Origin of the sequence: Histidinibacterium lentulum, from assembly GCF_003789055.1 — a bacterium.
Classification (GTDB): Bacteria; Pseudomonadota; Alphaproteobacteria; order Rhodobacterales; family Rhodobacteraceae; genus Oceanicola; species Oceanicola lentulus.
In genome coordinates this window covers 219,025-326,842 of sequence record NZ_ML119084.1, presented here as the reverse complement: position 1 = coordinate 326,842, position 107,818 = coordinate 219,025, and the positions used below count along the sequence as shown (strand labels likewise).

The window sequence follows — 107,818 nt, the reverse complement described above, 5'->3', positions numbered from 1 at the left end:
ACGCGGGCAAGCTCGGCACCGAGATCACCGAGACCGAGCTCGTGGACAGCGGCCTCGTGCGGCGGCGCCTCGACGGCATCCGCCTTCTCGCCAAGGGCGAGCTGACCTCGAAGGTCTCCATCACCGTGACCGGCGCCTCTGCCGGGGCAGCGGAAGCGGTGGAGAAGGCCGGCGGCACGCTGACCGTGACGGCACGGGCTTCCGAGACCGAAGCCGCTTAACGGGTTGTGGGGGCGCGCGGCGCCCCTTACATCCTTGCCTGTCTTGATGCGCGCCGCCGACGACGCCCGCCGGCGCCTGCGCGCAGTCCTAGGAAAGAGCGTCCATGGCATCTGCAGCAGAGCAAATGGCGTCGAACATGAGCTGGGGGGCCTTCGGCAGGGCCACCGAGCTCAGGCAACGCATCCTCTTCACCATCGGTCTTCTGATCGTCTACCGGGTCGGCACCTACATTCCCGTCCCCGGCATCGACGGAGACGCGCTGCGATCCTTCATGGACGAGGCGGCTGCGGGCCTCGGCGGCGTGCTGTCGATGTTCACCGGCGGCGCCCTGGGCCGCATGGGCATCTTCGCCCTCGGCATCATGCCCTACATCTCCGCCTCGATCATCGTGCAGCTCATGGGCGCGATGTACGAGCCGTGGAAGCAGCTGAAGAAGGAAGGCGAGCAGGGGCGCAAGAAGCTCAACCAGTACACGCGCTACGGCACGGTGATCCTGGCGACATTCCAGGCCTACGGCCTTGCCGTCAGCCTCGAGGCGGGGGATCTGGCCTCCGATCCCGGGCTGTTCTTCCGCGCCGCGGTTGTGATCACCCTCGTGGGCGGCACGATGTTCCTGATGTGGCTGGGCGAACAGATCACCGCCCGCGGCGTCGGCAACGGCATCTCGTTGATCATCTTCGTCGGCATCATCGCCGAGATCCCCGCGGCGCTGGCGCAGTTCTTCGCGCAGGGCCGCTCGGGCGCGATCGGGCCCGCGGTGATCATCGGCGTGCTGGTGATGCTCGTGGTGGTGCTGACCTTCGTCGTGTTCATGGAACGCGCGCTGAGGAAGATCCATATCCAGTATCCCCGCCGCCAGGTGGGGATGAAGGTCTACGACGGCGGCAACAGTCACCTGCCGATCAAGGTGAACCCGGCGGGCGTCATCCCGGCGATCTTCGCCTCGGCGCTGCTCCTGCTGCCCACGACGATCTCCACCTTCTCGGGCGGCGAGAACGCAGGGCCCGTGATGTCCACGATCCTCGCCTATTTCGGCCCCGGCCAGCCCGCCTACCTGGTCTTCTTCGGCGCGATGATCATCTTCTTCACCTTCTTCTACACCAAGGAAGTCGCCTTCAAGGTCGACGACGTGGCCGAGAACCTGAAGAACCAGAACGGCTTCATCCCCGGCATCCGACCGGGGAAGCGGACGGCGGAATATCTCGACTACGTGGTGACGCGCATCCTCGTGGTCGGGTCGGGCTACCTCGCCCTCGTGGCGCTGCTGCCCGAGATCCTGCGGACCGAACTGGCCATTCCGTTCTATTTCGGCGGCACCTCGATCCTGATCATCGTGTCGGTGGGCATGGACACGATCCAGCAGGTGCAATCGCATCTCCTCGCGCACCAGTACGAGGGCCTGATCGAGAAGAGCCAGCTGCGCGGAAGACGCAGCGGCAAGGGACAGAAGACACGGAAAGGGCCCGCGCGGCGATGAACATCATTCTGCTGGGCCCGCCGGGGGCCGGAAAGGGCACGCAGGCGCGGCGCCTCGTCGACGAGCGCGCCATGGTGCAGCTCTCCACCGGGGACATGCTGCGCGAGGCTCGCACCAGCGGCACCGAGATGGGGCGCATCGTGGCGGAGGTGATGGACCGCGGCGACCTCGTCACCGACGAGATCGTGATCGGCCTGATCCGGGAGAAGCTGACGGACGGCGGGTCCGGTGGCGGCTACATCTTCGACGGCTTTCCCCGCACGCTGGCCCAGGCCGACGCGCTGTCGGCGCTCATGTCGGAGACCGGCGAGACCATCGACCACGTCATCGAGATGCAGATCCGCGACGAGGAACTGGTGGACCGGATCTCGGCGCGCTCCACCTGCGCCAACTGCGGCGAGGTCTACAACGACATCACGAAGCCGATCCCCTCGGACGGCAAGTGCACCGTCTGCGGCGGCACCGAGTTCAAGCGCCGCGCCGACGACACCGCCGAGGCGCTCACCACGCGCCTTTTCGCCTATTACAAGCAGACCTCTCCCCTCCTCGGCTACTACCACGTCAAGGGCCTTTTGCGGCCCGTCGATGGCATGGCGGAGATGGATGCCGTGGCGGCCCAGATCGCGGGCATCCTCGACGCCTGAACCGGCCGCTGCGGACCGTGACGAAAACCGGTTGACAGGGGGTTGACCCTTTGCCGGGGCGCCGATAGCTAGCCCCATCTCCTCCGCGAGAATCGAACGGGGTCCGTGCGGCCCGACCACCTCTGTTGCGCATGCCCGGGGTCTCCCCCGGCATCCGTTGTGAAAAAAGGGCCTGGCACTACGGGCTCGCGACGAAAGGAACACCGTCTTGGCACGAATCGCCGGCGTCAACATCCCCACTTCAAAGCGGGTGCCGATCGCCCTCACCTACATCACCGGAATCGGCCCGTCCTCGGCCCGCTCCATCTGCGAGGCGACAGGCATCGACCAGTCGCGCCGGATCAACGAACTCTCGGATTCCGAGGTTCTGGCGATCCGCGAGCATATCGACGCCAACTTCACCGTCGAAGGCGACCTGCGCCGTGAAGTGCAGATGAACATCAAGCGCCTGATGGACCTCGGCTGCTACCGCGGCCTGCGTCACCGCCGCAACCTCCCCGTCCGCGGTCAGCGGACCCACACCAACGCGCGGACCCGCAAGGGCCCCGCGAAGGCCATCGCCGGCAAGAAGAAATAAGGGGAGATAGGGAACATGGCTCGTCAACCCACGCGCGGCGACCGCCGCGGCGGCAAGAAGAAAGTCTCGAAGAACATCGCGGCGGGCGTGGCCCACGTGAACTCTTCGTTCAACAACACCAAGATCCTGATCTCCGACGTGCAGGGCAATGCGATCGCCTGGTCGTCCGCGGGGACCATGGGCTTCAAGGGCTCGCGCAAGTCGACGCCCTACGCCGCCCAGATGGCCGCCGAGGATGCCGGCCGCAAGGCTCAGGAACATGGCGTGAAGACCATCGAGGTCGAGGTGCAGGGCCCCGGTTCCGGCCGCGAGAGCGCGCTGCGCGCCCTGGCCGCCGTGGGCTTCAACATCACCTCGATCCGCGACGTCACGCCCATCGCGCACAACGGCTGCCGTCCGCCGAAGCGCCGCCGCGTCTGACCCGCGTCCGGAATACCGGGGAAACCGCCGATCGCGGCGCTTTCCCCCTTTGTCGTTTACGTAACCTCGGGATGTCCCACGCCGCCGATCATGGGTGAGGGACGGGAATGGAGGGCCGCATGATCCACAAGAACTGGGCCGAATTGATCAAGCCCATGCAACTGGACGTCAAGCCGGGCACGGATCCGATGCGCCGCGCCACGCTGGTCGCCGAACCGCTGGAGCGGGGCTTCGGCCTCACCCTGGGCAACGCGCTGCGCCGCGTGCTGCTCTCGTCGCTGCAGGGCGCCGCGATCACGGCGGTGCAGATCGACAACGTGCTGCACGAGTTCTCCTCGGTCGCCGGCGTCGCCGAAGATGTGACCGACATCGTCCTGAACCTCAAGGGCGTCTCGATCCGGATGGATGTCGAGGGGCCGAAGCGCCTGACGGTCCAGGCAAAGGGTCCGGGCGCGGTCACCGCCGGCGACATCTCGGAAAGCGCGGGCATCGAGATCCTGAACAAGGATCACCTGATCTGCCATCTCGACGAGGGCGCCGATCTCTACATGGAGCTGACCGTCAACCAGGGCAAAGGCTATGTCGCGGCCGACCGCAACAAGCCCGAGGATGCGCCCATCGGCATGATCGCCATCGACGCGATCTATTCGCCCGTCAAGAAGGTCAGCTACGAGGTCCAGCCCACCCGCGAGGGCCAGGTGCTCGACTACGACAAGCTGACCATGAAGGTGGAGACGGACGGCTCGGTCAGCCCCGAGGACGCCGTGGCCTATGCCGCGCGCATCCTGCAGGACCAGCTGCAGATCTTCGTCAACTTCGACGAACCCGAGAGCGCGTCGGCCCATGGCGATGACGACGGGCTGGAGTTCAACCCGCTCCTGCTGAAGAAGGTGGACGAGCTGGAGCTGTCGGTGCGCTCCGCCAACTGCCTGAAGAACGACAACATCGTCTATATCGGCGACCTGATCCAGAAGACCGAGGCCGAGATGCTCCGCACCCCGAACTTCGGCCGCAAGTCCCTGAACGAGATCAAGGAAGTGCTTTCGGGCATGGGCCTGCACCTCGGCATGGACGTGGAGGACTGGCCGCCGGACAATATCGAGGATCTGGCGAAGAAGTTCGAAGACCAGTTCTGAGGGGGAAGCCGGGCTGAAGCCCGGCCTACACCTTCGCACGAACCGTAGGCCGGGCTTCAGCCCGGCCCACGCAGAAAGACCCGGGCATCCCGCCCCAAGGGGAGCGGGGGACACGCATCCCCCGCCGGACAAAGCAAAATCGCCCGTAGAGGGCAAACCGGAGAAGTCACATGCGTCACGCCCGCGGATACCGCAAACTCAACCGCACCCATGAGCACCGCAAGGCGCTCTGGGCCAACATGGCCGGCTCGCTGATCGAGCACGAGCAGATCAAGACGACCCTGCCCAAGGCCAAGGAACTCAAGCGGATCACCGACAAGCTGATCACGCTCGCCAAGCGCGGCGACCTGCACGCCCGCCGCCAGGCCCGCGCCCAGCTCAAGCAGGACGCCCATGCCGCGAAGCTCTTCGACGTGCTCGGCCCCCGCTACGCCGAGCGTCAGGGCGGCTATACGCGCGTTCTGAAGGCCGGCTTCCGCTACGGCGACATGGCGCCCATGGCGATCATCGAGCTGGTGGACCGCGACGAGAGCGCCAAGGGCAAGGCCGACCGCGAGCGGCTCGAGGCCGAGGAGGCCGACGCCGAGGAGTGATCCCCGGCGCCGCCGCATGACACGAGGCCCCGCTCCGGCGGGGCCTTTTCGTTCCGGCGCCCGGAGGTATAGACCCGTCCCATGGCCGACCTTTTCGATCAGCACGGGGAAGACCGGTCGGGCACCGCGCCGCGCCCGCTCGCCGACCGCCTGAGGCCCACCCGGCTCGCCGAGGTGATCGGGCAGGCGCGCATCCTCGGCCCCGACGCGCCGCTCACGACCATGCTGGCCTCGGGCGCGCTGTCCTCTCTGATCCTCTGGGGGCCGCCCGGCGTGGGCAAGACCACCATCGCGCGGCTGCTGGCGGACGAGACCGACCTGCATTTCGTGCAGATCAGCGCCATCTTCACCGGCGTGCCGGACCTCAGGAAGGTCTTCGACGCCGCCAAGCTGCGCCGCCGGGCGGGGCAGGGGACGCTCCTCTTCGTCGACGAGATCCACCGCTTCAACAAGGCGCAGCAGGACGGGTTCCTGCCGCACATGGAGGACGGCACGATCCTCCTTGTCGGCGCGACCACGGAAAACCCGTCCTTCGAGCTGAACGCCGCCCTCCTGTCCCGCGCGCAGGTGCTGGTTCTCGACCGTCTGGCGGAAGAGGACCTCGACCGCCTCGCCGCCCGTGCCGAGCAGGAGCTGGGCCGCCCCCTGCCGCTCACCCCCGAGGCGCGCGCGGCGCTCCTCGGGATGGCCGACGGCGACGGCCGCGCGCTCCTGAACCTCGTGGAACAGATCGCGGGCTGGTCCCCTGCGGAGCCCCTGGACACCAGGGCCCTCTCCGCGCGCCTCACCCGCCGCGCCGCCCAATACGACAAGTCGGGCGAGGCCCATTACAACCTGATCTCCGCCCTGCACAAATCCGTCCGCGGCTCCGATCCCGACGCAAGCCTCTACTGGTTCGCCCGGATGCTCGAGGGCGGCGAGGACCCGCGCTACCTCGCCCGCCGCATCACCCGCATGGCCGTCGAGGACATCGGCCTCGCCGACCCCGAGGCGCAGACCCACTGCCTCGCCGCCTGGCAGACCTACGAGCGCCTCGGCTCGCCCGAGGGGGAACTCGCGCTGGCGCAGGCGGTCGTCTACCTCGCCCTCGCGCCGAAATCGAACGCGGCCTATGTCGCCTACAAGGCCGCCCGCGCCGCGGCGAAACAGACCGGGTCGGAGCCGCCGCCCCACCACATCCGCAACGCGCCCACGAAGATGATGAAGGAACTCGGCTACGGCGAAGGCTATGCCTACGACCACGACGCCGAGGACGCCTTCTCCGGCCAGCACTATTTCCCGGACGGCATGGAGCGGGCGCGCTACTACGACCCCCCCGACCGCGGATTCGAGCGCGAGTTGAACAAGCGCATCGCGTATTTCGACAAGCTCCGCGCCCGTCGGACCCCGTAAGCCCCGCACCGCTTGACTTCCCGCGCCACCGACCCGAGGACAGGGCCATGCTCGCCACCACCCTTCAGGTCGCCCTCGGCGGCGCGATCGGCGCCTCCGCCCGGTTCCTCGTCGGGGCGGGCATGGCGCGGGGCTTCGGCACGGGCGGCTTTCCGGTCGCGATCCTCGCGGTGAATGTCGCGGGCTCGTTTCTCATGGGAGTTCTCGTCGTGCTTCTCGGACGCATGGGCCTCGCCCATCTGACGCCCTTCGTCCTGACGGGCATCCTCGGCGGCTTCACCACCTTCTCGGCGTTCTCGCTCGAGGCGGTGACGCTCTGGGAGAACGGCCTCGCCGGGCAGGCGGCGCTCTATGTGGGCCTGTCGGTGATCCTGTCGATCCTCGCCCTCGGGGCGGGGCTGTGGCTGGCGCGGGGGATCGCATGAGCGGGGTGCAGACCCTGACCGTGGGCCCGGACGAGGGCGACCAGCGGCTTGACCGCTGGCTGAAACGGCATTTCCCGCAGGTGACCCAAGGCCGGATCGAGAAGGCCTGCCGCAAGGGCGAGATCCGCATCGACGGCGCGCGGGCCAAATCCTCCACCCGGGTGGCGCCGGGCCAGAAGATCCGAGTGCCGCCCCTGCCCGCCGAGGGCGACGTGCGCCCCGACCTGCGCGACACCCGCGTCAGCGACGAGGCGGCGGAGCGTATCCGCGCCGCCGTGCTCTATCGCGACGACCATATCCTTGCGCTGAACAAGCCCCCGGGGCTGGCGACGCAGGGGGGCACCGGCCAGGCGCTCCATGTGGATGCGCTGGCTCCCGCGCTGATGTTCGATGCCGAGGAGCCGCCGCGCCTCGTCCACCGGCTCGACAAGGATACGTCGGGCGTCCTTCTCATGGCGCGCGGCCGGACCATGGCCAAGGCGCTCACCGATGCCTTCCGCGCCCGGGACGCGCGCAAGATCTACTGGGCGATCTGCGCGGGCGTTCCGAACCCGTCCGGGGGCACGATCCGCTTCGGCCTCGTGAAATCGGGCCATGCGGGGCACGAGAAGATGCGCGCCATCCATCCCGGAGAGGTCGCCTCCACGCCCGACGCACGCCACGCCACCACCGATTACGCGGTGATCGAGCGTCTGGCCAGCCGCGCGGCCTGGGTCGCGCTGGTCCCCGTGACGGGCCGCACGCACCAGCTGCGCGCCCACATGGCCGAGATCGGCCATCCCATCGTCGGAGACGGCAAGTACGGCGGCTCCGGGCAGGAAAACCTCGGGTCCGGCTGGGGCGCGCAGCTGGGCGGCGACATCAGCCGCAAGCTGCATCTGCATGCCCGGAGCCTGTCGTTGCTCCATCCCGTGACCGGTAGGCGGCTGACCCTCGTGGCGCCGCTGCCCGACCACATGGCGCGAAGCTGGCAGACGCTGGGCTGGAACCCGGCGGACGCGCCCGCCGATCCGTTCGAGGACGACCCGCGATGAGCGAATGGAGGATGAAGCGGTTCTGGACCGAGGCCGCGCCCGTCGAGACCGCCTCGGGCTGGGGCATCGCGCTCGACGGCCGGCCCGTGCGCACGCCCGCCAAGGACCTGCTGGAACTGCCTTCGCGTGCGCTGGCAGAGGCCGCGGCCGACGAATGGAACGCGCAGGAGGAGGTCGTCGATCCCGGCGCGATGCCCGTGACCCGCGCGGGCAATTCCGCCATCGACAAGGTCCGGCCCCAGTTCGACGAGGTCGCCCGGCTGACCGCCGACTATGGCGGGACCGACCTTCTGTGCTACCGCGCCGAGCAGCCGGCCGAGCTGGTGCGCCGCCAGACAGCGGGCTGGGACCCGCTGCTGGACTGGGCGGCAGCCGACCTGGGCGCGCGGCTTCTGCCGGTCGCGGGGGTGATGTTCCAGCCGCAGGATGCGCGGGCGCTGGATCGGCTGCACCGCGAGGTGCGCGCACTCGATCCGTGGCGGCTGACCGCCTTTTCCGATCTCGTGGCGCTCTCGGGCTCGCTGGTGATCGGTTTCGCAGTGGCCCGCGAGGCGCTGGACCCGGACGAGGCATGGCGCCGCAGCCGGATCGACGAGACCTGGCAGGCCGAGCAATGGGGCGAGGACGAAGAGGCCGCCGAGGCCGCCGAGATCAAGCGCCTGGTGTTCCTCGACGCGGCACGTTTCCTGCGCCTCGCAGGGTCCTGATCCGCCTCGAACCCGCTCAATGTGTCCATAACTGCCGAAACGTCAGGCAGATGACGGTTGTGTGGGCGACGCGGGACTTGACCAATGCCGCTCCGGTGGCCACCATTTCCGCATGACGGGTGCTCAGGGAGAGTTCTGACCCGTTGTCCGCGGGGGGGTGTCCGATAGAAGAGCATGATCCCCGATCAACAGGCGCGCCAAGGGGGACTCCCGGGGGGCGACAGACAGGAGTGAGGTATAAATGAACAAGACCGTAATTTACGGTGCTTTGACGATTGCCGGCCTTGCGGCGGGCAGCGCGGCTGCAGCGACCCTTGACGACATCAAGGCGCGGGGCACACTCAACTGCGGCGTGAACACCGGCCTGACGGGCTTTGCCGCGGCGGATGCCAACGGCGTCTGGGACGGGTTCGATGTCGCCCTGTGCCGCGCCGTCGCAGCCGCGGTCCTGAACGACGCGACCGCCGTGGAGTTCATTCCGCTCACCAGCCAGACCCGCTTCACCGCGCTGGCTTCCGGCGAGATCGACATGCTCTCGCGGAACACCACCTGGACCTTCACCCGCGACGTGGACCTGGCGTTCGAGTTCACGGGGATCAACTACTACGACGGCCAGGGCTTCATCGTTCCGCGCGAGCTGGGCGTGGCCTCGGCGCTTGAACTCGACGGCGCGTCGGTCTGCATCGAGACCGGCACCACGACCGAGCTCAACCTCGCCGACTTCTTCCGCGTCAACAACATGAACTACGAGCCGGTCCCGATCGCGACCAACGGCGAGGCGCTGGAGCAGTACGGCGCGGGTGCCTGCGACGTCTACACGACCGACGCCTCCGCCCTCGCCGCCGCGCGGGCGACCTTCGAGGACCCGTCGGCCCATGTGATCCTGCCCGAGATCGTGTCGAAGGAACCGCTCGGCCCGGTGGTCCGCCATGGCGACAACCAGTGGGGCGACATCGTGCGCTGGACGCTGAACGCGCTCATCGCCGCCGAGGAACTCGGCATCACCTCCGCCAATGTCGCGCAGCTCGCGGCTGACGGCACGGACAACCCGGAGATCAACCGTCTCCTGGGCGTCGAGGGCGATTTCGGCGCGATGCTCGGCCTCGACAACGACTGGGCCGTGCGGGTGATCAGCACCGGCGGCAACTACGGTGAACTCTTCGAGCGTCACATCGGCGAGTCCACTCCCATCGGCCTCGCGCGCGGTCTGAACGCGCAGTGGACCGACGGCGGCCTGCTCTACGCGCCGCCCTTCCGCTGACCTTCCGGTCCGGGGCCCTGTCGCACGCGGCGACGGGGCCCCGGACCACCCGTTACAGCGCAAGCCAACACCAGAGCTTCCCACAACAGGCGGGACGCACCGGGACAACCCGGGCGGCACCCGTGTCAGGCAACGGAAGCCAGGGAGACCAGGATGACGACGACCACCGAACCGCGGAGCGGCGGTTTCCGCCTGTCGCAACTCCTCTACGACACGCGCTACCGCTCCATCACGATCCAGGTCGTCGCCCTCGGCCTTCTTGTGCTCGCGGTCTACTGGCTGCTGTCGAACACGGTCGAGAACCTCGAGGCACTGGGCAAGGATTTCAACTTCGGTTTTCTCGCGCAGCCCGCGAGCTATGACATCAACCAGCGCCTGATCGAATACGACAGCCGGTCGAGCCACGGCCGCGCCGCCATCGTGGGGATGCTGAACACCATCCTGATCGCCGTGCTCGGCTGCATCGCGGCCACGATCCTCGGCGTCATCGCGGGCGTGCTGCGCCTGTCGAAGAACTGGATCGTCTCGCGCCTGATGGGCGTCTACGTCGAGGGCTTCCGCAACATCCCGCTCCTGCTGTGGATCGTGCTGATCTTCGCCGTGGTCAGCGAGAGCCTGCCGCATCCCCGCGCCTACGGGTCGGGAGAGGTCGATCTCTGGCTCGGCTCCGTGGCGATGACCCGGCAGGGCACCTGGATCCCCGCGCCGGTCTGGGGCGCCGGCTCGACCGCGCTCCTCGCCGTCTTCGTCCTGTCCCTCGCCGCGATCTGGGGCTTCCGCCGCTTCGCCCGCAGACGTCAGGCCGCGACCGGCCAGATCCTCCCGGTGCTCTGGGTCTCTCTGGGCCTGCTCGTGCTGCCCACGCTCATCGCCTATTTCCTCCTCGGCCGGCCGCTGACGCTCGACTATCCCGAGCCGCGCGGCTTCAACTTCGACGGCGGCGTGCTGATCCGCAACTCGTTCATCGCGCTGTGGCTGGCGCTCTCGCTCTATACCGGCGCCTTCATCGCCGAGATCGTGCGCGGGGGCATCCTCGCGATCTCCAAGGGGCAGACCGAGGCGGCCTTCGCCCTCGGCCTCCGCCCCGGGCGGACGATGAACCTCGTGATCCTGCCCCAGGCCATGCGGGTGATCGTGCCGCCGCTGATCTCGCAATACCTGAACCTGACGAAGAACAGCTCCCTCGCCATCGCGGTGGGCTACATGGACGTGCGCGCCACGCTGGGCGGCATCACGATCAACCAGACCGGGCGGGAACTGGAGGGGATGCTGCTCCTCGGTCTCTTCTACCTGACGCTGAGCCTGATCATCGCGGGCTTCGGCAATCTCTACAACACCAGCGTCAAGCTGAAGGAGCGCTGAGATGGCCGGACCGCAGGAGCGCGAGAATGTCTGACACCCACGCCCAGACCGTGGCCTATGTCCGCGAGACCATGCTCCCGCAGCAGGAGCCGCCGATGACGCAATCCGGCGCGGTGCGCTGGATGCGCGAGAACCTGTTGTCCTCGCCGCTCAACATCCTGCTGACGGTGGCGTCGCTCTGGATCATCTACCTGTCCCTCGCGGCGCTCGTGCCCTGGATCCTGAACTCCGTCTGGGACGCCCGATCGCTGTCGGAATGCCGCCAGGTATTCCTCGTGACGGGCGCGCCCGGCGGCGGCGGCGCATGCTGGGCGGTGCTCCAGGAACGCGGCATCCAGCTGATCTACGGGTTCTATCCGGCCGATCTCTACTGGCGGCCCAACCTGACCTTCCTGCTGTTCTTCGTGGCCATCGCCCCGGTGCTCTATCCCGGCCTGCCGCGGCAGATGCTGTGGTTCACGGGCATCTACCCGTTCCTGATGCCCTGGCTCCTGTGGGGCGGGTCGTTCTGGGTGCCGCTTCTCGTGATCGCGGGCCTCGTCGTGGGCTATGCCGTCTGGCGCGTCCTCGGCGCGGTCAGCGGTCTCCTTGCCGCGCTGGCGGCGATTGTCGCCGCGCTCGTCTGGTGGCTGGCGGCGGTGCCCGCGCTCAACGACGGGATTCACCGGCTGTCGGCCGAAAGCCGGACCGCGACGATCACCGCCGAAGCGGAGGCCCGGATCGAGAGGCTGCGGCCCCGCCTTGCGGACCTGGAGGCCCAGCGCGAGTCCCTCCGCGCCGAGGTGAGCGCGCTCGAGGCCATCAAGGCCGAGGCCTATGCCCCGATCACCGAGGCGGTGGAGGCGGCCCGGGCCGCTGCCATCCTGGCCTATTTCGAGGAACGCGGGCTCGATCCCGAGAGCGAGGAGATCGGACCGACCCAGCGCGAGAACGCGCGCCACGAGGCGCGGGCCGCCGCCTCGGCGGCGGCCGAGGACCCCGCCCTCGCGGACGAGCGCGCGACGTTCCTCGCCGCCGTCGACGAGTTGACGACGCTGCGCAACGAGATCAACCGGCTGTCCTCGCAGATCACGCTGATGAGCGCGGACATCTCCAACGCGGACTCCCGGCTGACCAATCTCGCGGTGATGCCGGAGCGTCAGGCCCGCCTTACCGAACTGCGGGCGATGGAGGCCGAGCGCCTCGCCCTCGTGCCGCGCGCCCTGCGTGACCTGCGCCGGGTCGACGCGGCCCCGGCCGGAACGGATCCCGCCGATCTGGACGCGCTCCGCGCCCTGCTGGAGGTCCGCGGCGAAATGACGACGCTGACCAACGCGCTCAACGCGACCTACAAGGACGCCGGGCGCATCGGGCTCGAGCCGGTGCAGGACCGCGAGTTCGGCGGCTTCATGCTGGCGCTGATCATCGGACTGTCGGGCATCATCCTGTCGCTGCCCCTGGGCATCCTGCTGGCGCTGGGGCGGCAGTCGGACCTCTTCATCATCAAGGCGATCTGCGTCGGGTTCATCGAGGTGATCCGCGGCGTGCCGCTGATCGTCTGGCTCTTCACCGCGCAGCTCCTGCTCAACTACTTCCTGCCGCCGGGCACGAACTTCTCGCTGCTGCTCCGGGTCATCATCATGGTGACCTTCTTCGCCTCCGCCTATATCGCCGAAGTGGTGCGCGGCGGCCTCGCGGCGCTGCCGCGCGGGCAATACGAGGCGGCGGGAGCGCTCGGGCTCGACTATGCCAAGTCGATGCGGCTCATCGTGTTGCCGCAGGCGCTGAAGATCTCGATCCCCGGCATCGTCAACACCTTCATCGGCCTCTTCAAGGACACCACGCTGGTGGTCTTCATCGGGCTTCTCGATCCCATCGGGCTTTCGGAAACGATCCGCGCCAGTACCGACTGGCAGGGCATCTACTGGGAGCTCTTCGTCTTCGTCGGTCTCATGTTCTTCGCCTGCTGCTACGGCATGAGCCGCTATTCCCTTGCGCTCGAGCGAAAGCTCTCGCGCGAGCATCGCTGAGGAGAGTGCCATGACCGACACCGCCTTCGACACGGAGCGGCGCGAGATCGACCGCAGCCACATGCAGGTCTCCGACGAGGTCGCCATCGACATCCGCGGCATGAACAAGTGGTTCGGCGCGTTCCATGTGCTCCGCGACATCAACCTGACGGTCTACCGCGGCGAGCGCATCGTCATCTGCGGCCCCTCGGGGTCGGGCAAGTCGACGCTGATCCGCTGCATCAACCGGCTGGAGGAACACCAGCAGGGCACCATCGTGGTGGACGGCACCGAGCTGACCAGCGACCTCAAGAACATCGACCGGGTGCGGTCGGAGGTCGGGATGGTGTTCCAGCACTTCAACCTCTTTCCGCACCTGACCGTGCTCGACAACTGCACCCTGGCGCCGATCTGGGTGCGCAAGACGCCCAAGAAGGAGGCCGAGGAGACGGCCATGCGCTATCTCGAGCGGGTGAAGATCCCCGAGCAGGCGCTGAAATACCCCGGGCAGCTCTCGGGCGGGCAGCAGCAGCGCGTGGCCATCGCCCGGTCGCTCTGCATGAACCCGCGCATCATGCTGTTCGACGAGCCCACCTCCGCCCTCGATCCGGAGATGATCAAGGAGGTGCTCGACACCATGATCTCCCTCGCCGAGGAGGGGATGACGATGCTCTGCGTGACCCACGAGATGGGCTTTGCGCGGCAGGTGGCGAACCGCGTCATCTTCATGGACCAGGGCCAGATCGTCGAACAGAACGAGCCCGAGGAATTCTTCAACAATCCCCAGTCCGACCGGACCAAGCTGTTCCTGAGCCAGATCCTCGGTCACTGAGCGGTTTCGCCGCGCGTGCCGCGCGGCGATCCGCCGGGGAGGCTCTGCCTCCCCGGACCCCTCCGGGATATTCTCCGCCAGAAAAATGGGAAAGGGGAGGGACAGAGGGCCGGACGACAGAGTCCGGATCGGGACGACTTTTTCGGGATTTTAATTTGATGACAGGGACTTGAGGGCCCGTTTCATCGTGAACGCTCATCGGCCAGCTCGCGCGGGACCACGAAATCCACCACGCCGCCGGTCCCGAAGCCGACCTTCTCCCAGGACCGCGCGGGCAGGTCGATGACCGTGGTGGCCCCCGTCGGGTAGATCGCGAACTGCGGATGATCGGGCCGAACCGCCACGAGCCGCGCCGCGAACTCGCCGATCCCCGGATTGTGCCCCACCATCGCCACCGCATGGGCCCGGCCCCGGTCGCGCAGCACCTGCAGCATCCCCTCGGCCGAGGCGTGGTAGAGCGCGGGCAGGACCTCCGCCTCCGGCGCCCCCTCGAGGCGCGCCGCAATCAGCGCCCAGGTCTCGCGGGTGCGCGCCGCGTCCGAGACCAGCGCCTGCCCCGGGACCAGCGCCCGCCGCGCGAGCCAGTCGCCGAGCGCCGGCGCCGCGCGCCGCCCCCGCTCGTTCAGGACCCGCGCGTGATCCTCGGCCGCGGCGTCGTCCCAGGCCGATTTCGCATGGCGGATCAGGATGAGACGCGGCATGTCAGAGCCGCTTGCGGATCAGAGAGCCCGCCCCGTACTCGGTGAACAGCTCCAGCAGCGAGGCATTCGGCAGCCGCCCGTCGAGGATCACAACCGCCCGTACCCCCTCGTTCAGGGCGGCAAGCGCCGTCTCCGCCTTCGGGATCATCCCGCCCGCGATGGTGCCGTCCTCGATCATCGCGCGGATCCGGGCGGCGTCGAGTTCGGTGATGACGTCGCCCGCCGCGTCCTTGACCCCCGCCACATCGGTCAGCAGCAGCAGCCGGTCCGCCTTCAGCCCGCCCGCGATGGCGCCCGCCGCAGTGTCGCCGTTGACGTTGAAGGTCTCGTTCTTCTCCCGCCCCGTCGCCACCGGCGCCACGACCGGGATGATCCCCGCGCCGAAGAGATCGCGCAGCACCTGCACCCGGGTCGCGACCGGACGGCCCACATAGCCCAGTTCCGGATCGTCGGCCTCGGCGACCAGCAGGTCGTCGTCCTTGCCCGACAGGCCCACGGCGCGGCCGCCCTCGTCGTTGATCGCCTGCACGATCCGCTTGTTGACGAGGCCCGACAGGATCATCTCCACCACCTCGACCGTGGCCCGGTCGGTGACCCGCTTGCCGCGCACGAAGCGGCTTTCGATGCCGAGCTTGGCGAGCATCTCGTTGATCATCGGGCCGCCGCCGTGGACCACGACCGGGTTCACGCCCACCTGCCGCATCAGCACGATGTCGCGGGCGAAGCTGGCCATCGCCGCGTCGTCGCCCATGGCGTTGCCGCCGAACTTCACCACCACGACGGAGCCCGCGTAGCGTTGCAGATAGGGCAGCGCCTCGGACAGGGTGCGCGCCGTCGCGATCCAGTCGCGGTCCATGGTCTGGGTCCTCATTCCGGCTCCTCAGGCGATCCCGGCCACGATGGCGCGGAGCGTCGCGATCCCATCCCCCTTTTCGGCGGAGGTCAACACGATCTCGGGATAGGCCGCCGGGTGCTTTGCGAGGGCGGTGCGCACCTGGGACAGGACCTTGTCGCGGTCGGCGGCCTTGACCTTGTCAGCCTTGGTCATCACCGCCTGGAAGGTCACCGCCGCGCCGTCGAGGAGCGACAGGATCTCCTCGTCCACCGCCTTGATGCCGTGGCGGGTGTCGATCAGCACGAAGGCCCGGCGCAGCGTGGCGCGGCCCTGCAGGTACTGCTTCAGGAGCGCCTGCCATTTCTGCACGACGGCGACCGGCGCCTCGGCATAGCCGTAGCCGGGCAGGTCCACGAGATAGGCGGCCTCGCCGAGGGTGAAGTAGTTGACTTCCTGCGTGCGACCCGGCGTGTTCGAGGCCCGCGCCAGCGCCTTGCGGCCCGTCAGCGCGTTGATCAGCGTCGATTTCCCGACGTTGGACCGGCCGGCAAAGCAGACCTCCGGGCGGTCGGCGGGCGGCAGGCCGTCCATGGCCACCACGCCCTTGAGGAAATCGACCGGCCCGGCGAAGAGCTTGCGCCCGCGTTCCAGCGCGAGGGCGTCGGGCGCCTCCGCGAGCGGGAAGGGCAGGGCGCTCACTTCTTCGGGGGTCCGGACTTGTTGGCCGGCGTGGAGGAGCTGGTCCCGCGGATGTTGCCCAGAAGGTCGGGCGTGTAGCCCTGGGCGCGCATGATCAGGTACTGCTGGGTGAACGTGATGATGTTGTTCGCGATCCAGTAGATCAGCAGGCCGCTGGCGAACGAGCCCAGCATGAACATGAAGATCCACGGCATCCAGGCGAAGATCATCCGCTGGGTCGGGTCCGGCGGCGCCGGGTTCAGCTTCATCTGCAGCCACATGGAGATGCCGAGCAGGATCGGCAGGATGCCGAGGAAGATCAGCGCGAGGATCGAGCCCGGCTCGGGCGCGGCCCAGGGCAGCAGGCCGAAGAGATTGAAGAGAGAGGACGGGTCCGGCGCGGAGAGGTCGCGCAGCCACAGCACGAAGGGCGCGTGCCGCAGTTCCAGCGTGACGAAGATCACCTTGTAGAGCGAGAAGAAGATCGGGATCTGCAGGAGGATCGGCAGACAGCCGGAGGCGGGGTTCACCTTGTTCTTCTTGTAGAGCTCCATCATGCCCTGCTGGAGCTTCTGCTTGTCGTCGCCCGCGCGCTCCTTGAGCTTCTCCATCTCGGGCTGAAGCTCCTTCATCTTGGCCATGGAGGCGTAGGACTTGTAGGCGAGCGGGAACAGGACCGCCTTGATCACCAGCGTCAGCACGATGATCGCCCAGCCCATGTTGCCGATCATGGCGTTCAGCCAGTGCAGCATCGCGAAGATCGGCTTCGTCAGGAAGAAGAACCAGCCCCAGTCGATCGAGTCGATGAAGCGGTCGATCCCGGCTTCGTTCTGGTATTCGCGGATCGTCTCCCATTCCTTCGCGCCGGCGAAGAGCTGGCTCTCCGCGGAGAGGCTGCCGCCGGGGGCGATGGTGACGGGATTGTAGACGCTCTCGGTCAGGTAGATGCCGTTCACCTCGCGCGCCACGGACCGGAAATCGGAGCCGGGCGAGGGGATCAGCGTGGACATCCAGTACTTGTCGGTGAAGCCGACCCAGCCGTTCTCGGCCACCTCGATCTGGCTTTCCTCGGTGCTCAGCCCGGGCAGATCGTCGTAGTCGATCTCCTCGAGCTCGCCGTCCGACATCCGCACGACGCCTTCGTGCAGGATGAAGAAGTTGACCGTGTCGGGCTGGCCGTGGCGGCGAATCTGGCCGTAGGGGCGCAGCGTCACGGCGCCGTCGGTGGTGTTCTCCACCGACTGGGTGACCGAGAACATGAAATCCTCGTCCACCGCGATCGTCTTGCGGAACACCAGTCCCGCGCCGTTGTCCCAGACCAGCGTCACCGGTGTTTCGGGGGTGAGCGTCTCGCCCTCCTCGATCTGCCAGAGCGTGCTGTCGCCGGGCACCTGGTCGGCGGCGGCGCCCTCGAGCGCGATCCAGCCATGGAGCGCGTAATAGGGGTTCGCGGAGCCCGTGGGTTCGAACAGGCGGACCAGCGGGCTGTCGGGCTCCAGCGTCTCGCGGTAGTTGTCGAGCAGGAGGTCGTCGATCCGGCCCCCGACCGTGTTGATCGTGCCCGTGAGGCTCGGCGTCTCGATGGCGAGCCGCGCGGCCTCGGGAGTGGCCTCGCCGCTCGGCGCGCCGGTGCCGGCGGCGCCGCCCGCTGCGGGATCGACAGTGGTCTGTCCGGGGGGCGTCAGCGGCGCCCCGTCGTCCGAGATCTCGGCCACGGGCCGTCCGTCCGGTCCGGTCGCGCCCGGCGCCTGTTCCGGCGGCGGGAACAGCAGGAACCAGATCAGGATCACCGCAAAGCTGAGAGCCGTGGCCAGCAGCAGGTTTCGGTTCTGTTCGTCCATGTCCTGCGCCTTTGATCCTCAGAGCAGCATGTGGGGGAGGTGACCGCGGTTCAACAAGCCACGAGGTCAAAGGTCAAGGGGGCACCGGGTCACGAGGATGGCAGAAAAGGGTCGCCTGGGCCACCCGGGTCGGGAAAGGACCGGGACGACGGGGCGGGGGAGGGGGCCGGTCCCGTGCCGTGCCCAGGGCGTCGCGTCGGTGTCGGCCTAGGCCGCGGAGGCGCGGGCGCCTTCGGTCACCCGATGCGCAGGTGCTGCGCCATCGGGACGCCGGGGCTCTCTCCCCGCGGCGCCGCGAGCCAGGCGGCGAAATCCGCCGCCGCCATCGGCCGGGCCAGCACGAAGCCCTGCAGGTGGCCGCAGCCCATCTCGCGGATCGTTTCGAGTTCTCCCGGCGTCTCCACCCCTTCGGCGAGGGCCTCGAGCTCCAACCGGTCCGCCATGGTCAGGATCGCCCCCACGATGCGGCGCTGGGTCATGTCGCGGTCGATCCCGCGCACGAAGGACCGGTCGATCTTCAGCCGGTTGACGGGGAAGCGCCGGATCGAGGTGATCGAGGCGTGGCCCGTCCCGAAATCGTCGAGGTCGATGCGGCAGCCGAGCCGCGCCAGTCCGTGGAGATTGGCGGCCACCGTATCGTCGGGCCGTCCCGCGACGACGGTTTCGAGCACCTCCACCGAAAGCCGCCCCGGGTCGAGCCCGTACCGCCCGAGGGCAAAGCCCACCCGATCCACGAGGTCGGCCTGCCGCAGCTCCTCGGCGGAGAAGTTCACCCCGACGCGGTCGATGCCCAGGTCCCGCGCATCCCAGTCCGACAGGGCGGCGAGCGCGCCGTCGAGGATCTGCGCGCCGAGTTCGCGCATCCGTCCCGCACCCTCCAGCGCGGAGAGGAAATCCACCGGCGGGACCGTGACGCCATCCGGGCGATGCCATCGCGCCAGAGCCTCCGCCCCGGTCACACGGCCGATCGCGAGGCAGAGCTGCGGCTGGAAGAAGGGCCGGATCTCCCCGTTCTCGAGCGCGCGTCCGACATCGCGTCCATGGCGCTGGCGGGCGCGGTTGCGCGCCTGCATCGCGTGGTCATAGGCCCGGATCGTCCCCGGTCCCCGGCGCTGCCCCTCGATCAGCGCGAGGGTCGCGGCCTGAAGCAGGCCCTCCGGCGTCAGGGGCGAAACGCCCGCGGCCCGCGCGAAGCCGGCCGAGAGCGAGGGGCGCAGATCCTCCTCGCCGATCCGCAGGGGGAGGGACAGCAGATCCTGCAGCCGTTGCGCCAGCCGCTCCGCATCGGGCTGGCCGAGGCGCGGCATCACGCCGAGGGCCACGGCGAAGACCGGCCCGTCCAGACGCACGCAGGTGTCGCTGTCGCGCAGGGCGGCCACGAGCCGCCGCGCGGTCAGCCGCAACAGCGTGTCGAGCGCCTCCCTGTCGAGCCGTGCCTCGAACGATCTGAAATTGTCGATCTCGAACACGAGGCAGGCGGTCTCCTCCCGCCGCCGGGCGGCCTCCTCCGTGCCGGCCGCGAGCGCCGCGATCAGCGACGCCCGCCGGTCGAGACCGGTCAGCGGATCCCGATCCGCCCTCTGGCGATGCGGTCTGCGGTCGATGGTCACGGCCAGGATCGCGGGCAGCAGGAAGGCGGCGATCAGGAAGCCGGGCAGCTGCGTCGCAAGCCATGTTGCAAGGCAGAGCATCGTGCAAGGCGCGATCAGCCGTCCCTGCCGCCCGTCCGGTGCGACGCTTTCCCGATGGATGGTCATCCTGCCCCCGTCGTTGCGCCCCCGCCCGGGGGCTGCGGGCGCGACCATAGGCCCGGGCGCTGACCGTCCGGTTAACGCGTCCCGGTGACCTCAGCCCGCCGCATGAGCCCGGCGAAATCGAACAGCGCGGGGTCGAGCAGGTGCGAGGGCCGCGCCGTGGTCAGCGCGCGGAACATCACCTGCCGCCGTCCCGGCGAGCGGGCCTCCCAGCCGTCCAGCAATTCCTTGATCTGCTGACGCTGGAGCCCTTCCTGGCTGCCGCAGAGGTCGCAGGGGATGATCGGATAGTCCATCGCCTGCGAGAAGCGCCCGCAATCGGCCTCCGACACATGGGCCAGCGGCCGGAGCACGAAAAGGTCTCCCTCCTCGTTGAGCAGCCGTGGCGGCATCGTCGCCAGCCGCCCGCCGTGGAAGAGGTTGAGAAAGCATGTCTCGAGGATGTCGTCCCGGTGATGGCCGAGGACCACCGCCGAACACCCCTCCTCGCGCGCGATGCGGTAGAGATGCCCGCGCCTCAGCCGCGAGCAGAGCGCGCAGTAGGTCCGCCCCTGCGGCACCTTGTCCACCACGACGGAATAGGTGTCCTGGTACTCGATCCGGTGCGGCACGCCGCGGTCCTTCAGGAACTCCGGCAGCACCGTCGCGGGAAAGCCGGGCTGCCCCTGGTCGAGGTTGCAGGCCAGAAGCTCTACCGGCAGAAGCCCGCGCCACTTCAGTTCATGGAGCACGGCCAGGAGCGTGTAGCTGTCCTTGCCGCCCGAGAGGCAGACCAGCCATTTCTCGCCCGGTTTCCACTCCACCATGCCGTAACGCTCGATCGCCTCGCGCGTCTCGCGGACGAGGCGCTTGCGCAGTTTCCTGAATTCCGTGGTGGAGGGCGCGCCCCGGAACAGCGGATGGATCTCTTCGGCATCGTCGAGCATGGCCCGCCCATAGCGCAGCGCGTCCGCCCTGTCATCAGCGCTTGGCGCAGGAGAGGCGCGCTCTATCTCCCAGACAGGACGGGGAGGATGCGATGCGGACAGGTCTCGCGGTTATCGGGCTCGGGCTGCTGGCGGGCTGCGTGGCGACACCCTCCTTCGACGATCCGCAGCTCACCGGCAACGAGCTTGAGCTTCAGGAGTTCTTCGACGGCGATCTGCGCGCCTATGGGCAGTTCCAGGATGTTCTCGGGCAGGTCCGCAGGCAGTTCGTGGTCGAGATCGCGGGCGACTGGGACGGCGAGACCCTGACGCTGGTGGAGGATTTCACCTATGCCGACGGCGCCACCGAACGGCGCGTCTGGACCCTGCGTCAGACCGGACCCGAGACCTGGGAGGGCACGGCCCCCGGCGTCATCGGCACGGCGAAGGGCGAGGAGCGGGGCGACCGTTTCAACTGGCGCTACACGATCGACCTGCCGATCGTGCGCGCCGGAGAGCCCCCGACGACCCAGCGCGTGACCTTCGACGACTGGATGTGGCAGCTGACGGAGGACCGGCTCTTCAACCGCGCCTACATGTATCGTTCGGGGTTCTACATCGGCGAGGTCTCGATCATGTTCGAACGCCTGGACTGAGCCACGCGCGCCCCATTCGGATCCGAAGGCCCCCGCCCTAGGCCCAGCCTCCTGAAGGTCGTGTTGCAGGCGACGAGAGGTCGGTGGGCAACGACCGCCTTGAGCCCGAAACGCTCGAAGCCTCGGTGCGGAGGAGCGTCAGCACACCGCAGACCTGATCGAGACCGGGCCTCAGCCGCGGCGGCGCTTGATCATCGGGGCGAGGACGCCGGCGGCGCCGATCAGCATGATGCCGATGCCCGCAAGCTGAAAGATCCAGCCGAAATAGTGGTTGCCCGCAAGGATCGCCTGTCGCGGCGCCATGCGTGGCACGAGCACCTCCACCGGGTCGCCGACCCTGTGGTCTTGGTAGAATCCGGGCTGCACGGAGTGACGTTCCAGCAGGTAGGTCTCATCGCGATGGGTGAACTCGAAATCCAGCCGGTATGAATTCCCGGAACGGCTCTTGTCGACGATCTCGCCCGTCACGCTGTCGGATCGCGCGGCGATCTCCTCGTATTTCGACTTCTGCATGGCGTTGATCGCGAGAACCCCGATGCCGATGGCGATGATGACGATGAATGCGACCGGTCCGGCCTGCCGCTTCCTGCTTTTCGATTGCCACGCCATGGTCGCGCGCTTTCTCCGATTCAGGAAAAACGTGCCATGCACGGGCGTTTCGGACAAGTCTCGCCCGGAGCCGGCGGCCGTGACGGTGCGCCCGCAGCCTGGCCGGCCGGGTCGCCGTCAGCACATCCAGAAGCCTTCCTTCTTGAGAAGATTGCGCAGCTTCTTCTCCGAGCGCGGCAGGGGTTCGCCGTCGAGGCCGGACGGGTCCGGTCCGGGCCGACCGCCGCCGAAGGAATGGATCGTCACCGGGAGCGTCACCTGGTCGAGCCGGCGGTCGGTCGGCTGGAGCACGAGTTCCTCGGGCCGGTCGGCGCGGATCTTGCGCGCCCAGTCGCGGAAAAGGGTGCCGAAGGCCCGGGGCAGGCATCGAAGGACCGTCCCGCTTGGATCGGATCGACATGCCACGCCTGTCGCGGGATTTGATCGCTTCTGATCGTATTGCGTCGAATCCCGGGTTCTTCTGAGCGCATGTGATTGCCTGGCGGCGCGCCGCGTCGCTAGCCTGCTTGCCGGGAGGAACGATGATCAAACCGAAACGCCACCGGCGAATCCTGTCGATCCTGCGGGCCGAAGGCTCCGTCGATCTGTCGGAACTTGCGCGGATGCTGCCCGAGGTCAGCCGCGTGACGCTCCGCCGTGACATCGCCGAACTGGCCGAGGCGGGCGCGCTGAAGCGCACCCATGGCGGCGCGCTGCTGCCCGACGCCGACCTCCTGCGCGGCGACGGCCCGCGGCTCGTGACCTTCGAGGGAATCTCCTCGGAACTCGAGGATCTCGATGCCATCATCCTGCCCCCGGTCTCCGGCCGGGGAGCCGCCGCGCTGCGCCGCCAGATCGCACGGCGGGGCCTGCCGTTCCTCGCCGAATCGGCCGAGCAGGAGGGCGGCGTCTATCTCGGCCCGGACAACCGCGCCGCAGGTCGGGCGCTCGGGGCCGAGGCGGGACGCGAAGCCCGGGCCGCGGGCGAAACCGTGCTGATGATCTGCCATCCGGAACTTGCCAACACCCGCGACCGCGCCGAGGGTTTCTCCGGCGCCCTGCGCGACACCGCGCCCGGTCGCGTGGAGGTGATCCGCGTGAACGGGCAGGGCACCTATCGGCAGGCGCTGCGTGTGGCGCTCGATGCGTTCAAGTCCCATCCCGACATTTCCATCGTTTTCGGTGTCAACGACCATTCCGCCCTCGCCGGCATCGAGGCCGCCGAGCGCACGGGCACCCCCGTCCGCGTCTACGCGACCGGCGGCGAGAATCCTTCCTTCATCGGCCGTCTGGCCGAGGACGGGCCGCTGCGGGCGGTCGCCGCCTTCTTTCCCGATGTGGTGGGCGCTCTGGGCGTCGATCTGCTGGCGGGTGCGCTGTCCGGCGCGCCGTTGCCGGAGCGGGCGACCACGCCCCACGCGATCCTGACCCGTGAAACTCTGGCCGATCACTACCGCGAAACGGACGGTGTCTGGTCCCTGCTCGACACCCGACGCGTCGCCCTGATGGGGCCGCCCCCGCCGCCCCCCGGCCGGCGCGTGCGCGGCGCGCGCTTCGGGTTCATGCCGCACTTCCCCGCCCACGACTGGTACCGCACGATGATCCAGGCGATGACCGCGCGGGCCGAGCACTATGGGGCGTCTCTCAAGGTCTCGCCGCCGCACAAGGGCATCGCCGCGGAGATCTCGCGCCTGAGGGCGGAAATCGCCGCCGCCGCCGCCGGCCGCATCCGCCCCGGGCAGACCGTCATCCTGGGCGAGGGCGAGGCCACGGCCTGTCTCGCCGCGGAGTTGCGCCGCCGCGCCGCCGAGGCTCCGGACAGCCTGAAGGGCGTCACCGTCATCACCAACGCTCTCGACGTGCTTCACCGGCTGGAGACGGCGCAGCCGCTCAAGGTTATTCTCACCAGCGGCGAGTACCAGAAGGCCGACCGTTGCCTCGTCGGCCCGAGCCTCGGCGCACTCTTCGAGAGGATGCGCGCCGATATCGCCTTCCTGTCCGTGGCGGGGGTCTCGTCAGAGTTCGGCATCTCGTCGCTCGACGAGCGGCTGGCGCTGGCGGGCTCGCGCTTCATCGACGCGGCGCGGCGGACCGTGGCGCTCGCCGATCACACCGCGATCGGCGCGGATGCCAACCACCGGATCGCCCGGCCAAGCGACTTTCACGAGGTAATGACCGACGACGGCGCGCTGCCGGCCGACCGTCAGCGGCTGAGGGCTGCCGGCATCGACGTCACGATCGCGGGCGACGCGACGGACGAGGTGCCGCAGGAGACCGGGCGCGAGGAGCGCATGGCCCGGGACGCATGACCGCAGAACCGACCATTGGGAGGACGACATGAGACAGACCCTGTTCACCACAGTATCCGCCGGCGCCCTTGCGCTCGCGGGTGCGGCCTCCGCGCAGGAGGTCACGCTCCAGTTCTGGGACAACCAGCAGACCGAAAGCGGGCTCTCGCAATTCCAGCAGGAGGCGGTCGACCGCTTCACGGAGGAGAACCCCGACATCGCGGTCGAGGTGACCACCATCCCCTATCCCGAGTACCAGCAACGTCTCCTGACCGCAGTGCAGGGCGGCAACGCGCCCGACATCGCCACGCTCGACCAGATCTGGGTCGGGGCCTTTGCCGCCGCCGGGGCCGTGGCCGACCTCACGGCAATGGCCGAGGAGGCGGGCCTGACCCGTGACGGCTTCTTCGGCGGGGCCTGGGATTCGGCGGTCGTGGACGGCGCGCTTTACGGGATCCCCTTCAACGTCGATGTCTGGCAGTTCAGCTTCTACAACGCGGCGCTGCTCGAGGCGGCGGGCGTCGATCCCGAGAGTCTGACCACCTTCGAGGGGCTGCGCGCGGCGGCCGAGGCGATGACCGGCGACGGCCAGTTCGGCGTCGGCCTCTTCGGCCACAGGGGCGAGGACACCGTGGCCGTCGTGAACTCGTTCATCTTCTCGAACGGTGGCGCGGTGCTGGCCGAGGACGGCTCCTGCGCCCTGAACGAGGCGCCGGCGGTCGAGGCGCTGACCTACCTGCAGGACCTCGCGCAATTCGCGCCCGACGGCATCCTCAACGCATCCTCGGGGTCCATGCGGGAGCTGTTCCTCAACGGCTCTCTCGCGGTGGAATTCTGGCCCGCGCTGGAACAGCCGACGCTCCAGCAGAGCGAGATCGACTGGGGTTTCGTCAACGGCACGGCGCCCGAGGGCATGACCCCCGTGGGCACCTTCGGCGGCTGGAACCTCGCGGTCTTCGAAAGCTCGGAAAACAAGGAGGCGGCCTGGAAGTTCATCGAGTTCATGACCCGCGAGGACGTGAACGGCGATGTGGTCGACCTGATCCCGGCCAACGTGGCCGCGGCGGAGGATTTCCTCGCCGCGAACCGCGACGGGCCGGACCGGATCATGGAGCACCTCTCCAACGCCCAGGCACGGCCGCTCAGCCCGCGCTATCTCGAGGTGGCCGAGGCGCAGATGACGCTCTACCAGGACGTCTTTTCGGGCGCCGACGTGCAGGAGGCCGCCGACGAGGCCTGCGCGGCGATCGACGCTCTGAACTGAGGCCGGGGGCGGGCCGGGCTGAAGCCCGGCCTGCTCCGCCTCGTTCACGGTAGGCCGGGCCTCGGCCCGGCTTCTCCCTTACCCCGACCCCCAAGGCTCCGATGACCCGCAAGGACCGCTGGCTTCTCTGGATCTTTCTCGCGCCCTCCCTCGGGCTCATCGGCCTGTTTCTCTACTGGCCCATGGTCGGGACGGTGATCGAGAGCTTCTACGCCACCTCCTTCATCAGCCCGAACCCGGAATTCGTGGGGTTCGACGGTTACCGCGAGGTCTTCTCCGACCGCGATTTCGACGATGTCTTCTGGAACTCCATCGCCTGGACCCTCGGCGTCGTGGTCTTCCAGAACATGCTCGGCTTCCTTGCCGCCATGCTGCTGAATCAGGGCCTGCCGTTTCGGGGCGTCACCCGCGCACTGGTGCTGATGCCCTTCGTCCTGCCGGGTGTCGTCACGGCGATTCTCTGGCGATTCATGTACGATCCGCAGCTCGGCCTCGTGAACTCGCTGATGATCCGCACCGGCCTCGCGTCCGAGACCTCCGCCTGGCTCGCCAATCCCGATACGGCCATGGCGGCGGTGATCTTCGTCGCCGTATGGAAGGGCTTTCCCTTTTCCATGCTGATCTATCTCGCCGCGCTGCAGACCGTGGATCGCAGCCAGCTCGAGGCCGCCACTCTGGACGGCGCCGGTCCCCTGCGCCGGCTCTGGGACGTCACCCTTCCCGCGATCCGGCATGTGATCCTCGTCAACGTGGTCCTGACGCTGATCCTGACCTTCAACTATTTCGACATCGTCTGGGTCATGACCCGGGGCGGACCGCAACAGGCGACCCATATCTTCCCGACAAAGATCTACGAGACCGGCTTCGGCCAGTTCCGCTTCGGCGAGGCGGCCACCTATGGCGTGGTGTCGATCCTGGTGCTGGCCGTGCTCGTGGCGCTCTACGTCATCGTGCAGGCCGGCGCGAACCGAAGGGGCCGGCGCACATGAGGCAGACCGCCGCCACCCGCGCCACGCTGATCGCCTGCCAGCTGCTGCTCGCGGCCTTCGTGCTGCTGCCGTTCTTCTGGATGATCTCCGTTAGCCTGAAGCCGGCGACCGAACCCTTCGCCATCCCGGCGCGGCTCTGGCCCGAGGACCCGACGCTGGCCAATTACGTCACCGCCTTCCGGCCCGAGTTCCGGACCTACTTCCTCAATTCGGTCATCGTGTCGGGTGCCTCGGTGGCGATCACCGTCAGCCTCGGCCTCCTGGCCGCCTACAGCTTCACCCGGGGCCAGCTTCTGGCCGTCACCGCGCTGATGAGCGCGGTGGTGCTGGCGCAGATGTTTCCCCATTCCGCCATCATCATCCCGATCTACAGGATGATGCGCGCCGCGGACCTCTTGAACACCTACACCAGCCTCATCGCCGCCTACGTTTCCGTCACCCTTCCGGTGGCAATCTGGATGCTGCGCGGCTTCCTGATGAAGCTGCCCGTCTCGCTGGAGGAAGCCGCCGCCATCGACGGAGCCGGGCCCCTGCGCATCTTCTGGGACGTGGTCGTGCCCCTCGCCCGGCCCGGCGTGATCGCCACCGCCGTCTATGTGCTCATCGTCACCTGGCAGGAATTCCTCTTCGCCCTGTCCTTCACCTCGACGAGAGAGATGCGCACGCTGCCCGTGGGTCTCAACGACTTCATCGGCCAGTACGGCATCCGCTATGGCGAGCTCATGGCCTCCTCGGTCATGGTCTCGGTGCCCGTCATCGCGGTCTTCTTCGTTCTGCAACGCTACTTCGTCGCCGGTCTCACCGCCGGCGCGGTCAAGGGATAGACATGGCCCTCATAGAGACATCCGAGCTGCATCCCGGCGTCCGGCAGCTGACGTTCAACCGTCCCGACAAGCTCAACGCGCTCTCCACCCCCTTGATGGCGGAGTTCGACGCGGCCCTCGATGCCGCCGCCGATCCCGCGGTGCGCGTCCTCGTGCTGCGCGGCGCGGGCGGGCGAACCTTCGTCGCGGGGGCCGACATCGCCGAATACCGGGGCGACAGGCGCGCCGCCTTCATCGCCTACCAGCAGAACTCCCGCCGCGTTTTCGACAAACTGGAGCGCCTGCCGAAGCCGGTGATCTGCGCCATCGACGGCTTCGCGCTGGGCGGCGGGTTCGAGATCGCGCTCTGCTGCGACATCCTGCTCGTCACCGAGGCCGCGCAGCTCGGCCTGCCCGAGGGGCGGCTCGGCCTCTCTCCCGGCGGCGGCGGCACGCAGCGCCTCGTCCGCGCCGTGGGCAAGCACGCGGCCTCGGACCTCATGCTCGCCGGATGGCGGATGTCAGGCCGGCGCGCCTACGAGCTGGGCCTCGCCGCCGAGGTCACGCAGGATCTCGACGCCGCGATCCTGCAACGCGCCCGCGCCTGCCTGAAGATCGCACCCCTCGCGGCGGCGGAGATGAAGCGGCTGATGCGCGAGGGGGCCGACGCGCCGCTGGAGAGCGCCAAGAGTCACGAGCAGGAGGTGCTGTTCCGCCTCTATTCCACGGCGGACGGGCAGGAGGGCATAGACGCCTTCCTCGAAAAGCGCGACCCGGACTTCAGGGGGGAATGAGGATGGAATTCGCAGGCAAGATCGTCGTCGTCACCGGCGCCGCCATGGGAATCGGCCGCGCCTGCGCCGAGGCGTTCCACGCCGCCGGCGCCACGGTCGTTCTGGCCGATATCGACCGAGAGCAAGGCGAGGCCGCCGCTGCCGCTCTCGGAGACCGCGCGCATTTCATCGCCACCGACGTGCGCGACATGGCCCAGATGGAGGCGATGGGCGCGCTGGCGGCCTCGCTGGGCGGCACCGACATCCTCGTGAACAACGCCGCCCGCGCGCTGGGCGGCGTCGTCGACGAGATCGAGGAAGCCGACTGGCAGGAGGTCATCGACACCAACCTCACCAGCGTCTGGCGCGGGATGAAGGTCTGCGTCCCCCAGATGCGCGCCAAGCGCGGGGGCGTGGTGGTCAACATGTCCTCCGCCCAGGCCTTCGCCGGGTTCAAGGGCTGGCCCGCCTATGCCGCCGCGAAGGGCGCGATCAACGCGCTGACCCGGCAGGCCGCCGTGGATCTCGCCCCCGCGGGCATCCGGGTGAACGCCGTGGCCCCGGGCACGATCCTGACGCCGCTCAACGAACAGGTCTTCGCCCGCCAGCCCGACGGCGGCGCCGCGCTCAAGGAGACCTGGAACAGGGCCCATCCCATCGGCCGCTTTGGCTACCCCGGAGAGGTTGCCGACGCCGTGCTCTACCTCGCCTCGGACCGCGCTTCCTTTGTGACCGGGGAAATCCTGCGCGTGGACGGCGGCCTGACCATAAGGGGCGAATGATGGCCGCCGTCGAGCTTCGCGACCTGCACAAGACATTCGGCGCCTATACGGCCCTCGAACGTCTGAACCTCGAGATCGAGGACGGCGAATTCCTCGTGCTGCTCGGCCCCTCGGGCTGCGGCAAGTCCACCACCATGCGCCTCATCGCGGGGCTGGAGGAGCCCAGCTCCGGCGACATCCTGATCGGCGGGAAGCGCGTCAACGACACACCGCCGCGCGACCGGGACCTCGCCATGGTGTTCCAGAACTACGCGCTCTACCCCCACATGACCGTGGCGGAGAACATCGGCTATCCCCTGAAGGTCGCCCGAGTGCCCCGCACGGCCCGCGCGGACCGCGTGCGCGCCGCCGCCGCCAAGGTGGAGATGGCGCACCTCCTCGACCGCCGTCCCGGGGAGCTGTCCGGTGGCCAGAGGCAGCGCGTGGCCCTCGCCCGCGCCATCGTCCGAACGCCGCGCCTCTTCCTGATGGACGAACCCCTGTCGAACCTGGACGCCAAGCTGCGCACGGTCATGCGCGCCGAGTTGCGCCACCTGCAGAAGGAACTGGCCACCACCACGATCTACGTCACCCACGACCAGGTGGAGGCGATGACCCTCGCCGACCGCATCGTCATCCTGAACGACGCGCGGATCCAGCAGATCGGCACGCCAAAGGAAGTCTACGAACGCCCCGCCAACACCTTCGTCGCGGGCTTCATCGGCGGGCCGCCCATGACGCTGATCCCCGGGACGGTGACGGCCGACCGCTTCACCCACGAGACCGGCGCGCTCGACCTGCCCGGTCAGCCCGACGGCCCTGCCATCATCGGAGCCCGTCCCGAGGATATCCGCGTGACGGCCCCCGGCGCGGGGGACCTTGATGGGACGGTCTTCTCCTCCGAGCTTCTGGGCGATGCGACGCTGCTGACCGTCCGCGTCGGGCCCGCTCTCGTGGCGGTCAAGGTCGGCCCAGACGACGGCCGCGACATGGACGCGCCCGTGGGGCTCTCCCTCGATCGCGCCAAACTCCACGTCTTCGACGGACAAACCGGCCAGAGGAGAGACTGATGCGCTACAGCTTTGCGACCGCAGAGACGACGCTCCTGCCGCCCGACAGGGCCCGCGTCTTCTTCGACGGCATCTTCGCGGACCCGAAACTGAGCCATCCCGAGGGGGTCGCCATCGGCCCCGACGGCTGGATCTGGGCCGGCAACCAGGACGGCGACATCTGCCGGGTCTCCCCCGACGGCCGGAGCTACGAGCGCGTGGCCAGCACGGGCGGCTTCGCGCTCGGCCTCGCCTTCCACGGCGAGCGCGCGCTCTTCGTCTGCGACCTGCGCCACGCCGCCGTCTTCCGCCTCGACCTCGCCACGCGCGAGATGGCCCGCTTCACCGAGCCGGGCATCCGCATTCCGAACTATCCGCTGGTGGATGCGGCGCGGGGCCGCCTGCTCGTGTCCGACAGCCATGCGCCCGATGCGCCCGGCCCCGGCATCTGGTCCTTCGACCTCGACACGGGCAAGGGCGGGCTCTGGTATGCGCAGGACCTCCGCTTCGCCAACGGCATCGCCATGCGCCCCGGCGAGGACGCGGTCTATGTCTGCGAGACCTTCGCCCCCGCCGTTACCCGCATCCCGATCCTGCCCGACGGAAGCGCGGGAGAGGCCACGCCCTTCGCCACGGATCTTCCCGGCCTGCCCGACGGCATCGCCTTCGACCGGAAGGGCAATCTCGTCGCCGGCTGCTACGAGCCGTCGCGCCTCCTCAGGATCACCCCCGATGGCGCCCGCTGCGACGTGCTGATCGAGGAGCCTACCGCCCATGTCTTCTGCCATCCCACCAACGTGGCCTTCGCCGGGGATCGTCTCTACACTGCCAACCTTGGCCGCTGGCACCTGACCGAGGTGGCCATGGACATCGGCGCAGACCCCCTCTGGCGCGCCTCCGCATGACCTATCTCGGCCTCACCTGGGACCACCCCCGCGGCTATGACGCGCTGGCCGAGGCCGCGCGGCGCGAGCCGCTTGTCCATTGGGAGAGACAGCCGCTCGAAGGGTTCGAAAGCGCCCCGATCACGGAGCTTGCCGCCGCCTACGACCTGCTGGTCCTCGACCACCCCCATATCGGCGAGGCGGTGGCCGAAGACTGCCTCGTGCCCCTCGAGGACCTGTTCCCGCCCGAGCGGATCGCCCAATGGCAAGAGCAGACCGTCGGCCCCGCCTTCGTCTCCTACCGCTGGGACGGCCGCCACTGGGCGCTGCCCCTCGACGTGGCGACGCAAGTGATGGCCCGCAGGCCCGACCGCCTCGCCGCCCCGCCCGCCACATGGGAGGAGGTCGAGGAGATCGCCCGCCGGCTTCCCGTCGCCCTCTCTCTCGCCGGCCCCCACGCCCTGCTGACGCTTCTGTCCATGGCGGCGGGGCAGGGCGCGCCGGTCGGAGGCGACGCCATGCTCCCCGACGCCCCGGCGCTCGAGGCCCTGTCGCGCATGGCCCGTCTCGCCGCCCTCGCGCCCGAGGGCAGCGACAGGCTCAACCCCATCAGCCTTCTGGAGACGATGGCCCGGACAGAGGACATTGCCTTTGTCCCCCTCGTCTTCGGCTATGTCACCTATTCCGGCCCGATCGCCTTCTCCGACACGATCCGCAGCGCCACGGGCAGGGGCGGCACCCTCGGCGGCACCGGCATCGCGGTGACCCGCCGCACCCGGCCGGACGCCGCGCTCCTCGCCCATCTCGCCTGGCTGATGTCGACCGAAACCCAGTCCGGCCTGATCCCCGGCCACAACGGCCAGCCCTCCGCCCGCGCCGCCTGGGACAGCGAAGCGGTCAACGCCGCCGCCGCGAATTTCTACGCCGACACCCGCGCCACGGCGGAAAAGGCGCTCCTGCGCCCCCGCTTCGACGGGATGCCCGCCTTCACCAACGCCGCCTCCGCACGCCTCCGCACGGCCCTCACGACGGGCGAAGACATTGAAACCACCCTCGCCGCCCTCCGCAGGCTCTGGCGCGACGCCCGCGCCCGCGCCCGGGGCGATCTCGACGACAGGACGGACCCATGACCGACAAGGCACTCTCCCACATCACCATTCTCGACTTCTCGCACCTTCTGCAGGGGCCCTTCGCCACCCAGCTCCTCGCCGACATGGGCGCCAACGTCATCAAGATCGAACGCCCCGGAAAAGGCGACCTCTTCCGCTCGCTCACCTTCCGCGACACCTGGCTCGGTGGCGAAAGTCCCAATTTCCTCGCCTGGAACCGCAACAAGCGCAGCCTCGCGCTGAACCTGAAATCCCCCGAGGCCCGCGCCGCCATCATGAAGCTCGCGGAAACGGCCGACGTCGTGGTGCAGAACTTCCGCCCGGGCGTCATGGCCCGCCTTGGCTACGGCTACGAGGATTTCCGCGCCGTGAACCCCCGGATCGTCTACTGCTCGGGCTCCGGATACGGCGAGGACGGCCCCTACGAGAACCGGCCCGGACAGGACATGCTGGTGCAGGGTCTCACTGGCATCATGGCGGCCACCGGGCAGGCCGATCATCCCCCGACCCCCGTGGGCGCGGGCTTCTCCGATCAGGTCGGGGCGATGAACATGGTCTACGGCATCCTCTCGGCGCTGCTCTGGCGCGAACGATCGGGCAAAGGGCAGGAGGTGAAGGTCAACCTGCTCGCAGGCATGCTCGCCCACCAGAACCAGGAAATGGTCATGGCGATGAACACCGGCGCCGATTTCGAGCGTCCCAACTCGGGCATCGGCCATCCCGGCATGGACGCCCCCTTCGGCACCTATCCCACGACGGACAGCTGGGTCACCATCGCCATGAGCCCCTATGCCACCCTCGTGGGCGTGCTCGGCAACGACGACCTCCTGCGCTTCGACGATCCCGAAACCCTCTTCGACCAGCGCGACGCCGTCTGGCGCGCCGTCGCCGCCGAGACCGGCAAATGGAGCACCGACGCCCTGATCGAGGCGCTGCTCGCCGCCGACATCTGGTGCGGCGAGGTCAAAAGCCATCTCGGCGCCGCCGCCGATCCCCAGGTGGCCCATCTCGGCCTGGTCACCTCCTACGAGCATCCGCGCGCAGGCACGGTGAAGGTGATCGGCCCCGCCGTCGGCATGAGCGCGACACCTCCCGCCATCTCCCGTCCGGCGCCTCTGGTGGGCGAACATACCCGCGAGATCCTGGCCAGCGCAGGCTATACCGAAAGCGAGATCGACGACCTCCTCGCCGAGGGAGCTGCCGGCGTGCCCGGATGACAGCGCCTGCCGCTCGATGGGAGACATCCCGCTCCGGATTGCATCCGGCCGGAAAGGCGCGACCGTCTCCCGCAGGCCGGTCGCCTCGCATGGCCACTTGACGAGGGCAGGTGCCGCGGTCTCGACCACGCCCCGCAGGAGACGCCGACCCTCAGTCGGGCACGTTGTCGATGCCCGAGCCGCCCCAGGGATGGCAGCGTCCGATCCTGCGCAGGGTGAGCCAGCCGCCCTTGAGCGCGCCGTGCTTTTCCAGCGCCTCCATGGCGTAGGCCGAGCAGGTGGGCTGGTAGCGGCAGGAATGGCCGACCCAGGGGCTCAGCAGAAGGCGGTAGGCCCGGACCGGCAGCGACAGGACCCAGGCGCCGGGCGTCACCGGTGGACCTCCGCGAGCGCGGCGCGCAGATCGGCGCGCATGTGCTCGAAGGGACGGCGGGCCGTGGTCTCCCGGCGGCCGATCAGGACATAATCCCAGCCGGGGCGCCCGTGCCCGGGCAACTCAAGCCGGGCGATCTCGCGCAGGCGGCGTTTCGCCCGGTTCCGCGCCACCGCGTTGCCGACCTTCTTCGAGCAGGTGAACCCGGCGCGCATGGGCTCTTCGGGCGCCGAACGGTCCCGGGCCTGGAGGACGAAGCCACCCGCATGGACAACCCGGCCCCGCGCGGCGCGGAGGAAATCCGCCCTCTGGGTCAGGCGTTCGACGGGGCGGGCACGCAAAGAGACCGCGCGGAACTCCTCCCGGGCGGTCTCGGTCTCGCAGGCCGTCGGGGTGGCATCCACCCCGGCGCGGCTCAGGCGCAGAGCGACTTGCGGCCGCGGGCGCGGCGGGCGTTCAGCACCTTGCGGCCGCCCTTGGTCGCCATGCGCGCGCGAAAGCCGTGCCGGTTCTTGCGAACCCGGTTCGAAGGTTGAAACGTGCGCTTCATCGCGTCTCTCCATTCCTCTTGGGCACACCGGCGCCGGATCGCACCGCACATGCCGAAATCCCGAAGCCCGCCGGATAGACGCGGCAGGCTGCCCTGTCAACGTGTGAAGGACCGCCGGATGCTGCAACATTCCGGCGGCAAGGACCGTTCCGGTGTTACAGCTTCCGCGACGACACCCCGTTTTCCCCCGGTTTCGCCCCCGTTCCCATCAAGGCGGCGCGAGGGGGGTAGAGCCGGCGGAGCGACGGGTCCATGTCTGCCTCGACGATCCCGTTCAGCCTGAGCCGCCGAAAGCCATGACCGACATGCCCTCCTCCTCTTCCGCCTCGCCGCTCCTGAAGCGCCTGCCGCTTCTCGCAGTGCTCGCCGCCGCGATCCTCGGCGCGGTGTTCCTGCGCGACGTGATCAGCTTCGAGACCCTGGCGGAAAACCGGGAGCGGCTCATCGCCTTCCGCGATGCGCATTACCTGCCCACGGTGCTGGCCTTCATGGGAGCCTATGTGGCGATCGTGGCCTTCTCGCTGCCCGGTGCGACCGTGGCCACGCTCACGGGCGGCTTTCTCTTCGCCACCTTCCCGGGCGCGCTCATCAACGTGACCGCGGCGACCATCGGCGCCATGGGCATCTTCCTCGCCGCGCGCTGGGGGCTGGGCGAACGGCTCTCGGCCCGGATGGACGCCTCCGAAGGCATGGTCAAACGCATCAAGGCCGGCATCGACGAGAACCAGTGGTCGATGCTCTTTCTCATCCGCCTCGTGCCGGCCGTCCCCTTCTTCGTGGCGAATCTCGTGCCCGCCTTCATGGGTGTGCCGCTCTGGCGATTCGCGGTGACGACGTTCCTCGGGATCATCCCCGGCGCGGTGGTCTTCACCTCGGTCGGCGCCGGTCTCGGCGAGGTCTTCGCCCGGGGCGAGACGCCGGACCTCGGCATCCTCTTCGAGCCCCGGGTGATCTGGCCCATCGTCGGCCTCTGCGTGCTCGCCGCCCTCCCCATCCTGCTGAAGGCCGTCCGCGGCCGGAAAGGCATCTGAGCCATGTTCGACAAGACCGACCCCGCACCCGGCACCGACACGGCCGACATCCCCGTCACCCGGCGCATCGAGACAGACATCTGCATCGTCGGTGCGGGCTCGGGCGGGCTCTCGGTTGCCGCCGGAGCCGCGCAGATGGGCGCGCGCACGGTGCTGATCGAGAGCCACAAGATGGGCGGCGACTGCCTCAACTACGGCTGCGTGCCGTCGAAGGCCCTGATCGCCAGCGCGAAACAGGCCCATGCCATGGGCACGGGCCGCCCCTTTGGCGTGACCCCCGCCGAAGCCCGGGTGGACTACGCCGCCGCAAAGGACCATGTGGCAGAAGTGATCGCGGGCATCGCGCCCCATGACAGCCAGGAGCGGTTCGAGAGCCTCGGCGTCGAGGTGATCCGCGACTACGCCCGCTTCATCTCGCGGCAGGAGGTGCAGGCCGGGGGGACGGTGGTGCGCGCCCGGCGCTTCGTCATCGCCACCGGCTCGGGGCCGCTGGTGCCGCCGATCCCGGGCCTCGACGCGGTGCCCTACCTGACCAACGAGACGATCTTCGACCTGCGCGAGCGGCCCGGGCACCTCGTCGTCATCGGCGGCGGCAACATCGGCATCGAGATGGCCCAGGCCCATGCCCGCCTCGGCTCGAAGGTCACTGTGATCGAGGGCGCGAGGGCGCTGGGCAAGGACGATCCGGAGCTCGCCGCGCTCGTGCTGGACCGCCTCCGCGCCGAGGGGGTGGAGATCGTTGAGGGCGAGCAGGTCGAGCGTGTCACCGCCGAGGGCGGCGTCACCGTCCATACCGGCAACCGCAGCGTCACCGGCTCGCATCTCCTGGTGGCCGTGGGCCGCAAGGTGAAGGTCGACGGGCTCGGTCTCGACAAGGCCGGCGTGGCCCATGACCGGAAGGGCGTGAAGGTGGGCGCCGACCTGCGCTCGAAGACCAACCGCCGGGTCTATGCCGTGGGCGATGCCGCGGGCGGGCTCCAGTTCACCCACCTTGCGGGCTATCACGCGGGCATCGTGGTGCGGTCGGCCGTGCTGGGCCTGCCGGCGAAGGCGCGGACCGACCATATCCCCTGGGCCACCTACACGGACCCCGAACTGGCGCAGGTCGGCCTGACCGAGGCCGAGGCGCGGAAGAGGCACGGCGCGCGCCTGACCGTGGTGCGCGCCGCCTATGCCGAGAACGACCGCGCCCGCGCCGAGGGCCGCACCGATGGCCTTCTGAAGGTCATGGTCGTCCGCGGCCGGCCCGTGGGCGCTTCCATGGCCGGCCCGATGGCCGGCGAGCTCATCGGCACATGGGCCATGGCCATCGCCAACGGGATGAAGATGCAGGCCATTTCCGGCACCGTTTTGCCCTATCCGACGATGGGAGAGATTCACAAACGCGCCGCGGGTGCCTATTTTGGTCCGAAGCTCTTCGAGAGCGATCTCGTCAAGAGGGTTGTCCGGCTGGTCCAGCGCTGGCTGCCCTGACACCCGGGGAGGCCTGACCCTGTGAACTCGCTGAGCGGGCGGTTCCTGATCCTGACGGTGCTCTTCGTCATGCTGGCGGAGGTGCTGATCTTCGTTCCGTCGGTGGCGCGCTTCCGCGAGGATTACCTGCTCCAGCGGCTGGAGCGGGCGCAGCTCGCCTCCCTCGCACTCCTCGCCGACGACATGCTCTCGCCCGAACTCGAGAGAGAGCTTCTCGACAATGCCGACGTGCTCAACGTGGTGCTCCGGCGCGACGAGGTGCGCCAGCTGATCCTGTCCTCGCCGATCCCGGGCCACATCGACGCCACCTACGATCTGCGTGACGCGAGCGGCTGGGTCCTCATCCGCGACGCCATGATGCGCCTGCTGGATTCGCAGCAGCGCATCATCCGCGTGATCGGCGAGCCGGTGCGGGAAGGCGGCGAACTGATCGAGGTGACGCTCGATTCGGCCCCGCTGCGGACGGCCATGATCGACTACGGGCTGCGCATCCTCGCCCTCTCGGCGATCATTTCGTCGCTGACCGCCGCGCTGCTCTTCTTCGCGGTGCGGGCGATCCTCGTGAAACCGATCAAGACGGTGGTGGCCTCCATGCAGCGCTACGCCGAGGCGCCCGAGGACGCGCGCCGCATCATCACCCCGACCGCGGGCGTTCGCGAGCTGCGCGAGGCGGAGGACGCGCTCGCCTCCATGCAGACGGAGCTGACCGCGGCCCTGCGCCAGAAGGACCGGTTGGCGCAGCTCGGTGTCGCCGTCTCGAAGATCAGCCACGACCTGCGCAACATCCTCACCTCCGCGCAGCTCTTCACCGACAGGCTGGAGGATTCCGACGACCCGCTGGTCAAACGCATGGCCCCGAAGCTCGTCAATTCCATCACCCGTGCCGTGACCCTCTGCGAGACCACCCTGGCTTTCGGCCGGGTCGAGGAGCCGACACCGGCAATGAGTCGGGTGAACCTCGCCCAGTTCGTGTCCGACGTGATCGACAGCGAACGTCTCGCGGCGGGGGAGCACGACCTCAGCTTTTCCGAGGACATTCCCGCGACCTTTACGCTGCGCGCCGATCCCGAGCAGCTCTACCGCGTTCTGTCGAACCTCGTGCGGAACGCGCGGCAGGCCATCGTCGCCACGGGGGAGCCCGGCGAGATCTGCCTCTCCGCCGGAGAGGATGACGACGCCTGGTGGATCACCGTGACCGACACCGGCCCCGGCCTGCCGCCGCGCGCGCAGGAGCATCTCTTCAAGCCGTTCCAGGGCGGGGCGCGCAAGGGCGGCTCGGGCCTGGGCCTCGTGATCTCGCAGGAGCTGATCCGCGGCCACGGCGGGGTGCTCGACCTGCGCCACACCGGGCCGGGAGGGACCCAGTTCATGATCCGCCTTCCCAAGGATCACGCGAGCCTCGCCGCCTGACAGCCCCCTTGCATCCCCGATCCCCGGGCGATACATCCGCCTCACCCGCGCGCTGGTAGCTCAGTTGGATAGAGTACCTGACTACGAATCAGGGGGTCGGGGGTTCGAATCCTCCCCAGCGCGCCATACTCCCCCGTGATCCGCCTCGATGAGCCGACGCCGGTCCTTGCCGAGCGTCGTTGATCCTCGTCGCCGGATCCGGTGCGCGAGTGGCAAGGCAGGCCCGCGAGGAGGGACTGGCGCAAGCCGACGAGCCTTCCTCGATGCGAAGCAACGTGGCCGGCATCGCAGGTCCGGCAGGGTCTGCGGCGATCCTCCGGCCGCTGCCGTCGTTTGCCTGGAGCCGACCTGTCCTGTAGTCTCGCCCCCGATCCTCTGCTCCGGGAAGGACCCTTGCCGATGACCGCCATCCGCCGCCGCAGCCTGCTTCTCGGCCTCGCCGCCTCCGCCGCGGCGCTTCCGCTGGGCGCCGTCGCGGCGCCGGCGCTCCCGCCGATGCATGTGCTGAAGGACCCGAACTGCGGCTGCTGCGACGCCTGGGTGGCGATCCTGCGCGAGGACGGCTTCGCGATCACGATCGAAGAGGTGCCCCCCGCCGAGATGATGCGCCGCAAGCTCGAGGCGCGCATTCCCCGGGCGCTGGTCTCCTGTCATACCGGGCTGATCGACGGTTACGCCATCGAGGGCCACGTTCCGCCCGCGGACATCCGCCGCCTGCTGGCCGAGCGCCCCCAGGCCATCGGTCTCAGCGTTCCGGGGATGCCTTTCGGCTCTCCCGGCATGGGGCCCGAGGACCGGCGCGACGCCTATGAGGTCGTGCTGATCGGCCCTGGCGGCACGTCCTCGGTCTTCGCGAGTTACGCCGCCGCCTGACGCGCCCCTTGACCCGCCGCCGCCCTGCCGCTCCAAATCGGGGCCGAGGGAGGACGCCATGGAAGTACGTCTCGACGGCCGCGCGGTGGTGATCACCGGCGCGGCCAGCGGTATCGGCGCAGCGATCGCGGCAGAAGCGGCACGGGCCGGCGGACGCCTCTGCCTGACGGATATCGACGACGCCGGACTGTCCGGCGTGGCTGCAGAACTTTCCGCCCTCGGCGCGGAGATCGCGACCGTCGTTGCCGATCTGTCGGACGCCGCCGCCCCCGCCCGGGTCGCGGCCGATGCCCGCGCTCGCTTCGGCCGGATCGACGGGCTGGTGAACGCGGCGGGCCTGACCACCCGGGCCGGTCTGGCCGACGCCATGCCCGAGACCTGGGATCACCTCTTCGCGGTCAACGGTCGCGCGCCCTTCTTCCTGATGCAGGAGGCCGTGCGCGACATGCGCGCGCGCGGCGCGGCGGGCTCGATCGTCAACATCCTGTCGGTCAACGCCCATGTGGGGCTGCCCGATCTCGCGGTCTATTCGGGCAGCAAGGGCGCGCTCTCCACCCTGACGAAGAACGCCGCCAATGCGCACATGGCCGACCTGATCCGTGTGAACGGAATCAACCTCGGCTGGGTCGCCACCGAGGCCGAGCACCACATGCAGTCCGTCGTCCTGGGCAAGGGGCCGGACTGGCTGGCCGAAGCCGCCGCGACCCGGCCCGCGGGCCGCCTGGTGGAGGCCGGCGAGGCGGGGCGGCTGGCGGTCTGGCTTCTGTCCGACGCGTCGCGGCCGATGACGGGCATGGCGCTCGACCTGGAATACTGGGTGGCGGGCTCGCCGCCATGACAGCGCCGCCCGCCGACTACGAGGCCCTGCGCGCGGCGCTGAAGGCCCGGCAGGGCGGGCTCAGCCCGCGCCTCGCACAGGTCGCGCAATTCTGCCTCAACCATCCCGAGGAGGTCGCCGTCAGCGGCATCGCCGCGCTCGCCCGCGCCGCAGAGGTGCCGCCCGTCACCGTCACCCGCTTCGCCAAGGAGATGGGGTTTGCCGGATTTGCCGACCTCCAGGCCGTGTTCCGCGAGCGCCTGCTCGGCCCGCGTCCCGGCTTTGCCGAGCGGGTGGGCGCCCTGACGGACCGAGGTGCCGCGCCCCTCGCCGATTCGGATCTCGACAGTCCCGACCGGGTCTTCACGCGCTTCGTCGAGGCCGCGGTGACCTCCCTCGTCCGCATAGAGGAGACGCTCGACCGCGCCGCGCTCTCCGCCTGTGTCGCGACCCTGGCCGAGGCTCCCGCCGTCCATGTCGCCGCCGCGCGCGGGGCGTTCGGGATCGGCGCCTATGCGCTCTACGGTCTTGCCGGGGTGGGCAAACGCGCGCATCTCCTCGACAATCTCGGCGCCATGCGCGCCGAACAGGTCGCCGCCATGGGGCCGGGCGACGCGGCCCTCGTCCTGACCTTCGACGACTACACGCCCGAGACCGTGGAAACCGCCCGCCGCGCGGCGGAGGCCGGGCACCCCGTCATCGCCATCACCGACAACGAGCTCAGCCCCGTGGCGCCGCTCGCCACCCATGTCGTCTATGTGCCCGAGGCCCGTCTCGGGCATTTCCGCAGCCAGGTGCCTGCCCTCGTCGTCACGCAATCGCTGATCGTCAGCCTCGGCCGCAGGCTGGGAACGGATGCGATTAACCAAAAGTCCACCGACTGAAAATCCTGTTGCATCGGGGTCGGGTCCGGCTCAGGATCGGGCGCAGGAGGAGACATGACCGCAACCGCGCACTTCGATTTTTCGGGGTCCGAGGTGCTGGTGATCGGCGCAAGCCGGGCCGGCATCGGCGCCGCCATCGCCCGCGCCTTCCAGGACGCCGGCGCCTCCGTCACCATCACCGGCGCCGAGGACGCGCCCGCCGAGGCGGATCGCGACCGCTTTCCCTACCGCCGCCTCGACGTGCGCGACACGCCGGCGGTGGAGGCGCTGGCCGCCGGTTTCCCCGAACTCGACGTACTGGTGAACTGCGCCGCCATCACCCGGCGCGGCGAGGAGATGGCCCCGGACTTCTTCTCCACGGTGGTGGACATCAACCTCACCGGCAGCTTCCGCACCGCCGCCGCGCTCCGGCCCGCGCTGGCCGCGCGCCGCGGCCGCATCGTCAACCTCGCCTCGATGTACGCCCGTTTCGGCAGCCCGCAGAACCCGGCCTACGGCGCCTCCAAGGCCGCCGTCGAGCAGCTCACCAGGTCGCTCGCCATCGCCTGGGCGCCCGATGGCATCCGCGTGAACGCCATCGCCCCCGGCTTCATCGTGACAGAGCAATCCGCCCGGTCCCGCCAGTCGCCCGACCATGTGGCCAGCGTCACCGCCCGGACTCCCGCCGCCCGCTGGGGCGAGCCCGAGGACATCGTCGGGACCGCGCTTTTCCTCGCGTCAGACGCCTCCGCTTTCCTGACCGGGACCTGTATCGCCGTTGACGGGGGCTATTCGGTTGTCTGAGTGTGGTCGGCAGAAGATCCCGGGTACGGGGCAAGGGAGGTAACATGGCGCATGTGTCCGAACTCGGCGTCGCCGTCATCGGCACCGGTTTCATCGGCGGCGTGCACACTTGGGCGATCCGCCGCCTCGGCGCGCAGCTGCGCGGCGTGCTGGGCTCGAGCCCGGAGCGCGGGGCCGAAGGCGCCCGCGCCATGGGCGCGCCCAGGGCCTATGGCAGCCTCGAGGAGATCATCGCCGACCCTTCTGTCGATATCGTCCACGTCACCTCGCCAAACCACGCCCATTACGCGCAGGTGAAGGCGCTCCTCGAGGGCGGCAAGCACGTCGTCTGCGAAAAGCCCCTGTCGATGACCTCCGCCGAATCCGCCGAGATGGTGGAGATCGCCCGCAAGGCCGGCAAGGTCGCCGCCGTCTGCTACAACATCCGCTTCTATCCGCTGAACCAGCACGCGCACCGCATGGTGGCCGACGGCGGCATCGGCCGCACCCGCTTCGTCACCGGCCATTACCACCAGGACTGGCTGGCGAAGGAGACCGACTGGAACTGGCGCCTCCTGCCCGAGGCGGGCGGCGCCCTGCGCGCGGTGGGCGACATCGGCACCCATTGGGTGGACCTCACCAGCTTCATCCTTGGCGAGAAGCCCGCCGAGGTTCTGGCCGAACTCACAACCTTCCTGCCGGAGCGCCGGCGCCCCGCCGGTCCCGTCGCCACCTTCTCCGCCGCGGCGGGAGAGACGATCCCCACCCATATCGAAACGGACGACACCGCCCAGATCCTGCTGCGCTATCCCTCAGGCGCGCGCGGCACGGTAACGATCAGCCAGGTCAACATCGGCCGCAAGAACTCGCTCCTGTGGGACATCGCCGGGTCCGATACCTCCGCCTCGTGGTATTCGGAAACGCCCGACCACCTCTTCATCGGGCACCGCGACGCGCCGAACCAGATCCTGCAGCGCGACTTCGGCCTGATGAACGCCACGGGCACCGCCGCTGCGAGCCTGCCGCCGGGCCATGTGGAGGGCTTCGCCGACACGTTCTTCGCCCTCTTCCGGCAGGTCTACGGCGATGTTCTCGCGGGTGGACGGCAGGCCGGCTCCACCTGGGCCACCTTCGAGGACGGCCATTTCGAAATGCTCTTCTGCGAGGCCGTGCTGGAAAGCGCGAAGTCCTCGTCCTGGGTCAAGATCGGATAGGAGACGACATGAAACTGGGCCTTCTGACCGTTCCCTTCGAGGACTGGACGCTGGAACAGGTCGCCGACTGGACGGCGAGCGCCGACATGACCGCGCTCGAGGTCGCCTGCTGGCCGCGGTCGGGCGGCGAGAAGCGGCGCTATGCCGGCACCAGCCATATCGACGTCGAAAACCTCTCCGACGGAGAGGCCGGCGAGATCAGGGACATGCTCGGGGGGAAGGGGATCGAGATATCCGGCCTCGGCTATTACCCGAACCCGCTGCATCAGGACGAGGCGGTGCGCGAGGCGTCGCTGTCGCACCTCAAGCTGGTGATCGCAGCCGCGCCGAAGCTCGGCGTCTCGGTCGTCAACACCTTCATGGGCGGCCAGCGCGACCTCAATCTCGACGAGAACTGGGCGCGGGCGGAACGGATTTTCCCCGACATCGTGGCCCATGCCCGCGATCATGGCGTGACGCTCTGCTTCGAGAACTGCCCGATGATCTTCAGCCATGACGAATGGCCGGGCGGACACAACATCGCATACTCGCCCAGGACCTGGCGGCGCATCTTCGACAAATGGCCGGAGGGCGTGGGGATGAACTACGATCCCTCGCACCTCGTCTGGCAGATGATCGACCAGACCCGGTTCATCAAGGAATTCGGGTCCAGGATCGCCCATGCCCATGCCAAGGACCTCGAGATAGACCGGGACGGTCTCTACGAGAACGGCATCATGTCGGCCGGCATGGGCTGGCAGATTCCGCGTCTCTGCGGCCTCGGGGACGTCGACTGGTCGGAGGTCTTCGGCGGGCTCTACCGGATCGGCTACGACGGGCCGATGATCATCGAGCACGAGGACCGGATGTTCGAGGGATCGGACGAAAAGGTCATGCGGGGCTTCCTGCTCGCGCGGGATGTCCTCGCTCCATACGTCAAGTGAGGCGCTAGAGAAGACCAATCCATAGGGAGGATATCAATGAAGCGCATTCTGTATACGGCCGCCGCGATGGCGCTCGTCGCCGGGACGGCCCATGCCCAGGACTACACCATGGGCATCTCCAACACCGTCCAGGGCAACGGCTGGCGCGAGGAGATGATCTGCGCGATGAAGGCCCAGGCCGCCGACAGCGGCATGGTCGAGAGCCTGAACATCGCCCACCGCAACACCGATGCCGCGGGCCAGCTCGAGGATCTGCGCAACCTGATCGAGGCCGGGGTGGATGCCATCGTGCTGAACCCCGCCAGCCCCGACGCGCTGAACTCCGCCATCGAGGAAGCCGCCGAACGCGACATCGTCGTGGTTGCCGTCGACCAGGGCGTGGGGGCGGAGGCCGCCTATGTCGTCTCCAACAACCAGGAGGAATACGGCTACATCGGCGCCAAGTGGCTCTTCGAGGAACTCGGCGGATCGGGTGACGTGGTCTACATGCGCGGCGCCGCCGGTGCCGCCGCCGACGACGACCGCAACGCGGGCTTCCAGCGCGCGCTGGAGGAGCACCCCGACATCAACGTGGTGCACGAGGTCTTCACCGGCTGGCAGCAGGACCAGGGCAAGCAGCAGATCCTCGACTTCATCTCGACGGGCATTCCCTTCGACGGCGTCTGGACCTCCGGCATCGACAACGTGATCGTCGACGCCTTCCTCGAGTCTGGCACCCCGCTGGTGCCGATCGTGGGCGCCGACAACGCGGGCTTCGTCCAGCAGCTCGCCACGGTCGACGGCCTCGTCGGGGCCGCGGTGACCAACCCCGGCTCCATCGGCGGAGCGGGCGTGGCGGTGGCCCTCGACATCCTCGAGGGCAATCCGCCCGAGGATCGCATCGTGCTCGTCCAGCCCGAGATCTGGGCGAACAACACCGAGGAGGGCATGGCCAACATCGAGGCGGCGCAGAACCCGAACCTCGACCCCGAATGGCCGGTCTCGGTGACCATCCCCGGCTTCACCACCTACACGATGGAAGAGATCATCGCCTGCAACGGCCCCGGCGAAAGCTGAGGCAACGACGCCGCCCCGGACCCGGTCCGGGGCGGCACTCGCCCGTCGGGCGGTGCACGGGTTGTGCACGCGCTGTGCACGCCCTGCATCACGGAGGTTTCGAGCGGAATGACGCCCCAACCGGTCCTCGACGCTTCCGGCGTCGCGAAGCGTTTCGGCGCGGTCACCGCCCTGTCCGACGCCGCGCTGACGGTGCATGCAGGCGAGGTCGTGGCCCTGATGGGCGCCAACGGCGCGGGCAAGTCGACCTTCGTCAAGATCCTGACAGGTGCCCTGAAACGCGACGCGGGAACCGTCCGCATCGACGGGACCGACAGCACGATCTCCTCGCCCGCAGCCGCCCGCCGCGCGGGAATCGTGCCCGTTTATCAGGAGCCTGCGCTGATCCCGGACCTCACTGTCCGCGACAACCTGCGCCTCGGCGATACGCCGGTGGACCCGTTCCTGCACTGGACTCGCGAGCTTGGCATCGAGTCGCTGGACCTGTCCGAGACGGCCGGACGCCTGCCGCTCGCGACCCTGCGTATCCTCGATCTCGCCCGCGCCCTCGCCGCGGAACCGAAGGTGCTGATGCTCGATGAAATGACCGCCGCGCTGCCCACGAACCTCGTGGAGCGCGTCCTGAAAACCGTGCGATATCAGGCAGATAACGGAATAGCCGTCATCTACATCAGCCACCGCTTCACCGAGATCGCCCAGCTCTGCGACCGCGCCTCTGTCCTGCGCGACGGCCATACCGTGGGCGACGTGCCCATCGAGCCGGGCGTCGAGGACCGCATCGTGGAGATGATGCTGGGGACCGCGTTGACGTCGTCGGAACCCGCCCCGCGCGGGGCCGAAGCCCGGCCTGCGGGGAAGCCGCGGCTGAGGGCGAGGGGGCTGGCAGCGGGCACGGCCCTCGAGGACGTGAGCTTCGATCTGCACCCGGGCGAGGTTCTGGGCGTTGTCGCGCTGGAAGGGCAGGGGCAGGACGAACTCTTTGACATTCTTGCAGGTTTCCGCCCCGCCGACCGTGGGACGCTGGAGGTGGACGGCGCGCCGCGCCGCTTCCGCCACCCTGCCGACGCCATCGCCGCGGGCCTGACCTACGTCCCCGGCGACCGCGCCCATGCCCTGCTCGCGGGCCGGTCCGTGCGGGAGAACATCGCCCTGCCGCTGACCGCCCGCATGGGCCGCTGGGGGCCCATCGGGATGCGCGCCGAGGCCGAGAAGGTCGCCGCGGCCATCGAGCGGCTTCAGATCGACACCCGCGCCCAGGGCGAGGTGCAGAGGCTCTCCGGCGGCAACCAGCAGAAGGTCACCATCGGCCGATGGCTCGCGAAAGGTGTTGAAACCCTTCTGCTTTTCGATCCCACCCGCGGCATCGACGTCCGCACCAAGGGCCAGATCTACCCGCTCGTCCGCGAGCTGGCAGACCAGGGCGCCGCGGTCCTGTTCTACACCTCCGAACTCGAGGAGGTGCGCCGCGCCTGCGACCGCGCCGTCGTCATCTTCAAGGGCCGCGTGGTCGAGGTGATCGAGGCCGCGGAGGCCACCGACGAACGCCTGATGCGCGCCGCCTACGGACTGCAGACATCCGAGGGCGCCGCATGATCCGCGTCCTTCGCAACCAGGCCTGGGTCCTGGGCCTCGTCGGGCTCTTGTTCGCGCTCGCCCTTGTGACCAAGGCGATCCAGCCGACCTACAGCGCCTCCGGCTTCGAGAGCCTCGCCCGTGCGGCGCTGCCCTTCGCCTTCGCCACGGCGGGCATGGCGGTGGCGATCCTCGTGGGCGGCATCGACCTTTCAGTGGCCTCCATGATGGCCGTGGCCTCGGTCACCGCCGCCGTGCTGATGGAGGGCGCAGGGGTGGGCACTTCCATCGGGGTCGTCTTCCTGGTGCTGGGGATCGGCCTTGCCATGGGGGCGATCAACGGCGCGCTGATCGTGGTGACGAAGGTGCCCGACATCGTCGTGACGCTCGCCATGCTCTATGTCTGGGAGGGCGTTGCCCTGCTGATCCTGAACGCCCCGGGCGGGCAGGTGGCCCCCTGGCTGCAGCAACTGATCCGCGGATCGGTGCTTCCCTGGGTGCCCAATGCCCTGATCCTCGCCGTCGTGGGTGTCGCCATCGTCTGGGTTCCGATCCGCCGGTCGAAACTGGGCCTCGCGATCTATGCGGTGGGCTCTGACCCGCTCGCGGCCTACCGCTCGGGCGTGAACATCGCGGGCACCCGGATCGCGGCCTACGCGATCTGCGGGCTCTTCTCGGCAATGGGCGGGCTAACGCTGGCCATGTCCACCGGCATCGGAGAGCCGATCCCCGGACCCTACCTTCTGGCCGCCGTCGCGGCCGCGGTGCTGGGCGGCGTGGTACTGGGCGGCGGGATCGGGGGCCTCGTCGGCCCGCTGCTGGCGGTGCTGATCCTGCGGCTGGTCCGGCAGGACCTGACGCTGGCTTCGGTCGACCCGAACGTGACCACCATCGTCGAGGGCACGATCATGGTGGGCGTCGTCATGCTGGGCGGCATTCTCGCCCTGCGGAGCAGGCGGTCATGAGCGCGCTTGCCCGCATAGGCCGGTTCCTCGGGGACAACCCCGTGATCCCGCTCCTGATCCTGCTGGCGCTGCTCGTGGGCGTGCTGGAGTTCATGCGCCCCGGCATCCTCAACGAGCGCTGGATCGGCAACACGGTGAAGTTCGCGATCCCGCTGGCGATGCTCGCGGCCTGCCAGACCTTCACCATGTATACCGGCGGGATCGACCTTTCGGCGGGCGTGGTGGCCACTGTTTCGGCCTTCGTCATGGCTACGCTGGTGCCCGTCGTGGGGACCGGCCCCGCCATCCTGCTGGCGCTGATCCCCGCGCTTCTGATCGGGCTGGTAAACGGCATCGGCGTGGCCTTCGCCAACGTGCACCCGCTCATCATGTCGCTGGGCACGGGCCTGATCGGCACGGGATGCCTGCAGGTCTACCAGCGCTTCGTCATCGCCACGGGGTCCGAGGTGCCGCCCTTCCTGACTTGGCTCGGCACCGGCGTGACCTGGGGCTTTCCCAACTCGCTGCTGATCTTCGTGCCCTTCGCGGCGCTGCTGATCTACGCCCAGAGCCGCACCGGCTTTGGCCGCGCGCTCTATGCCATCGGCTCGAACAAGGAGGCGGCGCGGCTCTCGGGCGTCCGCGCCTGGCAGGTCTACCTGCTGCTCTACACGCTGTCGGGGCTGGTCGCGGGCATCGCGGGGCTGCTCTACGTCGGCCTCATCCGCGCGCCGTCGCTGAGCCTCGTGAACCCGCTCCTGTTGCCCTCGGTCGCTGCCGCGGTGATTGGCGGCACCTCCATCTTCGGCGGGCGCGGCAGCTATGCGGGCACCATCGTCGGCGCGCTGATCCTGCGGGTGCTCGACACGCTTCTGACGCTCATGCGGATGCCCGAGGGGATGCGCGTGCTGCTCTTCGGGCTGATCATCCTCGTCGTCACCGCCATCTACGTCCGCCTGACGGACCGCTAGCCAGGGAGGCCCCCATGCGCATCGCCGGAATATCCTTCGACCACATGCATATGGGCGATCTGCTGCGCTGCGTGCAGGATCACCCCGAGGCCGAAATCTGCGCGATCTGGGACCCTGACCGGACCAGGATGCAGGGCGCGGCGGAGACGTTCGGCATCCCCGAGGACCGCGTCTTCACCGATTTCGACGCGGCCATGGCCACCGCGCCTGACATGGCCATCCTCTGCGTGAACACCGCCGGTCATGCGGAGATGACGGAGCGGCTCGCACCCCATGGCTGCCATGTCTTCGTCGAGAAGCCCTTCGCCGCCTCGGCGGATGACGCGCGCCGGATGATCCGCGCGATGGAGGGCACCGGGCGGACACTGGCCATCAACTGGCCCCTGCGCTGGGTGGCGAGCCACGTCACCGCCAAGGGCCTCATTGAGGCGGGCGAGATCGGCGAACTGATCGAGGTGCATTTCTACGACGGCAATCGCGGCCCGCTCTACCACCTCGCCGACAAGGTGGAGGTCACCCCCGAGGAGGTGGAGCGCCAGAAGCCCGACGCCTGGTGGTACAAGAAGGAGGCAGGCGGCGGGTCGCTGCTCGACTACCTCGGATACGGCGCGACGCTCGGCACCTGGTACATGAATGGCGCGGCACCTCTGGAGGTGACCTGCGTCGTGGACGAGACGCCGGGGATCGAGGTCGACCAGCATTCCATTACCATCTGCCGCTACGAGAAGGGCCTGTCCAAGATGGAGACCCGCTGGGGCACCTTCACCGACCCATGGACCCACCAGCCGCAGCCGAAATGCGGCTTCGTCTTCGTGGGCACCGAAGGAACATTGTCCAGCTACGACTACGCCGATCACGTCACGCTCCAGACCCGCGCGCGGCCGGAGGCCCATGCGGTCACGGCGGAGCCGCTGAAAGCCGGCGAGACGAACGCCATCGAATACGTCCTCGGGCGGATCAAGGCGGGCTTGCCAATGGAAGGCCCGCTCGATCCCGCGCTCTGTCTGACGGCGCAAAGGATCGTGGACACGGCGATGCGCTCGAGCATCGAGAAACGCACTCTGGAGCTCTTGCCATGAGCGAGGTCGACACCGACACCTATGCCCTGAAGGCGGCGGAGCTGCCCGAGATCGATGCGCCTCCGATCGACTACCGTCCCCCGGCGCCAAAGAGCTACCGCCCGAGGATCGCGCTGATCGGCGCGGGCGGGATCTCCGCCTCCCATCTGGACGCCTATCGCACTGCGGGCTGGGACGTGGTGGCCATCGCCAACCGGACGCTCAGGAAGGCCGAGGACAAGGCCGCGAAATACTACCCGGAGGCGGTGACCACCGACGACTGGCGCGCGCTGCTGGCGGACCCCACGATCGACGTGGTGGACATCACGCCCTATCCGCAGGCCCGGCTCCCGATCATCGAGGCCGCGCTCGAGGCGGGCAAGCATGTCCTGAGCCAGAAGCCCTTCGTCACCCGGCTCGAGGACGGCGAAAGGCTGGTGAAGCTGGCCGACGAGAAGGGTGTCAAGCTCGCGATCAACCAGAACGGCCGCTGGTCGCCGCACATGGCGTGGATACGGCAGGCGGTGCGGGCCGGGCTGATCGGCGACCTGATCTCGGTCCACTGCAACATCGCCTGGAACCACGGCTGGATCGAGGGCACCGATTTCGAGAAGATCGACGACCTGATCCTTTACGATTTCGGCGTGCACTGGTTCGACTTCGTGACCTCGCTCGCGCCCGGCCGTGTGCAGTCGGTGGTCGCCTCCTCCACCCGCGCCATCGGCCAGACTGCACGCCCGCCCTTGCTGGCGCAGGCGCTGGTGCGGCTCGACGGCGCGCAGGCCAGCCTCGTCTTCGACGGCGCGGCCCCCCACGGGCCGCACGATCACACCTATGTCGTGGGCACGAAGGGCAGCCTTGTCAGCCTCGGCGCCGATCTCGGCACGCAATCGGTGACGCTGACCACCGCCGAGGGACGGGCGACGCCGGTTCTGGAAGGCACGTGGTTCAACGACGGCTTCCGCGGGGCGATGGGCGAACTCCTATGCGCAATCGAGGAGGACCGCGAGCCGGTGAACGGCGCGCGCGAGAACCTGCAAAGCCTCGCGCTGACCTTCGCCGCCATCGCCTCGGACAAGGGCGGGCGCGAGATGAAGCTAGGCGAGGTGCGCGAGATGCTTGGCGCCACACCGTGATCCGCACGCTGGTCATCGGCCTCGGCAACATGGGCCGCAGCCATGCGCTCGCCCATCACGCGCATCCCGGCAGCGAGATCGTGGGCCTCGTCAACCGATCGCCGCGCGCCGACCTGCCCGAGGCGCTGGAGGGCTATCCGCAATTCCGCACGGCGGAGGAGGGGCTGGCGCTGGACCCGGATCTCGTGGTGATCGCGACCTACTCCGACAGCCACGCGGGACTCGCCATCCGCGCGATGGAGCAGGGCGCCCATGTCTTCGTGGAGAAACCGCTGGCCACGACCGTGGCCGATGCGCGGGCGGTGGTGGAAAAGGCGCAGGAGACCGGGCGCAAGCTGGGCGTGGGCTACATCCTGCGGCACCATCCGTCATGGCAGCGCCTGATCGCCGAGGCCCGCGCGCTGGGCGGCCCCTACGTGTTCCGCATGAACCTCAACCAGCAGTCGAGAGGGCCGGAGTGGGAGACCCACAAGGCGCTCATGCAGACCACCTCGCCGCTCGTGGATTGCGGGGTCCATTACGTCGATGTCTGGTGCCAGATCACCGACGCCGCCCCTGTCCGCGTGCAGGGCATAGGACTGCGCCTCTCGGAGGAGATCGCGCCCGACATGTACAATTACGGCCAGTTGCAGGTGACCTTCGCGGACGGCTCCGTCGGCTGGTACGAGGCGGGCTGGGGGCCGATGATGTCGGAGACGGCGTTCTTCGTGAAGGACGTGATCTCCCCGGGCGGGTCGGTGTCGATCACCGACGCCGACAAGGGCGAGAGCGCCGATATCGACGGCCATACGAAGGTCGGCGGCCTGCTGGTCCATCGCCCCGAGGGCGACCGGCTGATCGCCCTCGAGAACGAACCCGGCCACCAGGCGCTCTGCGACGCGGAGCAGGCCTGGATGTTTGCCGCGATCACCGAGAACCGCGACCTCTCCCGCCACATGGAGGACGCGGTGCGGTCGCTTGCCATCTGCCTCGCGGCCGACGAGGCGATCCGCAGCGGCCGGCCCGTGACGCTCTGACCCCCATTCTCTTTGGGCTTCAAATATCCCGGGGAGCGCGAGGGGCTGGCCCCTCGCTCCTGCCCGCGTCGCCGGGCTCAGCCGGTCGAGAAAACGGCCCTCCGCGCGTCCCATGCGCCCTGCCGGCAAAAGACCGGGGGCGCGCCGTAGGGACAGAGCACGGTGACCGCAGCACCGCCGTCATGCAGGTCGCCCGACCAGACATGGACCCATGCCTCCCCGGCTGGGAGGCGCACCTGCCGGCTCTCCGCCCCTTCCTCCAGTACCGGCGCGACGAGCAGGTCTGGGCCGAGCATATAGGCCCCCTGCTGCGCCCGCGCCCCGGCATCGGACGGGAAGGCGAAGGGCAGGGGCCGCATGGGCGGGATGCCCTCTTCCGCGAAGGTCTCCATGCAGGCCTGCACGTAGGGCCGCAGCCTCTCGCGCAGGTGCAGCAGGCGGGTGAAGACCGCCAGCAGGTCCGCGCCGTAGGACCAGACCTCGTTGTCGCCGCCGGTGTCGGTGAAGACCTCGAACACGGGCCGGCCATAGTCGACCTCTCCGTCGGGCGCGGAGAAGGGCACGCCGTCGGGGATGCGCACGCCGTGCAGGCGGCAGATGGGGGAGAAGACGCCGAACTCGAACCAGCGCACCAGCAACTCTCGGAATGACGGGTCGTCGCGGTGGCCTTCGTAGAAGCCGCCGATATCGGTCGTCCACCAGCCCATGCCGGACATCGCCGCGTGCAGCCCCGCCGCGACCTGGGCGCGGTAATCCTGCCAGTTGGACCAGACGTCGCCCGACCACAGGATCACCGGATCGCGCTGCCCGCCTGCCCAGGTGGAGCGGCAGAGCAGGACGGACCCGGTCTTGCCCGCCGCGCGCAGGCCCTCGGCGTAGCGGCGCGCGTGGAGCACGGGATAGGCCGAGAGCATCTCCGCCCCGTTCCCGAGATACGTGCGGACGTTTTCGGGGTGAAGCGGGCGTAGCTCCGGCTCGCAGGCGTCGATCCAGAAATTCTCCAGCCCGCGGTCGAGGTAGCCCTCCTTGGCGCGCGCCCAGTGGAAGTCCCGCGCCTCGGGGTTGAAGGCGTCGTAATAGGTCATGAAGTGGACGCCGTAGGGGTCCTTGTCGGGAAACTGGATCAGCGCGGGCAGGCCCCTCTCGCTGCGCAACAGAAACCCCTTGTCGCGCATCTCGCCGTAGTGGCGGGAGTTGGCCGAGACCGTGGGCCAGATCGACACCATCGTGCGGATGCCCATGGCCTTGAGTTCCGCCACCAGCCCCTCGGGGTCCGGCCACTGGTCCGGGTCGAAGCGCCATTCGCCCTGCTTCGTCCAGTTGAAGAAGTCTATGACGATGCAGGAGAGCGGCAGCCCGCGCCGCCGGTACTCCCGCGCGACCTCGAGGACCTCCTCCTGCGTGCGGTAGCGCAGCTTGCACTGCCAGAAACCCGTGGCCCACTCGGGCAGGCGCGGCGGCATGCCCGTGGCCTGAAGGTAGCGGCGCAGGATCGCCTGCGGGCTGTCCCCGGCGCAGATCCAGTAGTCGAGGCCCGGCGTCGCCTCGGCCCGCCAGCGGGTGACGTTGTGGGCGAAATCGCAGCGGCCCACGGCGGGGTTGTTCCACAGGAACCCGTAGCCCCGCGAAGAGATCACGAAGGGCACGACCACATGGGTGTTCTGCTGCGCGAGCGTCGTTGAGACGCCCTTGAGATCCTCCTGCCCGTGTTGCGGCTGGCCGAGGCCCATCAGGTGCTCGTCCTCGTAGGCGCGGAAGGTCGCCTCGAGCTGGAACGAGCCCGAGGCCAGCGCCTTGAACGACCGCGGCGCGGGACCGGCGAAGTGGGAGCGGGTCTCCGACAGCAGTTCCTCGCCCGTCACGGTGTCGGTGAAGCGGATCACCGGCTCGCGCGTCACGTCCGCGCCCAGCCTGCGGGTCAGGCGCACGTCCGCCCGGATGCGGCCGTTGACGATGTGGCCCCGGTCCTCACCGGCATGGACCTCCGGCGCCGTGTCGGCCGGGTTGAGCAGGGCGGAGACATGGGGCTCCGCCACGGCGCCGCCGGGGCGGGCGCGGATGCGCAGGGCGTCGGGGCCGTGGGCCTCGATCCGCAGTGTCTCGCCCGCGCAACGCACCGTCAGGGCGCCGGCTTCGGCAGTGAACATCAGTCGTCCTTTCGATGAAACCGCAGGGTCAGCCGCGCGTAGCCGCGCCGGTGCACCACGCCCCCGATGTCGCGCATGTCGGGCGCTTCCTCCACGAGGTCGATCCGGCCCGCGCGGGCGGCGGTCTCGGTCAGCACGGCGCGGATCACGGCGCGGGCGTGGCTCGCGCCGAGGCAGGCGTGGTCCCCCGCGCCGTAGCCGACGTGGGGATTGGGGCTGCGGTCGAGGCGCAGGGTCTGCGCGTCCGCAAAGACTGCCGGGTCATGGTTCGCCGCGGCCCAGCAGAGGGCGATCCGCTCGCCCGGCGCGCGGGGATGGCCGCCCACCTCGTCGGCATGGGGGCAAATGCGGCCGATATGATCGAGCGGCGAGAGCCAGCGCACGATCTCCTCCGCCCCGGTCACGGCGAGGCGGTTGCTGTGGCGCAACGCCTTTAGGTCCTCGGGCCTCTGCGCCATGTGGCGCAGCGCGGTGGCGATGGAGGCGATGAGCGTGTCGCGGCCCCCGGCGAAGGTGACATGGGCATAACCGAGGATCTCGTCGCGGGTCAGTTTGCGGCCCCGGAACTCCGCACCCGCGAGAAAGGCAAAGAAATCGTCGCCTCCTTGCGCCATGGCGCGGTCGGTTTCGCGCTCCAGCACCTTCAGCAGCCGGTCGGCGCGGGCGGGGTCGTTGACGCCTGCGGTGCGAAAGGCGTGGAGGCCCCAGGCGATCCACTCCTCCCCCGCCGCGCGCGGCAGGCCCAGCAGCAGGGCAAGCGCACGGCTTTGCAGGGGCAGGGCGAATCCGCTGACCACCTCGACCTCGCCGGCCGCCAGCGCCTTCTCCACCGCCTCCGCCACCAGCACGGTGATCGCTTCGCGCAGGGCGGGATCGGTGGCGGGGCGGCGGAACCAGTCGCGCACCAGATCCTTCAGCTCGGTATGCAGCGGCGGGTCGGTCTCGATGGGCAGTTGGCGCAGGCTGCGCACGTCGTCCTCGGCGGGGATCGGCACCCGGCCCTGCGCGTCGTTGGAAAACCGCTGCCAGTCCTTCGCCGCGTCGCGCACGGCGTGGTAGCCGAGGATCACCGGGATGCGCTCTCCGCGAAAGTCGCCGAGATAGCCGCCCGCGTCGCGGTAGGGGGCGAAAGGGTCTTCGTTGGTCATCGTTTCCTCAGGAATCCGCCGTCCACGATCAGCTCCGTCCCGGTGACGAAGGAGGCCGCGTCGGACAGGAGAAACGCGATCGCCTCCGCCACCTCTTCGGGTCGCGCCATGCGGCCGAGGATATGGGCGGCACCCGCGCCCGCCCGCACCGCGTCGGGGTCGGGCAGGACGGCGAGGCCGCGGTCGGTGAAGGGCGTGTCGACCCAGCCGGGACTGACCGCGTTGACCCGGATGCCGCGGGGTGCGAACTCTCCGCTGGTGGCTCGCATGAGGCCCAGAACGGCGCCCTTGGAGGCGTGATAGCAGGTATAACCGTCCGTCCCGATATGGGCCGAGACCGAGGCCATCAGCACCACTGCGCCGCCCGGAGAGAGCTGCGCGTGCTTCATCGCCAGCATCGCGCCGCGCACGTTCACGGCCATGACCCGCCGCCAGTCCTGCCAGTCGAGGTCCTCCACCCGGCCGAAGGCGTTGGTTCCGGCGATGCAGACAAGGCCGGTCAGTGGCCCGGCCCGGCCAAGGGCCTCCGCTACCTGCGCCTCGTCCGAGACGTCCACGATGTGGCTCTCGGCGGCGTCCGGGTTCTCGGCCAGGTCGAGGGATACGGCCTCGAGTCCCGCCGCCTGCAGGAGGGTCACGGTCGCCGCCCCGATGCCGCCCGCGCCCCCGGTGATCGCGATCCGTCCCATCAGTGCTTCCGCATCAGCCCGCCATCGACGAAAAGCGTCTGGCCGGTCACGAAGGAGGCCCTGGGCGAGGCCAGCCAGAGGATCGCCGCCGCGACCTCCTCGGGCTCGGCCATGCGGCCCAGAAGATGCGCCTCCCGCGCGGCGGCATAGAGCGGCTCGGGGTCGTCCATCTGGTCGAGCGCCGCGCCAGTGAAGCCCGCGTCGACCCAGCCCGGCGCCACGGCGTTCACGCGGATGCCGCGGTCCCCGACCTCCTGTGCCAGCGCCCAGGTGAAGCTCTCGACCGCGGCTTTCGTGGTGACATAGGCAGGGTAATCGGGCGAGGCGACATGGCCGGAGATCGAGGCCATGGTGACGATGGCGGGCGTCTCGGCCCGGGCCTGCAGGGGCACGCCGAACTTCGCGGCGAGGAACATGCCGCCGAGGTTCACGTCCATCATCCGGTCCCAGTCCGCGACATGCATCTCGGCCACCGGGGAGCGGTGGTTGATGCCCGCCACGCAGATCAGCGCGTCGAGGGCCTCCCAGCGCGCGCCGATGCGGGCGAAGGCCGCCCCGATGCTCTCGGGGTCGGCCACGTCCACCGGCTCCGGCCCGTCGCGGTCCAGACCTGCCACCTCCCAGCCCGCCGCCTCGAAGGTCGCGACGGTCGCCCGGCCTATCCCGCCCGCGGCGCCGGTGACCACGGCGCGCGGCATCAGCGGACCCGTGCGCCGGAGAAGCGGTGCGCGATCATCGTCAGGATGATGACGAGGCCGAAGAGGAAATCGGTCCAGTAGCCGGCAAACCCCGCGCCGACCGCCCCCGACGGGATCAGCGTCACGGTCATCGCCCCGAAGAGCGCGCCCCAGATCGTGCCGACGCCGCCCCAGGTGGGGGTGCCGCCGACGAAAAGTGCGGCCAGCGCGATCAGCAGGTATGCCTTACCGGAGGTCGGGAACCAGACCATGTTCGCCATCTGCACGAGGATCGCCCCCGCGATGGCCGCGGCGATGCCCGAGAAGATGAAGACGCCCACGCGGATACGCTCCACGTTGATGCCCATCTGCCTGGCGCTGTCGGTGTTGTCCCCCACCAGCTGAACCCGGACCCCGAACTTGTGATATTTGAACAGGACAAAGCAGAAGAGGCACCAGAGCAGCGACCAGACGAAATGCATGGGCACCTGCAGCCCGGTGTTCAGCAGCTCGAACTTGCCGGTCAGGATGCGGTTGCCCAGCGTGCCCACGGCATCGGGCGCGCTGATCGTGCGGCCCTGGGCGAGGAGGTTCACGAGGCCAAGAATGAAGAAGTTGAGGCCCAGCGTCGCCACCAGAGACGAGATCTTTCCGTAGACCACGATGAGCCCGATGCCCGCCCCGAGCAGGGCGCCGAAGCCCAGCGTCAGGAAGAACGCTCCCATCACCGGGAACCCCGACATGACCATGTACATGAACACGCCGCCCGCCGCGCCGACCACGGACGGAAAGGCGAGGTCGAGCTCTCCGGACACGATCACGAAGACGAGGCTCGTCGTGAGGAAGATCGTCGCCGGGACCGAGAAGAGGAAGGCGTTGTAGAAGACGGGGTTCAGGAACAGCGGCGGGTTGTTCACCGCGAAGACGGCCCAGACGATGACCAGCGTCAGGAAGGCGTTCATCGCGCGGCCGTTGGTGCGGTAGTAGCGGAACCACCGGCTCTGTTCCTTGCGGGTGTCGACGGCGCTGGCATCGGCCTCGGGCGGGCGGGCGGCGGCGGGGGTCGCGTCGGACATCTCTCGCTCCTCAGGCCACGGATTTCAGGGTGGCGGTATCGGCGCGGCCGGTCTCGGCCAGCTGGTGCATCATGTGGATGAGGTGGTCGGCGCCGTCGAACTGGGCCTTGAGCCCCTCGAACGCCTCGCGCCCGCGGTCGATGACGAAGAACCGGTCGGCGATCTCCCAGACGTGATAGATGTTGTGCCCGATAAAGATCACGGTCCGACCGGAGGCCTTCACGGCCTCGACGAAGCGGAAGACCTTCTGCGTCTCGGTAAGGCTGAGGGCCGTGGTGGGCTCGTCCAGCACGATCACGTCGGCCTTGTTGTAAAGCGCGCGGGCGATGGCGACGCCCTGACGCTCGCCGCCCGACAGGTGGCCCACGGTGGACTCGGGATTGAACACCTTGGAGGTGAAGCCGATCTCGCGCATCAGCCGGTTTGCCTCGTCGATCTGGGTCTGCACCTTCGTCAGGCCGAAGGCGTTGGTGATCTCGCGGCCCATGAATATGTTTGTGACGATGGAATGCTGCGGCGCGAGCGCGCGGTCCTGGAAGACCGTCTCGATGCCGGCGTCGCGCGCGGCCAGCGGGGTCCAGGGCGTGCGGCGCTTGCCCTTGACGATGATCTCGCCCTCGTCGGGGTCGTGCACCCCGGCCAGCGTCTTGACCAGTGTCGACTTGCCAGCGCCGTTGTCGCCCAGAAGGCCCAGGACCTCGCCCTTGCGGACGGTCATGCTGACGCCGGACAGCGCTCGACATTGCCGAAGCGCTTCACGATGTTCTTCAGCTCGATGATCGGCTCCGCCTCGGCCATGGTACGCTCCATCCGGTTTGCGAAAGGAGAGGGGGCCCGGCGCCCGGCACGGGCCCCCTCGGGGAGGATCAGCGGATGCCGGCCTCGGCCAGCGGGGCCACGGCCCCGTAATTGTCGGCGGTGACGAAGCCCGCGCCGGTGTCCACGACCAGCGGCGAGAGCTGGTAGACGAGCTGCTGGCACAGCGACAGGACGGGCATGTAGCCCTGCAGGTAGGGCTGCTGGTCCGATGTCACGAGGACATGGCCCGCCTCGAAGGCGCGCATCACGCCCTGCCCGAGGTCGAAACCGACGCCGAGAACCTCGCCCGGCTCCTTGCCGACGGCATCCATGAAGATCGGCGCGGCCGAAAGCCACGGCCCGCCCGGATAGCCGACGAGCGTGGTGTCGGGGTTCGACAGCATGGTGGCGGTCAGGGCCGGAAGCTGCAGCATCTGGTCGGCGCTGGCACCCTCGGCTTCCTGCAGCTTGATCACGTTCATGCCGAACTCCTCGAGCACGGCGACGAGGCCGAGCTCGCGCTGGGCGCGGTTCTCGCTCTCCCAGCGGGACATGACGACGGCGGTCTGGCCGGGCTGGAGCCTGTCACCGGCGAGGCGCAGGGTCTCTTGGCCCAGCGACACGCCCTGGTCGTAGAGCGTGGCGCCGACGTAACCCGAGCCGAAGGCGGCCCGAACTTCGGGCACGTCCACGTTCATGTACATGATCGGGATGCCCGCATCGGCGGCCTGCTGCGCGAGCGGCATCAGTGCGTCGTCGCCGGGGTGGCCCATCATGGCGATGCCGTCGGGCTGCTGGCTGATCGCTTCGCGCAGCTGCTGGACCATCCGGTCGAAATCCCAATCGGAATAGATGATCTCGACGTTGGCGCCGGTGTCCTCGCCCGCCTGCAGGGCGCCGCGGTCGATGATCGAGTTGAACGCCCCGCCGGCCGGCCCGCCCGAGAACACCCGGATGGTCTGGCCCTCGCACCAGTTCGCGGTCTGCGCTGCGGCGGCACCCGCCATAAGCGCAAGCGCAGATGCGGCGCCCGCGAGCGCCCTTGCAATGGTCTTCATGGTTCTCCTCCCTCTCCCACCGCGCCTCCCGCGGGGCTGTGCCGTCTCGCCTCCGGCGTGAACCGAAAACGTTTCTGGAAAGCACTTTGACTATTCGGCGGGATTTGACATGCGTCAAGGGATATGTTCGCAAAAAGTCCCGTTCCTGCCCCAAAGGCTTGACGGATGATCAGAAACGTTTTTGATCGTGAGCAGCTTCGGAGGGGGACGACGGCGGTGAAGAGCGACGATGCAGGGGAGTGGTGGCGCGGCGCCAGTCTCTACGAGGTCTATATCCGCTCCTTCCAGGATTCGGACGGGGACGGCGAGGGCGACCTGCCGGGTCTGATCTCGCGCCTCGACTACCTGCGCGACCTCGGCGTCGACGCGATCTGGGTGACGCCCTTTTCCCCGTCGCCGATGAAGGACGGCGGCTATGATGTCGCCGATTACCGGGGCGTCGATCCCCGGTTCGGCCGCATCGAGGACGTGCGGAGGCTGACCGAGGAGGCCCATGCGAGGGGTCTCCGCGTGGTGATCGACCAGGTCTATTCCCACAGCTCCGACCGGCATCCGTGGTTCGCCGAGAGTGCCGGCGATCCCGACGGGCCGCGCGGCGACTGGTATGTCTGGGCCGATCCGAAACCGGACGGAAGCCCGCCCAACAACTGGCTTGCGCGGTTCGGCGGCATCGCCTGGGAATGGCATCCCGTGCGCAGGCAATACTACCTGCACAATTTCATCGTCGAACAGCCGGACCTGAACCTGCATAATCCGGAGGTGCAGGACGAGGTGCTCGACATCATGGACTTCTGGTTCGACCTCGGCATCGACGGTCTGCGGCTCGACGTGGCGAATTTCTACACCCACGACCCGGCGTTGCGAGACAACCCGCCCTCCGGGCTGACGCCGCGGCCGACCAACCCCTACTACCTGCAACAGCGCCTCCATGACCGCTCCCGGCCCGAGACGCTGCCGTTTCTGGAACGGATGCGTGCGCGGGCGGGCGACCGGATGCTGCTGGCAGAGATTTCCTGCGACTGGCAGGTGGCGCGGATGGCGGAATACACCGCGCCCGGCCGGCTGCACACCGCCTACAGCTTCGAGCTTCTGGGCCCGCGGCTCGATGGCGCACACATCGCGCGGACGGTGCTGGAGGCCGGCGCGGGTGGCGGCTGGCCGACCTGGGCCTTCTCGAACCACGACGTGGTGCGTGTGGCGAGCCGCTGGGGCGCGGAGGATGACGAGGCGCGGCAGAAGATGTTGCTGGCGCTGCTTATCTCTTTGCGCGGGTCGGTGATCCTCTACCAGGGCGAGGAACTGGGGCTGACCCACTCCGACGTGCCCCGCGACAGGCTTCAGGACCCCGAGGCGATCCGGTTCTGGCCGAACCACCGGGGCCGCGACGGGGCGCGCACACCGATGGCCTGGGACGACAGCGAGGCGCTCGGGTTCTCCGATGCCGACCCCTGGCTTCCGGCGGAACCCGCGCACCGGGACCGGTCCGTGTCGCGTCAGGCGGGACGGCCCGGATCGGTACTGGAGACCTGCCGCGCGCTTCTTGCCCTGCGCCGGGAAAGCCCCGCCCTGCGGCTGGGGGATTTCGAGGTGCTGGAGGCCGATGCCGACGGGCTGTCCTTTTTCCGCAGCCACGAGGACCAGACGCTTGTCTGTGCCTTCAACTTCACCGACTACGCCCGACCGGCCCCGCCCCACGGCACCGTTCTCGCCGGGGCGGCCGGTGCCGATGGCCTGCCGCCGCAGGGCTTTCTCATCGCGGTGGCCGAATGACGGAGGCCGTCCGCCGCCCCGGGATCCGCGATCTCGCCGCCCATGTCGGGCTCTCGGTCTCGACCGTCAGCCGCGCGCTGAACGGCTATGCGGACGTCAACGCCGACACCCGCCGGAAGGTGGAAGAGGCGGCGGAGCGCCTCGGCTACCGCGCCTCCTTCGCGGCGGCGACCCTGAGGTCCGCACAGACCCAGACGGTGACCTTCATGGTCTCGAAGCCATGGACGAAATTCGTGGACCCGTTCTACCTCGGCCTGCTCGACGGGGTGGAACTGGTGCTGCAGGCGCAAGGCTACGACCTGCAGGTCGTGATGGCGCGCGAATACGAGGCGGAGATCGACATCATCCGCCGCACGGTCGAACGGCACCGCTCCGACGCGCTGCTGTTTGGGCGGACCCGGCCCGAGGACGAGCGGATCGACTACCTTCAGGCGCGCGGCTTTCCCTTCGTCACCGTGGGCCAGACCCTGCGCAACGATCACGACTGGATCGACCGCGACGGCGTCGGCCTGGGCCGGCAGGCGACCGAGCGGCTGATCCGCTTCGGTCACACGCGCATCGCCTATCTGTCGCCGCCCCTGCGCTACACCTATTCCCACCACGCTCGGCAGGGCTACCGCGCGGCGCTGGCGGCCGCCGGGCTGTCCTTCGACCCGACGCTTGAGATCGAATGCTACCTCTCCCGCCGCACCGGGGGCGAGGCGCTGACCCATCTGATCACCTCCGGCGCGGAACCCACGGCGCTCTTTTGCGGCAACGACATGATCGCGCTTTCGGCGATGGAGGCGGCGCGGGCACTGGGGCTGAGGCCGGGCCACGACATCTCCGTCATCGGCTGCGACGACATGCCGATCGCGGCGCTGGGCGATCCGGCCCTGACCTCGTTCACCCAGGACCTCGACGCCGTGGGCATGCGCATGGCGCGGATGGTTCTGGCGAAACTGGGCGGGGCGACCGAACCGCTTCAGGACCTGGTGGAGGCGCGTCTGATCCCGCGCGAGAGCGACGGGCCGGCGCCCTGACCGCCTTCAGCGCAACTGGCGTTGCGGGGTGGCGCGCCACAGCACGACGGGCGCCTTTGGCGGATTCTCCAGCGCGGAGAGCAGCACCGAGGGTCTGAGGCCGGGCAGGGCGGCGAAGACGTCGAAGAGGCGGTCCGCCCCTTCGGCATCGACGGGGATCTCCACCCGCTCGCCGGTGTCGCAGGTCAGCACCCATTGCGCGGGCCCGCCGGCGATGGGTTCCAGCTCCAGCGTCAGGAGCGCGTCGAGATCGGCAACGCCGCCGGAATAGGGTCCGTAGTAGACCACGCGCCGTTCGTCGATGGTCACGACGCCCGCGCCCCCGCCGCCGCGCGCGAACCGCAGGCGCTGAAGCGCGGCATAGGCCAGCGCCGCCGCCAGAAGGACGAGAAGCCAGCCGATCCAGCGCAGAAGGCCGAATTCCGTCAGCGCCCACCAGAGGCCGAGCGCGGCAAGGGCCGCCGCAATCATCGGCTCCCGCCAGCGGCGCAGGAATGCCCGGGCCTCGGCGCGCAGGAAGTCAGCCACGGTGCAGATCCCGAGGGTCGGTCCGGGTCATGTCCAGTCCCCTGCGCCGGCCTGCCAGAGCGTGAGCGCGGCCACCGCGGCCGTCTCGGCGCGCAGGATGCGCGGACCGAGACGCAGCCGCGTGACCTCGTGCCGGGCGGCGAGTCGCCCCCGCTCGGCGTCCGAAAACCCGCCCTCTGGCCCGATCAGGAGCGCGGCGGGCGCAGAGGCCAGGTCCTGTTCAGATGCCGCGCCCGCCAGAGCTTCGTCCGCGACCATCAGCGCGCGCCCCTCGGGCCAGTCGGCCAGCAGCCGGTCGAGGCGCACCAGTTCGGCCACTTCGGGCACGAAGGTGCCGCCGCATTGTTCGGCGGCCTCGACGGCCGTCGCCTGCAGCCGATCCCGGCGGATGCGCTCGGCATTGGTGAACTCGGTCTGAACCGGGCAGATGCGCCGCGCGCCAAGCTCCGTGGCCTTCTCCACAACGAAATCCGTGCGCGCCTTCTTCAGGGGCGCGAAGAGCAGCCAGAGGTCCGGCGGGTCCCGTTGCGGAGCCGACCGCGCGCGACAGGCCAGAAGACCGCGCTTCTTGCCGGCCTCCGCCACCTCGGCGCGCCACGCCCCGTCGCGGCCGTTGAAGAGCTCGACCTCGGCGCCCGCGCCGAGCCGCATGACCCCGAAGAGATAATGCGCCTGGGCCGGATCGAGCGGCACGATTTGCCCCTCCCCCAGCGGATGCTCTACATGAAGGCGCACCAAGGACATGGGCAAGGGTTCCCGATGAACGACCAGACGACGAAGGGAGGCAGCGCCATCGCGGACGCGGTCTCCGGCAATTGGGTCGATACTAGGGCGCCCGCGAAGTGGAAACCCTACCTTCGTCTGAGCCGCCTCGACCGGCCCATCGGCACCTGGCTCCTGCTGCTGCCCTGCTGGTGGGGGCTGGCGCTGGCGATCCTCGCCAAGGGCGGGGCGGGGCTGATGGACGCCTGGATCGCCCTGGGCTGCGCCATCGGGGCGGTGCTGATGCGGGGCGCGGGCTGCACCTGGAACGACATCACGGACCGCGACATCGACGGGTCGGTGCGGCGGACGGCTCTCAGGCCGATTCCCTCTGGCGCGGTCAGCCCGCGGCAGGCCTTTGCCTGGCTCGTGGCGCAGTGCCTCTTGGCGCTGCTGATCCTGCTGACTTTCAACCACGCCGCGATCGCCCTGGGGTTCATCGCGCTGCTGCCCGTGGCGATCTACCCCTTCGCGAAGCGGTTCACCTGGTGGCCGCAGATCTTCCTCGGGCTCGCGTTCAACTGGGGCGCGCTTCTCGCCTATACCGCTTCGACGGGAGAACTGGGCGTCCCTGCGGTGGTGGCCTATCTCGCGGGGATCGCCTGGACGCTGTTCTATGACACCATCTATGCCCACCAGGACGCCGAGGACGATGCGCTGATCGGGGTCAAGTCCACCGCGCGGCTGTTCGGCAGCGAGAGCCCGCGCTGGCTGCGCCGGTTCCTGACTGCCGCAGTGTTCCTGCTGACGCTCGCGGTGTTCTATGCGACGGTGGACCGCAACGTGCTGGCGCTGGCCATCGCCGCCTGCGGCGCCTGGGCGATGGGCTGGCACCTGATGTGGCAGCTGACGCGATTCGACCCCGACGACACGGACCGTCTGTTGCGGCTGTTTCGCTCCAATCGGGATGCCGGGCTGATCCCCCTGCCGTTTTTCGCCGTCGCAGCGCTCGTCTGATTGCACCCTGTCGCCCTGGCGCTTAAGGAAGCGCGGTCCGAAACAATGCTGCCCGAGGTGCCATGCGGCTATCCGGTCTCCTTCTGACCTTCCTCGCTTTCGCCACGGCGGCAGGGGGTGCCTTCCTCGGTGCCCGGGCGGCGGTCGCAGTGGTGGAGGACCGGTCGGTCGTGGCCGTTCGCGATGCCCTGGCGGGCGAGGGGCTGCTGTTCGCCCGGGTGCTGGGCGACGGACTTCAGATCGTGCTCGAGGGCGAGGCGCCGAGCGAGGCGCAGCGGTTCAGGGCCATGAGCGTTGCGGGCGGTCAGGTCGATGCAAGCCGCGTGATCGACAACCTCTCGGTCGCGGAGCGCGAAGGCCTTGCGCCGCCCGCCTTCGCAGTGGAGATCCTGCGCAACGATGCAGGCGTGTCGCTCATCGGGCTGGTCCCCGCCGATACGGACCGCGAGCGCATGGCGGACCGGATCGCCGAGGCGGCTCCGGACAAGCCGGTCACCGACCTGATGGAGACGGCGGACCATCCGATCCCGCCCGGCTGGGCGCCCGCCATGATCTTCGCGCTGGAGGCGCTGGAGCGACTCCAGCGGGCCAAGATCTCGGTGAGCGCCGGCGAGGTCTCCGTGGTCGCCATGGCGGAAAGCGCGACGGATCAGCGCCGGATCGAGAACGAACTGGCAAGGCTGCGGCCCGCCGGGCTGAGCTTGTCGGTCGACATCACCGCGCCGCGCCCGGTCATCTCGCCCTTCATCGTGCGTTTCGTGTCGGATGCGGACGGCGCCCGTTTCGAGGCCTGCGCCGCGGGTTCCACGGAAGGCGAGGCGGTCATCACGGAAGCCGCGGTGGCTGCAGGCCTCGACGGCCGGGTCTCCTGCCGGATCGGCCTCGGGATGCCCTCCGAACACTGGAGCGAGGCCGTGGCGCTCTCCATCGGCGCCGTGGCGGAGCTGGGCGGCGGCACCGTGACGCTGACCGACGCCGATGTGAGCCTGGTGGCGCCGGCGGACACGCCGGAAGCCGTCTTCGAGCGGGTGGCGGGCGAACTCGAGAATGCGCTTCCTCCGCTCTTCGCTCTGGAGGCGGCGGTTGCCGTCGAGCCGGATGCCGAGGCCGTCGAGACCGTGCCCGAATTCACCGCGACGCGCAGCCCGGAGGGCCTCGTCCAGCTGCGCGGGCGCGTGGCCGACGCGCTCATGAACACGACCGCCGAGACCTATGCCCGGGCGCAGTTCGACGGGGCGGAGATTTCCATGGGGACCCGCGTGACCGAGGGTTTGCCGCCGGGCTGGTCGGTGCGGGTTCTGGCGGGAATCGCGGCGCTGGGCGAACTCGAAAGCGGATCGGTGATCGTGCGGCCCGACACGGTCCGGGTCAGCGGCCTTACCGGCAATCCCGACGCGCGTACCCAGATCGCGCAGCTTCTCGTGGAGAAGCTGGGGCAGGACGCGGACTTTTCGGTCGATGTCACCTACGAGGAGCGGCTGGACCCGATCGCGGCCCTGCCGACCCCGGAGGAATGCCTCCAACAGATCGGGATCGTGACCCGGAACCGGAAGATCACCTTCGATCCCGGGTCGGCCGATATCGCGGGACCGGCACAGGCGGTGATGGACGACATTGCGGAGATCCTGCGCCGTTGCCCCGATCTGCGGGTCGAGGTGGCCGGCTACACCGACAGCCAGGGCCGAGAGGAGATGAACCTGCGCCTGAGCCAGGACCGTGCCGATGCCGTCCTGCGCGGTCTTCGCGAGCGGCGGGTGCCGGTCGGCTCGTTCAGCGCAGTGGGCTATGGCGAAGAGGACCCGATTGCCGATAATGAGACGGAGGAAGGCCGCGAAGCCAACCGGCGCATCGAATTCCGGCTGGTCGGGAGCGAGGCGACGGACGCCTCCGCCGACGCGGACGGGGAAGCGGCAGCCGGGGGGGAAGACGGGAGCGATGAACAGGACTGAGTTCATAATCGCCACGGCGGCGGTTCTTTTCGTTGCCTTCTGTCTCGGCTGGTTCGCCTCCTGGCTGGTGAACCGCTTCACCCGGGTGACGAAGGCAGAGATCGGCGAGCTCGATCGGATGGCTCAGGCGCTGCACGAGGCCGAGGAGACGCGCGACCAGGCCATCATCTACCTGCAGCAGCGCGAGGCGGAGATGTCGAACCAGCTCCATCAGACCGAGGCGGAGCTGCGCGCGGCGATGGACGGCCTGCGCGAGGCCCGGCACGAGGCCGAGGAGCTGCGGACCTATATCGAGCGTCACAACGTCGGCGTCTGACGGCAGGACGACGCTCGCCGCAAGCGGCATCGCCCCGCCCGCCGTCCCGCGCGCGGAGGCGAGCTTGCTCTGGTCCATGGTCCGGCCGGGGAGGGGGCGCTGCCCCCGCCGGCCGGGGGGCGGCCCCCCGGGATATTTCAGGCCAGAAAAATAAGGGTCAGGCGGTCTTGCCGCGGCGACGGAGGCCGAAGGCAAGGGCGGCGCCTGCGTAGATCACGAGAAGCACGGCCGCCAGAAGGACGGTGAAGAGGCCGAGAAGGGCGGCGGTTCCCTCTGCGGGGACGGGGAGGATTGCGGCGAGGGGCGGCCAGGGACCGCCGACCGCCATCCCGTGCCCGAGCGTCGCGGCAAAGAGCAAGGCGGCGGCGACGGTACCGATGAGGGCAGGCAGGCGGAGCGCCGGCGCCCGGGTCCGGAGGGAGCGCCGTGCGGCGCGGGTTGTCTTCGACAGGTCCTCCTGCACGGCCATGAGCGCCGGCACGAGGATCAGGACCAGCACCATGCCGAAGCCGAGCCCGTAGGTCAGGGTGATCACTGTCGGTTTCAGGAATTCCGCCTGGCTCGAACCTTCGAAGAGCAGCGGTGCGAGACCGAGGACCGTGGTCAGGGTGGTCAGAAGCACCGGGCGCAGCCGGTCCGCCGCACCGTCGACGATGGCGGGCAGCATTCCGCGTTCCCCTGCGTAGTCGTCGATCGTCGTCACCAGGACGATCGAGTCGTTGATGATGATCCCGATCATCCCGATCAGGCCCACGACCGAGAAGAGCGACAGCGGCACGTCCCACTGCGCATGGCCCCAGATCGCCCCCACGAGGCCGAAGGGAATGATCGCCATGACCACGACGGGCCGCGTCCAGGAGGAGAAGATGAACGCGAGCGTCAGGAAGATGCCCACGAGGACCATGATCGTGCCGGTCCGCGCGTCCGACAGGAAGGCCCGCTCCTGTTCCGCCAGGCCCGACATGGTCCCGGCGACACCGTGATCGGCCTCGATCCGGGGCAGGATGTCGCCGGTGATCAGACGGTTCAGCTCCGCCGCGCGGTCGGCGTCGTCATCGGTGATGTCGCCGGTGACGGAGATCAGCAGGACGCCATTCTCGCGCCGGAGCGTGGAAAAGCCGGTCCTGCTCTCGACCGCGACGATGTCCGCCAGTGGCACGTAGGCGCCTTCGGGTGTGCGCATCTGCGTCCGGTCGAGGAAATCGGCGGTCAGCTCACCCGCCGGAAGCTCCACCCGGATCGCCGCGGAGCGGGCGCCCGACGGGAAGGTCGCGGCCTCGATCCCGCCCAGCCGGTCGCGCAGGTCGCGGCCGAGCGCGTCGATGGTGAAGCCGAGGGCCTGCCCGCGCGGCGTCAGCGTCAGCACGAGCTCCTCCTTGTCGTAGGAGAGCGAATCCTCCACGCCCGTGATATCGCCGAACCGGGCCAGCTCCTGCTTGAGGTCCTCCGCCGCGGCCTTGAGCGTGTCGGGATCGGCGCCGGCGAGCTGGATGTCGAGATCGTCTCCGCCGGGGCCCGAGCCCCAGGAGCGGAAGCTGACGGTCTCCGCCATGGGATGCTGAACCACCTCGTCCTGCAGCTCGGCCACGAAGGCGAAGCTGGAATAGGGGCGCAGGTCGGCGTCGATGAGCTCGATCGAGATCGCGCCGAGCTGATCGGGGTCCTTGGTGTCGGAGCCCGCGATGGCCCGGCCCGAGTTGCCGCCGATCTCGGCCAGGGCATAGGCGACCGGATTGATCCCGTACTCCTCCTCGTAGCGCGCGCCGAGCGCGTCCGTGGCGCGCTGCATCTCCTGCATCATCGCCAGGGTGTCCTCTCGCGTCGCGCCGGGAAGCATGGCGAAATTGCCCGTGACCGAGCCCTGTTCCGGCGCGTTGAAGAAGCGCCACTGGACCTGGCCCGTCACCACCAGCGCCGCCTGGAACGCGAGGAGCGCGATGGCGCCCGCGATCACGGGGTATCGGGCCCAGATCACTCCTTGCATCAGCGGGCGGAACAGGCGCTCCCGCACCCAGCGGAAACCGCGGTTCACGGTGCGCGAGGGCCAGTCGTACCACGCGCGGCCATGTGCCGAACCGACGGAACGGCTCATGTGGTGGGGCAGGATCAGGAAGCATTCCACGAGGCTCGCCAGCAGCACGGCGATGACGGTGAAGGGAATGTCGGCGATCAGGTCGCCGAAACGCCCGCCCACGGCGACGAGGCCGAAGAAGGCGATCACCGTGGTGATGGTCGCGGAGAAGACCGGCAGGAACATGCGTTGTGCCGCGTTCTCCGCCGCAACAGGGCCGCTTTCTCCGTAGACGCGGGCGCGGTGGTCGGCATGTTCGCCCACCACGATGGCGTCGTCGACCACGATGCCGAGGGTGATGATCAGCGCGAAAAGCGAGATCATGTTGATGGTCAGCCCCGCGGCATACATCACCGCCACCGCGGCGCACATGGCGACGGGGATTCCGGCGGCGACCCAGAAGGCGGTGCGGGCATTGAGGAACAGGAACAGCAGCAGCACGACAAGACCAAGGCCCATCAGCCCGTTACTGATCAGGATGTCGAGGCGGCCGGTGATGTAGTCGGCCCGGGTTCGGATCAGCTCGATCACCACGCCCTGGGGCAGGTCGGCCTGGAATTCCCGCGCCACCTCCTCGACCGATTGCTGGATGCGGATCGCGTCGCCCTGCCGGGACCGGTCCACGCGAACCGTCACCGCGCTGTCGCTGCCGACGAAATAGGCCCGCTCGCGGTCGACTCCCTCTTCGCGGACGGTGGCGACATCCCCGACCGTGAGCTCGCTGCGGTCGGGGTTCACGCGCAGCACGATGCCCGCGATTTCCTCGGCGCTTCGTTTTGCGCTGCCGGTGCGGACCCGGGCCTGGTCGCTGACGTCGCCCGCAGGGTCGGTATCGGCCTCTGCGGCGACGGCGTCGGCGATCTCGCGCAGGGTGATGTCGTGCTCGATCAGGGCGATGGAGGGGACCTCGATCACCGTCTCGGGCGCGGCCACGCCGCGGATGGTCGACTGGGTCACACCGGCTTCGAACAGGCGCAGGACAAATTCATCGGCAAAGCGGGCGAGCTGGTCCACGCCCACCGGTCCGCGGATCACCACATCTGTGACGCTGTCGGACCAGTTGCCCGACAGGATGCGGGGATCGTCGGCCGCCTCGGGCAGGGTGGTCACGCCGTCGAGCGCCGCCTGCACGTCTTCCTCCGCCCGGGTCATGTCCCAGCCAGGCTCGAACTCCAGGGTCAGCCGGGCCGAGCCCTCGGTGGCGCGAGCGGAGGTGTCGGTCACGCCCTCGACGCCCATGAGCACGGGGGACAGGACCTGCACGATGGCGCGGTCCACGTCTTCGGCCCCCGCGCCGTCCCAGCCGATCTGCACGTCGATATCGTCGACGACCACGTCCGGGAAGAACTGCGCGCGCATCTGCGGAGCGGCCCAGAGACCCGCGGCGACCATCAGCACCAGGAGGAGGTTCGCCGCCGTGCGGTGGCGGGTGAAATAGCTGAGGATGCCCTTGGCCTTGGGCGGATCGGAAGCGGCGGCCATCGTCAGCTGCCCATCCGGCTCTCGAGCCGGGCGACGATCTCGGCAGGCACGTCCTCGCCTTCGAGCTGCGACAGGATCCGGGTCTTGGCCTCGTCGGGCATGGGCGAGCCCTGCACGAAGGCGACGAGCCGCGCCCGCCGGTCGGGATCGAGCTGCACGGTCTCCGGCGCCTCGGGGGCGGCATCCGCGCCGCCCGGCAGGAGCGGTCGGACCTTGATGCCGAGGCCCAGCAGGGGCGAACGCTCGGCCACGACGAGGTCGCCTGCGAGCCCCTCGCCGCGCAGGATCACCTCGTCGCCCTGCCGGCGCAGGACCTCCACCGGGCGCAGGTCGAGGCGCTCCTCGGCGCCGACCACGAGAACCGTCCCGTCAGAGGCCACCGCCGTCGCCGGGAGCCGTGCCACGGCATCAAGCGGTGGCTCCTCCACCGCGACGGTCACGAAATCGCCGGGTCTGAAGCCGGGCGCCTCATCCAGCCGGGCGAAGATCAGGCGGCCGGTCTGGCCCTCGGGAACCGCTGCCGACACGCGCGACAGGCGGCCCGTCGCGGTCAGATCGACGCCCGAGACATCGAGCGTGGCAGTCACCGGAGCGGGGCGCAGATCCCCCTCCTCGTCGAGGAGCCGCGCATACTGGGCGGTGGAGACGCGGAACGATACCTCGAGCCGGTCGGGGTCGATGAGCCGCGCGAGAAGCTCGTTCGCGGCCACGCGCCCGCCCTCGACGACGGAGACCTCGGAGAGAACCCCGTCGAAGGCCGCCTCGATCTCGGTATCGGCGAGGGCGCGCTCTGCCTCTGCCATATCAATCTCGATACGGGCGAGGCGGGTGGCCGCCTGGTCGATCCGCGCCTCGGCGGTGGCGACGGCCTGGCGGCGGGACAGCACCGAGGCCCGGGCGCTGGACACCGCCAGCTCCGCCTCCTCGAGCGCCGCTGCCGTGGCAACGCCGCGGTCCGCGAGATCCTGCTGGCGCTCGAGCGCGCGCTCGCGCAGCGTGACCTGTTCCTCCGCCGCGCTCAACTCGTCCCGCGCAAGCACGATCGCCCGCTCCGCATCGCGCAGCTCGGCCTCGGCATCCTGGAGATCCGCGCGGCTGCGGGCGAGGGCCGATTCGGCGTCGGTCGGATCGATCCGCACCAGCACGTCTCCCGCCCTGACGCGGCCGCCGTCGACGAAGGTGTCGGCGACCTCCACGATCCGGCCGCCTACCGATGCCCGCATGTCCAGCGTCCGCTGGCTGCGCAGTTCTCCGAAGACCTGCAACACGGGCGTCACGGTGCCCGGCTCATACGGCACGACATTGACCGTCAGCACTCTCTCGCGCGACGGAAAGCTCTGCGGCTCGGCATTCAAGCGCTCCTCCACCGCGGCAACGATCGTCTGACCCGCCAGGGCCAACAGGGCGACGGTGACCGAAAGGAGGAACAAACCGACCAGGCTGCGGCGCAGAAATTTCATTCGTGATCCCTCGAAATCAGATCCGTACATAGCCCGGCGACGAGCCATGCCAAACCACCCGGTCTTCAACGGTCCGGGAGCGGGAGTCCGTCGTCACCCGTGTTCATTTCCTGCGCAGGTGCTCGTCGAGCCGCGGCAGGATCTCGACGAAGTTGCAGGGCTTGTGCCTGTAATCGAGCTGTGGCGCCAGGATCTCGTCCCAGGCGTCGCGGCAGGCCGAGGGCGAGCCGGGAAGCGCGAAGAGGTAGGTTCCGTTCGCCACGCCGCCGGTGGCGCGGCTCTGCACGGCGGACGTGCCGATCTTCTGCAGGCTGACCCAGGTGAAGACGGTGCCGAAGGCCTCGATTTCCTTCTCGTAGACGTCGCGGTGCGCCTCGACGGTCACGTCGCGACCCGTCAGGCCGGTGCCGCCGGTGCTGATGACCACGTCGATCTCGTCGCTCGCGCACCATTCGCGGAGCTTGCCCGCGATGGCCTGCCTGTCGTCCGGCAGGATCGCCCGGGCCGCAAGGACATGGCCCGCCGCCTCCAGCCGTTCGACCAGCGTGTCGCCGGACCGGTCGTCGTCGGCGGTGCGGGTGTCCGAGACCGTGAGCACCGCGATGCGGACCGGCAGGAAGTCGCGGCTGTCGTCGATGCGGCTCATGGGGCGGCCTCCAGTCGGAAACGGATCTGTTGCAGGTCGAGCCAGGCCTCGCGTTTCGCCTGCGGCGTGCGCAGCAGGTAGGCGGGGTGGAACGTGGGCAGGGCCGGCCTGCCCAGTACCTCGGCCCACTGGCCCCGGATTCGGGTGATCCCGGCGCGGCCCAGCAGCGTCTCGCAGGGCGTGTTGCCCATCAGGACCAGCACCTCGGGCGCTGCGAGGGCGATGTGCTTTTCGAGGAACGGCTTGAACATGGCCCGTTCCGCGGCCTCTGGCTTGCGATTCTCCGGAGGACGCCAAGGCAGGACGTTGCAGATGTAGACCGCTTTCGCAGGATCCTCCGACCGGCGGTCGAGGCCGATGGCCGCCAGCATCCGGTCGAGGAGCTGCCCCGCCCGCCCCACGAAGGGCCGACCCGCCCGGTCCTCCTCGCGGCCCGGGGCCTCTCCGACGATCATCAGGCGGGCCGCGGGGACCCCGTCGCAGAAGACGAAGGACCGCGCGCCGCGTTTCAACTCGCAGTGATCGAAGGCCTCCATCGCCGCGGACAGCGCACCGAGATCGCTCGCAGCCTCCGCAGCCGCGCGGGCCTCGGCCACCGGGTCGATCTCCGGGGCGCGCACAGGCGTTGGAAGCGCGCCCTTGGCAGGCACCGGGGCGGCGGCGGCCTGTGCGGCCTTCGCCTGCGCCGCCATGGCCGATGCCGAGAGCGCGTAGCGGTCCAAGGGTGCGTCGGCGATGGCCTCGTCGGCGCCGAGTTCGATCTGCCAGATCAGCGCGGCCAGCGCCGCCTCGTATGACTCGCGGGTCTCCACGTCCTTGTCCTAGCCCTCGCCGTCACCGAAGGGTAGGGCGGATCGCCACCCGTCCTTGCACCCGCGCGGCCCCGCTTTCTATAACCGCCGCAAAACAGGGGAGCCCGGATGACCTTTCGCCAGACCCATCTTCTGGGCATCGAGCCTCTGCACCCGGAGGAGATCAGCACGCTCCTCGATCTCGCTCAGGACTACGCCGAGGCCGCCCGCGCGGGCCGCAGGCACTGGGACGCGCTCGCCGATTTCACCCAGATCAACATGTTCTTCGAGGCTTCGACCCGCACTCAGGCCAGTTTCGAGCTGGCGGGCAAGAGGCTGGGCGCCGACGTGATGTCCATGGCCATGGGCGCCTCGTCTCTGAAGAAGGGCGAGACGCTGATCGACACCGCGCTGACGCTGAACGCGATGCGGCCCGACCTTCTGGTGGTGCGGCACCCCAATTCCGGCGCGGTCGACCTTCTGGCGCAGAAGGTGACCTGCGCCGTCCTCAACGCGGGGGACGGCCGGCACGAGCACCCGACCCAGGCGCTGCTCGACGCGCTGACGATCCGCCGCGCCAAGGGCCGGCTGCACCGGCTGACAGTGGCGATCTGCGGCGACATCGCCCATTCGCGGGTGGCCCGCTCGAACATCCTGCTGCTGGGCAAGATGGAGAACCGGGTGCGGCTCGTTGGACCGCCCACCTTGATGCCCGCCGGGGTGGCGGAGTTCGGGGTCGAGGTCTGCGAGGACATGGCCGAGGGCCTGCGCGATGCCGACGTGGTGATGATGCTGCGTCTCCAGAAGGAGCGGATGGACGGCGGCTTCATCCCGTCCGAGCGCGAGTATTTCCACCGCTACGGTCTCGATGCGGCGAAGCTGTCGCACGCGAAGGAGGACGCCATCGTGATGCATCCCGGCCCCATGAACCGCGGGGTGGAGATCGACGGCACGCTTGCCGACGACATCAACCGATCCGTGATCCAGGAACAGGTGGAGATGGGCGTCGCCGTGCGCATGGCGGCGATGGACCTTCTGGCCCGCAACCTGCGCCAGGTCCGCGGCCCGCGGGAGGTGATGGTGTGACCGACGTCATGTATGTCCCCGAGCACGAGCGCGGGCAGGTGCGGCTGTTCGCGGTCGATCTTCCGGCGGAGGAGGCCGATGGCTGGGGGACGGCGGAGAATGTGGCCGCGGCGCTGGGGGTGGAGAAGCTTGTCGAGGGACAGTGGGAGTATGTCGCGGTCTCCGGGCTCGAGGGGCTCGGCCTCGCCGGCTACATGGAGGAGGGGCTGGGCGTCGATCCGGCGCAGCTGAGGGACGACCTGCCGCGCCTTGCCGAGCTGACGGGGCATGTGCTGATCGTGCTGTCGGCGGCGGTGCGGGGGCGGACGCTGCGGCCGCGGGCGCCGCTGCGGTGGATCGGGACCTACGGCGAGCCGGTCAGCGTCGCGCCGATGGAGAAGCTGCGGTCGGCCTCGGCAGAGGGGTGGATCGACCAGCCGAGGAAGGGGCCGTCGGACGCGGCGATGTCGGGGCGGATCGCGACCATCGCGATTCTCGTGCTGCTGGCGCTGGTGGGCGTCATGGTGTGGGTGGGGGGATGAGCGACTACCAGCTGACGCCGACGACGGCGCTCGAGCCGGGGGAGAGCGTCCGGGAGAGCTTCCGGCCCGACCGGACCACCTACATCCGCGATCATGCCTGGCTCGCCGCGCTGGCGATGGGGGTGGGCATGGTGATCCTCTGGCTGATGGGGAACCCGTACGTCTGGACCGGCGCGGTGGGCGGGCTCGCGGCCATCGTCGTGCGGGGCTGGTACGTCGCCTCGGACGAGCTCGGCGCGCGGTGGGACCTGACGGAGCGACGCCTGTTGGGGCCGGGGACGCGGGTGGTGCCGCTCGGGCGGATCGACAAGGTGAGGACGATCGCGAGCGCGGTTCAGGTCGTCACCATCGAGGGCGAGAAGCACCTGATCCGCTACCAGGCCGACCCGGGCCGCACCCGCGCGGCGATCGAGGCGGCGCGGGGCTGAGGCGCCGGTCTGCCGGTGTTTCACGATGAAACGGGTCTCTATGTATATGATATTAAATACGTATGTGGCTTTATTGATGTTTTGGGGCCGGGTGCGGGCGCGGCATCTTCGGCTGGATTCCATGTCCGAAGGGGTGTCGGTCCGTGACCGCTTGACCCAGATCATGGCGCGCGGACGCGGCGCCGGGTCACCTGCGGGCGACATGCAGGATCAGGAAAGGGTCGCGTCATGGGATTTCTCTCGAGGCTGAGCCACAGCGGCGTGCTGCTGGACGGTATGGCCGGGCGGCTGGGCGTGGACCTGAACGCCGGGATGGAGCGCGCGCCCGACGCCGCGGCGGCCCGCTACCGCGCCATGGTGCTGGCCTGCGCAGGCTGCGCCGGGCACCGGGCCTGCGCCGGCCTTCAGGCGGCGCATGAGACGCTCGACGCCGCGCCTGACTATTGCCGCAACAAGGAACGCCTCGCGGCGCGGTAAGGCCCCGGGTGATGGCATTCCCTCCGCGCCCGAGGGACCGGGAGGGGCGGCGACGGGCAGGCCGGGCCTGAGCCCGGCCTGCGGAGGAGGCGGAGCGGGGTCCTACGCCCCTCAGCGGCCGCCGGTGATGTTCCGGTGGCGCTGCTGGTCGGCCTGCACGCCGTAGGGATAGACGTTGTGCTGCGGCGCGCTGGCGGCGGTGAGGAGGGCGAGGTCCTCGGCGGCAAGCGCCAGGTCGGCGGCCGCGAGGTTGTCGGCGAGCTGCACCTCGCTGCGGGCGCCGATCAGCACCGAAGTGACCGCGGGCTGCGCCGCGACCCAGGCGAGCGCCACCTGCGCCATTGTGGCGTCGTTCCGGTCCGCCACGTCGCGCACCGAGTCGAGGATGGCCCAGGTCCGCTCCTGCGCCGCGCGGGGGGCATAGGCTTCCATCCCGCGGTCGGGCTGCTCCCCGAGACGGCTGGCGCCGGTGGGAGCTTCGTCACGGCGGTACTTGCCGCTGAGCCAGCCGCCGCCGAGGGGCGACCAGGGCAGAAGGCCGATCCCTGCGTCGAGGGCGGCGGGCACGATCTCCCATTCGATGTCGCGCACGAGGAGGTTGTACTGCGGCTGGAGCGTGACCGGCGCGGCGAGGCCGGCGGCCCTAGCCACATGAACGGCCTTGGTCAGCTGCCAGCCGAGGAAGTTGGAAAAGCCGTAGTAGCCGATCTTTCCGGCGGAGATCGCGTCGTCGAGAAAGCGCAGCGTCTCCTCGAGCGGGGTCAGCGCGTCCCAGGCGTGCATCTGGTAGAGGTCGATATGGTCCACCCCGAGCCGGGCCAGCGAGGCATCGAGGGCGCGGCGCAGGTGGACGCGGGAGAGGCCGTGATCATTCGGGCCGTCGCCCATGGGAAAGCGCGCCTTGGTCGTGATCACGACCTTCTGCGCCTCGGCGGGATGGTCCTTGAGCCAGCGGCCCACGATCTCTTCGGAGATGCCGCGGCTGTAGACATCGGCCGTGTCGATGAAGTTCCCGCCGGCGGCGACATAGGCGCTCATCAGCCGGCGGGAGGTAGCCTCGTCCGCCTCGTCGCCGAAGGTCATGGCCCCGAGAGCGAGGGAGGAGACGACGGCGCCGCTGGCGCCGAGGGTTCTGTGGTCCATGGGTGTGAGCCTCTTGTCGTGAAAGCGGGATGTGTCCGGGGACGGGGGACCCGGGTTCGCCGGGAAGCTTACCGGGTCGAACTTCCGAAGCCCATGGCCGCGGCCCTTTCACGGAGGAACCTGCCCCTTGCATCCGTGGCGGCTTGACACCGGGGTGTCGGGGCCGGCCGCCGGGACCTCCGGTGGCCCCTGCGGGGGATGCGCAGGGTCCGGGGCGGGGGACCTCCGGGAGACCTTGACCGGACCGGTCCCGTCCTTTGGAGTTGCCCTGCGCGGAGAGAGAGGGGACCGATGACGCAGGGAGACTGGCCGCTCCTGCCGGGGGAGGCGCTTCTGTGGGAGGGGCGGCCCGCGCAGGGGCTCGCACTGCGCCCGGTGCGGCCGGTCACGACCCCGCTCATCCTGGTCTGGGGCATCATCGGTCTGGCCCTGCTGCTGCTCTGGGCCGGGCTGGGCCTGCCGGGGTCGGGGTGGATTGCGCTTGGCCTCGCCGGGTTTCTCGCGGCGCAGGTCTGGGCGGTGGCGGCATGGAACGCGGCGGGGCGGCGGCGCTGCCGCTATGCGGTCACCGACCGGAGGGTCCTGATCGACCGCGGCGGCGTCCGGCCGCTCGAGATCCTGCCGCTCGATCCCGGGGCGGTGCGGCTAGATCCCGGGCCGCCCGACTGCGTGATCCTGGGCCGGGGGCCGCTGTCCTTTGCCACCGGGCACGGCGGGCGCCAGACGACCTGGCAGGAGTATCGCCTCGACATGATCGGAGAGGGAGCCCGGGTCGCGGAACTGGTGCGCGCGGCGGCAAGGGCCAATGCGCCGCTCCGCCCCGACGGCTGGCGCTGGTCGGTGCTGCCCGGCCCCGTGTCCGCGACCGCGCCGCGCCCGGACCCGCCGTCGGTCGCGGGCGGCTGACATCCCCCCCACGAGGCGCTAGAGACCGCGTCGACACCCATCCGGACGGACCGATGCCCCCCATCCTTCTCGCCAATGCCCAGCTGATCGACCCCGAGGCCCCCGAGACGCGGATCGGCGGTCTCCGGATCGAGGGCAACCGGATCGCCGAGGTCTGGGAGGGGGCGGAAGTGCCAGGGGGCGCGCTCGACTGCCGGGGGCATTGCCTGGCACCGGGGATCGTCGATCTCGGGGTGAAGGTCTCCGAGCCCGGGGAACGGCACAAGGAGAGCTTTGCCTCGGCGGGCCGGGCGGCGGCGGCGGGGGGCGTAACGACCATGGTCACCCGGCCGGACACGGACCCCGCCATCGACACGCCCGAGACGCTGGAATTCGTGGCCCGCCGGGCGAGTGCCGACAGCATCGTGCGGGTGCTCCCCATGGCGGCGCTCACGAAGGGCCGCGAGGGCCGGGAGATGACCGAGATCGGGTTCCTGATGGACGCGGGCGCGGTGGCCTTCACCGATTGCGACCGGGTGGTGACCGACACGCGGATCTACGCGCGCGCGCTGACCTATGCCCGCTCGCTCGGCGCGCTTGTCGTGACCCATGTGCAGGAGCCCGGCCTGAGCGCGGGCGCCTGCGCCACATCGGGCAAGTTCGCCTCGCTGCGCGGGTTGCCGGCGGTGTCGCCCATGGCCGAGAGAATGGGTCTCGACCGGGATATCGCCCTGCTGGAGATGACGGGCGCGCGGCTGCATGTGGATCAGGTGACCACGGCCCGCGCCCTGCCGGCGCTGGAGCGGGCAAAGCGCAACGGCTTCGACATCACCGCGGGCGTGGGCATCCATCACCTGACGCTGAACGAGTTCGACGTCGCGGACTACCGGACCTTCTTCAAGCTCAAGCCCCCGCTGCGGTCCGAGGACGACCGGGTCGCGATGGTGGAGGCGGTGGCCTCGGGGCTGATCGACGTGATCTCGTCGATGCATACGCCGCAGGACGAGGAGAGCAAGCGCCTGCCCTTCGAGGAGGCGGCCTCGGGGGCTGTGGGGCTGGAGACGCTGCTGCCCGCCGCGCTGCGGCTGTTCCACGGGGGGAACCTGAGCCTGCCGCAGCTCTTTCGCGCGCTGTCGCTGGCGCCGTCGCGCAGGCTGGGGCTGGAGACGGGGCGGCTCGGGGCGGGGGCGCCGGCGGATCTCGTGCTTTTCGATCCCCATGCGCCCTTCGTGCTCGACCGCTTCACGATGCGGTCGAAGTCGAAGAACACGCCGTTCGACGGGGCAAGGTTGCAGGGGCGCGTGCGCGGCACCTGGGTCGCCGGGCAAAGGGTGTGGGAAGGGTGATGCCGGATCTGGTCTCCTCTGCCCCGGTGCTCCTGCTGTGGCTGGTGCTGGGCTATCTCGCCGGGTCGGTGCCCTTCGGGATCGTCTTCGCGCGGGTCTTCGGGCTCGGGGACCTGCGCAAGGTCGGGTCGGGCAACATCGGGGCGACGAACGTGCTGCGCACGGGGCACAAGCCCGCCGCCGCGCTGACGCTGGTGATGGACAGCGGCAAGGGGGCGTTCGTGACGCTGGCGGCGCTGGGCCTTGCGGGGGCGGACGCGGCGCAGGCGGCGGCGCTGGCCTCGTTCGTCGGGCATTGCTTTCCGGTCTGGCTGGGGTTCCGGGGCGGCAAGGGAGTCGCGACCTTCCTCGGCATCCTCCTCGCGCTCGCCTGGCCGGTGGGGCTGGCGGCCTGCGTCTCGTGGCTGGCGGCGGCGGGGATGAGCCGGATCTCCTCTGTCGGCGCGCTGGGCGCGGCGGCGCTGGCGCCGGTCTGGGCGCTGGTGCTGGGGCGGGGGGATCTGGTGCTTCTGGCGGTGGTGCTGGCGGCGCTGGTCTTCTGGCGGCACGGCGAGAACCTGATCCGCCTCAGGGCCGGAACCGAGCCCAGGATCGGGAGCCGCCGGTGATCCGGCTCCTTGCCGCAGCGGCGCTTCTGGCAATGCCGGCCATGGCGCGGGCCGATCGGGTGGCAGAGATCCTCGCCTCGGCGGAGGTGGAATGCGCCGGGATGGACGCGGGCGGGCTGAGCGTCGAGCCGGGCGCGGTCACGCCGGCCGATCTCGACGGCGACGGGCTCGAGGACGACGCGGTCGTCGATTTCGCCGCCGTCTTCTGCGACTACAACCTCTCGCACTGGCACGGCACGGGCGGCGCGCCGATCCATTTCGTGATCGACGGCGCGAGGTCGCGAAGCTGGTGGGCGCATCACTGGTCGCTGACGGAGTTCGACGGGATGCGGGTGATCCTGCTCTCCCGGCACGGCAGCTATTGCGACAGCTACGGCGCCGCGCCCTGCGTGCAGGCCCTCGTGGCGGGCGGGACGGAGTTCCTCACCCCGGTGGACGGACGGCCGGAGGAGGGCTGAGGCCCGGGTGCGGCGCGCCGCGTGCCCGGAGACTTCCGTGCCGCGCCCTGGCGTTCGGCGCCGGATACGGCCCGATGCAGGCGCGACGCGCTCCTGAGGGTCCGGCCCCCCCCCGTGCGTCACCTTGAACGGCCGTCGCCCTGCGGTGTAGCTCTTCTCCGGCCGGACATACTCCGGGCGATGATCCGGACGGAAGCTGGAGAGACCATGTCAGGCGACACTGTGCTGAACCCCGAATTCCTGGTTCGAACCGAAGCCGATCTCAGGGCGCGATTCCCGGCGACACACGACATCGCCATCAAGAAATGCCTCGATCACGTCGATGACCATGCGCGGGCCTTCATCGAAAGGTCCCCCTTCGTCTGCATCGGCACCCAGTCCGCGAACGGCGCGGCGGACGTAAGCCCGAGAGGCGATCCGCGCGGCTTCGTGAAAGTGCTGGATTCCCGTACCCTCCTGATCCCGGACAGGCCGGGGAACAACCGTCTCGACACATTGTCGAATATCCTGACGAACCCGAAGGTGGGCCTGCTCTTCCTCGTCCCCGGCTTCGACGACACCATGAGGGTCAACGGCAGGGCAGAGCTCACGCGGGACCCGGCGCTCCTGTCGTCGATGGCCGTCAATGAACGCATTCCGGGGATCGCCATCGCGGTGCATGTCGACGAGGTCTTCATCCATTGCGCGAAGGCGCTCCGGCGGTCGCGCCTCTGGGATGCCGGTCAGTTCCAGAACAGACGGGACGTTCCCTCGCTGATGAAGATCATCCTGGACCAGACGACCGGCGCCCCCTCCGACCCGGAAGAGCAGAAGCGCCTCGATGAAGGGCTCGAGGAAAAGTACCGGCAGTCGATGTACTGACGGGCATCCCGCGTCAGGGCGCAGGGCCTGCCCGCCCGGCGGAGGGCTCCCTGCAACGAACCGCAGCGGTCTCGAGACCCCAGCCGTGCGGGGGCGCCGCGCCCCCTCCTCATCTGGCCTCAAATACTCCCTTCGGGAGCAGCCTCTGCGCCGCGCGCGGCGGTCGGCCTACCGGACCTGCCGGACCATGGTCACCGCGCCGGAAAAGCCGAAGAGCCAGGGCAGGAGCCGCCCCGACTGCTGCGCCACGGGGACGAAGCCGCGGCGTTCGTAGAGCGCGCGGGCTCGGGGGTTCTCGTGTGTCACGTCGAGCCGCACGCGGTCGAGCCCGCGGGAGAGGGCCTCGCGGGCGAGAGCCTCGATCAGGGCGGAGCCCACGCCGCGGCCGCGGTGGCTGTCGGCGACGAAGATGCCGTCCACCAGCAGGTCGCCGCGCGCCTGGGGCCGTTCGAGCACCGTCAGGGCCGCGCCGCGCCAGAGCGCCCCGGCCCGGCCGTAGACGGCGGCGAGGTCGGACATGCCGCCGCCCACCAGCGCGAGACCGCCCGCATGGAACCCCGCGACCCCGACGAGGCGGCCGCCCTCGTGGACGCAGAGTGCGCGCTCGGGATTGGCCACGCGGGCGACGAAGGCGAGGGCGTGGCGCTCGGGGCCAAGGACACGGCCGAGCTTGCCGCCGAACGCCGCCCAGTAGAGCCGGGCGAGGCTGTCGCGGTCGCGGGGCTCGAACCCCTGGCGCACGATCATGGCGCAACCGCGCGGGACAGCGCCTCCTCGTGCCCGAGGCCGAAGATCCAGCCTTCCTCCGGGGCCTCCACGGCGAGCATGGCAGAGAGCGTGGCCGGAGAGAGGGCAGGGACCGCGGCGGCGAGGGCCGCCACCTGCGCGCGGTCGCGGATCGGTTCGTGAGGGTAGCGCGCGGCGATGGCGGAGGAGACGAGGGAGGGCCAGATCTCCACGAAGGCCACGGGCAGGTCCAGCGGGTCGAAGGGCCAGGCGGCGATGCGGCCCGGAAAGGCCGCGCGGAGGCGCCAGAGCACGGGCAGGCCCATCAGGGCCTGGCTGCCCACGGCGCCCGCGCCGGCAAGCTGCCAGACCTCGAAGGCGCCGGGGGCCCGGTCCTCGGCCGCTCGGCGGGGGCGGTGCCAGCGGAAGCTGCGGGCGTTGCCCCGGCGCGGCAGGTCCGGGATGTCGCGTTTCAGCGCGTTGCCCCAGAAGGGGCCAAGGCCGGGCAGCCTGCGGTTCATCATGGCGGCGACGTCGAACCGGTTGTTGGCCCCCGGGGCATCCTCGATCCGGTCCGCGAGCCAGGACCAGAGCGCGAGGGGATCGGGCCGTCCGGTGATGGCGGCGGCGAATCCCGAGGGGTAGCCGAAGGGGAAATCGAAGCCGATCAGGAGCCGTCTGCCGCGCGCGAGGGTCTCCTCGATGCGGGCGAGAAGCCAGGCCTCGGCCTGTCCGCGGTTGCGGCAGTAGAGAGGCGCCTCGCCTGGGCGGCTGGTGGCGATCCAGATGGCATCGGCTTTCGGCGCGGCGCCCCGGTCGTTGCCGCCGGACCAGTCGACCATGGCGACCTCGTCCCAGATCACGGGAAGGTCTCTGCCATGGCGAGGTCTTCGGGCGTGTTCACGTTGAAGAAGGCGGCGGGGTCGGGGAAGGGCACCGGGACCGCGCCGAGCCGGTCCATCGCCTCCCGCATCCTGCGGGTGCCGTCGTCGAGCTCCGCGCGCAAGGCGTCGCGCAGGGCGACGGGCCAGAGGGCGGCGGTGGGATGTGCGCCCTCCGCGGTGGCGGCGTAGGCGGGCAGGGTGCCGGCGGCGGCGAGGCGATGCAGGAGGTCGCAGGGCAGGAAGGGCGTGTCGGCGGCGGCGGTCAGGAGCCGCGTCGCGCCGAGCGAGGCGGCCCAGTCGAGTCCCGCGAGCACCCCGGCGAGGGGGCCGCCATCGGGCAGGGTGTCGGGGATCACCGGCAGGCCGAGCGCGGCGAAGCGCGCGGGATCGCCGTTGGCATTCAGGGCGAGCGCCGGAACCTGCGGCCGGAGCCGGTCGCGGACACGGGCGCCAAGCGTCCGGCCGCCGAGACGACACAGGGCCTTGTCCGCGCCGCCCATCCGGCGGCCCCGGCCGCCCGCGAGAATGATCCCGGCAGGCCCCGGGTCCGTGTCCTGCGCCTGAGCCATGGCGGGGTCCGCTTGCATCTGCCTCCGGGCGGGCCTAGGCCGCGCTGGCCGGAGTTTAGACGGACCCCATGATCGCCTCCACCGTGAAATCCGCCGCGCTCGCGGGCGCCCGCGACGGCCTGCCGTTCTGGGTGGTCGTAGGACCGCTCTCCGTGCTCTTCGGCGTGCTGGCGACCGAGGCCGGGCTGACGCTCACGCAGACGCTGGCGATGACGACGCTGGTGATCGCGGGAGCCTCGCAGTTCGCTGCCTTGCAGCTGATGCAGGACGGGGCGGGGTTCTGGCTGATCCTCGCCGGCGCGCTCGCCGTGAACCTCAGGATGATGATGTATTCCGCGGCGCTGATCCCGTGGCTCGGCCCCGCGCCGCTGTGGCAGAGGGCGGTGGCCTCCTTCGTGATGTTCGACCAGCCCTATGCGCTGGGCGTGCTGCGCTACGAGGCGCGCCCGGCCGAGCCGGTGGCGGCGAAGATCGCCTATTACCTCGGCGTGGGCCTGCCCATGGCGGTGATGTGGGTGGCGCTGTCCATGGTGGGCGCGCTCGTCGGCGCGCGCATCCCCGAGGGCTTCGCGCTCGATTTCGCGCTGCCGATCACCTTCATCGCGCTGGTGGCGCCGATGCTGAAGACGCTGGCCCATGTGGCCGCGGCGGCGACCTCGGTCGTGGTGGCGCTGGCGCTGCGGGGGATGCCGGCGGGCACGGGGCTGCTGATCGCGGCGGCGGCGGCGATGGCGGTGGGCGCGACCGTGGAGACGGTGCGGGGGCGGTGGGCATGAGCGACGCGCAGATCTGGGCGCTGATCGGCTGCATGGCCGTGGGGACCTTCCTGATCCGCTTCTCGTTCCTCGGGCTGGTGGGCGACCGTCCGCTGCCTGGCTGGCTGCTGCGGCTGCTGCGCTACACGCCCGTCGCGGTGATTCCGGCCATCGTGGCGCCGCTGGTGGCCTTTCCGGCGGCGACCGGCGGAGAGACCGACCCGGTGCGGCTCGCGGCGGCGGTCGCGGCGCTGGCGGTGGGGGCCTGGCGGCGGGACGTGATCCTCGCCGTGGGCGCCGGGGCGCTCATGCTCTATGGCGGGCTCTGGATCATGGGTTGAACGCCTCGACGGGCAGGTCCGCGCCGAAGGCCGCGGCGGCGAGCGACTTGTCGTCGCTGTCGTTCTCCCGGTATTCGCGCGTCGTCACGCCGGAGAAGCGCGCGATCTGCTCGGACAGGCGGTCGGGGAACCAGGTTTCGGAAATGCCCTCGAAGCCCGGAACCTGGCGCAGCACCCGGCTGGTGGCGATGGTGCAATGGGCCTTGGGCACGGCGCCGTAGGACATGGCGGCCCGGAGCGCGGCCTCCGCCTGCGCGGCGGAGACCGGCACGTCCTGGCGCAGGACGTAATAGGTCATGCGGGCGTGGTAGCGGGCGTAGAAATCGGCGATCTCGTCGGTGATGCCGAAGTGCACGTCGTTGTTCTCGGGCACGAGATAGCCCCAGGGCTGCGCCGCCACATCGCCGCCGAAGGTGCCCGCGGGATCGAAGATCACCCGCTGGCTGGCGTTGGTCATCAGGCCGGTATGCATCCCGCGGTCCGAGGACGTGCTCTTCATCGTGAAGAGCGTCAGCATCTTGGGGCCCGGATGAACGTAGGCGCGCGCCGAGAGGACCGACTGGGGCGTGGACACTGGCTCGGCCGCCCCGCAGGCGGTCAGCCCGAGGGCGGAGGCGCCGAGTAGGAAGGCCCTGCGGTTCATCGTGCCGGGTCGCTCAGCCGTTGATGAGGGCGAGCAGGACGAGGCCGACGACGATCACGACGGTCGCGCGGGTCACCATCTTGAGGAACCCGTCGAACGTGCGTTCCTGGGTCTCGATATTCATGGTGCCGTGCTTGTGCTCTGCCATGCGATCATCCTCCGCGTTCGGGCGAGATGGGCAATAGTCGATCCGGGCGGGACTGTCACGCTCACGAAGATGTCAGCCTGTCGCACCTTCGCGTCAGAGCGCCTCGAAGAGGTCGACGCCGTCCTCGCGCCAGCGCCGCGCGCGGCCGTGGTGCCAGAGGTGCAGGCAATGGGCGTAGGCCTCCACGAGGGCGAGCCCGTATTCGCCGCCGCGGATCTCGCGCCGGAAGAGCGGCAGGAAGCACTGGCCGGCGCTACGGGGCGTGGCGAGATGATCCGCGAGGCGGTCGAGGGCGGAGACATGGTTCTCGATGAGCTGGGTCAGCCGCAGGGGCAGGCCGCGGAACGGCAGCTTGTGTCCGGGCAGCACGAGCTGCGCCTCGGTCGCCAGATGCGAGAGCTTGCGGCAGGCTTCGAGCCAGTCGGCGACGGGATCGGCCCCGGGCTCCGTGGGATAGACTCCCAGATTGGGAGAGATGCCGGGCAGCAGCTGGTCGCCGCCGAGCACCAGGTCGCCCTCCGCGGACCAGAGCGTCACATGCTCGGGCGCGTGACCGCCGCCCATGGCCACATGCCAGCGCCGTCCTCCGGCGGTGACCCGCGCACCCTCGGTCAGTCGCCGGAAACCCAGCGGCAGGGGCGTGACGGTGTCGGCGAAGTTGAACGGTCGTTCGGCGCGGCGGGCGGCGAGGATCCCGGGCTCCATGCCCGCGGCTCGGTAGAAGGCGAGCGTTTCGGCGGGCCATGTCTCCTGCACGTCGAGCGTCAGCATCCGCGCCATCAGGTAGCTGGTGCGCGAGGTCAGGATGTCCGCGCCGCGACCGGCGAACCAGCCGGCGAGGCCGACGTGGTCGGGATGGTGGTGCGTGACGATGACGCGCCGCACCGGACGGCCGGCGAGCGGTCCCGCCAGCAGACGCTCCCAGATCGCGATGCAGCGTCGCGACGAGATGCCGGTATCCACGAGCGTCCAGCCGTCGCCGTCGTCGAGCGCGTAGACGTTGACGTGATCGAGCGCCATCGGCAGTGGGAGCCGCATCCACAGCAGGCCCTCGGCGATTTCCGTCGCCTCCCCTTCGGCGGGGGCGCTCTCCCATGGAAAGCTCAGTCCGTCGGTATGTCGCGTCAAGCGGCTGCGTCCTTGCCGGGGCTTGTGATCAGCAGATGCCCGGCGGCGGAGGCGGCGGCAAGCTGCGCGGCGTGCTCCGGCAGCAGCAGGCCGACATAGGCCTCGGCCAGGGCGCGGCGATCCGCGTCCCCGGCGCGGGCGGCGGCGAGGTGAGCATGGGCGCCCAGCACCCGCGCGAAGCCCCGCGCAAAGGGCACGGCGGCGGCGCGGCGGTACTCGGCCGGGGCCTCGAGAAGCCGGTCGGTTGCGTCGCGCAGGTTCTCTGCGGCCTCGTAGACGGGATCGGCCAGATCCGGCAGGCTCGCGCGGGCGGCCTCGGCGCCGTCGCAGATCTCCTCGATCAGGGCGAGGACGGCGGCGCCGCCGTCCTGCATCTTGCGGCCCACGAGGTCGAGCGCCTGGATGCCGGTCGTGCCCTCGTAGATCTCGGTCACGCGGATGTCCCGGAGGTACTGCTCCGCCCCGGTGTCCGAGACATAGCCCGCGCCGCCGTGGACCTGGATGCCAAGGTCCGCGACGCGTGAGCCGGTCTCGGTGCCGAAGATCTTGGCCAGCGGCGTCAGGACCCCGGCGCGGGCCGCATGGGCGGCCTCGCCGGTGGCGAGGGCCATGTCCGCCGAAACGGCGCACATCAGGCCGATCGCCCGCGCGGCGAGGACGTCGGCCTCCATCTCCGCGAGCATCCGCCGCACATCGGGATGGGCCTCGATCGGCGCGCCGCCCTGCACGCGCTCGCCCGCGAAGGCGCGGGCCCGGTCAAGGGCGGCGGAGGCCACGCCCACGCCCTGCATCGCCACACCTAGGCGGGCGTTGTTCATCATCGTGAACATCGCCGCCATCCCGCCGTGGGGCGCGCCGACGAGCCAGCCCTTCGCACCCTCGAAGGACATGACGCAGGTAGGGGCGCCGTGCTGGCCCATCTTGTGCTCGAGGGAGGTGGCGGCGACCGCGTTGCGGCTCCCGTCGGGCAGGATCTTGAGCACCAGGAAGAGCGAGAGGCCCCTCGTGCCCGCGGGCGCGTCCGGCAGGCGGGCGAGGACGAGGTGGCAGATGTTCGCGGTCATGTCGTGGTCGCCGTAGCTGATCCACTGCTTCTGGCCGGTCACCGCGTAGAGCCCGTCGCCGAGCGGCTCCGCCCGGGTGCGGACGGCGCCCACGTCGGAGCCGGCCTGGGGTTCGGTCAGGTTCATCGTGGCGGCCCAGTCGCCCGAGATCAACCGGGGCAGGACCTGCGCCTTGAGCGCGTCGTCGGCATGGGTCTCGAGCGCCTCGATCTGGCTCTGGCTCATCAGGGGGGCGATGGCGAAGGAGAGACAGGCGCCCGAGATCATCTCGGTGATCGCGGCGGCGAGGGTGCCGGGCAGGCCCTGCCCGCCGTGGGCCGGATCCGCGGCGAGGCCGATCCAGCCGCCCCCGGCGACCCGGGTCCAGGCCTCCGCGTAGCCCGGTGGCATGACCACGCCCGCCTCGTCGAGCCGGGGGGGCGTGCGGTCGCCGATGGTCTGGAGCGGGGCGAGGATGTCCTCCGACAGGCGGCCGGCCTCGGCGAGGGCGGCCTCGACCATGCCGAGATCCGCCGCGGCGAAGCGGCCGGTGGCGGCCACCGCGCCGTAATCCGCCACATGGCGCAGAAGGAACAGGGTGTCTTTGACAGGCGCGCGGTAGGACATGGCGTCTTCCTTGCGGTTGCGATGCGCGCCGCGGTCACTTGGCACGCCTGGGGCCGACCGCTAGACGGCGGGGCGACCCCTTCCTCCGAGGCTAGGGAGGGCGAGACCCAAAACAACCGAAACGCAGCGTCATGACCGAAAGGCTCACATCCGACCGAGAGGGCATCGCCCGCGCGGCTGGCCTGCTGGCCACGGGGCACTGCGTCGCCTTTCCGACGGAGACGGTTTACGGGCTGGGCGCCGATGCCACGTCGGACCGGGCGGTGGCGGCGATCTTCGCGGCCAAGGACCGGCCGCGGTTCAATCCGCTCATCGTGCATCTGCCCGATCCCGAGGCTGTTGCCGCACTGTGCCGGATGCCCGAGACGGCGGAGCGGCTGGCGGCGGCGTTCTGGCCCGGGGCGCTGACGCTGGTGCTGCCGCTGAGGGCCGGTGCCGGGGTCTCCCCGCTGGTGACGGCGGGGCTCGACACGCTGGCCGTCCGGGTGCCCGCCCATGGAGTCGCGCGGGACCTGCTGCGCGCGGCGGGGCGGCCGGTGGCGGCGCCCTCCGCCAATCCGTCCGGACGGCTGAGCCCGACCACGGCGGCGCATGTGCTGGCGGGTCTCGACGGACGGATCGCGGCGGTGCTGGACGGCGGTCCCTGCGGAGTGGGGGTCGAGTCGACGATCGTTGGGTTCGATCCCGAGCCGGTGCTGCTGCGTCCCGGCGGGCTCCCGCGGGAGGCGCTGGAGGCGTGCCTCGGCGCGCCGCTGTCCGAAGGCGCGCCGGGCGGGCCGGTCAGCGCGCCGGGCCAGCTCGCCTCGCATTACGCGCCGCGCGGGTCGCTGCGGATGGGGGCGACGGCGGCGCGGGAGGGCGAGGTGCTCGTGGGTTTCGCCGCGGTGGCGGGGGAGGTCAGCCTGTCGCCCGCGGGCGACCTCGTGGAGGCGGCGGCGGCGCTGTTCCCGGTGCTGCACAGGCTCGATGCGGCCGGGGTGGCGCGGATCGCGGTGGCGCCGATCCCGGAGACCGGCCTCGGTCTCGCGATCAACGACCGGCTGCGGCGGGCGGCGGCGCCGAGGAGCTAGGGACCCTCGCCCCGGGGCCTCGTCGCAGCCCGCAAGATCGGCGGGGCGGTCGATGCCGGGCACCGCGCAGGGCGATCGGTCGCGCGGCGCCCCGCCGCTGTCCCCGCTCCGCGCCGCGATCCGCGACCGTCTGCGACCGGCGGCGGCACGGGACCGGACCCCCGGGGGCTAGTCGCAGCCCAGCAGGTCGACGGCGCGGTCGGTGCCGAGCACGGTCATCCGCACCCGCGACCGGTCGAGGGCCACGCTGCCGCCGTCCATGTCGAAGAGGTCGGCGACGGCGAGGAGGCTGTTTCCGTCGCGGTGCATCACCGGCTCGCTGACCCAGACGGAGGGATCGCCCGCCTCGATCACCACCTCCTCGGCGCTGCCGGTCGGCGGCAGGGTCAGCGCGATCTCGAGCCTGAGACCGTCGCCGAGCGCGGTCACCCGGCAGGCGAGAGGACCCGCGCCGGCCTCTGCGGCGGTCGCCGGGCGGTCCACGAGCGCGGCCACGATCTCGGCGGAGCGGCTGCCCTCGGGGGGCAGTTCCGCCACGAGGGGCAGGCGGACCGGGATGCAGATGTCCGCGCAGACGCCGATCTCCACCTCGCCCGCGATCATCGCGCCGCGGCCGGCCTCGGGCGTTGTGAACTCGAGCGGGATCACGACATGGTCGCTGTAGCCGATGGAGCGCATGCCGTTGGTGTGGCTCACTTCGGGCACCGGCCAGTGCAGGCGCAGGCCGGAGACGTTCTGGCTGTGCTGCCAGAAGAAATCGGGCGGGATGCCGGTGTCGCCGGGCGCGCGCCAGTAGGTCTTCCAGCCCGGGGCGAGGGTGATCTCGAGCCCGGCCATGTGGGTTCCGGCCTCTGTCCGCCAGCCCGGCAGGATGCGGGCGGAGACGACGCCATCCGACAGGCCGGTCTGCGCGGGAGCGGGCAGCGGGGCGGTCAGGATGGTGAGGGCTAGCGCCGCGGCGGAGGCGAGTCTGGTGGTCATCGGCGCACCCTAGGCAGGGGCCGCTGAAAGAAAAAGTAACCTCTCCGGGAGCGTGGCGGGCGCCTGCCCTTGCCAGTGGCGGCCGTGCATCACATCCTGAGAGGGATGACGGAGATGGAACCCGAGAACCTCGTCGGTCGGCTGCTGGTGGCGATGCCCGGGATGGGCGATCCGCGCTTCGAGCAGGCGGTGATCTACATGTGCGCCCATTCGGCGGAGGGCGCGATGGGGCTGATCGTGAACAAGCCGACGCCGGAGGTGAGCTTCCGCGACCTGCTGAAGCAGCTGGAGATCGACCGGGCGCCGGACGCGCGGGATATTCGGGTGCACTACGGCGGGCCGGTGGAGGCGGCGCGGGGCTTCGTGCTGCATTCCTCGGACTATCGCTCGGAGGGGGCGACGCTGCCGGTGGACGGGGAGATCGGGCTGACGGCGACGCTCGACGTGCTGGAGGAACTGGCGCAGGGGCGGGGGCCGTCGTCCTCGCTCCTGGCGCTGGGGTATTCCGGCTGGGGGCCGGGGCAGCTCGAGGGGGAGATCGGGCAGAACGGCTGGCTGACCTGCGCCGCGCGGCCGGAGCTGGTCTTCGGTCGGGCCAACGAGCACAAGTGGTCGGGAGCGCTGAAGTCGCTGGGCATCGACCCGCTGCTGCTCTCGGGGGAGGCCGGGCGGGCCTGAGGCGAAGCGTCCACGCGTGGACGGTCGTCTATCCTTTTGAAATGGCTCAAGAATGCTGAAGTTGCAAGTTTCTCCGGACCGGAGTCCGGGAATGGCAGGGACGGCACATCAATCAAGGCGTTGTCTTGATCGTCGTCGGTGTCACGCCCCTGCGTGAGGGCGGTCGGTGGGCCGGGCTGATGCCCGGTCTGCGGGGAGGTCTGCGAGGCCTCCCGACGCGCGGGCCAGGCTGCAGCGGATTGGCGGGACGGGTGCTGCCGGGCCGGGACCCCGGTCCGCGATGCGAGGGCGGAGATGGACCAAGCCGGCGGCGGACACAGCGCGGATCGGCGCATGTCCGGAAATAACGGGATGACTCTCTCCCGAAGGTGAAACACAATTTCCAGAAACTCGCGATCTGAATGAGAATAGCCAGAACTATTCCGCGAGGGAACAGGTGGATTACGTTACGTAAGGGGTTGCTGGCAAGTTATAAGGAGATATTTGAATTCGTCTGCTGAAAGTGGAATTCTCAGAGCAGTAGAAATCGGATCTCTCTGATGAGACTGTGGTTCAGGAAACGGCCACAAGACCTGTCCGAGAAGCGGTCCTCTCCGGATCGGCGGATTCGTGCCGGGCAGAACGGTCGTCCCGGTCTCGCGATTGCCGCTGCGCTGCTGTGCGGGCCGATCGCCCTGATCTCGGTTCCGGCTTTCTGGTTGGCCGGAGTCACGGTTCTGCAGGCGCTGCTTCTGACTTTTCTGTTGCAGCTTGCGGTCTTTGTCGCCGTGGTGGGGATCGGGTGCTGGCGATCCTCCGGCCGTCACGCAGAAAGCCCCTGGGACCCGGACCGGGAGACCCGGGTCGCGCCGGATCTCGACATCTGGCATTCCTATTCCGCGCTCGAGAATCACGGACATTGCCAACGGGTCGCACTGATCGGACAGGCCTGTGTTCAGAACCGGCAAATTGCCACCGACCTGGCCCAGCTCGGATACGATATTCACCACACCACCGCCGTCGACGACATTTTCGAGATCATTCGGATGCACCCGACGGAATGGAATTTCCTGATCGTCGATCTCGACCTGTTCGATACGCTCGAGGGCGGCGTCGACGAATTGATGTCTTTCCGAAAGGAGTGTGCGGCGATCCCGGTGCTGCTGCTGTCGGGATCGGTCGGCAGGGACGAACTGTCGGATCATCGTCGCGCGATCGGCGATGTGACCCTGCGCAAGCCGGTCTTCCGCTGCCGGCTGCTGACCGGGATCGACGCCATGAGGTTGAACCGGGAGGGACAGAGGCCGGATTAGGGGCGAGCGGACCTCCGACGCCGCCGGTCGGAGGGCTCCTGGCCTGCCGGGTCAGCAGCCGTCGTTCCGGCTCTCCCCGTCCGGCATGGTCGTGCCGCAGAAGGTGGCGCCGGAGACGCCGGTCGCCCGGAGTGTCGCGCCGGTGAGGTCGGCTCCGGTCAGATCGGCGCCGTCGAGGGTCGCTCCGGTCAGATCCGCCTCGGTGAGCCGGGCGTCGAGAAGGATCGCTTCGCCCAGGTTCGCGCTCTCGAGATAGGCGCCCGACAGGTCCGCGCCGGTCAGGTCGGCCCCGCGCATGGTGGCCTGCGGCAGCCCGGCGCCCGCCAGCGAGGCATCTCGGAGCAGGGCGCCCGTCAGGACGGAATTGCGGATGTTGGCGCGGTCGAGGACGGTCCCGGTCATGTCGGCGCCCTCGAAGCTCGTGAAGGGCATGAAGGCGTCGGCGAGGGTCGCCCCGCGCAGATTGGCGCCGTCGAACACGGCATAGGTGAGATAGGCCTCGGCCAGATCGGCGTCCTGCAGGTCGGCGCCGGAGAGGTCGCAGTCGCGGCAGGCGTTCTCGCTCAGGAGGCGCGCGCGCGGATCGCCCTGCGCGGCCGCGGGAGTGACCCATGTCAGGAGCAGGGCAGGAACGAGGGAGGCGAGGCGCATGTCGGTCGGTCCGGCGTCGGGGCTTGGGTCTGAAACACGGCGGCGGCCGATGCGTTCCTGCCTGACCGAGTATCGGAAGGGAGAGACTGCATGACCGTGAGGATGCTTTGCCGGATCGCACCGGCGCTCTGCGCGCTGGCCCTGTCGCCGGCGCTGGCGCAGGATCAGGAGTCGGGGCGCGTGGGATCGGGCGCGCCGGAGGACTTCTTCATGGAGATCACCCGCGGCGAGGACGGCGCGCCCGTCATCGAGCCGGAGCAGTTCGACCTCGCGCTGGGCGGCTACTACCGGTTCAACGTCGTCTGCCCGGAGGAGCTGACGTCAGAGACGGGCTATCATTTCGAGGTGACGGAGCTGCTCGAGAATTCGCACATCCGCCTCCTGTCCATCGGCGAGACCGACGTGGAGTTCTACATGCAGGGGCTGACGTTCCGGGCCATCCAGTGCGACGAGTCGGGCACCGCGCGGTTCAGCTTTCACCCGATGAGACCGGGGGTCTACCCGATCTACGTCCGCGACCAGGGCGTGCCGCCCGAAGAGGTCTACGGCCGTGTCGTCGTGGAGTAAGGCAACCATGGCGCGCCTTCGGGCGCGCGCCGGGGGCGGGGACGGGCGGAGACGCGGCACCCTGTTCCCGGGATCGTGATGCGGCGGATTCCCGCGGATTTTCCGGGCAGATGGGAGAACGCCCCGGGGTGTTACGTTAGGTAAGAGCTTGATCGCCAGGGCGCGTGTATCAGCTATTGTAATACCTTGTATCGGGTTCCGGCATATGGCTTTTCGTTTCAGTCGCCGGCCGCGCGGCCCGGGCGCGAAGCCAGGGTCCGCGGAAGGGCGCAAGCGACGACAGGACGAGGGTGGCCCCGGCCTCGCGGTCGCGGCGGCACTTCTCTGCGGCCCGCTGGCGCTCGTTTCCGTTCCGGTTCTCTGGTGGTCCGGCACCTCGCTTGCGGGTGCGGTGGTGCTGACCGTGCTGCTGCAGCTCTCGGTCTTTCTGGCGGTGCTGGCGGTCGGTTGCTACCGATCGAAGCGGGCCGGCGCGGGGGGGCTGTCGGAAGGGCCGCAGCATGACCCCGTCGCGCCGGACCTGGCGATCTGGCAGTCCTATTCCCGCCTCGAAGGGGAGGGCGATCCGCCGCGGGTCGCGCTGGTCGCGCCGCCCTCCGTGCAGACTCGGCAGATCGCCACGGATCTCGCCGAGCAGGGCCATGACGTCCAGCACACCACGGATGCCGACGCCATGTTCGATTCCGTCCGGGCGCGTCCGGCGGACTGGCGTTTCATGATCGTCGACCTCGATCTGTTCGACGATCTGGCGGACGGCGTCGACGAGCTGATCTCCTTCCGGCAGGACTGCGCCGCGATCCCCGTCCTTCTGCTGTCGGGATCGGTCAGCCGGGACGAGCTGTCCGGTCATCGCCGGGCGATCGGGGACGCGACGCTGCAGAAGCCGGTGTTCCGTTGCCGGCTGCTGGTCGGCATCGACGCCATGTGGGAGAACCGGCTGGCGGACGACGGGCTGGCGGACGGGCCGAGGGCGCGGGCTCTTCGCCGGGGGTGAGGGACTGCCCGCCTTCGAGGAGAGCGCGATGGAGGAGGCCGGGGGCCGAGCCGGGGCCGGGGCGTCCACACGTGGACGCTGGGTTATCCTGTTGGAATTGTTTGGGAATGTGGAAAGTGGGGATTTTTCCGGACGGGAGTCCGGGAAATAGCGGCGAGCCGACAGCCTCGAGCGGATTTGACAAACTTTGCCAAGATGTGCCATCTTCCTGGCAAGGAGATTGCGACCATGGCCACGATGAATGTTTCCTTGCCCGACCCGATGAAGGCCTGGGTCGAGGACCAGACCCGGGACGGGCGCTACAGCAATGCGAGCGACTATGTCCGCGATCTGATCCGCCGCGATCAGGACCGGCAGCGGGCCATCGCCGAGCTGCAGCGTCTGGTCGACGAGGGGCTGGCAAGCGGTCCGGGCGCGGGGCTGGACGTGGAGGCCTTCCTTGCGCGCAAGCGGGACCGGGATGCCGGACCGGGTGGTCGCTGAGTACCGGCTGTCGCCGGCGGCGCTGACCGATCTGGACGGCATCTGGGACTATGCGGCGCGCACCTGGTCGGTCGGGCAGGCGGAGGCCTATGTCCGGGGGCTTGCGGCGGACCTAGACCTTCTGGTGCAGCACCCGCGCATGGCCCGGGAGCGGCGCGAGACCCGCCCGCCGGAATGTGGAAAGTGGAGATTTCGCAGACTGGAGACCTTAAATGTCGGTTGAGGAAGGAGAGCGGGGTTGGGCTAGGAACATGGAATCGGTTAAGAGCGGTTGCTCGGCCCTCGACGATCTCCCGCCGTGCGCGTGGGCGGCAACGGCGAACAACTAGGATTCATTTGGCCGGCAGAGACGTTGACTGGCAGGAATGCTTCAACCATTTCTGTAGTAAGCGATCCGGTGATCGCCGGAGGGAGTTTAGTGACCGAGACTGAAGTTATAGGTGCTTTCTCCGAGGAGGACGCCACTCGCCTGACTGGCGTGTCGATCTTCCAGCTACGTGACTGGGACCGGTCTGGTTTCTTGCGCCCAAGTTATGCCTCGGAAGATCGGCGACAGGCCTACAGCCGGGTCTACTCGTTCAGGGACATCGTCTCGCTTCGGGTACTGAACGCCCTGAGGAACGATGCCGGCATCCCGATGCAGCACCTCCGCAAGGTCGCAGCAGAGCTCGCGCACTTGGGTGAGAAGAAATGGACTGCGACGACGCTCTTCGTGCTTGGAAAACGTGTTGTCTTTGATGATCCGCGCGACAGCAAGCGCCGGGAGGTGGTTAGCGGGCAGCGCGTGCTCGATATCCCACTCCGGGTCGCGATCTCCGACACAAAACGGGCGATTGAAGAACTGAATCATAGGAGTCATGGCGAGTGCGGTCAGGTTCTGAGCGGTCGCTTTGTGCAGAACAATCAGCCGGTTTTTGAGGGCACGCGAATCCCTGTCGCTTCCGTGAAGCGGTATCTCGAACGTGGGTATGGTACCGACCAGATCCTTGAGGAGTTTCCGGATTTGACTGCTGAAGACGTGGATGCTGCTCGTACGTTCGACGGATCCCATGCCGCCTGATGCTCTCTGGGACAACGACCAGTTTTCTGACTGATCACAACGTTCCGGAGTCTGTCCCAAAACTGCTTATTGATCGCGGTCATGACGTTGTTCGCGTTCGCGAAATCATGCCGGTTGACGCTAAGGACCCTGTGGTGGCTGAGGCGGCCATGCGGGCGGGCCGCACCTTGGTCACATGGGACAAGGACTTCAACCACCAGCGGTTCATGAAACCACGTTTCAATGACCTTAGCCGAATAGGCTTTTCGTGTCCTGAACCAGAAGGTGCCTCGCGACTGCAAGAAGTGCTGGACCTCATCGAGTTCACGTTTGCACGGACCGCTGGCCGGCCGGTCAAAATCCTGGTCGCCAAGGACAAGATCCTCATCCGCTGCTAGTGTTCGCCACCTGACACAAGATTCCCAGCGCTGACATGGTGTGCCATATTCTGGCGCATGAGACGCTCCGATATCTGCCTTTACCTTGGCCCCGCCGACCGCGTTGAACTTGAAGCGCTGACCGCCAACCGCAACACGCCGCGCAAGCTCGTCTGGCGGGCCGAGATCGTCCTTGCCACCGCGGATGGTCACGGCACCTTCGAGATCATGCGGCGCGCACGCACGTCCAAGCCCACGGTCTGGCGGTGGCAGGCGCGGTATCTCGCTGAGGGCGTGGCCGGTCTCAAGCGCGACAAGACGCGGCCCTCGCGCGTGCCGCCATTGCCCATGGAAACAAGGCTGAAGGTCATCGCCAAGACGGTGCAGGAAACCCCGCCCAATGCCACGCACTGGACCCGTGCGCTGATGGCCGAAGCCATGGGTATCTCGCCGTCGAGCGTGGGCCGCATATGGGCGGAGGCCGGTCTCAAGCCGCATGTCATCAAGGGGTTCAAGGTCTCGAACGACCCGATGTTCGAGGAGAAGGTCACCGAGATCGTCGGGCTCTATCTCGATCCGCCAGATCGGGCCGTGGTGCTGTGCGTGGACGAGAAGTCGCAAATCCAGGCGCTCGACCGGACCCAGCCGGGGCTACCGCTCAAGAAGGGGCGCGCCGCCACGATGACCCACGACTACAAGCGCCACGGCACGACCACGCTGTTCGCGGCGCTCGATGTGAAGACAGGCGCGGTCATCGGCGACTGCATGCCGCGCCATCGTGCCAAGGAGTTCGTGAAGTTCCTGCGCAACATCGACAAGACAGTGCCGGCGGGGCGCGATGTCCATCTGGTGCTCGACAACTACGCCACCCACAAGACACCCGAGGTGCGGGCGTGGCTGGACAAGCACCCGCACTTCAGGCTGCACTTCACGCCCACCAGCGCGTCTTGGCTGAACCTGGTCGAACGCTTCTTCGCCGAACTCACGTCCCGGCGCATCCGACGCGGCAGCTATTCCAGCGTCGATGATCTGGAGGCCGCAATCTACGACTATCTGGCGCAGCACAACGAGACGCCGAAGCCCTTCAGATGGACCAAAACCGCCGAAGACATCCTCGCCCGCGAACGCCGCGCGCTGAACGCACTCGATGAAATCCGTGGAAACAGGTAGGAAGCGTCAGACTCGGAACACTAGCAGAGGTCGATGTAAAGGTCCTGCCTAACCCAATCGTCCCCCTACCCCTCCACCCCCATAGCCGCCCTGACAATCGCGCGGGCGCTGTCGGTGGCCCAGTCGGCGCCGCCCTGGAGGCGGGCGAGCTCGGTGCCGTCGCGGTCCAGCAGGATCGTCACGGGCAGGCCCAGAACACCCATCTCGCGGGCGAGGCTCTGCTGGGGGTCGCGGTGGAGGGGGAGGTTGTCGACGGCGATCTCGTCGAAGAAGCGGGCCATGGCGGCCGGCGCGTTGCGGCCGGCGGCGACGGTGACCACGGCGAAGTCCTCGCCGCCAAGCTCTGTCTGGAGCTGGGACAGGGCGGGCATCTCGTGGCGGCAGGGGGCGCACCAGGTGGCCCAGAAGTTCAGGAGCACGACCTGGCCCTCGTAGGCGGCCAGCGTCATCTCGCCGCCGTCGGCGCTTTCGAAGGCGGCGTCGGAGCCAGGCTGGGGCTCTGCGTGGACGGTGAGCTTGCGCATGTCGCCCTCGCGCAGGGGCTCCAGCCCGAGGGGATCGGCGGCGGCCGACAGGGTGAGGCCCGCGTTTGCAACGGCGGCGAGCGCGATATATGCGAGCCCTGCCCTCATCCGCGCGAGGGTCTCAAGCATCCGGGGGCCTGTCATGTCCAATTCCTCCAACGGGTCCAACGCCATGTGGGGCGGCCGGTTCTCCGAGGCGCCCGACGCGGTCATGGAGGCGATCAACGCCTCGATCTCCTTCGATCAGCGTCTGGCGGCCCAGGACATCGCCGGCAGCCGCGCCCATGCCGCGATGCTCGCGGCAGTGGGCATCCTGAGTGATAGGGATGCGGAGGCGATCCGGGAAGGGCTGCTCACGGTCTTGTCGGAGATTGAAACGGGGCAGGCGCGGTTCTCGGCGGCGCTGGAAGACATCCACATGAACGTGGAGGCGCGGCTGACGGAGCTGATCGGGGAGCCCGCGAAGCGGCTGCACACCGCAAGGTCGCGGAACGACCAGGTGGCGACGGATTTCCGGCTGTGGGTGCGCGAGCGCTGCGACGAGGCGGAGGGGCTGCTCGTCACGCTCTTGCGAGCGTGCCTCGCGCAGGCGGAGGCGGGGGCGGACTGGGTGATGCCGGGCTTCACGCACCTCCAGACCGCGCAGCCCGTGACCTGGGGCCATCACATGATGGCCTATGTGGAGATGTTCGCGCGGGATCTGTCGCGGCTGAGGGACGCGCGGGCACGGATGAACGAATGCCCGCTGGGGGCGGCGGCGCTGGCCGGGACGGGCTTTCCCGTCGACCGGGAGATGACGGCGCGGGAGCTGGGGTTCGACCGGCCCATGGCCAATTCGCTGGATGCGGTGTCGGACCGGGATTTCGCGCTGGAGTTTTTGTCGGTAGCGACGATTTCCGCGATGCACCTGAGCCGGCTGGCGGAGGAGCTGGTGATCTGGTCCTCGGCGCAGTTCCGGTTCGTGCGGCTGTCGGATCGCTGGTCCACGGGGTCGTCGATCATGCCGCAGAAAAGGAACCCGGATGCGGCGGAATTGCTGCGCGCGAAGATCGGGCGGATCCTGGGGGCGAACGTGGCGCTCTTGACGGTGATGAAGGGGCTGCCGCTGGCCTATTCGAAGGACATGCAGGAGGACAAGGAGCAGGTCTTCGACGCCTCGGACAGCTGGCTTCTGTCGCTGAGGGCCATGGCGGGGATGGTGGCGGACATGACGGCCGAGCGCGAGACGCTCAGGGCGGCGGCGGCGTCGGGGTTCTCCACGGCGACGGATCTGGCGGACTGGCTCGTGCGGGAGCTGGGGCTGCCGTTCCGGGAGGCGCATCATGTGACGGGGGCGCTTGTGGCCATGGCGGAGGCGAGGGGCTGCGAGCTGGCGGAGCTGTCGCTCGGGGAGATGCGGGGCGTGCATGGCGGGATCACCGAGGGCGTGTTCGGGGTGCTGACGGTGGAGGCCTCGGTGGCCTCGCGGCGGTCCTACGGCGGGACGGCGCCGGAGCGGGTCAGGGAGCAGGTGGCGCGGTGGCGGGAGGTTCTGGGATGAGGTGGCTGATGCTGTGTCTCGCGCTCGCGGCCTGCGGGGCGGATGGCGAGCCGGAGCGGCCCGGCGACGGGCCGGGGCCGCAGGTCGGCACGATCGGGGGGCTGTGAGGGATGTCGGGTCTGAGGATCGTCTATCTGGCGCTCGCGATCTGGGGCGCGGTGCATCCGATGTACTGGTTCGTGACCTTCTGGCAGACGGAAGGCTGGTCGCTGCGGCTGCTGATCGACTCCTGGTATGTCAACGCGGGGTCCACGGGGCTGGTGTGGGACCTGACCATCGCGGCGATCGCGCTGACGGTCTGGGTGATCGCGGAGGTCTGGGTGCGGCGGAACTGGCTGGGGCTGCTGGCGATCCCCGCGACCTTCTGTATCGGGTTGAGCTGCGGTCTGCCGCTCTATCTGTTCCTGCGGACGCGGGCCGTGTAGGGGGCGCTGCCCCCGTCCGGCTGCGCCGGACTCCCCCGGGAGTATTTCAGGCCAGAAAAGCGGGGGGCGGGGGCGCTGGCGAGGCAGGGCCGAGACGAGGGGCGCGGGATGGATCATTTTCTCTACCGGGACGGCCAGCTGATGGCCGAGGACGTGCCGCTGCGGGAGATCGCGGAGGCGGTGGGCACGCCGGCTTACGTCTATTCCACGGCGACGCTCCTGCGGCATTACCGGCTGTTCGACGAGGCGCTGGCCTGGGGGCCGCACCTGGTGTGCTTTGCCGTGAAATCGCTGTCGAACGTGGCGATCCTGACGCTGCTGGGCCGCGAGGGCGCGGGGATGGATGTGGTGTCGGCCGGGGAATACCTGCGCGCGAAGGCGGCGGGCGTGCCCGGCGAGCGGATCGTCTTTTCGGGCGTAGGCAAGACGCGGGAGGAGATGCGCATCGTTCTGGAGGGGGGCGTCCGGCAGGTGAACCTCGAGAGCGAGCCCGAGATGGCGGCGCTGTCGGAGGTGGCCGTGTCGATGGGCGTCGAGGTGCCCGTGACCGTGCGGGTCAACCCGGACGTGGACGCGAAGACCCATGCCAAGATCGCCACGGGCAAGTCGGAGAACAAGTTCGGCGTGCCCATTTCGCGGGCAGTCGAGGTCTATGCCGAGGCGGCCGCGCTGCCGGGGCTGCGCGTCGTGGGGATCGACGTGCATATCGGCAGCCAGCTGACCGACCTCGCCCCGTTCGAGGCGGTCTACGCCAAGGTGGCGGACCTGACGGGGGTCCTGCGGGCGGAGGGCCATGCCATCGAGCGGCTCGATCTGGGCGGGGGGCTGGGGATTCCCTACACCCGGTCGAACGAGGTACCGCCCTTGCCGCGCGACTACGGCGCGCTGATCGAGCGGACAGTTGGGCATCTGGGCTGCGAGGTGGAGATCGAGCCGGGACGGCTGATCTCGGGCAATGCGGGCGTGCTGCTGAGCCGGGTGATCTATGTGAAGACAGGGGAGGACAGGGATTTCCTGATCCTCGACGGGGCGATGAACGACCTGATCCGTCCCGCCATGTACGACGCCTGGCACGATATCGTGCCCGTGGCGGAGCCGGTGGCGGGCGCGCCCACGCGGGCCTTCGACATCGTGGGGCCGGTCTGCGAGACCGGCGACACCTTCGCGCGGGGCCGCGAGATGCCCGAGGTGGGCGAGGGCGATCTGGTGGCCTTCCGGTCCGCCGGGGCCTATGGCGCGGTGATGGCGAGCGAATACAATTCGCGCCCGCTTGTGCCGGAGGTGCTGGTGGACGGCGATCACTTTGCGGTCATCCGCCGGCGCCCGACGATTGACGAGATGATCGCACGCGATAGCCTTCCCCCATGGCTCTGAGCGCCCTACCTTCGGGGTGAGAGCCGCTGGGAGTGCCGTTCTGTCCTACGATGCCGAAGACCTGTCGCACCTGAACCGACCCATCGCGCTGACCCGAGCGGGCCTCGTGGCCGAACGGGTGACGCGGAGTTTCTGGCCCGTCTGGACGATCCTGTTCCTTGCGCTGGCCCCGCTCATGATGGGCTGGCACGACCTTCTGCCGCTGGAGGCCTTCTGGGCGCTGGCGGTGCTGGCCGTCGTGTCCCTGGGCGTGGCGCTGTGGCGCGGGTGGAGCGGCTTCCGCTGGCCGAGCGCGGAGGAGGCGCGGGCGCGCGTGGATGCGACGCTGCCGGGGCGGCCGCTGACGGCGCTGGCGGATGCGCAGGCCGTGGGGGCCGCGGATGCGGGCTCCGCCGGTGTGTGGCGCGTGCATCTCGAGCGGATGCGGGAGCGCAGCCGGGCGGCGCGGGCCGTGGAGCCCGACCTGCGGGTCTCGCGGCTCGACCGCTACGGGCTGCGCTACATGGCGCTGATCGCCTTCGTGGCGGCGCTGCTCTTCGGCTCCGTCTGGCGGGTGGGCAGTGTCGCCGACATGGCGCCGGGGGCGGGCGATCCGGTGCTGGCGACGGGTCCGGTCTGGGAGGGCTGGGCCGAGCCGCCGGGTTATACCGGCAAGCCCACGCTCTATCTCAACGACATTCCGGCGGGACCGCTGAGCCTTCCCGAGGGGTCGGAGATCACGCTGCGCCTTTACGGCGATGCCGGGGCGCTCCGGGTCACGCAGTCCGTGGCGCCGGTGTCTCCGGTCGCCGCGCCGGCGGATGCGGACGGGGGCGCGGAGGACGAGACCGCCGCGCTCGATCCCGGGGAGCGGCCCGAGCAGCGATTCGCCGTGGCGTCGAGCGGGCGGATCGCCGTGGAGGGCCCGGGCGGCCGCGCCTGGGAGGTCACGGTGATCCCCGATGCCGCGCCGGTCGTTGAGATCCTGGGCGAGGTCGAGGTCGAGGCGCTGGGCGAGATGAGCCAGCGGTTCCGGGCCGAGGACGACCATGGCGTGACCGGGGGGCGGGCGGTGGTGACGCTCGATCTCGGGGCCGTCGACCGGCGGTTCGGACTTGCCGCGGAGCCGCAGGAGCGGGAGCCGATCGTGGTCGATCTGCCGATGCCCTTCGCCGGGGACCGGGGGGCCTTCGAAGAGGCGATGATCGACGACTTCTCGCAGCATCCCTGGGCCAATCTGCCGGTGGTGCTGACGATGGAGGTCGAGGATGCGCCGGGCCAGACCGGCGTCTCGGAGCCGCGCGAGATGGTGCTGCCGGGACGGCGGTTCTTTCAGCCCGTCGCGAGGGCCGTGATCGAGGTGCGGCGGGACCTCTTGTGGTCGAAGGGCAATGCGCAGAGATCCGCGGACCTGCTGAAGGCCATCGCGCACCGGCCCGAGGACCGGCTGATCCGGTCCGAGACCTCCTATCTGCGGCTTCGGGTGATCACCCGGAGGCTCGACGCCATGGCGCGGTTCGGGATGGACGACGAGGGCCAGGAGGAGATCGCTTCGGCGCTGTGGGATCTGGCGATCCAGCTCGAGGACGGCACGCTGGCGGATGCGCGGGAGCGGCTGCGGCGGGCGCAGGAGCGGCTGTCGGAGGCCATGCGCAACGGCGCCAGCGACGAGGAGATCGCCGAGCTGATGCAGGAGCTGCGCGAGGCGGTGGACGACTATACCCGGATGCTGGCGCAGCAGTCGGACCCCTCGGGCGACGGCACCGACCAGCCGCAGACCGCGGAGGGCGAGAGCTTCGAGTTCAGCCAGGACGAGCTTCAGGCGCTGATGGACCGCATCCAGGAGCTGATGGAAGAGGGCCGCATGGCCGAGGCCCAGGAGCTGATGGAGCAGCTCAACCAGCTGATGGAGAACATGCAGGTCACGCAGGGCGAGGGCGGCCAGGGGCAGCAGTCGCCCGGCCAGCAGTCGATGCAGGACCTGAGCGAGACGCTGCGCGACCAGCAGGGGCTCAGCGACGAGGCGTTCCGCGACCTGCAGGAGCAGTTCGGTCAGGGCCAGCCACAGCAGGGGCAGCCCGGCCAGCAGGGGCAGGGGCAGCAGGGGCAGCAGAACGGACAGAACCAGCAGCCGGGTCAGGGCAGCCCCGGCGAGGGCCAGGAAGGCGGTCCGGGTGGCGAGCAGAGCCTTGCGGACCGGCAGCGCGCCCTGCGGCAGGAGCTGGAGCGCCAGCGCTCGGAGCTGCCGAACCTGGGTGGCGAGGCCGCGGACGGTGCGCGGGAGTCGCTCGACCGGGCCGATCGGGCCATGGACGGCGCCGAGGACGCCTTGCGCGAGGGCGACATGGCCGAGGCCATCGACCGGCAGTCCGAGGCGATGGACGCCCTGCGGGAGGGCATCCGGAGCCTGGGCCAGGCCCTGGCCGAGAACCAGCAGGATGGCCAGCCCGGGCAGGGTCAGGCCGATGGCAGCCAGACCGGCCGGGTCGAGCCGATGCGGCGCGACCCGCTCGGCCGCCAGCTTGGCGAAAGCGGGCAGTTCGGGACGGAAGAGAACATGCTCCAGGGCGAGGATGTCTATCGCCGGGCGGAGGAGCTTCTGGACGAGCTGCGGCGGAGATCCTCCGAGCAGGAGCGGCCCGAGGAGGAGCTCGACTACCTGCGGCGGCTGCTGAAGCGCTTCTAGGACATTGCCCGCGGGGCCGGCTGCCGGGCGTTGCGCCCGGGGCAGGCTGCGGGGGCAGGCGGATCACTTGCGACCGGAGCCGATCGGGCATGGACCGGGTCATCTGCCTGGCGGTCCGCGCGAAGGACCGTCTTCCCGCACGCGCGCGGCGGTTCGCGGCGGGTGCCGGTCGCCGGGCGCGAGGTCCGGGACATGGGATCGGGACGCGCGGGGATCAGCCGGGGTCGGGAGGCGAGAGGCGCGTGGTCAGGGACTGGACGGAGTTGTCGAGCGAGAGTCTCAGACCGTCCACGGTCTCGGTATAGGCGGCGAGAGGGGGCGAGAGGGACGGCACTGCCTCGGCGATGCGGGGCGCGTAGACATAGACCAGTGTCGCCGCCGCCGCGATCAGCATGACGATGCCGAACCCGTAGCGAAAGCCCTGCCGGTAGCGCAGGGCCGCCTGCTCCTCGGCGGTCCTGTCGGAGGCGCGGGGCGCGGGGTCCGCCCCGAGCCTGCGATTGATGTCGTCCACATCGGGGAGCCGTTCGCGCCGGGGTTGCGGCGCGGGCGCGGGCCGGCGCGCCGGGGAGGCCGGCTCGGCGAGCGGCAGGTCCTCCTGGCGTTCCATGGGTTCGGGCGCGGAAGCGCGGCGCAGGGCCTCGGAGGTGGCCCGCTCCTCGCGCAGCACGGAGGCCACGGCGGGGTCGAGCCTGCGTCGGGGCGCCGGCTGGCCCGGATCGGGATGGGGCGCCTCGGGATCGGGCGGCGGCCGGCCCGGACGCGGGGCGTCGGGATCGGGCTGGGCGCGGTCCCGGGCGGTCTCGGCGGGCGCGGCGGGACGCGGCGCGCGGGGCGGGCGCGGAGCGGGCGGCTCCGCAGGCTCCGCGGTCTCGGCCGCGGCGGCGCCCGCCTCGAACCAGGTGTGACCGCAATTGGAGCATTGCACGTCGCGCCCGCTGTCGGGGATCGCGTCGTCGGGGACCTCGTACTCCGCCCCGCAATTGGGGCAAGTCAGCCTCATGCCCGTAATCCTTGCTGCCCGTTCCCCGGTCGGCGCGCGTCCGGCGCCTTTGCGCGGGAGAATGCCCCAAAGCCATGGCGAATGCAAAGCCGGCGCGCGATTGCAAGCCCCGGTCCCTTGGGGCAGAACGACCGGCGACGGCAATGCGGGGTCCCCGGGGTGATCGAGCTCGATCGTGTGGCGTATTCCTACGGCGGGGGCGAGCTTTTCTCGGACCTCTCGCTCGCGCTCGGTCCGGGGACGTTCCATTTCCTGACCGGGCCATCGGGGGCGGGCAAGACCACGCTGCTGAAGCTCTGCTATGCCGAGTTGCGGCCCACGGCGGGGCAGGTGCGCCTCTTCGGGGAGGAGGTGCGGGCCATGGACCGCGACCGCGTGGCGCTGGCGCGGCGGCGCATCGGGGTGGTTCACCAGGATTGCCAGTTCCTCGACCATTTGCCGCTCAAGGAGAACGTGGCCCTGCCGCTGACGGTCTCGGGCCGGGGCGGAGCGGAGGACGAGGACCTCGCCGCGCTCCTGTCCTGGGTCGGGCTGAGCCGGCAGGCGGAGCAGCTTCCGCCGGAGCTTTCGGGCGGCGAGCGGCAGCGCGCGGCGCTCGCGCGGGCGATCATCCTGAGCCCCGACGTGATCCTGGCGGACGAGCCAACGGGCAACATCGACTGGGAGATGTCGCAGCGGCTGCTGGCGCTGCTCGTCGAGCTGAACCGGATGGGCAAGGCGGTCCTGGTGGCGACCCATGACCTGCAGCTGATCCGCGCGGCGAAGGCACAGGTGCAGGCCCGGGTGCTGCGGCTGAAGGACCGGCGGCTGGTGGCGGCGGGGGCGGACCTGTGAGCGTGGCGGGGCGGGTCGGCGACCTGGTGAAAGGCGATCCCCATGCCGACCGGGTGGTGCCGCCCACCGGTTTCACCGCGCGGCTGACGGTGTTCACTTCGGCGGCGATGGCCTTCCTTGCGGTCTTCGCGCTCGCGCTGTCGATGGCGACGGGGCGCCTTGCCGACCGCTGGGCGGAGGAGCTGGCGCGATCCTCGACGCTGCGGATCTCGGCGCCGGAGGGTCAGGTGGCGGCGCAGACCGCCGCTGCGCTGCGGGTGCTGGAGACGACGCCGGGCATCGCCTCGGCCCGCGCCCTGCCGGTGGAGGAGACGCGGGCGCTGCTCGAGCCCTGGTTCGGGCCGGACCTGCCGGTGGAGGCGCTGCCGATCCCGCAGCTGATCGAGGTGGTTGAGACCGGCGAGGGCTATGACGCCACCGGGCTGCGCGCCCGGCTGCAGGCGGAGGTTCCGGGCGCGGTGCTCGACGATCACACGCGCTGGCGCGATCCTCTGGTCGATGCGGCGTCGCGGCTGCGGACGCTGGGCCTGACCGCGCTCCTGCTCATTGCGGGGGCGACGGCGGCGATGATCACGCTGGCCGCCCAGGCGGCGCTGGCGGCGAACGACCAGGTGATCCGGGTGCTGCGCCTCGTGGGCGCCAAGGACAGCTATATCGCCCGGGCCTTCGTGCGGCGGTTCACCATGCGCGCGCTCGCGGGGGCTGCGGCGGGGACCGTTCTGGGCATGGCGGCGATCTGGCTCCTGCCCGATGCGGACCCGGCGGGGGGCTTTCTGACCGGGCTCGGGTTTCGCGGGGCGGGGTGGCTCTGGCCCCTGCTGATCCCGCTTCTGGCGGCGCTCGTGGCCTTCGCCGCGACGCGCTTCGCCGCGCTCAGGTCACTGGGGGAGCGGTCATGACGGTCGTGCAGACGCTGCGGGCGCTGGTCTTCATCGGGCAGATGTATCTGATGATGCTGCCCATCGCGCTGATCTACCTGCCCTGGGCCGTGGCCTCGCGCCGGGGGGCTGTGGCGGGCGCGCAGGCCTATTGCGCCTGGGTGCGCTGGACGGCCGCCTGGATGGTGGGCATCCGCACCGAGGTGCGCGGACAGCCGCCCGAGGGAGAGGTTCTGGTCGCGGCCAAGCACCAGAGTTTCCTCGACATCATCCTGATCTTCAGCGCCATGCCGCGGCCGAAGTTCATCATGAAGCGCGAACTGGTCTGGGCGCCGATCCTGGGGCAGTACGCGCTCAGGATGGGCTGCATTCCCGTCGATCGCGGCAAGCGCGGCGAGGCGATGCGCAAGATGGTGGCCGATGTGCGCGCGGGACGCGCCGATCCGGGGCAGCTCATCATCTATCCGCAGGGCACGCGGATCGCGCCGGGCGTGCGGGCGCCCTACAAGATGGGGACCGCGGCGCTTTACGAGGAACTGGGCCAGCCCTGCGTGCCGGTGGCCACCAACGTGGGCCTCTTCTGGCCGCGGAGGGGCATCCGGAGGACGCCGGGCCTTGCGGTCGTGGAGTTCCTGCCGCCGATCCCCGAGGGGTTGCCGCCGCGGGAGTTCATGGCGAAGCTGGAGGCGGTGATCGAGCCGCGGTCGAACATGCTGATGGCGGAGGCGGGCTTTGCCCCGATCAGGGAGGACGAGGATGGACTGGATCACTGACATCGAGGCTCTGGAGGCGCTCTACGATGTGCCGGTGCCGGCCTCGCTGGACAAGGTCGCGGACCGGCTGACCCCGGCCTACCGGCGCTGGATCGAGGCCTCGCGCTTCGTCATCCTGTCCACGGTCGGCCCCGAAGGCACGGATGCGAGTCCGAGGGGGGACGCGGGGCCGGTGGTGCGGGTCGCGGACGACCGGACGCTGCTGCTGCCGGACTGGCGCGGCAACAACCGGATGGATTCGCTGCGCAACATCGTGCGGGACGGGCGGGTCTCGCTGCTGTTCATGGTGCCCGGCGCGCAGAACGTGGTGCGGGTGAACGGGCGGGCGCGGGTGAGCGCCGACGCGGGACTGACGGGGCTTTTCGAGCAGGCCGGGCGGCATCCGCGCACGGTGGTCGAGATCGCCGTGGGGGAGGTCTATTTCCAGTGCGCCAAGGCGGTGATGCGGTCCGGCCTCTGGAGTTCCGGAGACGAGAGCGGGTCCGTGCCGACGGCCGGGGAGTTCCTGAAGGAACGCGCCGTGGTGGAGGACGCCGAAGGGTATGACGCCGGGTATCCGGAGTATGCGGCGCCGCGGATGTGGTGAGGGCCTGCGCCCCGCGCCGCGGCTCAGCCGATGGGGCAGTCCATCACGTCGAGGTCGATGGCGTACTTGATGCCGGGGCCGTAGGCGTGGCCGCTCATGTCGATGTAGAGCCGCGCGCGCTTGGTGAAGACGTCGGCGTCGGAGAAGTCGCCGGAGGAGACGCTCTTGTCGACGCGGGCGCCCGAGAAGAGCACGCAGTCGGTCAGGAAATCGAGGACGTAACCGTTGAACTCGAGCGCGGGGAAGGTGTCGCCGGGGATGTCTGGATAGGTGATCGTCACCCGGCTGTCGGAGATGTCGACGATGGCGGGGACGATGTCCCAGCCGTTCTGCGGGCCCTCGGGGCCGAGACCGTATTCCACGCCGGGGCCGACCACCGCGACGTGCCGGTCGCCGAGAAACGTAGGGTCGTCCTCGGTCTCCTCGTAGAGGAGCCCGCCGAAGGTCACGGTGCGGCCTTCGAGCCCGCCGGGGGCGGTCTGGGCGGCGGCGGCGGTGGCGAAGGCCGCGAGCGCGGCCGCGAGGGGGAACGCGCTGCGGCGGGGGCGGGTCACGCGGCGAGGCCCTTCGAGCCGATGGCCAGGTATTTCTTGCGCCGCGCGTCGCGGAGCGCGGTGCCGTCCTTGCCGTAGAGCTCCTTCAGCATGGCGGCGATGGCGTCG

General features: G+C 69.7%; 113 protein-coding genes, 1 tRNA gene and 1 pseudogene (2 of these 115 running past the window's edge). 77 read left to right on the top strand and 38 right to left on the bottom strand.

Annotated elements, in window-relative coordinates; genetic code table 11:
- From rplO to EAT49_RS09835, 15 genes and pseudogenes are all read left to right on the top strand, one after another.
- Window positions 1-221: the 3' portion of a 50S ribosomal protein L15 gene (gene rplO / locus EAT49_RS09905; RefSeq protein ID WP_123642154.1), read on the top strand. Its footprint begins 256 nt before the window's first position; 221 of the gene's 477 nt are visible here — the last part of the coding sequence; its start codon lies off the left edge, out of view; its stop codon occupies window positions 219-221.
- A 104-nt stretch (window positions 222-325) separates the two neighbouring features.
- Entirely contained in the window at window positions 326-1,699 is a 1,374-nt protein-coding gene (gene secY, locus EAT49_RS09900) for a preprotein translocase subunit SecY (RefSeq protein WP_246003814.1), read from the top strand.
- The gene (locus tag EAT49_RS09895) at window positions 1,696-2,343 is read left to right on the top strand and encodes an adenylate kinase (protein ID WP_123642153.1); all 648 of its coding nucleotides are present in this window, start codon (window positions 1,696-1,698) and stop codon (window positions 2,341-2,343) included. The genes secY and EAT49_RS09895 overlap by 4 nt, the downstream gene beginning before the upstream one ends.
- A gap of 208 nt (window positions 2,344-2,551) precedes the next feature.
- The gene (gene rpsM, locus EAT49_RS09890; RefSeq protein ID WP_123642152.1) at window positions 2,552-2,920 is read left to right on the top strand and encodes a 30S ribosomal protein S13; all 369 of its coding nucleotides are present in this window, start codon (window positions 2,552-2,554) and stop codon (window positions 2,918-2,920) included.
- Between the two features lie 15 nt (window positions 2,921-2,935).
- Window positions 2,936-3,340 carry a 30S ribosomal protein S11 gene (rpsK, locus tag EAT49_RS09885; protein ID WP_123642151.1) on the top strand — a complete coding sequence of 135 codons (405 nt, stop codon included), beginning with the start codon at window positions 2,936-2,938 and terminating at the stop codon, window positions 3,338-3,340.
- Between the two features lie 119 nt (window positions 3,341-3,459).
- Window positions 3,460-4,476: a DNA-directed RNA polymerase subunit alpha gene (locus EAT49_RS09880; protein WP_123642150.1), complete on the top strand. Its 1,017-nt coding sequence runs from the start codon at window positions 3,460-3,462 to the stop codon at window positions 4,474-4,476.
- A gap of 170 nt (window positions 4,477-4,646) precedes the next feature.
- The gene (gene rplQ / locus EAT49_RS09875) at window positions 4,647-5,069 is read left to right on the top strand and encodes a 50S ribosomal protein L17 (RefSeq protein WP_123642149.1); all 423 of its coding nucleotides are present in this window, start codon (window positions 4,647-4,649) and stop codon (window positions 5,067-5,069) included.
- An 81-nt stretch (window positions 5,070-5,150) separates the two neighbouring features.
- Window positions 5,151-6,461, top strand: coding sequence for a replication-associated recombination protein A (locus tag EAT49_RS09870; protein WP_123642148.1), 1,311 nt, complete (start codon window positions 5,151-5,153; stop codon window positions 6,459-6,461).
- A 47-nt stretch (window positions 6,462-6,508) separates the two neighbouring features.
- Window positions 6,509-6,886: a fluoride efflux transporter CrcB gene (crcB, locus tag EAT49_RS09865; protein ID WP_123642147.1), complete on the top strand. Its 378-nt coding sequence runs from the start codon at window positions 6,509-6,511 to the stop codon at window positions 6,884-6,886.
- Window positions 6,883-7,920, top strand: coding sequence for an RluA family pseudouridine synthase (locus tag EAT49_RS09860; RefSeq protein WP_123642146.1), 1,038 nt, complete (start codon window positions 6,883-6,885; stop codon window positions 7,918-7,920). The genes crcB and EAT49_RS09860 overlap by 4 nt, the downstream gene beginning before the upstream one ends.
- Window positions 7,917-8,627, top strand: a complete 711-nt coding sequence (locus tag EAT49_RS09855) for an ATP12 family chaperone protein (RefSeq protein ID WP_123642145.1) — start codon at window positions 7,917-7,919, stop codon at window positions 8,625-8,627. Before EAT49_RS09860 ends, EAT49_RS09855 begins: the two co-directional genes overlap by 4 nt.
- 241 nt (window positions 8,628-8,868) lie before the next feature.
- Window positions 8,869-9,888 (top strand): amino acid ABC transporter substrate-binding protein, encoded by a 1,020-nt coding sequence (locus EAT49_RS09850; RefSeq protein WP_123642144.1) that lies wholly within the window; start codon window positions 8,869-8,871, stop codon window positions 9,886-9,888.
- A gap of 153 nt (window positions 9,889-10,041) precedes the next feature.
- A complete protein-coding gene (locus EAT49_RS09845; RefSeq protein ID WP_123642143.1) occupies window positions 10,042-11,250 on the top strand; it encodes an amino acid ABC transporter permease in 1,209 nt (402 codons plus the stop codon).
- 1,370 nt (window positions 11,251-12,620) lie between these two features.
- Window positions 12,621-13,259: pseudogene (locus EAT49_RS09840) on the top strand (amino acid ABC transporter permease); the annotation flags it as partial.
- Between the two features lie 10 nt (window positions 13,260-13,269).
- Window positions 13,270-14,070: an amino acid ABC transporter ATP-binding protein gene (locus EAT49_RS09835; RefSeq protein ID WP_123642142.1), complete on the top strand. Its 801-nt coding sequence runs from the start codon at window positions 13,270-13,272 to the stop codon at window positions 14,068-14,070.
- Window positions 14,071-14,252: 182 nt separating this feature from the next.
- On the opposite strand, the gene EAT49_RS09830 is transcribed toward EAT49_RS09835, so the two are convergent.
- The 6 genes from EAT49_RS09830 to ttcA all read right to left on the bottom strand — a co-directional run bounded on the left by EAT49_RS09830 (window position 14,253) and on the right by ttcA (window position 20,805).
- Window positions 14,253-14,771 (bottom strand): SixA phosphatase family protein, encoded by a 519-nt coding sequence (locus EAT49_RS09830; protein ID WP_123642141.1) that lies wholly within the window; start codon window positions 14,769-14,771, stop codon window positions 14,253-14,255.
- Window position 14,772: 1 nt separating this feature from the next.
- Window positions 14,773-15,642 carry an acetylglutamate kinase gene (argB, locus tag EAT49_RS09825; protein ID WP_123642140.1) on the bottom strand — a complete coding sequence of 290 codons (870 nt, stop codon included), beginning with the start codon at window positions 15,640-15,642 and terminating at the stop codon, window positions 14,773-14,775.
- Window positions 15,643-15,651: 9 nt separating this feature from the next.
- Window positions 15,652-16,305 carry a ribosome biogenesis GTP-binding protein YihA/YsxC gene (gene yihA / locus EAT49_RS09820; RefSeq protein WP_123642139.1) on the bottom strand — a complete coding sequence of 218 codons (654 nt, stop codon included), beginning with the start codon at window positions 16,303-16,305 and terminating at the stop codon, window positions 15,652-15,654.
- Complete coding sequence (gene yidC, locus EAT49_RS09815; protein WP_123642138.1) at window positions 16,302-18,125, bottom strand: membrane protein insertase YidC; 1,824 nt, start codon at window positions 18,123-18,125, stop codon at window positions 16,302-16,304. The genes yihA and yidC overlap by 4 nt, the downstream gene beginning before the upstream one ends.
- Before the next feature lie 236 nt (window positions 18,126-18,361).
- Complete coding sequence (locus tag EAT49_RS09810) at window positions 18,362-19,882, bottom strand: putative bifunctional diguanylate cyclase/phosphodiesterase (protein WP_185020718.1); 1,521 nt, start codon at window positions 19,880-19,882, stop codon at window positions 18,362-18,364.
- A 71-nt stretch (window positions 19,883-19,953) separates the two neighbouring features.
- Window positions 19,954-20,805, bottom strand: a complete 852-nt coding sequence (ttcA, locus tag EAT49_RS09805) for a tRNA 2-thiocytidine(32) synthetase TtcA (RefSeq protein ID WP_123642136.1) — start codon at window positions 20,803-20,805, stop codon at window positions 19,954-19,956.
- A 92-nt stretch (window positions 20,806-20,897) separates the two neighbouring features.
- Here ttcA and EAT49_RS09800 point away from each other — a divergent pair, with 92 nt between their 5' ends.
- Entirely contained in the window at window positions 20,898-21,440 is a 543-nt protein-coding gene (locus tag EAT49_RS09800; RefSeq protein WP_123642135.1) for a DUF3833 domain-containing protein, read from the top strand.
- Between the two features lie 171 nt (window positions 21,441-21,611).
- Here the strand turns inward: EAT49_RS09800 and EAT49_RS09795 are convergent, their stop codons facing one another.
- Window positions 21,612-22,049 carry a DUF3592 domain-containing protein gene (locus EAT49_RS09795; RefSeq protein WP_123642134.1) on the bottom strand — a complete coding sequence of 146 codons (438 nt, stop codon included), beginning with the start codon at window positions 22,047-22,049 and terminating at the stop codon, window positions 21,612-21,614.
- Window positions 22,050-22,166: 117 nt separating this feature from the next.
- Entirely contained in the window at window positions 22,167-22,454 is a 288-nt protein-coding gene (locus EAT49_RS09790) for a hypothetical protein (RefSeq protein ID WP_185020717.1), read from the bottom strand.
- A 116-nt stretch (window positions 22,455-22,570) separates the two neighbouring features.
- Here EAT49_RS09790 and EAT49_RS09785 point away from each other — a divergent pair, with 116 nt between their 5' ends.
- The 10 genes from EAT49_RS09785 (at window position 22,571) to EAT49_RS09740 (ending at window position 33,165) form a co-directional block, all read left to right on the top strand.
- A complete protein-coding gene (locus EAT49_RS09785; protein WP_123642133.1) occupies window positions 22,571-24,337 on the top strand; it encodes a substrate-binding domain-containing protein in 1,767 nt (588 codons plus the stop codon).
- A 28-nt stretch (window positions 24,338-24,365) separates the two neighbouring features.
- A complete protein-coding gene (locus tag EAT49_RS09780) occupies window positions 24,366-25,580 on the top strand; it encodes an ABC transporter substrate-binding protein (RefSeq protein ID WP_123642132.1) in 1,215 nt (404 codons plus the stop codon).
- 101 nt (window positions 25,581-25,681) lie between these two features.
- The gene (locus EAT49_RS09775; RefSeq protein ID WP_123642131.1) at window positions 25,682-26,569 is read left to right on the top strand and encodes a carbohydrate ABC transporter permease; all 888 of its coding nucleotides are present in this window, start codon (window positions 25,682-25,684) and stop codon (window positions 26,567-26,569) included.
- Window positions 26,566-27,393 (top strand): carbohydrate ABC transporter permease, encoded by an 828-nt coding sequence (locus EAT49_RS09770; protein WP_123642130.1) that lies wholly within the window; start codon window positions 26,566-26,568, stop codon window positions 27,391-27,393. Before EAT49_RS09775 ends, EAT49_RS09770 begins: the two co-directional genes overlap by 4 nt.
- Window positions 27,394-27,395: 2 nt before the next feature.
- Window positions 27,396-28,166 carry an enoyl-CoA hydratase/isomerase family protein gene (locus tag EAT49_RS09765; protein WP_123642129.1) on the top strand — a complete coding sequence of 257 codons (771 nt, stop codon included), beginning with the start codon at window positions 27,396-27,398 and terminating at the stop codon, window positions 28,164-28,166.
- Between the two features lie 2 nt (window positions 28,167-28,168).
- A complete protein-coding gene (locus EAT49_RS09760) occupies window positions 28,169-28,927 on the top strand; it encodes an SDR family NAD(P)-dependent oxidoreductase (RefSeq protein WP_221181452.1) in 759 nt (252 codons plus the stop codon).
- Window positions 28,924-29,976 (top strand): ABC transporter ATP-binding protein, encoded by a 1,053-nt coding sequence (locus tag EAT49_RS09755; protein ID WP_281274726.1) that lies wholly within the window; start codon window positions 28,924-28,926, stop codon window positions 29,974-29,976. Before EAT49_RS09760 ends, EAT49_RS09755 begins: the two co-directional genes overlap by 4 nt.
- Window positions 29,976-30,860: an SMP-30/gluconolactonase/LRE family protein gene (locus EAT49_RS09750; RefSeq protein ID WP_123642127.1), complete on the top strand. Its 885-nt coding sequence runs from the start codon at window positions 29,976-29,978 to the stop codon at window positions 30,858-30,860. The genes EAT49_RS09755 and EAT49_RS09750 overlap by 1 nt, the downstream gene beginning before the upstream one ends.
- The gene (locus EAT49_RS09745) at window positions 30,857-31,969 is read left to right on the top strand and encodes an extracellular solute-binding protein (protein WP_123642126.1); all 1,113 of its coding nucleotides are present in this window, start codon (window positions 30,857-30,859) and stop codon (window positions 31,967-31,969) included. Before EAT49_RS09750 ends, EAT49_RS09745 begins: the two co-directional genes overlap by 4 nt.
- Window positions 31,966-33,165, top strand: a complete 1,200-nt coding sequence (locus EAT49_RS09740) for a CaiB/BaiF CoA transferase family protein (RefSeq protein ID WP_123642125.1) — start codon at window positions 31,966-31,968, stop codon at window positions 33,163-33,165. The genes EAT49_RS09745 and EAT49_RS09740 overlap by 4 nt, the downstream gene beginning before the upstream one ends.
- 151 nt (window positions 33,166-33,316) lie before the next feature.
- Here the strand turns inward: EAT49_RS09740 and yidD are convergent, their stop codons facing one another.
- Genes yidD through rpmH form a run of 3 tightly spaced genes read right to left on the bottom strand, consistent with a single transcriptional unit; the run spans window position 33,317 to window position 34,088 of the window.
- A complete protein-coding gene (gene yidD, locus EAT49_RS09735) occupies window positions 33,317-33,538 on the bottom strand; it encodes a membrane protein insertion efficiency factor YidD (protein WP_123642124.1) in 222 nt (73 codons plus the stop codon).
- On the bottom strand, window positions 33,535-33,942 hold the full coding sequence (gene rnpA, locus EAT49_RS09730; RefSeq protein ID WP_123642123.1) for a ribonuclease P protein component: 408 nt from the start codon (window positions 33,940-33,942) through the stop codon (window positions 33,535-33,537). Before rnpA ends, yidD begins: the two co-directional genes overlap by 4 nt.
- Window positions 33,943-33,953: 11 nt before the next feature.
- On the bottom strand, window positions 33,954-34,088 hold the full coding sequence (gene rpmH / locus EAT49_RS09725; RefSeq protein ID WP_123642122.1) for a 50S ribosomal protein L34: 135 nt from the start codon (window positions 34,086-34,088) through the stop codon (window positions 33,954-33,956).
- 296 nt (window positions 34,089-34,384) lie between these two features.
- Between rpmH and EAT49_RS09720 the strand changes: the two genes are divergently transcribed.
- The 17 genes from EAT49_RS09720 to EAT49_RS09640 all read left to right on the top strand — a co-directional run bounded on the left by EAT49_RS09720 (window position 34,385) and on the right by EAT49_RS09640 (window position 51,228).
- Window positions 34,385-35,119, top strand: coding sequence for a TVP38/TMEM64 family protein (locus EAT49_RS09720; RefSeq protein WP_123642121.1), 735 nt, complete (start codon window positions 34,385-34,387; stop codon window positions 35,117-35,119).
- Window positions 35,120-35,122: 3 nt separating this feature from the next.
- Window positions 35,123-36,592 (top strand): dihydrolipoyl dehydrogenase family protein, encoded by a 1,470-nt coding sequence (locus EAT49_RS09715; protein ID WP_123642120.1) that lies wholly within the window; start codon window positions 35,123-35,125, stop codon window positions 36,590-36,592.
- A 69-nt stretch (window positions 36,593-36,661) separates the two neighbouring features.
- Window positions 36,662-38,002: a sensor histidine kinase gene (locus tag EAT49_RS09710; RefSeq protein WP_123642324.1), complete on the top strand. Its 1,341-nt coding sequence runs from the start codon at window positions 36,662-36,664 to the stop codon at window positions 38,000-38,002.
- A 49-nt stretch (window positions 38,003-38,051) separates the two neighbouring features.
- Window positions 38,052-38,128 (top strand) — tRNA-Arg (locus EAT49_RS09705).
- Window positions 38,129-38,401: 273 nt separating this feature from the next.
- Window positions 38,402-38,875: a DUF411 domain-containing protein gene (locus EAT49_RS09700; protein WP_123642119.1), complete on the top strand. Its 474-nt coding sequence runs from the start codon at window positions 38,402-38,404 to the stop codon at window positions 38,873-38,875.
- A 58-nt stretch (window positions 38,876-38,933) separates the two neighbouring features.
- The gene (locus EAT49_RS09695) at window positions 38,934-39,713 is read left to right on the top strand and encodes an oxidoreductase (protein WP_123642118.1); all 780 of its coding nucleotides are present in this window, start codon (window positions 38,934-38,936) and stop codon (window positions 39,711-39,713) included.
- Window positions 39,710-40,576 (top strand): MurR/RpiR family transcriptional regulator, encoded by an 867-nt coding sequence (locus EAT49_RS09690; protein WP_123642117.1) that lies wholly within the window; start codon window positions 39,710-39,712, stop codon window positions 40,574-40,576. The genes EAT49_RS09695 and EAT49_RS09690 overlap by 4 nt, the downstream gene beginning before the upstream one ends.
- A 54-nt stretch (window positions 40,577-40,630) precedes the next feature.
- Window positions 40,631-41,359, top strand: a complete 729-nt coding sequence (locus EAT49_RS09685) for an SDR family NAD(P)-dependent oxidoreductase (RefSeq protein ID WP_123642116.1) — start codon at window positions 40,631-40,633, stop codon at window positions 41,357-41,359.
- 44 nt (window positions 41,360-41,403) lie between these two features.
- Window positions 41,404-42,552, top strand: a complete 1,149-nt coding sequence (locus EAT49_RS09680) for a Gfo/Idh/MocA family protein (RefSeq protein ID WP_123642115.1) — start codon at window positions 41,404-41,406, stop codon at window positions 42,550-42,552.
- Window positions 42,553-42,560: 8 nt separating this feature from the next.
- A complete protein-coding gene (locus tag EAT49_RS09675; protein WP_123642114.1) occupies window positions 42,561-43,475 on the top strand; it encodes a sugar phosphate isomerase/epimerase family protein in 915 nt (304 codons plus the stop codon).
- Between the two features lie 36 nt (window positions 43,476-43,511).
- Window positions 43,512-44,531: a substrate-binding domain-containing protein gene (locus EAT49_RS09670; RefSeq protein ID WP_123642113.1), complete on the top strand. Its 1,020-nt coding sequence runs from the start codon at window positions 43,512-43,514 to the stop codon at window positions 44,529-44,531.
- 108 nt (window positions 44,532-44,639) lie between these two features.
- Window positions 44,640-46,124, top strand: coding sequence for a sugar ABC transporter ATP-binding protein (locus tag EAT49_RS09665; RefSeq protein ID WP_123642112.1), 1,485 nt, complete (start codon window positions 44,640-44,642; stop codon window positions 46,122-46,124).
- Window positions 46,121-47,068 carry an ABC transporter permease gene (locus EAT49_RS09660; protein WP_123642111.1) on the top strand — a complete coding sequence of 316 codons (948 nt, stop codon included), beginning with the start codon at window positions 46,121-46,123 and terminating at the stop codon, window positions 47,066-47,068. Before EAT49_RS09665 ends, EAT49_RS09660 begins: the two co-directional genes overlap by 4 nt.
- The gene (locus EAT49_RS09655) at window positions 47,065-48,018 is read left to right on the top strand and encodes an ABC transporter permease (protein WP_123642110.1); all 954 of its coding nucleotides are present in this window, start codon (window positions 47,065-47,067) and stop codon (window positions 48,016-48,018) included. Before EAT49_RS09660 ends, EAT49_RS09655 begins: the two co-directional genes overlap by 4 nt.
- Before the next feature lie 14 nt (window positions 48,019-48,032).
- On the top strand, window positions 48,033-49,097 hold the full coding sequence (locus tag EAT49_RS09650; RefSeq protein ID WP_123642109.1) for a Gfo/Idh/MocA family protein: 1,065 nt from the start codon (window positions 48,033-48,035) through the stop codon (window positions 49,095-49,097).
- Complete coding sequence (locus EAT49_RS09645) at window positions 49,094-50,212, top strand: Gfo/Idh/MocA family protein (protein WP_123642108.1); 1,119 nt, start codon at window positions 49,094-49,096, stop codon at window positions 50,210-50,212. The genes EAT49_RS09650 and EAT49_RS09645 overlap by 4 nt, the downstream gene beginning before the upstream one ends.
- Complete coding sequence (locus EAT49_RS09640; RefSeq protein ID WP_123642323.1) at window positions 50,212-51,228, top strand: Gfo/Idh/MocA family protein; 1,017 nt, start codon at window positions 50,212-50,214, stop codon at window positions 51,226-51,228. Before EAT49_RS09645 ends, EAT49_RS09640 begins: the two co-directional genes overlap by 1 nt.
- 77 nt (window positions 51,229-51,305) lie before the next feature.
- Here the strand turns inward: EAT49_RS09640 and EAT49_RS09635 are convergent, their stop codons facing one another.
- The 7 genes from EAT49_RS09635 to EAT49_RS09605 form a co-directional block, all read right to left on the bottom strand.
- Window positions 51,306-53,375, bottom strand: a complete 2,070-nt coding sequence (locus EAT49_RS09635; protein ID WP_221181451.1) for a glycoside hydrolase family 31 protein — start codon at window positions 53,373-53,375, stop codon at window positions 51,306-51,308.
- Window positions 53,375-54,523: a cytochrome P450 gene (locus EAT49_RS09630; RefSeq protein ID WP_123642106.1), complete on the bottom strand. Its 1,149-nt coding sequence runs from the start codon at window positions 54,521-54,523 to the stop codon at window positions 53,375-53,377. The genes EAT49_RS09635 and EAT49_RS09630 overlap by 1 nt, the downstream gene beginning before the upstream one ends.
- A complete protein-coding gene (locus EAT49_RS09625) occupies window positions 54,520-55,212 on the bottom strand; it encodes an SDR family NAD(P)-dependent oxidoreductase (RefSeq protein ID WP_123642105.1) in 693 nt (230 codons plus the stop codon). The genes EAT49_RS09630 and EAT49_RS09625 overlap by 4 nt, the downstream gene beginning before the upstream one ends.
- Complete coding sequence (locus EAT49_RS09620; protein ID WP_123642104.1) at window positions 55,212-55,910, bottom strand: SDR family NAD(P)-dependent oxidoreductase; 699 nt, start codon at window positions 55,908-55,910, stop codon at window positions 55,212-55,214. The genes EAT49_RS09625 and EAT49_RS09620 overlap by 1 nt, the downstream gene beginning before the upstream one ends.
- A complete protein-coding gene (locus EAT49_RS09615; RefSeq protein ID WP_123642103.1) occupies window positions 55,910-56,965 on the bottom strand; it encodes an ABC transporter permease in 1,056 nt (351 codons plus the stop codon). Before EAT49_RS09615 ends, EAT49_RS09620 begins: the two co-directional genes overlap by 1 nt.
- Window positions 56,966-56,975: 10 nt before the next feature.
- Window positions 56,976-57,683 carry an ATP-binding cassette domain-containing protein gene (locus tag EAT49_RS09610; RefSeq protein WP_221181450.1) on the bottom strand — a complete coding sequence of 236 codons (708 nt, stop codon included), beginning with the start codon at window positions 57,681-57,683 and terminating at the stop codon, window positions 56,976-56,978.
- A 148-nt stretch (window positions 57,684-57,831) separates the two neighbouring features.
- Window positions 57,832-58,821: a substrate-binding domain-containing protein gene (locus EAT49_RS09605; RefSeq protein WP_123642102.1), complete on the bottom strand. Its 990-nt coding sequence runs from the start codon at window positions 58,819-58,821 to the stop codon at window positions 57,832-57,834.
- A gap of 216 nt (window positions 58,822-59,037) precedes the next feature.
- Between EAT49_RS09605 and EAT49_RS09600 the strand changes: the two genes are divergently transcribed.
- Both EAT49_RS09600 and EAT49_RS09595 read left to right on the top strand, forming a co-directional pair.
- The gene (locus tag EAT49_RS09600; protein WP_185020714.1) at window positions 59,038-60,591 is read left to right on the top strand and encodes an alpha-glucosidase; all 1,554 of its coding nucleotides are present in this window, start codon (window positions 59,038-59,040) and stop codon (window positions 60,589-60,591) included.
- Entirely contained in the window at window positions 60,588-61,613 is a 1,026-nt protein-coding gene (locus tag EAT49_RS09595) for a LacI family DNA-binding transcriptional regulator (RefSeq protein WP_123642100.1), read from the top strand. The genes EAT49_RS09600 and EAT49_RS09595 overlap by 4 nt, the downstream gene beginning before the upstream one ends.
- 6 nt (window positions 61,614-61,619) lie before the next feature.
- Here the strand turns inward: EAT49_RS09595 and EAT49_RS09590 are convergent, their stop codons facing one another.
- Window positions 61,620-62,141, bottom strand: a complete 522-nt coding sequence (locus tag EAT49_RS09590) for a hypothetical protein (RefSeq protein ID WP_123642099.1) — start codon at window positions 62,139-62,141, stop codon at window positions 61,620-61,622.
- A 27-nt stretch (window positions 62,142-62,168) separates the two neighbouring features.
- A complete protein-coding gene (locus tag EAT49_RS09585; protein WP_123642098.1) occupies window positions 62,169-62,885 on the bottom strand; it encodes a 16S rRNA (uracil(1498)-N(3))-methyltransferase in 717 nt (238 codons plus the stop codon).
- A 15-nt stretch (window positions 62,886-62,900) separates the two neighbouring features.
- Between EAT49_RS09585 and ubiA the strand changes: the two genes are divergently transcribed.
- From ubiA to EAT49_RS09570, 3 genes are all read left to right on the top strand, one after another.
- The gene (gene ubiA / locus EAT49_RS09580; protein WP_246003813.1) at window positions 62,901-63,860 is read left to right on the top strand and encodes a 4-hydroxybenzoate octaprenyltransferase; all 960 of its coding nucleotides are present in this window, start codon (window positions 62,901-62,903) and stop codon (window positions 63,858-63,860) included.
- Between the two features lie 62 nt (window positions 63,861-63,922).
- The gene (locus EAT49_RS09575; RefSeq protein ID WP_123642096.1) at window positions 63,923-65,809 is read left to right on the top strand and encodes an OmpA family protein; all 1,887 of its coding nucleotides are present in this window, start codon (window positions 63,923-63,925) and stop codon (window positions 65,807-65,809) included.
- A complete protein-coding gene (locus EAT49_RS09570) occupies window positions 65,796-66,125 on the top strand; it encodes a hypothetical protein (RefSeq protein ID WP_123642095.1) in 330 nt (109 codons plus the stop codon). The genes EAT49_RS09575 and EAT49_RS09570 overlap by 14 nt, the downstream gene beginning before the upstream one ends.
- A gap of 157 nt (window positions 66,126-66,282) precedes the next feature.
- On the opposite strand, the gene EAT49_RS09565 is transcribed toward EAT49_RS09570, so the two are convergent.
- From EAT49_RS09565 to EAT49_RS09550, 4 genes are all read right to left on the bottom strand, one after another.
- On the bottom strand, window positions 66,283-69,678 hold the full coding sequence (locus tag EAT49_RS09565; protein WP_123642094.1) for an efflux RND transporter permease subunit: 3,396 nt from the start codon (window positions 69,676-69,678) through the stop codon (window positions 66,283-66,285).
- Window positions 69,679-69,680: 2 nt separating this feature from the next.
- Entirely contained in the window at window positions 69,681-71,138 is a 1,458-nt protein-coding gene (locus EAT49_RS09560) for an efflux RND transporter periplasmic adaptor subunit (protein WP_123642093.1), read from the bottom strand.
- 103 nt (window positions 71,139-71,241) lie between these two features.
- Window positions 71,242-71,784, bottom strand: coding sequence for a molybdenum cofactor biosynthesis protein B (gene moaB / locus EAT49_RS09555; protein WP_123642092.1), 543 nt, complete (start codon window positions 71,782-71,784; stop codon window positions 71,242-71,244).
- Window positions 71,781-72,596, bottom strand: coding sequence for a uracil-DNA glycosylase (locus tag EAT49_RS09550; protein ID WP_123642091.1), 816 nt, complete (start codon window positions 72,594-72,596; stop codon window positions 71,781-71,783). The genes moaB and EAT49_RS09550 overlap by 4 nt, the downstream gene beginning before the upstream one ends.
- 108 nt (window positions 72,597-72,704) lie before the next feature.
- Here EAT49_RS09550 and EAT49_RS09545 point away from each other — a divergent pair, with 108 nt between their 5' ends.
- The 4 genes from EAT49_RS09545 (at window position 72,705) to EAT49_RS09530 (ending at window position 75,087) form a co-directional block, all read left to right on the top strand.
- Window positions 72,705-73,661, top strand: coding sequence for an aspartate carbamoyltransferase catalytic subunit (locus EAT49_RS09545; protein ID WP_123642090.1), 957 nt, complete (start codon window positions 72,705-72,707; stop codon window positions 73,659-73,661).
- A complete protein-coding gene (locus EAT49_RS09540; protein ID WP_123642089.1) occupies window positions 73,658-74,182 on the top strand; it encodes a hypothetical protein in 525 nt (174 codons plus the stop codon). Before EAT49_RS09545 ends, EAT49_RS09540 begins: the two co-directional genes overlap by 4 nt.
- Complete coding sequence (locus tag EAT49_RS09535; protein WP_123642088.1) at window positions 74,179-74,610, top strand: hypothetical protein; 432 nt, start codon at window positions 74,179-74,181, stop codon at window positions 74,608-74,610. The genes EAT49_RS09540 and EAT49_RS09535 overlap by 4 nt, the downstream gene beginning before the upstream one ends.
- 228 nt (window positions 74,611-74,838) lie before the next feature.
- Complete coding sequence (locus EAT49_RS09530) at window positions 74,839-75,087, top strand: DUF6455 family protein (RefSeq protein ID WP_123642087.1); 249 nt, start codon at window positions 74,839-74,841, stop codon at window positions 75,085-75,087.
- Window positions 75,088-75,198: 111 nt separating this feature from the next.
- Here EAT49_RS09530 and EAT49_RS09525 read toward each other — a convergent pair whose 3' ends face one another.
- Window positions 75,199-76,230, bottom strand: a complete 1,032-nt coding sequence (locus tag EAT49_RS09525) for an aldo/keto reductase (protein WP_123642086.1) — start codon at window positions 76,228-76,230, stop codon at window positions 75,199-75,201.
- A 291-nt stretch (window positions 76,231-76,521) separates the two neighbouring features.
- Here EAT49_RS09525 and EAT49_RS09520 point away from each other — a divergent pair, with 291 nt between their 5' ends.
- The 5 genes from EAT49_RS09520 (at window position 76,522) to EAT49_RS09500 (ending at window position 80,388) form a co-directional block, all read left to right on the top strand.
- Window positions 76,522-77,136 carry a hypothetical protein gene (locus EAT49_RS09520; protein ID WP_123642085.1) on the top strand — a complete coding sequence of 205 codons (615 nt, stop codon included), beginning with the start codon at window positions 76,522-76,524 and terminating at the stop codon, window positions 77,134-77,136.
- 53 nt (window positions 77,137-77,189) lie between these two features.
- Window positions 77,190-78,461 carry a dihydroorotase gene (gene pyrC / locus EAT49_RS09515; protein WP_123642084.1) on the top strand — a complete coding sequence of 424 codons (1,272 nt, stop codon included), beginning with the start codon at window positions 77,190-77,192 and terminating at the stop codon, window positions 78,459-78,461.
- Entirely contained in the window at window positions 78,461-79,069 is a 609-nt protein-coding gene (gene plsY, locus EAT49_RS09510; RefSeq protein WP_123642083.1) for a glycerol-3-phosphate 1-O-acyltransferase PlsY, read from the top strand. The genes pyrC and plsY overlap by 1 nt, the downstream gene beginning before the upstream one ends.
- Complete coding sequence (locus EAT49_RS09505) at window positions 79,066-79,527, top strand: hypothetical protein (RefSeq protein ID WP_123642082.1); 462 nt, start codon at window positions 79,066-79,068, stop codon at window positions 79,525-79,527. Before plsY ends, EAT49_RS09505 begins: the two co-directional genes overlap by 4 nt.
- Window positions 79,528-79,734: 207 nt before the next feature.
- A complete protein-coding gene (locus tag EAT49_RS09500) occupies window positions 79,735-80,388 on the top strand; it encodes a pyridoxamine 5'-phosphate oxidase family protein (protein ID WP_123642081.1) in 654 nt (217 codons plus the stop codon).
- A 168-nt stretch (window positions 80,389-80,556) separates the two neighbouring features.
- Here the strand turns inward: EAT49_RS09500 and EAT49_RS09495 are convergent, their stop codons facing one another.
- Genes EAT49_RS09495 through mobA form a run of 3 tightly spaced genes read right to left on the bottom strand, consistent with a single transcriptional unit; the run spans window position 80,557 to window position 82,585 of the window.
- Window positions 80,557-81,135, bottom strand: a complete 579-nt coding sequence (locus EAT49_RS09495) for a GNAT family N-acetyltransferase (protein ID WP_123642080.1) — start codon at window positions 81,133-81,135, stop codon at window positions 80,557-80,559.
- Entirely contained in the window at window positions 81,132-81,977 is an 846-nt protein-coding gene (locus EAT49_RS09490; RefSeq protein ID WP_246003812.1) for a molybdopterin guanine dinucleotide synthesis, read from the bottom strand. The genes EAT49_RS09495 and EAT49_RS09490 overlap by 4 nt, the downstream gene beginning before the upstream one ends.
- A complete protein-coding gene (gene mobA, locus EAT49_RS09485; protein ID WP_246003811.1) occupies window positions 81,974-82,585 on the bottom strand; it encodes a molybdenum cofactor guanylyltransferase MobA in 612 nt (203 codons plus the stop codon). The genes EAT49_RS09490 and mobA overlap by 4 nt, the downstream gene beginning before the upstream one ends.
- A 50-nt stretch (window positions 82,586-82,635) precedes the next feature.
- Here mobA and EAT49_RS09480 point away from each other — a divergent pair, with 50 nt between their 5' ends.
- Together EAT49_RS09480 and EAT49_RS09475 are read left to right on the top strand one after the other, a co-directional pair.
- Window positions 82,636-83,343: an AzlC family ABC transporter permease gene (locus EAT49_RS09480; protein ID WP_123642079.1), complete on the top strand. Its 708-nt coding sequence runs from the start codon at window positions 82,636-82,638 to the stop codon at window positions 83,341-83,343.
- A complete protein-coding gene (locus tag EAT49_RS09475) occupies window positions 83,340-83,663 on the top strand; it encodes an AzlD domain-containing protein (protein ID WP_123642078.1) in 324 nt (107 codons plus the stop codon). The genes EAT49_RS09480 and EAT49_RS09475 overlap by 4 nt, the downstream gene beginning before the upstream one ends.
- Here the strand turns inward: EAT49_RS09475 and EAT49_RS09470 are convergent.
- From EAT49_RS09470 to EAT49_RS09455, 4 genes are all read right to left on the bottom strand, one after another.
- Window positions 83,653-84,306, bottom strand: a complete 654-nt coding sequence (locus EAT49_RS09470; protein WP_123642077.1) for a hypothetical protein — start codon at window positions 84,304-84,306, stop codon at window positions 83,653-83,655. The two genes, EAT49_RS09475 and EAT49_RS09470, sit on opposite strands and share 11 nt — an antisense overlap.
- Window positions 84,307-84,319: 13 nt before the next feature.
- Window positions 84,320-84,454, bottom strand: coding sequence for an aa3-type cytochrome c oxidase subunit IV (locus EAT49_RS09465; protein ID WP_123642076.1), 135 nt, complete (start codon window positions 84,452-84,454; stop codon window positions 84,320-84,322).
- Window positions 84,455-84,547: 93 nt separating this feature from the next.
- A complete protein-coding gene (locus EAT49_RS09460) occupies window positions 84,548-85,582 on the bottom strand; it encodes an MBL fold metallo-hydrolase (RefSeq protein WP_246003810.1) in 1,035 nt (344 codons plus the stop codon).
- Entirely contained in the window at window positions 85,579-87,252 is a 1,674-nt protein-coding gene (locus tag EAT49_RS09455; RefSeq protein ID WP_123642075.1) for an acyl-CoA dehydrogenase family protein, read from the bottom strand. The genes EAT49_RS09460 and EAT49_RS09455 overlap by 4 nt, the downstream gene beginning before the upstream one ends.
- Window positions 87,253-87,383: 131 nt before the next feature.
- On the opposite strand from EAT49_RS09455, the gene EAT49_RS09450 reads away from it, so the two are divergent.
- Window positions 87,384-88,322 carry an L-threonylcarbamoyladenylate synthase gene (locus tag EAT49_RS09450; protein WP_123642074.1) on the top strand — a complete coding sequence of 313 codons (939 nt, stop codon included), beginning with the start codon at window positions 87,384-87,386 and terminating at the stop codon, window positions 88,320-88,322.
- Between the two features lie 168 nt (window positions 88,323-88,490).
- On the opposite strand, the gene EAT49_RS09445 is transcribed toward EAT49_RS09450, so the two are convergent.
- Entirely contained in the window at window positions 88,491-89,303 is an 813-nt protein-coding gene (locus tag EAT49_RS09445; protein ID WP_123642073.1) for a protein-disulfide reductase DsbD domain-containing protein, read from the bottom strand.
- 114 nt (window positions 89,304-89,417) lie between these two features.
- Here EAT49_RS09445 and EAT49_RS09440 point away from each other — a divergent pair, with 114 nt between their 5' ends.
- Both EAT49_RS09440 and EAT49_RS09435 read left to right on the top strand, forming a co-directional pair.
- A complete protein-coding gene (locus EAT49_RS09440) occupies window positions 89,418-89,981 on the top strand; it encodes a YqgE/AlgH family protein (RefSeq protein WP_123642072.1) in 564 nt (187 codons plus the stop codon).
- A gap of 539 nt (window positions 89,982-90,520) precedes the next feature.
- Window positions 90,521-91,273 (top strand): hypothetical protein, encoded by a 753-nt coding sequence (locus tag EAT49_RS09435; protein ID WP_123642071.1) that lies wholly within the window; start codon window positions 90,521-90,523, stop codon window positions 91,271-91,273.
- A 51-nt stretch (window positions 91,274-91,324) separates the two neighbouring features.
- On the opposite strand, the gene EAT49_RS09430 is transcribed toward EAT49_RS09435, so the two are convergent.
- Complete coding sequence (locus EAT49_RS09430) at window positions 91,325-91,924, bottom strand: pentapeptide repeat-containing protein (protein ID WP_123642070.1); 600 nt, start codon at window positions 91,922-91,924, stop codon at window positions 91,325-91,327.
- A 90-nt stretch (window positions 91,925-92,014) separates the two neighbouring features.
- Here EAT49_RS09430 and EAT49_RS09425 point away from each other — a divergent pair, with 90 nt between their 5' ends.
- The 7 genes from EAT49_RS09425 (at window position 92,015) to EAT49_RS09395 (ending at window position 96,554) form a co-directional block, all read left to right on the top strand.
- Entirely contained in the window at window positions 92,015-92,491 is a 477-nt protein-coding gene (locus EAT49_RS09425; RefSeq protein WP_123642069.1) for a hypothetical protein, read from the top strand.
- Between the two features lie 205 nt (window positions 92,492-92,696).
- Complete coding sequence (locus EAT49_RS09420) at window positions 92,697-93,485, top strand: hypothetical protein (RefSeq protein ID WP_123642068.1); 789 nt, start codon at window positions 92,697-92,699, stop codon at window positions 93,483-93,485.
- Window positions 93,486-93,713: 228 nt separating this feature from the next.
- A complete protein-coding gene (locus EAT49_RS09415; RefSeq protein WP_123642067.1) occupies window positions 93,714-93,968 on the top strand; it encodes a type II toxin-antitoxin system ParD family antitoxin in 255 nt (84 codons plus the stop codon).
- Complete coding sequence (locus EAT49_RS09410) at window positions 93,946-94,191, top strand: type II toxin-antitoxin system RelE/ParE family toxin (RefSeq protein WP_123642066.1); 246 nt, start codon at window positions 93,946-93,948, stop codon at window positions 94,189-94,191. Before EAT49_RS09415 ends, EAT49_RS09410 begins: the two co-directional genes overlap by 23 nt.
- Before the next feature lie 195 nt (window positions 94,192-94,386).
- On the top strand, window positions 94,387-95,028 hold the full coding sequence (locus EAT49_RS09405; protein WP_185020713.1) for a DUF433 domain-containing protein: 642 nt from the start codon (window positions 94,387-94,389) through the stop codon (window positions 95,026-95,028).
- Entirely contained in the window at window positions 95,028-95,405 is a 378-nt protein-coding gene (locus EAT49_RS21120; protein ID WP_185020712.1) for a DUF5615 family PIN-like protein, read from the top strand. Before EAT49_RS09405 ends, EAT49_RS21120 begins: the two co-directional genes overlap by 1 nt.
- A gap of 57 nt (window positions 95,406-95,462) precedes the next feature.
- The gene (locus EAT49_RS09395) at window positions 95,463-96,554 is read left to right on the top strand and encodes an IS630 family transposase (RefSeq protein WP_123642063.1); all 1,092 of its coding nucleotides are present in this window, start codon (window positions 95,463-95,465) and stop codon (window positions 96,552-96,554) included.
- Between the two features lie 65 nt (window positions 96,555-96,619).
- On the opposite strand, the gene EAT49_RS09390 is transcribed toward EAT49_RS09395, so the two are convergent.
- A complete protein-coding gene (locus tag EAT49_RS09390; protein WP_246003809.1) occupies window positions 96,620-97,207 on the bottom strand; it encodes a TlpA family protein disulfide reductase in 588 nt (195 codons plus the stop codon).
- 13 nt (window positions 97,208-97,220) lie between these two features.
- Between EAT49_RS09390 and argH the strand changes: the two genes are divergently transcribed.
- The 4 genes from argH to EAT49_RS09370 all read left to right on the top strand — a co-directional run bounded on the left by argH (window position 97,221) and on the right by EAT49_RS09370 (window position 103,082).
- Window positions 97,221-98,618, top strand: coding sequence for an argininosuccinate lyase (gene argH / locus EAT49_RS09385; RefSeq protein WP_246003808.1), 1,398 nt, complete (start codon window positions 97,221-97,223; stop codon window positions 98,616-98,618).
- A 110-nt stretch (window positions 98,619-98,728) separates the two neighbouring features.
- Window positions 98,729-99,043: a DUF2834 domain-containing protein gene (locus tag EAT49_RS09380; RefSeq protein ID WP_123642061.1), complete on the top strand. Its 315-nt coding sequence runs from the start codon at window positions 98,729-98,731 to the stop codon at window positions 99,041-99,043.
- Between the two features lie 108 nt (window positions 99,044-99,151).
- Window positions 99,152-100,417, top strand: coding sequence for a diaminopimelate decarboxylase (gene lysA / locus EAT49_RS09375; protein ID WP_123642060.1), 1,266 nt, complete (start codon window positions 99,152-99,154; stop codon window positions 100,415-100,417).
- Window positions 100,418-100,433: 16 nt separating this feature from the next.
- Entirely contained in the window at window positions 100,434-103,082 is a 2,649-nt protein-coding gene (locus EAT49_RS09370) for a TIGR02302 family protein (RefSeq protein WP_425459519.1), read from the top strand.
- 214 nt (window positions 103,083-103,296) lie between these two features.
- Here EAT49_RS09370 and EAT49_RS09365 read toward each other — a convergent pair whose 3' ends face one another.
- Window positions 103,297-104,085: a zinc-ribbon domain-containing protein gene (locus EAT49_RS09365; protein WP_123642059.1), complete on the bottom strand. Its 789-nt coding sequence runs from the start codon at window positions 104,083-104,085 to the stop codon at window positions 103,297-103,299.
- Window positions 104,086-104,244: 159 nt separating this feature from the next.
- Here EAT49_RS09365 and EAT49_RS09360 point away from each other — a divergent pair, with 159 nt between their 5' ends.
- From EAT49_RS09360 to EAT49_RS09345, 4 genes are read left to right on the top strand one after another with little or no spacing between them, the layout of a single operon-like run.
- Entirely contained in the window at window positions 104,245-104,919 is a 675-nt protein-coding gene (locus tag EAT49_RS09360; protein WP_123642058.1) for a cell division ATP-binding protein FtsE, read from the top strand.
- A gap of 2 nt (window positions 104,920-104,921) precedes the next feature.
- Window positions 104,922-105,818 (top strand): cell division protein FtsX, encoded by an 897-nt coding sequence (locus EAT49_RS09355; RefSeq protein WP_246003807.1) that lies wholly within the window; start codon window positions 104,922-104,924, stop codon window positions 105,816-105,818.
- Window positions 105,815-106,570, top strand: coding sequence for a lysophospholipid acyltransferase family protein (locus EAT49_RS09350; protein WP_123642056.1), 756 nt, complete (start codon window positions 105,815-105,817; stop codon window positions 106,568-106,570). Before EAT49_RS09355 ends, EAT49_RS09350 begins: the two co-directional genes overlap by 4 nt.
- Window positions 106,554-107,156 carry a pyridoxamine 5'-phosphate oxidase family protein gene (locus EAT49_RS09345; RefSeq protein ID WP_123642055.1) on the top strand — a complete coding sequence of 201 codons (603 nt, stop codon included), beginning with the start codon at window positions 106,554-106,556 and terminating at the stop codon, window positions 107,154-107,156. The genes EAT49_RS09350 and EAT49_RS09345 overlap by 17 nt, the downstream gene beginning before the upstream one ends.
- Before the next feature lie 23 nt (window positions 107,157-107,179).
- Here the strand turns inward: EAT49_RS09345 and EAT49_RS09340 are convergent, their stop codons facing one another.
- Together EAT49_RS09340 and EAT49_RS09335 are read right to left on the bottom strand one after the other, a co-directional pair.
- Window positions 107,180-107,710, bottom strand: a complete 531-nt coding sequence (locus EAT49_RS09340; protein WP_185020711.1) for a hypothetical protein — start codon at window positions 107,708-107,710, stop codon at window positions 107,180-107,182.
- Window positions 107,707-107,818, bottom strand: the 3' end of a protein-coding gene (locus EAT49_RS09335) for an acetyl-CoA carboxylase carboxyltransferase subunit alpha (RefSeq protein WP_123642054.1). The gene runs 851 nt beyond the window's last position; the window shows 112 of its 963 coding nt (coding positions 852-963); the start codon falls outside the window, past its right edge; the stop codon is at window positions 107,707-107,709. The genes EAT49_RS09340 and EAT49_RS09335 overlap by 4 nt, the downstream gene beginning before the upstream one ends.

Coding starts and splice junctions, on each gene's coding strand:
- secY (WP_246003814.1), top strand. CDS start 326: ATGGCATCTGCAGCAGAGCAAATGGCGTCGAACATGAGCTGGGGGGCC.
- EAT49_RS09895 (WP_123642153.1), top strand. CDS start 1,696: ATGAACATCATTCTGCTGGGCCCGCCGGGGGCCGGAAAGGGCACGCAG.
- rpsK (WP_123642151.1), top strand. CDS start 2,936: ATGGCTCGTCAACCCACGCGCGGCGACCGCCGCGGCGGCAAGAAGAAA.
- EAT49_RS09880 (WP_123642150.1), top strand. CDS start 3,460: ATGATCCACAAGAACTGGGCCGAATTGATCAAGCCCATGCAACTGGAC.
- rplQ (WP_123642149.1), top strand. CDS start 4,647: ATGCGTCACGCCCGCGGATACCGCAAACTCAACCGCACCCATGAGCAC.
- EAT49_RS09870 (WP_123642148.1), top strand. CDS start 5,151: ATGGCCGACCTTTTCGATCAGCACGGGGAAGACCGGTCGGGCACCGCG.
- crcB (WP_123642147.1), top strand. CDS start 6,509: ATGCTCGCCACCACCCTTCAGGTCGCCCTCGGCGGCGCGATCGGCGCC.
- EAT49_RS09860 (WP_123642146.1), top strand. CDS start 6,883: ATGAGCGGGGTGCAGACCCTGACCGTGGGCCCGGACGAGGGCGACCAG.
- EAT49_RS09855 (WP_123642145.1), top strand. CDS start 7,917: ATGAGCGAATGGAGGATGAAGCGGTTCTGGACCGAGGCCGCGCCCGTC.
- EAT49_RS09850 (WP_123642144.1), top strand. CDS start 8,869: ATGAACAAGACCGTAATTTACGGTGCTTTGACGATTGCCGGCCTTGCG.
- EAT49_RS09845 (WP_123642143.1), top strand. CDS start 10,042: ATGACGACGACCACCGAACCGCGGAGCGGCGGTTTCCGCCTGTCGCAA.
- EAT49_RS09835 (WP_123642142.1), top strand. CDS start 13,270: ATGACCGACACCGCCTTCGACACGGAGCGGCGCGAGATCGACCGCAGC.
- EAT49_RS09830 (WP_123642141.1), bottom strand. CDS start 14,771: ATGCCGCGTCTCATCCTGATCCGCCATGCGAAATCGGCCTGGGACGAC.
- argB (WP_123642140.1), bottom strand. CDS start 15,642: ATGAGGACCCAGACCATGGACCGCGACTGGATCGCGACGGCGCGCACC.
- yidC (WP_123642138.1), bottom strand. CDS start 18,125: ATGGACGAACAGAACCGAAACCTGCTGCTGGCCACGGCTCTCAGCTTT.
- EAT49_RS09810 (WP_185020718.1), bottom strand. CDS start 19,882: ATGACCATCCATCGGGAAAGCGTCGCACCGGACGGGCGGCAGGGACGG.
- ttcA (WP_123642136.1), bottom strand. CDS start 20,805: ATGCTCGACGATGCCGAAGAGATCCATCCGCTGTTCCGGGGCGCGCCC.
- EAT49_RS09800 (WP_123642135.1), top strand. CDS start 20,898: ATGCGGACAGGTCTCGCGGTTATCGGGCTCGGGCTGCTGGCGGGCTGC.
- EAT49_RS09795 (WP_123642134.1), bottom strand. CDS start 22,049: ATGGCGTGGCAATCGAAAAGCAGGAAGCGGCAGGCCGGACCGGTCGCA.
- EAT49_RS09785 (WP_123642133.1), top strand. CDS start 22,571: ATGATCAAACCGAAACGCCACCGGCGAATCCTGTCGATCCTGCGGGCC.
- EAT49_RS09780 (WP_123642132.1), top strand. CDS start 24,366: ATGAGACAGACCCTGTTCACCACAGTATCCGCCGGCGCCCTTGCGCTC.
- EAT49_RS09775 (WP_123642131.1), top strand. CDS start 25,682: ATGACCCGCAAGGACCGCTGGCTTCTCTGGATCTTTCTCGCGCCCTCC.
- EAT49_RS09770 (WP_123642130.1), top strand. CDS start 26,566: ATGAGGCAGACCGCCGCCACCCGCGCCACGCTGATCGCCTGCCAGCTG.
- EAT49_RS09765 (WP_123642129.1), top strand. CDS start 27,396: ATGGCCCTCATAGAGACATCCGAGCTGCATCCCGGCGTCCGGCAGCTG.
- EAT49_RS09760 (WP_221181452.1), top strand. CDS start 28,169: ATGGAATTCGCAGGCAAGATCGTCGTCGTCACCGGCGCCGCCATGGGA.
- EAT49_RS09755 (WP_281274726.1), top strand. CDS start 28,924: ATGATGGCCGCCGTCGAGCTTCGCGACCTGCACAAGACATTCGGCGCC.
- EAT49_RS09750 (WP_123642127.1), top strand. CDS start 29,976: ATGCGCTACAGCTTTGCGACCGCAGAGACGACGCTCCTGCCGCCCGAC.
- EAT49_RS09745 (WP_123642126.1), top strand. CDS start 30,857: ATGACCTATCTCGGCCTCACCTGGGACCACCCCCGCGGCTATGACGCG.
- EAT49_RS09740 (WP_123642125.1), top strand. CDS start 31,966: ATGACCGACAAGGCACTCTCCCACATCACCATTCTCGACTTCTCGCAC.
- rpmH (WP_123642122.1), bottom strand. CDS start 34,088: ATGAAGCGCACGTTTCAACCTTCGAACCGGGTTCGCAAGAACCGGCAC.
- EAT49_RS09720 (WP_123642121.1), top strand. CDS start 34,385: ATGACCGACATGCCCTCCTCCTCTTCCGCCTCGCCGCTCCTGAAGCGC.
- EAT49_RS09715 (WP_123642120.1), top strand. CDS start 35,123: ATGTTCGACAAGACCGACCCCGCACCCGGCACCGACACGGCCGACATC.
- EAT49_RS09710 (WP_123642324.1), top strand. CDS start 36,662: ATGCTGGCGGAGGTGCTGATCTTCGTTCCGTCGGTGGCGCGCTTCCGC.
- EAT49_RS09700 (WP_123642119.1), top strand. CDS start 38,402: ATGACCGCCATCCGCCGCCGCAGCCTGCTTCTCGGCCTCGCCGCCTCC.
- EAT49_RS09695 (WP_123642118.1), top strand. CDS start 38,934: ATGGAAGTACGTCTCGACGGCCGCGCGGTGGTGATCACCGGCGCGGCC.
- EAT49_RS09690 (WP_123642117.1), top strand. CDS start 39,710: ATGACAGCGCCGCCCGCCGACTACGAGGCCCTGCGCGCGGCGCTGAAG.
- EAT49_RS09685 (WP_123642116.1), top strand. CDS start 40,631: ATGACCGCAACCGCGCACTTCGATTTTTCGGGGTCCGAGGTGCTGGTG.
- EAT49_RS09680 (WP_123642115.1), top strand. CDS start 41,404: ATGGCGCATGTGTCCGAACTCGGCGTCGCCGTCATCGGCACCGGTTTC.
- EAT49_RS09675 (WP_123642114.1), top strand. CDS start 42,561: ATGAAACTGGGCCTTCTGACCGTTCCCTTCGAGGACTGGACGCTGGAA.
- EAT49_RS09670 (WP_123642113.1), top strand. CDS start 43,512: ATGAAGCGCATTCTGTATACGGCCGCCGCGATGGCGCTCGTCGCCGGG.
- EAT49_RS09665 (WP_123642112.1), top strand. CDS start 44,640: ATGACGCCCCAACCGGTCCTCGACGCTTCCGGCGTCGCGAAGCGTTTC.
- EAT49_RS09660 (WP_123642111.1), top strand. CDS start 46,121: ATGATCCGCGTCCTTCGCAACCAGGCCTGGGTCCTGGGCCTCGTCGGG.
- EAT49_RS09655 (WP_123642110.1), top strand. CDS start 47,065: ATGAGCGCGCTTGCCCGCATAGGCCGGTTCCTCGGGGACAACCCCGTG.
- EAT49_RS09650 (WP_123642109.1), top strand. CDS start 48,033: ATGCGCATCGCCGGAATATCCTTCGACCACATGCATATGGGCGATCTG.
- EAT49_RS09645 (WP_123642108.1), top strand. CDS start 49,094: ATGAGCGAGGTCGACACCGACACCTATGCCCTGAAGGCGGCGGAGCTG.
- EAT49_RS09635 (WP_221181451.1), bottom strand. CDS start 53,375: ATGTTCACTGCCGAAGCCGGCGCCCTGACGGTGCGTTGCGCGGGCGAG.
- EAT49_RS09630 (WP_123642106.1), bottom strand. CDS start 54,523: ATGACCAACGAAGACCCTTTCGCCCCCTACCGCGACGCGGGCGGCTAT.
- EAT49_RS09625 (WP_123642105.1), bottom strand. CDS start 55,212: ATGGGACGGATCGCGATCACCGGGGGCGCGGGCGGCATCGGGGCGGCG.
- EAT49_RS09620 (WP_123642104.1), bottom strand. CDS start 55,910: ATGCCGCGCGCCGTGGTCACCGGCGCCGCGGGCGGGATAGGCCGGGCG.
- EAT49_RS09615 (WP_123642103.1), bottom strand. CDS start 56,965: ATGTCCGACGCGACCCCCGCCGCCGCCCGCCCGCCCGAGGCCGATGCC.
- EAT49_RS09610 (WP_221181450.1), bottom strand. CDS start 57,683: ATGACCGTCCGCAAGGGCGAGGTCCTGGGCCTTCTGGGCGACAACGGC.
- EAT49_RS09605 (WP_123642102.1), bottom strand. CDS start 58,821: ATGAAGACCATTGCAAGGGCGCTCGCGGGCGCCGCATCTGCGCTTGCG.
- EAT49_RS09595 (WP_123642100.1), top strand. CDS start 60,588: ATGACGGAGGCCGTCCGCCGCCCCGGGATCCGCGATCTCGCCGCCCAT.
- EAT49_RS09585 (WP_123642098.1), bottom strand. CDS start 62,885: ATGTCCTTGGTGCGCCTTCATGTAGAGCATCCGCTGGGGGAGGGGCAA.
- ubiA (WP_246003813.1), top strand. CDS start 62,901: ATGAACGACCAGACGACGAAGGGAGGCAGCGCCATCGCGGACGCGGTC.
- EAT49_RS09575 (WP_123642096.1), top strand. CDS start 63,923: ATGCGGCTATCCGGTCTCCTTCTGACCTTCCTCGCTTTCGCCACGGCG.
- EAT49_RS09570 (WP_123642095.1), top strand. CDS start 65,796: ATGAACAGGACTGAGTTCATAATCGCCACGGCGGCGGTTCTTTTCGTT.
- EAT49_RS09565 (WP_123642094.1), bottom strand. CDS start 69,678: ATGGCCGCCGCTTCCGATCCGCCCAAGGCCAAGGGCATCCTCAGCTAT.
- EAT49_RS09560 (WP_123642093.1), bottom strand. CDS start 71,138: ATGAAATTTCTGCGCCGCAGCCTGGTCGGTTTGTTCCTCCTTTCGGTC.
- moaB (WP_123642092.1), bottom strand. CDS start 71,784: ATGAGCCGCATCGACGACAGCCGCGACTTCCTGCCGGTCCGCATCGCG.
- EAT49_RS09545 (WP_123642090.1), top strand. CDS start 72,705: ATGACCTTTCGCCAGACCCATCTTCTGGGCATCGAGCCTCTGCACCCG.
- EAT49_RS09535 (WP_123642088.1), top strand. CDS start 74,179: ATGAGCGACTACCAGCTGACGCCGACGACGGCGCTCGAGCCGGGGGAG.
- EAT49_RS09530 (WP_123642087.1), top strand. CDS start 74,839: ATGGGATTTCTCTCGAGGCTGAGCCACAGCGGCGTGCTGCTGGACGGT.
- EAT49_RS09525 (WP_123642086.1), bottom strand. CDS start 76,230: ATGGACCACAGAACCCTCGGCGCCAGCGGCGCCGTCGTCTCCTCCCTC.
- EAT49_RS09520 (WP_123642085.1), top strand. CDS start 76,522: ATGACGCAGGGAGACTGGCCGCTCCTGCCGGGGGAGGCGCTTCTGTGG.
- pyrC (WP_123642084.1), top strand. CDS start 77,190: ATGCCCCCCATCCTTCTCGCCAATGCCCAGCTGATCGACCCCGAGGCC.
- plsY (WP_123642083.1), top strand. CDS start 78,461: ATGCCGGATCTGGTCTCCTCTGCCCCGGTGCTCCTGCTGTGGCTGGTG.
- EAT49_RS09500 (WP_123642081.1), top strand. CDS start 79,735: ATGTCAGGCGACACTGTGCTGAACCCCGAATTCCTGGTTCGAACCGAA.
- EAT49_RS09495 (WP_123642080.1), bottom strand. CDS start 81,135: ATGATCGTGCGCCAGGGGTTCGAGCCCCGCGACCGCGACAGCCTCGCC.
- mobA (WP_246003811.1), bottom strand. CDS start 82,585: ATGCAAGCGGACCCCGCCATGGCTCAGGCGCAGGACACGGACCCGGGG.
- EAT49_RS09480 (WP_123642079.1), top strand. CDS start 82,636: ATGATCGCCTCCACCGTGAAATCCGCCGCGCTCGCGGGCGCCCGCGAC.
- EAT49_RS09475 (WP_123642078.1), top strand. CDS start 83,340: ATGAGCGACGCGCAGATCTGGGCGCTGATCGGCTGCATGGCCGTGGGG.
- EAT49_RS09470 (WP_123642077.1), bottom strand. CDS start 84,306: ATGAACCGCAGGGCCTTCCTACTCGGCGCCTCCGCCCTCGGGCTGACC.
- EAT49_RS09465 (WP_123642076.1), bottom strand. CDS start 84,454: ATGGCAGAGCACAAGCACGGCACCATGAATATCGAGACCCAGGAACGC.
- EAT49_RS09455 (WP_123642075.1), bottom strand. CDS start 87,252: ATGTCCTACCGCGCGCCTGTCAAAGACACCCTGTTCCTTCTGCGCCAT.
- EAT49_RS09450 (WP_123642074.1), top strand. CDS start 87,384: ATGACCGAAAGGCTCACATCCGACCGAGAGGGCATCGCCCGCGCGGCT.
- EAT49_RS09445 (WP_123642073.1), bottom strand. CDS start 89,303: ATGACCACCAGACTCGCCTCCGCCGCGGCGCTAGCCCTCACCATCCTG.
- EAT49_RS09440 (WP_123642072.1), top strand. CDS start 89,418: ATGGAACCCGAGAACCTCGTCGGTCGGCTGCTGGTGGCGATGCCCGGG.
- EAT49_RS09435 (WP_123642071.1), top strand. CDS start 90,521: ATGAGACTGTGGTTCAGGAAACGGCCACAAGACCTGTCCGAGAAGCGG.
- EAT49_RS09430 (WP_123642070.1), bottom strand. CDS start 91,924: ATGCGCCTCGCCTCCCTCGTTCCTGCCCTGCTCCTGACATGGGTCACT.
- EAT49_RS09425 (WP_123642069.1), top strand. CDS start 92,015: ATGACCGTGAGGATGCTTTGCCGGATCGCACCGGCGCTCTGCGCGCTG.
- EAT49_RS09420 (WP_123642068.1), top strand. CDS start 92,697: ATGGCTTTTCGTTTCAGTCGCCGGCCGCGCGGCCCGGGCGCGAAGCCA.
- EAT49_RS09415 (WP_123642067.1), top strand. CDS start 93,714: ATGGCCACGATGAATGTTTCCTTGCCCGACCCGATGAAGGCCTGGGTC.
- EAT49_RS09410 (WP_123642066.1), top strand. CDS start 93,946: ATGCCGGACCGGGTGGTCGCTGAGTACCGGCTGTCGCCGGCGGCGCTG.
- EAT49_RS21120 (WP_185020712.1), top strand. CDS start 95,028: ATGCTCTCTGGGACAACGACCAGTTTTCTGACTGATCACAACGTTCCG.
- EAT49_RS09395 (WP_123642063.1), top strand. CDS start 95,463: ATGAGACGCTCCGATATCTGCCTTTACCTTGGCCCCGCCGACCGCGTT.
- EAT49_RS09390 (WP_246003809.1), bottom strand. CDS start 97,207: ATGCTTGAGACCCTCGCGCGGATGAGGGCAGGGCTCGCATATATCGCG.
- argH (WP_246003808.1), top strand. CDS start 97,221: ATGTCCAATTCCTCCAACGGGTCCAACGCCATGTGGGGCGGCCGGTTC.
- EAT49_RS09380 (WP_123642061.1), top strand. CDS start 98,729: ATGTCGGGTCTGAGGATCGTCTATCTGGCGCTCGCGATCTGGGGCGCG.
- lysA (WP_123642060.1), top strand. CDS start 99,152: ATGGATCATTTTCTCTACCGGGACGGCCAGCTGATGGCCGAGGACGTG.
- EAT49_RS09365 (WP_123642059.1), bottom strand. CDS start 104,085: ATGAGGCTGACTTGCCCCAATTGCGGGGCGGAGTACGAGGTCCCCGAC.
- EAT49_RS09350 (WP_123642056.1), top strand. CDS start 105,815: ATGACGGTCGTGCAGACGCTGCGGGCGCTGGTCTTCATCGGGCAGATG.
- EAT49_RS09345 (WP_123642055.1), top strand. CDS start 106,554: ATGGACTGGATCACTGACATCGAGGCTCTGGAGGCGCTCTACGATGTG.